This is a genomic window from Saccharopolyspora oryzae (genome assembly GCF_027853915.1).
Classification (GTDB): domain Bacteria; phylum Actinomycetota; class Actinomycetes; order Mycobacteriales; family Pseudonocardiaceae; genus Saccharopolyspora; species Saccharopolyspora oryzae.
The window spans coordinates 1-99,931 of sequence record NZ_JAQGLA010000018.1 but is presented as its reverse complement, the minus strand read 5'-3'; the positions used below and the strand labels follow the sequence as shown (position 1 = coordinate 99,931).

Here is a 99,931-nt window from a genome sequence, read left to right as displayed (position 1 = left end):
GTCAGGTTCGGCGGCGTCGGTTCCGTGACCGACGGCGGCGCGACGCTCACCTCGCCGGGCTCGTGCGGCAACGCTCCACTGGCGACCGGCGGCAGCTCCCCTGGCGGAGTCGAGGGCGCTGCGGATTCCGTCGGCGGCGGTTGTGCAGCAGACGGCGCCGGTGCCGGCACCTCAGGCATGGCCAGCACTGCGGGACCGTCCGGCAGGCGCTCGCCCGCGAGCACGTCATCGACCGCGGGCGAGAGCTCCGACGGCGTCGGCAGCGCGCCGTTCGCGTAGGCCGTCGCCCAGATCAGCACCGTGCGCACGTAGCTCTCGGAGTGGTTGTAGCGGAACACCGCCGTCGCGAGGTCGCGCGGATTGCGCAGGTCGCCGCCGGAGCTGCACAGGTACTGCCCCGCTGCCGCGGCGGCGTCGTGCACGTTGTGCGGGCTGGCGACCCCGTCGCGGTTGCCGTCCACCGCGAACTTCCGCCAGGTCGACGGGATGAACTGCATCGGCCCGACTGCCCGGTCCCACACCGGATCGCCGTCGAGCGCGCCGCCGTCGGTGTCCAGGATCGCCGCGACCCCGGGTCCGCCGGACAGCCGGGGCCCGAGGATCGCGCGGGGTGTCGTGCCCAGCACGTCGACGCTGCCGGAGCGGGCGTGGCCCGATTCGATGCGGCCGATCGACGCCAGCACCGACCAGTGCAGCCCGCAACCCGGATTGCGCTGGTCCTCCAGGTCGGCGGCCTGCCGGTAGGCGTTGAGCACGGTGTCCGGGATGCCGAGCGTCCCGCTGGGCAGGTCCAGGCTCCGGCCGGAACCGCTGGCCAGCTCTTTCGGATCACCTGCCTGACCGAGCAGGTCCTTGCTGGGCTTCTTGGCCTGCGGCAGGTTCCCGGTGACGCCCAGCTCCCGCAGATCGGTCCTCCCCGGTGGGGCCTGCGGCGCCGCCAGGAAGGAGCTCGACGCCCCGAACAGCGTCACCGGGAGCAGCAGCGCAGGGGTCAGCGCGGTGACCGCGACCCACCTCCGCGCCCGGTTCCTGGACTCCCCGCTGATGAGCGGAGCCGTTTTCCACATGTGCTTTCCGTGGCGCTTGTTGCGAGCCGTCACTAGTCCATCCCCCGACCTGGACCGTTCACCCCGAAATTCGGATGGCCTCCTGGATACACCACCGGGTGGACGATCGCCGGGTGGCGAGCCCGGACGTCACCCGTCCGTTGGGCCTCGGCTCGGCCGGTGACGCCCCGGACTGCTCCGTCCGGGCGGTGCGATCCGCCGATCTCCCGCTCACCGGGCCGGAACTGCCTACTCTCCGGTCATGACGCTCATCCACGAGCCGGCCGCGTTCGGCACCCACCAGGTGGAGAACCAGCCACCGCCGCTGTCCGGATTCGACCCGCTGGCCTGCGATCCGGCGCTGGGCTCGGCGCTGACCCGCTACGCCGTCGGCGACCTCACCGGGCTGGCCAGGGAGGCCGGTTCGGAGGAGGCGCGGGAGCACGGTCGGCTCGCCAACGAGCACCCGCCGCAGCTGCGCACCCACGACCGCTACGGGAACCGGATCGACGAGGTCGAGTTCCACCCGTCCTGGCACTGGCTGATGTCGCGCGCCATCGCGCACGGGCTGCACGCCGCGCCGTGGACGCAATGCCCCGGTGCGCACCTGCGCCGAGCTGCCGGTTTCTACCTGTGGTCGCAGGTCGAGCCCGGGCACAGCTGCCCGATCTCGATGACGTACTCGGCGGTGCCCGCGCTGCGCTACAACCCGGAGCTGGCCGCCGAGTACGTGCCGAAGCTCGCCGCGACGGGCTACGAGTTCGGGCTGCGGCCGCCCGCGGAGAAGTCGGCGCTGCTGGCGGGCATGTCGATGACCGAGAAGCAGGGCGGCTCGGACGTGCGCGCCAACACCACGACCGCCGAGCGGCTCGCCGACGGCACCTACCGGCTCGTCGGGCACAAGTGGTTCACCTCGGCGCCGATGAACGACGTGTTCCTGACCTTGGCGCAGACGCCCGGCGGGTTGAGCTGCTTCCTGGTGCCGCGGGTGCTGCCGGACGGCAGCCGCAACGGGATCCGGTTGCAGCGGCTGAAGGACAAGCTGGGCAACAAGTCCAACGCCTCGGCGGAGATCGAGTACACCGGCGCGATCGGCCACCTGATCGGCGAAGAGGGCCGCGGCGTCCGCTGCATCATCGAGATGGTGTCGATGACCAGGCTGGACTGCGTGCTGGGCTCGGCCGCCAACATCCGCATCGCGCTGTCCGAAGCGGCCCACCACGTCCAGCACCGCAGCGCCTTCGGCGAACGCCTGGTGGACCTCCCGCTGATGCAGAACGTGCTGGCCGACCTGGCGCTGGAGTCCGAGGCGGCGACGACGCTGGCGATGCGGCTGGCCGCGGCGGTGGAGCAGGGCGAGCACGACCTGCTGCGCCTGGCGCTGCCCGCGGCGAAGTTCTACGTCTGCAAGCGCGCGCCCGCCGTGGTCGCGGAAGCCCTGGAATGCCTGGGCGGCAACGGTTACGTCGAGGAATCCGGCATGCCCCGCCTGTACCGCGAGGCACCGCTGATGTCGATCTGGGAGGGCTCGGGCAACGTGACGGCCCTGGACCTCATCCGCGCCCTGGCGAAACAACCGTCCACAAGGGACGCACTGGAGGCGGAACTGGCCCCGGCGTCCGGCGCGAACCCCCACTACGACACGGCCCTGCACCGCCTCCGGACCGAGCTGGACTCCCCGGCCCCGGAACGAGCCCGAGCCCTGGCCGAACTCCTGGCCCTCACGCTCCAGACCTCACTGCTCCTCCGCCACGCGCCGACCCACGTCGCGGAGTCCTTCGCGACAACCCGCCTGGGCCCGGCAACCCGGACCTTCGGCGCAACCCCGATCCCCAACCCGAGAACCCTGGTGGACCGCATCGCCCCAACCCGCTGAGTCCCACCGGAGACCACAGTTTCAATCGAAACTGTGATCCGCCGTGCCTGGGTTCCGCAGTTTCAATTGAAACTGTGGTTTCAACTTGACAACCCGCACCCTCCGGGTCTAGGTGCTGCCCACCAACAGAACGTGCGGTCCACCGGTGTGTCGGTACCCGACACACCGACGCATGTGGACAGGTCGTCCGGCCTGTGGAGAACTTCCGCAAATTCAATGGAAATCAGACCTCTGATTTCCATTGAATTTGCGGACCGCCGAAGGCCGCGGAACGAGGGGCGGAGTGTCGAAGGTCCGAACAGGACGGTCCGGGGTCAGCGGTTGAGCAAGTAGCGGTGTTCGGGCCAGCGCTCGGCGATGAGGTCGATCGCCTCGTCGCCGAAGGGGTTCACGCCGGGGCCCTTGGCCAGGGCGTGGGCGATGTGCACGTGGAGGCACTTCACGCGGTCCGGCATGCCCCCCGCGCTGACCTCGGTGCCCAGGGACTCCAGCGCGTTGCGCTCCGCCAGGTAGGAGTCGTGCGCCCGGCTGTAGTGCGCCGCCAGCTCCTCGTCGGTGGCCAAGCGGTCCTGCATCTCGCGCATCAGGCCTTCGGCCTCGAAGGTCGAGGCGTGCGCGGTGAGCTGCGGGGAGGTCAAGTAGTACAGCGTCGGGAAGGGGGTGCCGTCCTCCAGCCGCGGCCAGGTCTGCACCACGGTCGGCTCACCCGCCGCGTCGCGCGCCGCGATGGCGTGCAGCCCGCGTGGCGGACGCCCCAGCTGTCGCCGGATGCACTCCCGGTCGGCGTCGCTGATCACCGGCGCACCCGAGTTCAACGTCAAGATCCCTTCCCCACAACAGAATTCCAGAGCTCTTCGTACCACGGCAGTCCGCTGTCGGCGGATTCCGCGGGAGGCGGTGGCGGAGCCGGCGCGATGGGCGCCTCCACGATGTAGGGCGTCTCGCCGGGCCGGACGTACCCGAACCTGGCCCGCGCCTCGGCCTCCAGCTGGGCCGGGTCGGAGAGCTCTTCCTTGCGCTTCTCCAGATCGCTGACCTGCTGCTGCAGCTCAGTTCGCTGCTGCTCCTGCGCAGCCAGGTCGGCGCGCTGGCTCATGTACGTGCGCAGCGGCACCGAAACGCTCAGCGCCATCACGCAGAACAGCATGGCCAGGCCCGCCGCCCGACGCGTCGAGGAGAGCTTGAAAGCTCCCCCGGTGCCGGGCCGGGAGCGCGGCCGGGACGACGTCTGCCGCCCCGGCCGCTTACCGGTGCTCTTGCCCCGGCTGGCGTTGCGGCGGGCGCGCTCGGCCCGGCGCTGAGCCGGGGTCTCCCCCTGGCTGCGCCGCCGCGGATCCGATGCGCGCCCGACCGGCATGGCTCAGCTCTCCGGGGTGAACCGCGGGAAGGCCAGCTCGCCCGCGTACCGGGCCGCGTCGCCGAGGGCTTCCTCGATGCGCAGCAGCTGGTTGTACTTGGCGACCCGCTCGCTGCGGGCGGGGGCACCGGTCTTGATCTGACCGCAGCCGGTGGCCACCGCCAGGTCGGCGATCGTGGTGTCCTCGGTCTCGCCGGAGCGGTGGCTCATCATGCTCTTGTAGCCGCACGAGGTGGCCAGGTTGACCGCGTCCAGGGTCTCCGACAGGGTGCCGATCTGGTTGACCTTGACCAGCAGCGCGTTGGCCGCGCCCCGCGAGATGCCCTCGTCCAGGCGCTCCGGGTTGGTCACGAACAGGTCGTCGCCGACCAGCTGGACCTGGTCGCCGACCTGCTCGGTCAGGCTGGTCCAGCCGTCCCAGTCGTCCTCGGACAGCGGGTCCTCGATGGAGACCAGCGGGTAGGCGCCGATGAGCTCCTGGTAGTACGCCGCCATCTGGTCCGCGGTGCGCTTGGCGCCCTCGAAGTTGTAGGCGCCGTCGGAGTAGAACTCGGTGGCGGCGACGTCGAGCGCCAGCACGATGTCGCGGCCCAGCTTGTAACCGGCCTTCTCCACCGCGGAGGCGATCAGGTCCAGCGCCTCGCGGTTGTTCGGCAGGTCGGGGGCGAAACCGCCCTCGTCGCCCAGCCCGGTGGCCAGGCCCTTGGCCTTGAGCACCGACTTCAGCGCGTGGTAGGTCTCCGCGCCCCAGCGCAGCGCCTCCGAGAAGGTGTCCGCACCGACCGGCGCGATCATGAACTCCTGGATGTCGACGCCGGTGTCGGCGTGCGCGCCACCGTTGAGGATGTTCATCATCGGGACCGGCAGCACATGCGCGTTCGGTCCGCCGACGTAGCGGAACAGCTCCAGACCCGAGGTCTCCGCGGCGGCCTTGGCCACCGCCAGCGAGACGCCCAGGATCGCGTTGGCACCCAGCCGGGACTTGTCCGGCGTGCCGTCCAGGTCGACCAGCTTCTGGTCGACGACGCGCTGCTCGGTGGCGTCCAAGCCGACCAGTTCCGGCCCGATCTCGTCCAGCACCAGGGCGACCGCGTTCTCCACGCCCTTGCCGCCGTAGCGACCGGCGTCGCCGTCGCGCAGCTCGACGGCCTCGTGCTCACCGGTCGAAGCGCCCGACGGGACCGCTGCGCGGCTGAGCGTGCCGTCCTCCAATGCCACCTCGACCTCGACGGTGGGGTTACCGCGGGAGTCCAGGATCTCGCGGGCACCGACCTGCTCGATGATCGCCACGTGTGCTCCTAACCAGCCTTTGAACTATGGACGAAGCGGACCGCCGCGGCGTTCCCGCGCGCGGCGAACCGGCCGAACGCCCGACGACCGCCTACGAGCCTAACCGGGCCGGTAGCACGGCCGCCGGAGACTCGCACGCCTCGCGATCAGGCCGCCCGATTCGCCCCCATCCGGCAACCCGCCGTTCGGCCGATGTTCGTGCCGGGAGGCCTGGATCCGGCGCCCAAGACCATCCGGTCGGACGTCTCGGAACACCGGATCGGCACGTAACGTTGTCGCCGCCATGACGACCGAAAGCACTGTCGAAGCGTTCCGCCGAGCAGAGGAGCTGCTCGGCCAGCGCCGCCCGCTCGAGGCCCTGCGCGTCCTCGAACCGGTGCTCGACGTCGACCCCGACAAGCCCAGCGTGCAGCTGCTGCTGGGCCGCGCGTACTACTTCTCCGCCCAGCTGCGCCGCGCGGAACGCGCGTTCCTCCGGGTCCTGGACTTCGACCCGTCCGACCACTACGCCCGGCTGGTCCTGGGCCGGACCCTGCAGCGCCAGGGCCGCCTCCAGGAGGCCCGCGCCCAGATCAGGCTGGCCGCGATGATGTACCCGGACCCGGCCTACCAGGAAGCGCTCGGCGAGATCAACGCCCACATCGCCACCAAGGGCCTCTGACCAGCTCAGCGGCGGCGGTTGCCGGCTTCCGCGTACGTCTCGGCGAGCGCGAAGACCTTCTGTGCGTACTCGACCGAGTTGTTGTAGGTCATCACGCCTGCCCACCAGCCGGTTCCGGTGGTCATGTCGCGGCCGCTGGCGCAGAGGTAGCGGGCTGCCGAGACCGCGGCGTCGTCCAGGTTCTGCGGGTCGCCGATGCCGTCGCCGTTGCCGTCGGTGGCCCACTTCCGCCAGGTCCCCGGGATGAACTGCATCGGCCCGACCGCCCGGTCGTGCACCACGTCGCCGTCGAGCAGGCCGCCGTCGGTGTCCGGGATCTCGCGGACGCCTGGCCCGCCGTTGAGCGGCACCCCGATGATCGGGCTGGACGATCGGGCGTCCTCCCGCAGGATCCGCCCGGCGAAGCGGCCGTGGTTGGACTCGATCCGCCCGATGCCGGCGAGCGTCGCCCAGGAGATCCGGCAGGCGGGCTGGTGCTGGCGCATCGCCAGGTCCGCGTTGACGTAGGAGACGATCGCGCGCGCCGGGATGTCGACCACGGTCGCGACCTCGTCGGCCCACTTGCGCACCGGGTCCGCGCCCGGTTCGAGCTGGCCCGGGTCGACGCCGGGGATGGACTGCGGCAGCGGCTCTTCCACGGGGGGCGCGGTCGAACCCGGCTCCACCGGCGCGGGCTCGGGTTCTCGCTCGACCGGCGGTCCCGCCCACGGTGCCGACGACGGCGCGCCGAGGACGTTGATCAGAGCGACTCCGACGACCATCGCGGCCAGCAGCCCGAACGCGGTGGCCAACCGCCCGAGTGCGGCGACCACGCCGGAAGTGTTCCTGATCACCGGGACAGGCTACTCGGCAGTAGGCCCGACTTTCCAGCCTCCGCCCGGCGGATGGTCCACACCTCGAGACCCGCAGTTTCAATTGAAACTGCGATCCGCCGTGCCTGGGATGTGCAGTTTCAATTGAAACTGTGTTCAGTCGCGGCTGAAACCAGCGGTCGCGGAGCAGACCGGCGGAGCTACCGGCCGCTGGCGACTGCGGGGATCTGGTGGCTGGATCGGCCGTAGTGGTCGGCCCAGTTCAGGACTTCCTGGCCGTAGTCGCGGCTCTGGTTGTAGGTCAGCAGGGCCTTCCAGAAGCCTTCGGCGTCGGTCAGGTCGCCGCCCGCGCTGCAGAGGTAGCGGCCCGCCGCGAGGGCCGCGTCGTCGATGTCCTGCGGGTCGGCCACCCCGTCGCCGTCCGCGTCGACCTTCCAGTCGTTCCAGGTGGTCGGGATGAACTGCAGCGGGCCGACGGCCCGGTCCCACTGCCGGTCGCCGTCGAGCTCGCCGCCGTCGGTGTCCGGGATCTTCTTGACGCCGTCGCTGCCGTCCAGCGGCAGCCCGATGATCGGCGTGCTGGGACGGCCGGTCTCGTCGAGCCTGGCCCCGCCGTGCCGGCCGTGGCTGGATTCGACCGAGCCGATGCCGGCCAGCAGCGTCCAGCTGATGCCGCAGCCGGGGATGCTGTCCTCGATGGAGCGCTGCGCGTAGCCGTAGGCCTGCAGAGCGGCGCGCGGGATGTTGAGCTCGTCGGCCATCGACTCGGACCAGTTCGCGAGCTGGCCTTGCGGTCGTTGCGACGGGGGCAGCGGCGGGCCGCCCGGTTGGAGCAGTTGCACTTCGGGGGGCTCGATGCCGCGGTCCGGCGGGGCGGTCGCCGTGGGCGGCGAGAACGGCGACTCGGCCACCCGCGGGGGCGTGGGGGTCGCGCACGACGCGACCAGGGTGAGCGCAGGGCATAACAACAGCCAGAGCCGACGCGGCACCAAAGATCCTCCCTCGCACGCCAGGACACTTCGGGGCGTCGAACCCAGCGCACCGCCCACCTGGGGATATTGATCGAATTTCGCGTTCGTCAGCCGAAGCGCCTGCGGCCAGTGTGCGTCACGACTCGGAGCGCACGGCGACTGGGTCGGACAAATCCGACATCAACTCGCGCCACTCGTCGGCCGCGAGCTCCGACGGCTCCCGCCCGGACTCCCGGGCTCGCCGCTCGGCTTCGCGGATCCGCTCGGCGAAGGCCAGGGCCACCGAGCGCAGCTCGTCCTCCGGGTCGGCGCCGGCGAGCCGGGCCCGCGCCGCGATGTCGAACAGCGCCTCGCCGACGGCTTCGCCGTGAGGCAGCACCTCCGCCGGAATCCCGGCGCGGCTGGCGCGCTGCACCAGCTTCGCGGCGAGCGCCACCGCGGGCTGCCCCAGCGCCACACCGTCCACAATAGACTCGCGCTGCTTCTCCTGCTGCTTGAGCTCTTCCCAGCGGGCGTGCTGCGATTCGGCGTCCAGCACGGAGCTCTCGTCGGCGAACACGTTCGGGTGCCGCGAAACGAGCTTGCTGACCAGACCGGCGGCGACGGCGTCGATGTCGAACGGATCGGCCGCGTCCTCGGCGGCGACCCGCGCGTGGAACAGCACCTGCAGCAGCACGTCGCCGAGCTCTTCGCGCAACGCCTCCCGATCACCATCGGCGATGGCGTCGAGCAGCTCGTAGGCCTCCTCGACGAGGTACTTGCGCAGCGTGTCGTGGTCCTGGTCGGCGTCCCACGGGCATCCGCCCGGCGAGCGCAGCCGGTCCATCACGGTCACGGCGTCCAGCAGCTCCACCCCGGCCGGGGCGGGCGCGCCGATCACGCGGGCGCCGGCGGAGCGCAGCGCTTCGGCGTCGGCGCAGCCGAGGTCGCCGACGAACAGCACGACGGGCTCGCGGGCGGCCTGCGCCAGCAGGTCCGCGGGCGGTTCCGGCGCGGCGAGCGCCTCCCGCGCAGCGGGCGCGAGGCCGGGCTCGGCGTACACAACGGCGTTGCGCAACAGCGGCACAGCCGCAGCGGGCACGACCTCACCGAGCCGGTCGTCGACCACGACCACCGCCGAACCTCCGGCCACCCGAACCTCGTCCATGAGGCGATTGTCCCAAGTCCGCGCAGGGCAGGTGACCACTTCCCCCGAGTCGTTGGTCACCATCCGTAGACCAGACGCGCGAAAATGGTTGCCGCTGCAACGATCAGGCCTGCGGGGCCTGCGCGGGGAAGCGGAAACCGGTGGTCTCGCCCTCGTTCGGCACCGCCGTCAGGTGCACCGGGTCCCACACCCCGTACCGCGGGCTGAGCTGCACCCCGGTCCGGTCGGCCGTCACCCCGAGCAGGAACGTCCCGAACTGCTGCAGCACGTCGTCGCCCGCGCCGTTGGCCAGCTGCGCCGGGGCCTTCGGATCGACCTGCCGGTCCTTGACCCGGACGACCAGCCACTGACCGCTGTTCGGCGACTGCTCGAAGGCCAGCACGGTGCCCGGCTCGGCGCCGAAGAGCGGCGTGTTGGCCGCCAGCTCCAGGCTCTCCGCCGGGCGCAGCTGCTGGTCGGTCGCGGTCAGCAGCCCGGCCGCCTTGTCCTGGGCGACCAGGTCCGCCGCCTGCTGCGGTCCGAGCGCCATCTGCCGGGCCTTCTTCTCCGCCTCACCGCGAGTGCTCGCCTGGGTCAGGTCGAAGGTGATCGACAGCTGGTCGATGTACTTGCGCCCGAGCTCCGCGGTCAGCATCTGGGTGCGGACCATCTCGCCGGCTTCCCGCGGGCCGTAGATCATGCCCTCGGTCGCCGCCTGCGGACCGCCCAGCTGGCCGACGCGCTCCGCGACCTGCTGATCGGTGACGGTCAGCCGCTCGTCGCGCGCGGCCTCCTCGACCAGCTCCTGCCGCACCAGCTGCGAGGCCAGCTGGCGGCCGAGGTCGTCGAGCGAGCCCTGCTGTTTCAGCTGCGGCTTGATGTCCGGCTGCCGCTCGAGCAGCTCGTCGAACCAGGACTGCACATCGGAAACGGGGATGCGGGTGTCGCCGACGATCGCGGCGGCCCCGACCTGGCTCGGCCCGGAACCGCAGCCGGCGAGCAGGAATCCGGCCGCGGCGATCGAAGCGAGGAGGCGCCCGTGGCGCGTGCGGAAGCTCACACCCCGCACCTTCTCACGAGATCAACGTCCGGTGAAGGCGGTTTCCGGAGTCCCATCGGTTGATCTCGATGGGCGATCGGCCCGGTTCCGCAGGTCGTGACCCGTGAGTCCTTCGAGTCGCCATAGCAGCCCAAAAGACTCACGGGCTCGGGATCAGCGGCCGAGCGGGCCGGCGGACATGTTGACGATGACCTTCTCGCCCTCGACCAGGACCTCGTAGTCCACGCCCTCGGACAGGCCGATCGTGAGCTCACCGGTGCCGTGCGAGTTGTCGTTCACCACCGCGCTCTTGGCCAGCGGCTGGCCGAAGGTCGCCGGCTCGGCCGTGCGGCGCTCCGGGTCCGCCACCTCGACGTAGATGTGCAGGAACTTCGTGCCGGTCATGCCCTCGACCGGTTCGCCGGAACCGCCCCAGACCGGGGAGGTCTCGTTGAGCTCGTGGTTCATCACCTTGACGCCGTCGACGCCCGACAGGCCGCTGAAGTCGAACACCACGCGCTCTTCGTTGCCGTGCACGCCCGCGCGCATGCCCGGCTTGTCGGTGGAGACCGGCGCCTGGAAGCTGCTCTCCGACGAAGAGGTCTCGGCCGACGAGGAAGTCTCGGACTGCACGGACTGCACCTGCTGCGGGGCGGTCGCGGGCGCCGGGGAGGCCGGCTGCGCGCCCGCCGAGCACCCGGTCACCGCCAACGCGGACATCGCCATCGTGCCGGCTGCCAGGATCAGCTTGCTGCGCAAGGACATCTCGGTCGCACCTTTCGCGTACGGGGCTTTCCCGTAAAGACGCCGCACAGCGCGCGAGGTTCCAACCGGAGCAGAACTGATCTCCAGCACATTTCCGGCCGCGGGACCCGGACGTCCTCTGTGGACTACCCGGGCGGGCGGGTGATGAAGTGGAGCGCGTCGGCGAGCTGCTCCCGGTGCCGGTTCAGGACTTCCGAGTCGACGCCGGCGGCCGTGATCGCCACCAACTCGTCGGTCGCCTCCCGCAGGGCCGCGCTCACCGCCGCCGCCTGCATCCGGACCTCGAGCGCATCGCTGCGAACTCCCTGGCGTTCGGCGAGGACCTCGACGAACGTCGGCTCGGCGCGCTCGCGCAGCACGAGGTAGGCCGCGCGCAACGCCGGTTCGTCGTGGGTCATGCGGATGACCGCCAGGACCGCTTCGACCTCGGACCAGGACTCCTCGGGCACGAGCGTGTAGGCCGCGCGCAGGTGCTCGGCGAGTTCCAGCTCGGGCGGCCAGCTGCGCAGGACCCGCTGGAACGCCTCGATCGTCTTGGTCAGCAGCGGTTCGACGCAGCTCTCCTTGCTGCGGAAGTAGCGCCACAGCGTGCGCTCGGAAACCCCCGCGGCCTTCGCGATCTGCTCGCCCGACGTCGCCGCCACGCCCTGCTCCCGGAACAGCCGGACCGCGTGGCGCGAGATCTCGAGCCGCTGCTGCCGGCGCTGCTCGTCGCTGACCGGGGGGCGTCCGCGGCGGGCGGTCCGCTCGACCATCGGCACCTCCATCGGCGGACTGGCGTTGACACACCTTAACCGACCCAAACATTATTGACAGTGAGCGCCAATAAATAAAGCTGGAGGAGACCCATGAGCGTTGCTGCCGAACGCCTGCAGCTGCCCTTCGACAGGCCGAACGTGCTCGACCTGGCCCCGCTGTACGAGGTGCTGCGCCGCGAAGCGCCGGTCACCCCGGTCACCACGCCAGCGGGCGACCCGGCGTGGCTGGTCACGCGCTACGACGAGGTCCGCGAACTGCTCGGCGACAAGCGCCTCGGGCGCTCCCACCCCGAGCCGGAGCGGGCCTCGCGCATCACCACGGCCGCCGTGCAGGACGGCCCCACCGGCACCTACGAATCCGAAGAGGCCGACCACAAGCGGATGCGCCGACTGCTCACCCCGGCGTTCTCCGCCAAGCGGATGCGGATGCTCTCCCAGCACGTCCAGGACCTCGTCGACGGCTACGTCGACCAGCTGATCGCCGAGCGCGAGTCCTCGGACGTCGTCGACCTGCACACCGGGCTGGCGTTCCCGCTGCCGGTCGCGGTCATCTGCCAACTGCTCGGCGTGCCCGAAAGCGACCGCGAGCTCTTCCACGCGCTGTCCGAGCGGATGGCCAGCCCGTCCGAGGGCGGCGAGGCGCACCGAGCGCGCGAGGAGTTCAGCCGCTACATGGCCGGGCTCGCCGAGTCCAAGCGCGGGCAGCTGGGCGAGGACGTGATCTCCGACCTCGTGCGCGCGCAGAGCGCCGACGAAGGGTTCGACTACGCCGAGATGGTCCGGCTCTGCGTCGGGCTGCTCTTCGCCGGGCACGAGACCACGGTCAACCGCATCGGCCTGGGCGTGCTGTTCCTGATGACCCGCCCGGAGCACTGGACCGCGCTGACCGCAGACCCCGACGGCCGGGTCGATGCCACCGTCGAGGAGATCATGCGGCTGGGCGCGCCCGGAGACCTCGGACTGCTGCGCTACGCGCACACCGACGTCGAGGTCGGCGGCACCACGATCCGCACCGGGGACGCGGTGATCCTGTCGGTCAACTCCGCCAACCGCGACGAGTCCGCCTACGCCGACGCGGAGACCTTCGACCCGGACCGCGCCGAGCGCACCCACCTCGGCTTCGGGCACGGCGCGCACTTCTGCATCGGCGCCAGCCTCGCCCGCACCGAGCTCCGGATAGTCTTCGCCACCCTCGCCCGGCGCCTGCCCGGCCTGCGCCTGGCGAAGGACGCCGACGAGCTGCCGGTCCGCCCCACCATCACCGGAGGAGTCTCGGAACTCCCGGTGACCTGGTAGAACCCCACTCGAGGAGAAAGACATGAAGGTGACAGCCGACCAGGACAAGTGCATCGGCGCGGGCCAGTGCGTCCTGACCGTCGAGCAGGTCTTCGACCAGCGGGACGAGGACGGGATCGTCGTCCTCCTCAACCCCGAACCAGCCGAAGAACACGCCGAAGCAGTCCACCAAGCAGCAGCGATGTGCCCCTCCGGAGCCATCACAGTCGAAGACTGACCCCAGAAGGGCACCTTCGACCGGGGGTGCCCTTCAGTCTTCTTCTTCGACCGGGCCCACTTCGAGCTGGAATTCGGCGCCGTGGCGTTCGGTTCCGGCTATGACCGCTTGTTCCAGTACCTGGGCGCCCTTGAGACCTCTCTGCATCAGGGGGTCTTCGCGGAGGTCCTTCATCAGGGCCACGCAGAGCAGGATCATCACCACCGCGAACGGGGCCGAGGCCAGGAACGTCAGGTTCTGGATGCCGCTGAGGGCGTTCTCGCCGCCGACGATGAGCATGATCGCGGCCACTGCACCCGTCGCGGCACCCCAGAACACGACGATCCAGCGCTGCGGCTCGATGGAACCGTGCTGCGACAGGGTGCCCATGACGACCGAGGCCGCGTCCGCGCCGGAGACGAAGAAGATCGCCACCAGGACCATCACCAGCACCGTGGTGATCGACGCCAGCGGCAACGTCTCCAGCACCCGGAACGTCTGGGCCTCCTCGCCGCCGCTGCGGTAGACGTCCACGCCGCTCTGCTGCACGGAGATCGAGCTGCCGCCGAAGATCGCGAACCACACCAGGCTCACCACGCTCGGCACCAGGATCACGCCACCGACGAACTGGCGGATGGTGCGACCGCGGCTGATCCGGGCGATGAACATGCCGACGAACGGCGTCCAGGAGATCCACCACGCCCAGTAGAAGATCGTCCAGCTGGACAGCCAGTCGTTCATCGCCGCGCCGCCGGTGGCGCCTGCTCGCGAGGCCATCGACCCGAAGTCGCGCAGGTAGACGCCGACCGACGTGGGCAGCAGGTCGAGGATGAAGACCGTCGGGCCGACCACGAAGACGAAGATCGCCAGCAGCGCCGCCAGCACCATGTTGATGTTGGACAGCCACTGGATGCCCTTGGCCACGCCCGACACCGCCGAAGCGATGAAGCAGATCGTCAGCACCACGATGATCAGCACCAGCACGGTGTTGCCGACCGCGCCGATCCAGCCGGCCGCCTGCATGCCGCTGCGGATCTGCAGCGTGCCCAGCCCGAGCGAAGCGGCCGACCCGAACAGCGTCGCGAACAGGGCAAGGATGTCGATCAGCTTGCCGACCGGCCCCTCGGCGCCGCGCTTGCCGATCAACGGCGTGAACACCGCGCTGATCAGCTGCTTCCGGCCGCGGCGGAAGCTGCCGTAGGCGATCGCCAGACCGACCACCGCGTAGATCGCCCACGGGTGCAGCGTCCAGTGGAACAGCGAGGTGGCCATCGCGGTCTCCACCGCCGCATCGCTGAGCGGCGCCACGGTGCCCGGCGGCGGTTCCACGAAGTGCGCCAACGGCTCGGCGACACCGAAGAACATCAGCCCGATGCCCATGCCCGCGCTGAACATCATCGCGATCCACGACACCGTGCGGAACTCCGGCAGCTCGTCGTCCTGGCCGAGCGGGATCGCGCCGTAGCGGCTGAACGCCAGCCACAGCGCGAACACCACGAACCCGGTGGAAGCCAGCACGAAGGCCCAGCCGATGTTGGTGACCAGCCAGGACAGCAGCGAGCTGGACACCACCGCCAGCGACTCGGTGGAGGCCACGCCCCACCCGACGAAGACCAGCGTGATGAGCGCGGTGATCCCGAAGACCAGCGCATCGGTGCGGCGCACGGCGGTGAAGGCCTCCGGCGACCGCGGAATACGGGCGCGCGCTTCGTCCCGTTCAGAGCCCTTCCTGGCCATCCCGCGCCTCCTCGTGACCGATGACGAGCCGGATCAACGGTCACGCCACCAGCACCCGGCGGCAACTCAAGACCAGGCGCACAACACCCGACGATGGTGGTCGATTTCGTGCGAAATCGACCACCGCCCGGGTGACGGGGGGTCAGGCGACGGGGGCCGGAGCCGTGGTGAGGTCCGCGAGGAACTTCGCGCACCAGTCCAGGAGGGCGTCGTCGCGGAGCGGCGGGGCCCCCATGCGGCCACCGGCCGCGCCTTCCGTCGGGCGCGGGACCGAGACCGTGCGCACCGCCGGCTTGTACACCGCCTTCGGGTACAGGCGCTTGAGGCGGACCTGCTTGGAGTCCAGCAGTTCCAGCGGCGCCAGCCGCAGCGACGTGCCCTGCAACGTCACCTCGCGGACGCCCTGCTCCCGGCAGAGCTGCCGGAACCGCGCCACCTTCAGCAGCCGCTCCACCGGCTCGGGCAGCGGCCCGTACCGGTCCACCAGCTCCGCGCGCACCGCGTCCAGCGCCTCCTCGTCCACCGCCGCGGCGAGCTTGCGGTACGCCTCCAGGCGCAGCCGCTCCCCCGGCACGTAGTCGTGCGGGATGTGCGCGTCGACCGGCAGGTCCACCCGGACCTCGGTGAGCTCCTCCTCCACCTCGCCGGGCTCGGCCCCGGCGTGCTTGCGGAACGCGTCGACGGCCTCGCCGACCAGCCGCACGTACAGGTCGAAGCCCACGCCCGCGATGTGCCCGGACTGCTCGGCGCCGAGGATGTTGCCCGCGCCGCGGATCTCCAGGTCCTTCATGGCCACCGCCATGCCCGCGCCCAGCTCGGAGTTCTGCGCGATGGTCGCCAGGCGGTCGTGCGCGGTGTCGGTCAGCGGCTTCTCCGGCGGGTACAGGAAGTAGGCGTAACCCCGCTCCCGCGCACGCCCGACGCGACCGCGCAGCTGGTGCAGCTGGGCGAGGCCGAGCAGGTCGGAGCGGTCCACGATCAGCGTGTTGGCGTTGGAGATGTCCAGGCCCGTCTCGACGATCGTGGTGCACACCAGCACGTCGTGCTCGCGCTCCCAGAAGCCCTGGATGATCTTCTCCAGCCGGTCCTCGTTCATCTGCCCGTGCGCGGTGACGATCCGCGCCTCCGGCACCAGCTCGCGCAGCTGCCGCGCGACCTTCTCGATGTCGTGCACCCGGTTGTGCACGAAGAACACCTGGCCGTCGCGCAGCAGCTCGCGGCGGATCGCGGCGGCGACCTGCTTCTGGTCGTAGGCGCCGACGTAGGTCAGGATCGGGTGCCGCTCCTCGGGCGGGGTGAGGATGGTCGACATCTCGCGGATGCCCGCCATGCTCATCTCCAGCGTCCGCGGGATCGGCGTCGCCGACATGGTCAGCACGTCCACGTGCGTGCGCAGGGCCTTGATGTGCTCCTTGTGCTCGACGCCGAAGCGCTGCTCCTCGTCGACGATCACCAGGCCCAGGTCCTTGTAGCGGATGCCGGTCTGCAGCAACCGGTGCGTGCCGATCACGATGTCGACCTCGCCGTCGGCCAGGCCCTTGATCGTCTGCTCGGACTCCATCGGATCGGTGAACCGGGACAGGCCCTTGATGTTCACCGGGAACGAGCGCATCCGGTCGGTGAAGGTGTTCAGGTGCTGCTGGGCGAGCAGCGTGGTCGGCACCAGCACGGCGACCTGCTTGCCGTCCTGCACCGCCTTGAACGCCGCGCGCACCGCGATCTCGGTCTTGCCGTAGCCGACGTCGCCGCAGATCACCCGGTCCATCGGGACCGCGCGCTGCATGTCCGCCTTGACCTCGTCGATGGCGGCCAGCTGGTCGCCGGTCTCGGTGTAGGGGAAGGCGTCCTCCAGCTCCCGCTGCCACGGGGTGTCCGCGCCGAAGGCGTGCCCCGGCGAGGACTGGCGGGCGGCGTAGAGCTGCACCAGCTCCGCGGCGATCTCCTTGACCGCCTTGCGGGCCTTGGCCTTGGTGTTCTTCCAGTCCGAGCCGCCGAGCTTGTTCAGCGTCGGGGTCTCGCCGCCGACGTAGCGGCTGACCTCGTCGAGCTGGTCGGTCGGCACGAACAGCCGGTCGCCGGGCTGACCGCGCTTGCTCGACGCGTACTCCAGCACCAGGTACTCGCGGGTGGCGCCGCCGACGGTGCGCTGCACCATCTCCACGTACTTGCCGATGCCGTGCTGCTCGTGCACCACGAAGTCGCCGGTCTTGAGCGCCAGCGGGTCGACCGCGTTGCGCCGCCGCGACGGCATCCGCCGCATGTCCCGGGTGGACGTCCCGCCGCGACCGCCGGTCAGGTCCGCTTCGGTGAGCACCACCAGCGAGATGCCGGGCGCGGCGAAGCCGTCCTCGAGACCGCCGCGCACCACCGTCACGACCCCGGTCTCGGGCTCGTCGGCCAACCCGTCCTCGGCCAGCCGCGCGGGCAGCTCGGCCTCGCGCAGCTGCTGCACCGCTCGCTGCGCGGTGCCCGCACCGGCCACCACCAGCAGCGCTGCCCCGCCCGACGCGGTGTGCGCGCGCAGGTCGGCGAAGGCCCGCTCGATCTCGCCGCGGTAGGCGTCGACCTGCTTGAGGACCAGGCGGATGACCTCGTCGTCGTCCTCACCCTCTTCGCTGGTCAGCTGGGTCAGCGGCCACCAGGGCAGGCCGGCGGACACGGTGTGCTCGGCGACCTCGGCCAGGCTTCGGTAGGCCGACGCGCCCAGGTCGATCGGCGCCTTGCCGCCGTCCGCGGCGACCATCCAGGACGCCTCGAGGAACTCCTGACCGGTGCGCACCAGGTCCGCGGCGCGGGCGTGGATCTTCTCCGGATCGGCCAGCAGCACGTGCGCGCCGCTCGGCAGCAGATCCGTCAGCAGCTGCATCTCGCCTTCGCACAGCGCCGGGATCAGGGCCTCCATGCCCTCGACCGGGGCGCCACCGGCGATCTTGCCCAGCATCTCGGCGAGGTGGCCGTCGGCCTGGTGCTGCTCGGCGAGCTTGCCGGCCCGCTCCGCGACCTGGTCGTTGATCAGCAGCTCCCGGCAGGCCGGGGCGAACAGCTCGGTGTCCTGCGCCTCCGGCAGCGAGCGCTGGTCGGCGACCGCGAACGGGCGGATCTCGGTGACCTCGTCGCCCCAGAACTCCACCCGCAACGGGTGCTCCTCGGTCGGCGGGAACACGTCGACGATGCCGCCGCGCACCGCGAACTCGCCGCGCTTCTCCACCATGTCGACCCGGTCGTAGGCCAGCGCGGCCAGCTGCGCGACCAGGTCCTCGAAGTCGTGCTCGACGCCGACCGACAGCCGCACCGGGCGCAGCTCCCCCAGGCCCGGCGCGATCGGCTGGATCAGGCTGCGCACGGTGGTCACCAGCACGCGGATCGGACCGTCCGCGTGCTCTTCGGGGTGCGCGAGGCGGCGCAGCACGGCCAGCCGCCGGCCGACGGTGTCCGCGCGCGGGGAAAGTCGTTCGTGCGGCAGGGTTTCCCACGACGGGAACACCGCGACACCGCCCGCCCCGAGCAGGTCGGAGACCGCGGCGGCGGCTTCTTCGGCCTCGCGGCCGGTGGCGGTGACCAGCAGCACCGGGCGCGCGGCGCCGTCCTCGGCGGCCAGCGACGCGGCGGCCAGCGAGCGCGCCGCGACCGGGCCTTCCAGCACCAGGCGTGGTCGGCCCGCTGCCCCGACGACCTGCTGGAAAGCGGGATCGCGCAGCACGGTTTGGAGCAGTCCGCACAGGGGACCGGCCTGGCTCATGGAGCTACCTCGCAGCAGAGATCGCGAAATGCGGGCACACCCCTGCCCGGGACGAACGCCACGCCGGACGGGGCGAGGAGTCCCAGACTACGACTCGGCCCCGACACGAACACGACGGCCCGACGCACGCCCCAGTTCGGTGCCCGGTGTCACACTGGCCGGGTGCTCCTGCGCCGATTCGCCGCGTTGGTCCTGCTCCTCGCGCTCGCGGGCTGCGGCGGGAACAGCACGGGCCGCCCGGCCCCGGCCAGCACCGCACCACCGGAACCCGGTGCGCAGCTGCACGTCGAGGTGATCGCCAGCGGCCTGCAAGATCCCTGGGACATCGGCTTCCTGCCGGACGGCACGGCCCTGGTCGACCAACGTCCCGGCCGACTGGCGCTGCTCGCCGACCACCGCCCCGGCGCCCTGGTGCACCCGGTGCGAGCCGGCTTCGGCGACCTGCTGGTCAAGGGCGAAGGCGGCCTGCTGGGCCTGCTGGTGCACCCGGACTTCGCGGCCGACCGGCGCTTCCTCACCTGCCAGACCCACCAGGTCGGCGGCAAGGCGGTGGACGTCCGGGTGGTCACCTGGCGGCTCTCCGAGGACGGCTCGCGCGCGGACCGCGTCGGCGACCTGCTCACCGGGCTCCCGCTGAACCCCAGCGGTCGGCACTCCGGCTGCCGCCTCGCGCTCGCCGCGGACGGCGCGCTGCTGGTGGGCACCGGCGACTCCGCCCGCCCCGACGTACCGCAGGACCGCACGTCGCTGGGCGGCAAGGTGCTGCGGCTGAACATCGACACTGGTGCGCCGCTGCCGGACAACCCGTTCATCAGCTCGCCCGACCCCCGCGAGCGGCTGATCTGGACGTTCGGGCACCGCAACGTGCAGGGCGTCGCGCCGCGCCCCGACGGGCAGGTGTTCATCGCCGAGCACGGCCCGGCCTACGACGACGAGGTCAACCTGCTGCGGCCGGGCGGGAACTACGGCTGGAACCCGTCGCAGGGCGGCACCACCAGCGGCTACGACGAATCGGTGCCGATGACGGACCTGCACCGCTTCCCGGACGCGATCAGGGCGGTGTGGTCCTCCGGCGACGAGCGCCTGGCCCCGAGCGGCGCGACGTTCCTGACCGGCCCGCAGTGGGGGCGCCTCGACGGCGCGCTGGCCGTCGCGACCCTCCGCGGCAGCAAGCTCCTCCTGCTCCGCACCGCCCCCGACGGCGCGGTCCGCGAAGTGCTGATCCCACCGGAGCTGAACGGAACCTTCGGCCGCCTCCGAGCAGCCCGCCAAGGCCCCGACGGCGCCCTCTACCTCTCGACGTCCAACGGCGAAGACGACAAGATCCTCCGAGTCACCACCAACTGACCCCCACGCCCCACCACGAGGACCACAGTTTCAATTGAAACTGCGATCCGCCGTGCCCGGGTTTTACAGTTTCAATTGAAACTGCACACCCGGGCGTGTCGGGACCCCGGCGTGTCGGGCGCCTGACACGCCGACGGATGTGGACAAGTCGTCCGGTCTGGGAGAACTTCCGCAATTTCAATGGAAATCGGACGTCCAATTTCCATTGAATTTGCGGAGGGTACGGTCTGTGACCGCGAAGCACGACCGGCACCGCGCGGCGAGGGTCGCATGCGCCGTAGGCGCATAGCCCACACTCGGCGCTTGCACCGCTGAGGTTCCGCTACCCGCATCGCTACGCAGGACGGGGATGGAAAACCTCATTGGAATGGCGAAGGCCCCTCCGGGGCGGGGGACCGGAGGGGCCTTCGCAGCTACCGAACACCACGCTGCTTTCGGGGAACAGCACCGGCGTCGGCATCGATCGGGTGAGATCGATGGGAGGTGCGGGGGCACCAGGTGCCCCCGCACCGGATCAGCTGTTGTCTTCCTTCAGCATGTCGGAGCACTTCTCGCCGATGGCCATGGTGGTGATGTTCGGGTTCACCGCCACCAGGAACGGCATCACCGAGGCGTCCGCGACGCGCAGACCCTGCACGCCCTTGACCCGCAGGCGCGGGTCCAGCGGCTTGCTCGCGTCGTCCTCAGCGCCCATCGGCACCGAGCACGCCGGGTGGTAGACGGTGTTGTGGGTGCGCTTCAAGTAGTCCGCGATCTCGTCGTCGGTCTGCACGTCCGGACCCGGGAACAGCTCCGCGCCGGCCCACTCCTGCATCGCCGGCTGCGCCACGATCTTGCGGGCCAGCTTGATGCCCTCGGTCATCACCCGCATGTCGTGCGGGTCGGTGAAGTACCGCGGGTCGACCTTCGGCTTGTCCCGGAAGTCGCGGCTGCGCAGCCGCACCGTGCCCGTGGAGCGGGCGCGGGTGACGTTCGGGGTCAGGCAGAAGCTGTTCTCCGAGGTCGGGTAGCCCTGCCGCACGGTGTGCATGTCGAAGGGCACCGAACCGTAGTGGAACATCAGGTCCGGCCGGTCCAGGCCGTCCTCGGTGGTGGTGAAGATGCCGATCTCCCACCACTGCGTCGAGTCGGTGACCATCGGCTTCTTGGCGTCCCAGCTGATGACGCCCTCCGGGTGGTCCTGGAGGTTGGACCCGACGCCGGGGGAGTCGACCAGCACGTCGATGCCGAACTCGCGCAGGTGCTCGGCCGGGCCGATGCCCGACAGCATCAGCAGCTTCGGGGTGTCGATGGCACCGGTGGACAGCACCACCTCGCGGCGGGCGGTGACCGTGCGGGTGTGGATCAGGTCCGCGTCCAGGTACTCCACGCCGGTGGCGCGGGTGCCGTCGAAGGTGACCTTCTTCGCCCACGCCTGGGTGCGGATCTCCAGGTTCGGCCGGTCCAGGTTCGGGTGCAGGTACGACACCGACGAGGAGGAGCGAGTGCCGTCCTCCTTGCAGTTGATCTGGAACCAGTTGGCGCCGTGCGTGACGGTCTTGCCGGAGTTGAACTCCGTGGTCGGGATGCCCTGCTCCTCGCAGGCCTGCAGCATCGCGACACCGCACGGGTCGTTCGGCGGGACGCTGCGCAGGGTCACCGGGCCGCTGCGGCCGTGGTGCTCACCCGGGGCGTCGTTGGTCTCCAGCCGCTTGTAGAGCGGGAAGATGTCCTTGGCGCCCCAACCGGTGCAGCCCATCGACTCCCACTCGTCCAGGTCCTCGGCCGGGGCCCAGAAGGCGATGCAGGAGTTGTGCGAGGAGCAGCCGCCGAGCACGCGGGCCCGGGCGTGGCGCATGAAGGAGTTGCCGTTCTCCTGCGGCTCGATCAGGTAGTCCCAGTCGTAGCCGGACTCCAGCAGTGCCATCCAGCGCTTGAGCTCGAGGATCGCCTTGTCGCCGACGTCCGACGGACCGGCCTCGAGCAGGCACACGGTGACGTTCGGGTCCTCCGAAAGCCGCGACGCGACCGCCGCACCCGCGCTGCCACCACCGACCACCACGTAGTCGAACTGGTCTGTCATTGTCCGAATCTCCGTTTCTGTGAATAAGAGTTCTGGTCATCCCGCTTCGTGGGCGGGTTGAGCGAACCTCTCAGGCGACCGGGCTGGTCTTCTCTTTGTCCGAAGTGGACGAATGTTCGGCGAGAACGCCGACCTTGTGCCGCTGGACGAACCAGTAGTACGCGAATCCGCCCACCGCCGCGACTCCGACGAACAGCACCGAGCTGTACTGCAGGTACCAGTGGTACGGCGGCTCGGCGTTGTAGACCTCGCGGCGCGGCCAGGCCAGGTTGATGGTCATGCCGGCGCCCCACACCACGGCCAGCACGTTGATCGGCAGCCCCAGCTTGCCCAGGCTGAACCGGCCTTCCTCCTTGCCGGGCTTCCACTTGCCGCGCAGCCGCGCGACCAGCATCGGCACGGTGACCAGCAGGTAGGAGATGTAGATCAGGATGATCGCCAGGCTGGTGATGGCGGTGAAGATCTGCGGCTGGCCGATGTTGACCAGCAGCAGCGCCACCGCGATCACGCCGATGACGATGGCGGGGACGACCGGGGTCTGGAACCGCGGGCTGACGCGGGCCAGCAGCTTGCCCGCCGGCAGCGCGTTGTCGCGGGCCATGGCGAAGACGATCCGGATCGCCGCGGTGTGCACCGCGAGCACGCACACCGTGATCGCCACGAAGATCGCCAGCAGGAACAGCCGGCCGACGAGCGGGCCGAGCGCGTCGCTGAGCACGAACTGCAGACCGCTGGTGGCCAGCTCCGGTGCGGAGAAGTCGCGCGTGGCCATCATGCCGAACAGCAGGATCAGGCCGCCGAGCACGAACGAGGCGATCAGCGCCCGCAGGATCGCCTTGGGGGCGTTGCGGTGCGGGTCGATGGCTTCCTCGCCCAGCGATGCGGCGGTGTCGAAGCCGTACATCACGTACGACGAGGCGATCCCGGCGACCAGGAACGCGCTCAGGTAGTTGCCGCCGAAGGCGGCCTCGGTGCCGTTGGTGTCGAGCACGACGGTCGGCGGGTTCACCACCACCAGCGCCAGCGCGATGATCAGCAGCACGGCGGCGGCCAGCTCGATGAACACACCGGCGCTGTTGATCTGGGCCATCAGCTTGACGCCGAAGGCGTTGACCAGCGTGGTGAACAGGATCAGCACCGTCGCCAGCAGGATGCCGTTGACCGCGGCATCGGTGGCGTTGCCGCTGTCACCGATGATCTGGAAGCCGGCCCAGATCTGGGGGAGCGTGTTCTGGTAGGCCAGGGCGGTGGCCGAGATCGAGACGATCGAGGCCAGCAGCATCATCCACCCGGCCAACCAGCCGACGTGCTGACCGCCCAGCTTCTTCGCCCAGTTGTAGACGGAACCGGCGATCGGGTATCGCGATGCCAGCTCGGCGAAACTCAACGCCACGAGCAACTGCCCGACGAACACGATCGGCCAGGACCACCAGTAGGCGGGTCCACCGAAGGACAGGCCGAAGTAGGACAGTTGGAAGGTGCCGGTGAGCACCGAGATGTAGCTGATCCCGGCGGCGAAGGTGTGGAAGCTTCCGAGGCTTCTCTTCAGTTTGTTGGTGTAGCCGAACTCGTTGAGCTCGGCGTCGTGATTGGGCGCGCTCATGCCCCGAACTCCTTTCCCGGTCAACGCGCCCGCCGGAGCAGGAGGGTTGGACCGGGTGGTTGCTTGCTTCGCGCGGTTTGTGCGATCGCGGCCAGTTCAGCCGCGTATGAGCGCGCTGCGGCGGTGGATCGGTTGCACCGCCGCAGCGCGTTTGGTCGTGCTTACTTCCCGGAGAACCAGTTCTGCGGACCGGGCCGCAGGTTCTGGTAGACGTGCTTGGCCTCCTGGTACTCGCCGAGGCCGGCGCGGCCGAGTTCGCGGCCGATGCCGGACTGCTTGTAACCGCCCCATTCCGCCTGCGGCAGGTAGGGGTGGAAGTCGTTGATCCAGATGGTGCCGTGCCGCAGCCGGTTGGCCACCCGCTGCGCCTTGGCCGGGTCACCGGTGAACACCGCGCCGGCCAGGCCGTAGTGGGTGTCGTTGGCGATGCGCACCGCGTCGTCCTCGTCGGTGAAGCGCTCCACGGTCAGCACCGGGCCGAAGGACTCCTCGACCACCGCGTACGAGCCCTGCTGGACCTCGTCGAGGACGGTCGGCAGGTAGTAGTGGCCGTTGGCGTAGCGCTCGCCCTCGGGGCGGCGGCCACCGGTGCGCAGCACGGCGCCCTCGGCGACGGACTTGGCGACGTAGTCGTCGACCTTCTGCAGGTGCGCCGCGGAGATCAGCGGGCCGGTCTCGGCCTCGCTGTCGAACGGGCCGCCGATGCGGATCAGCTCGGCGCGGCGGACGATCTCGTCCACCAGCGCGTCGTGCAGCTCGTCCTGGACGATCAGCCGCGCGCCCGCCGAGCAGACCTGGCCGGAGTGCAGGAAGATCGCGGTCAGCGCGTAGTCGACGGCGGTCTCGAAGTCGGCGTCGGCGAAGACCACGTTCGGGTTCTTGCCGCCGAGCTCCAGCGCGACCTTCTTGACCGTCGGCGCCGCGGCGGCGGAGATCTTGCGGCCGGTGTGCAGACCACCGGTGAAGGAGATCAGGTCCACGTCGGGGTGCTCGGCCAGCACCGAGCCGACCTCGGCGCCGGTGCCCAGCACCAGGTTGCCGACGCCGGCGGGCAGGCCCGCCTCGGCCAGCGCGCGCATCAGCAGGATGGCGGTGCCGGGGGTCAGCTCGCTGGGCTTGAGGACGAAGGTGTTGCCGGCGGCGATGGCCGGGGCGACCTTCCAGGCCACCTGCAGCAGCGGGTAGTTCCAGGGCGTGATCATGCCGCACACGCCGACCGGCTCGTACTGGACGCGGCTGATCGAGTCCGGCGAGCCGGTGTCCACGACGCGTCCCGCGTCGGTGCCGGCGATCTTGCCGTAGTAGCGGAAGCACGCGGCGATGTCGTCCATGTCGTACTCGCTCTCCACCAGGCGCTTGCCGGTGTCGAGCGATTCGGCGCGGGCGAACTCGGCCTTGTCGCGCTGGATGATGTCGCTGACCCGCAGCAACAGGTCGCCGCGCTCCCACGGCGAGGTGCTCGCCCAGGAGCCCTCGTCGAAGACGCGGCGAGCAGCGGCGATGGCGCGCTCGGTGTCGGCGCGCCCGCCCTCGGAGACGGTGGCCACCAGCTCCCCGTCGGCGGGGCAGTGGATCTCGCGGGTGCGACCGTCCGCGGCCGGCACCCATTCGCCGTCGATGAACAGCGTGGGTGCTGAATTCTCAGCTTGCGACATGCTCGTATCCCCGTGATGGTTGTGCTTTTTGTGCTGGAACCGCCCGGTTGCGCACTTCTGGTGGCGGCGTGGTCACACAATGACGTGAGAACCGGATCTTCGCCACGCGAATCGTCATCGGTGCATCGAGTAGGAATTCGCCGAAAGGTGCCGTCGGCGCGCCTTGCAGCGATTTCACCTCCTGGCGGTGCATTCGGTGGCGGCCGGGCGATGTATTCGTTCAATTCCAGCGGAGGTCGATTCCTCGACCTGGTCCGTGATTGCTCTCAGTGCTGGCGAAGACCCTAACACCGGACATGTACAGATGTACATCACCTGGGTTGCCCGATGTCGTTCGCCGTTGAAAATATGCGCTCCGAACAGCGGTAACGCGAATTCGGTGACCTGGACCGCATCGCGTTGGCGCCCCGGCATGGCAGGCTGTACTTGGTCAACTCGGCCCGCCGTCGAGAAGCAGCCGGCACCAGGAGGACGTCCCAGCGAATGTCGACCACGCAGCCCGCGCCCGCCGCGCGCCGCAAGGACCCGACCAGGCCCGAACGCATCGCGCGGGCCGCGATCGACGTGGTCGCCGAGCGCGGCGTGGACAAGCTCACGCACCGTGCCGTCGCGGCTGCGGCGGGTGTTCCGCTGGGGTCGACCACCTACTACTTCGCGACCCTCGACGACCTGCTGGTCAGCGCCCTGCGGCAGGCCGCCGCCGATGACGTCGCGCAGATGCGGCAGTGGGCCGAGGGGCTCGGCGACAACGGCGATCTCGCGACCGCGCTGGCCGATCTCGTGCTGCACTACCTGGGCCCGGCCCGGTTGCAGACCGCGGTCCAGCACCAGCTCTACATCGCCGCGCTGCACAAGCCCGCGCTGCACCACGCGAGCCAGGAGTGGGACAACGCGCTGGCGGAGCTGTTCGCCGCGCGCACCGACGAGGCCACCGGTCGTGCGCTGTCGGTGGTGTTCTGCGGATTGCTGCTGCAGGGGATCGTCCGGGAAACGGTGCCCGGTCGAGATGAAATCGAGATGATATTCCGCCGGGTCCTGACCGGCGCCGCGGAAAGCTGATTCCGGCGCGGTTTTCCGGCTTGGTGTCCGATCGGTCAACATCGGATGTCCGTTGCATTGCACCGAATCCGGCACTGTTGATCTAGATGCGCGCGGTGGTCAGAATGGGTGCCAGCGATCGTTGGCACCGTCCGCGCCGCGGGCGTCCGGTCTGCCGGTTTCAGCCCGGTGGAGCACATCGCCCGGCGTTTTTCCGGTGTACAACGGACATGCCGCGTCGGGGCGTGGCTCGCTCCCAGCACGATTGATCAACTTCAGGTGGGGTGAGACCGTGGGGCACAACGAAGACCGCGAATTGGTGCCGCTCAAGTCGGATTTCGACACTGTTTGGTACGGGTTCCGCCGTTCTCAGGTGAAGTTCTACATCCAGCAGACCGAGACCGAGATCCGGATGCTCGCAGAGGATCGGGACTCAGCGCTCAGCCAGGTCGGCGACCTGGCCGCGCAGTTGGACCAGGCGCGCGCCGAGGTCGAGGTGCTCAAGCAGCAGCTCGACGACCAGGCGCGCACTCCCATCGATGCCGCTGCGCTGACCGACCGCTTACGCCGCATGGTCCGGCTCGCGCACGACGAAGCGAACGAGGTGGTCGCCGCAGCGCAGGCCGCCTCCGAGCACGAGTGGGCGCGCAGCGAGCAGGCCGCGGCCGAGCTGCGCGAGCGCTACGAGAAGCTGGTCGCCGAGGCCGATGAGTGGCGGCGGCAGTCCGAGCAGCAGCGCAACGAGATGCTGGCCCGCACCCGCAAGGAGGTGCAGGCCATGAAGCGGGAAGCCGAGGAGCACCGCCGTCGCCTCGACGCCGAGGCGGAGGAGCGGCGCACCCAGGTCGAGCACGACTTCGAGGTGTCCATGGCGGCGCGCCGCGAAGAGGCGTCGCGGACCATGGCCGAGCGCGAGCAGGCCAGCCGCGAAGCGGCGCAGCGGCGGGTCCGCGAAGCGACCGCGGAAGCGCAGCGGCGGATCCGGCGGGCCGACGAGTACTCCGAGGCGATGCTGCGCATGCGGCAGGACCTCGCGCAGCGGGTCCGCGCGGCGCAGCAGGTCCTGGCCACCGCGGAACCGTTCCTGGCCGCCACCGAAGCGGGCGCGGCCAGCGAGGGATCGGACGGTTACGTGTCCGAAGTGGTCCGAAGTGGACAGGTCCCGTCCGGCGACGTCGACGTTCCCGAGCAGCGCCACGAGGAACCGGTGCCGGAAGAAGCGGCGGCGAGTCGCAACTGACCGCGGTGCGAGTTCGCGATCACCCCGGGTGACCGCGATTTCTCGCAGAATTGTCGCATTCAGGCCCGATGGCCGAATTCGAATCGGGTCGAGTTCGGGAGTGGGCGCAATTCCCTGCGGAATTGCGCCCGCTCCCGGGTATCGCGGTCGACGGCCCAGCCGCCCGCCTCCGCCCGTGCGCTGATCCGCTGCCCCCGTTCGGCGTCCGCTGATCGTTCCAGCAGGCGGATTCGATCACCAACCGAGAGGATCGCAGCTGCGGAGCCGCTCGGCGAGAACACGCCGAGACCTTCCGGGCACCGCGCGTGATCACTAGGTTCGACTGGAATTCGGCGCAGTGGGAGGCGGAATGAACTGGCGCGGTCTGGTCACCATCGCCGCGGTGTGCGGGATGCTGCTGATCGGAGCCCCGGTGGGCGCGGCGCCCCCGGTGGACGACGTGCGCGACCGGCTGGAAGCGGTGCCGGACCTGACGGTGGTGGGGGAGCGGCCCACCGAACCCGGGTTCCGGCTGTTCGACCTGACCTACACCCAGCCCGTCGACCACCGCCACCCGGAGGCCGGGACCTTCCAGCAGCGCCTGACGCTGCTGCACCGCGACCTGGCGCGGCCGACCGTGCTCTACACCTCCGGCTACAACCTGCCGGAGAAGACCAGCCGCACCGAGCCGACGCAGCTGGTCGACGGCAACCAGGTGAGCCTGGAGCACCGCTTCTTCACCCCGTCGCGGCCCGACCCGGCAGACTGGAACGACCTCGACATCTGGCAGGCCGCCACCGACCAGCACCGGGTGATCACCGCGCTGCGCACGGTCTACCAGCACCAGTGGATCACCACCGGGGCCAGCAAGGGCGGCATGACGGCGGTCTACCACCGGCGGTTCTACCCCGACGACGTCGACGGCACGGTCGCCTACGTCGCGCCCAACGACGTGGACAACGACCAGGACCGCTACGACGAGTTCCTGGCCGGCGTCGGCACCGACCCGGCCTGCCGCGCGGCGCTGACCGCGGTGCAGCGGGAAGCGCTGATCAGGCGCGGCGAGATGATGGCGAAGTTCCAGGCCTACGCCGATGCCGAGGGGCTGACCTTCGACCGGATCATCGGCGACGTCGACCGGGGCCTGGAGATGGTCGTGCTCGACGCGCCGTTCGCGTTCTGGCAGTACCGCGGCCAGGACGACTGCGCCAAGATCCCGGCGACCACGGCCAGCACCGACGAGATCTACCGGTTCTTCGACGAGACCTCGGAGTTCCGCTTCTACACCGACCAGGGCATCGAGCCCTACACGCCGTACTACTACCAGGCGGGCACGCAGCTGGGCTGGCCGGACGTCTCCGACGAGCCGCTGGCCGACCTGCTGCACCACCGCGAGCTCAGCCAGCCCCGCAACCTGGTGCCGCGCGAGATCCCGATGCGCTTCCAGCCGGGCGTGATGCGCCAGGTCGACACGTGGGTGCGCACCGGCGGTTCGCAGCTGATGTTCGTCAACGGCGAGCGCGACCCGTGGAGCGCCGAGCCCTTCGAGCTCGGGCCCGCCACCCGCGACTCCTACAGCTACCTGGTTCCGGGCGGCAACCACGGCTCCAAGATCGCGGGGCTGCCCGCCGACCAGCGGAGCGAGGCCGAGGCGACCGTGCGCCGCTGGGCCGACGTCGAAGCGCCGACGACGCGCTCGGCCGTCCTCGACGTCGAGCCGCTGGAACGCCACCCGTTCTGATCGGCGTCATCGCGAAGGGCACCTTCCCGGCAGTCGGGGAGGTGCCCTTCGCGATGAGCGCGGGGTGGTGTCAGCCGACCTCGGACCTCGCGGCGCGGCGAGCGGCCAGGCGGTCGTAGGTGTTCATCAGGAACTTGTGCGACGGGCGCTCCACCGCGCGGGTCAGCGCCCAGCCGAGGACGGTGCCGGTGATCAGCATCGCGGCGGTCTGCAGCAGCGGGTCCACGCCGATCTCGTCGAGCTTGCGCATCACGATGTAGCCGATGGTCTGGTGCACCAGGAACACGCCGTAGGAGATGCCGGCGAACCAGCTGATCCGGCCGGCCAGCCACTTCGGGATCACCCGGTCCCAGTCCGGGCCGAAGGCGACCAGCGACACCACGACCATGCCCAGGCAGACCGCGATGGTCGAGCCCCAGTCGGCCACCAGGCCCTCGGGCGTCTCGGCGTAGTTGTGCAGCGCTTGCCCGGCCATGCAGGCGATCAGCAGTCCGACGAAGTGCGGCATCGAGATCCGCCGCGTCGACCCGAGCCAGATGGCCACCCCGACCACGAACAGGTGCCAGCGGTGCATGCCGATGCCGTCGACGATGGTGCGGTAGGCCTCGGACGAGTCGGTCACCCGCAGCGGCCACTGCGCGATCGGCACCAGCACCGCCAGCCACAGCACCACGAGGATCCGCCGCCCGTGCCCGAACCTGCCGGCGTACAGCAGCGCTGCGGCGGTGAAACCCATGAGCTGCAGCGGAACGGTCCAGTGCGAGCCGTCGATGAACCAGTAGTCGGCGGGCTTCCAGTTCCACAGCATCAGCAGGTTCGCCGCGAGGTCGCTGAAGGTGGGGTAGAACCAGCCCTCCACGGCGGCCCAGCGCATCACCAGGAAGATCACCACGACGGCGCCGAGGAACGGCGGGACGAGCCGGGCCATCCGGCCCCACCAGTAGCGCAGGAGCGATCCGCGACCGATCGTCACGCACGCGAAGTACGCCGAGATCACCAGCAGCAGGCTGGCGCCGACCTGGAACGGGAAGACCACCGTGCGCGGCGTCATCTCCGGGTGCAGGTAGGTGCTCAGGAAGGTCGAGTGGTAGAGCATCACCAGCACGACGCAGGCCGCGCGCACCACGTCCCAGCTGATCTTGCGCTTGCTCCGGCCCGAGCTCCGACGGGTAGCAGCGGACGTCATCTCGGGCACGGAGGTCACCGTACCAGGGGGGTTTGTCGGAATACCGAAGGATAATCGTGTTTTGAACTGGGCAGATGGCCCACTATCTGCCACCTGATGGATCTATGTCGGGTTGGTCACGGTTTGCGGGCCAGCGCGGCGTAGCTCAGCGGCAGCGCGGTGCGCAGGTCCGAGTCGCCGGGCTCCGGCCGCCAGTCCGCCGTCGGCACCACGCCCGGCTCCAGCAGGTCGAGATCGGCCAGCAGGGACTCCAACTCGGCGCGGCTGCGCGCGGTGCCGGGGTGCTGGCTGTCGGAGAGCAGGTCGAGCACCGCGCGCATGGCCCGCGGTGCGTGGTCGGCGGTGAAGTGGGTCAGGCCGAGCAGCGAACCCGGCGCGAAGGCGTCCAGGTAGCGGCGGATCAACTCCGACGGGGGCTCCGGGACGAAGTGCAGGACGGAGAACATCAGCACCGCCACCGGCTCGGCCGGATCCAGCAGCCGGCGGGTGCGCTCCGAGCTCAGCACCGCGTCGACCTCGCGCAGGTCGGCCTGCACGATCGCGGCGCCGGGGTTGCTCTCCAGCAGCAGCTCGCCCTGGGTGACGGCCAGCGGTTCGCTGTCGACGTAGACCACTCGCGCGTCCGGGGCCAGCTGCTGGGCCGTGTGGTGCGAGGTGCCGAGGGTCGGGATGCCGCACCCGACGTCCAGGAACTGCCGAACGCCCAGGTCCAGGCAGGTGCGCACCGCGCGGTGCAGGCAGGCGCGGTTGGCCAGCGCGTCGGTGCGGACGTCCGGGGCGGCCTCGAGGATCCGGCGGGCCAGTTCGCGATCGGAGGAGAAGTTGCTGCCGCCGCCGAGGATGAAGTCGTGCACGCGGGCCCCGCTGGGGCGGTCCAGGTCCAGGTCGTGCGGGATCTGGGATCGTTCGGGCATCGTTCCTCCGAGTGACCGGTCTGATGCGAAGAGTAGTTTCCCGATCGCGCGCCGAACAGGGTGAAAAGTGATCGACGGCACTCGCGCAACGTCATTGACCTTGAGCGCACTGGAGGTTCGAGACTTCTCCCGAACCGCAAGATCGGTGAAGGGAGAAGGCTCGATGGCGCAGCAGTACGTCCTGCCGGAGTTGGATTACGACTACGCGGCGTTGGAGCCGGCGATCGCCGGTGAGATCAACGAGTTGCACCACAGCAAGCACCACGCGGCCTATGTCAAAGGCGCCAACGACACGGTCGAGAAGATCGCGGAGGCGCGGGACAAGGGCGATTTCTCGTCGATCGTGGGGTTGGAGACGACCCTGGCGTTCAACCTGGCCGGGCATTCGCTGCACCTGGTGTGGTGGAAGATCCTGTCGCCGAACGGTGGGGACAAGCCGACCGGTGAGCTGGCCGCGGCCATCGATGAGGACTTCGGGTCCTTCGATGCGTTCCGGGCGCAGATGGAGGCGGTGTCGACCACGATCCAGGGCAACGGGTGGGGTGTGCTGGCGTGGGACCCGGTGGGTCAGCGGTTGATCACCCAGCAGTTGCGGGATCACCACTCGAACCTGTCGATCGCGACCACGCCGCTGCTGGTGTTCGACATCTGGGAGCACGCCTACTACCTGCAGTACCGCAACGTGAAGGCGGACTACGTCAAGCACCTGTGGAACGTGGTGAACTGGGACGAGGTGTCCAAGCGCTTCGCCGACGCCCGCGCCGGCTACAACGGCCTCCGCCTCCCCACCGCCTGACGTCCCACCGGACATGCCCGGGCGCGTCGGAGCGCCGGCTCCACCCGGAACTCATCGCTCCGACGCCCCCGGCAACCACAGTTTCAATTGAAACTGCAAACGGCGGTCCGCAGTTTCAATTGAAACTGCGGACCCCAGGCACGGCGGATCACAGTTTCAATTGAAACTGCGGACCCCAGGCACGGCGGATCACAGTTTCAATTGAAACTGCGGACCCCCGAGCCCCACCAGGACCTCGACCCCGGACCTCGGACACGGACCCACTTCGTTCATCTTGTTCCGCGATGTGGAACCGGGGTTCCGAGGTGTTCGATTTCAATGGAAATCGGAGGTCTGATTTCCATTGAAATTGCGTGACCTGGACCGGGGCCGAGGTCAGCCGGACCAGCGGTAGCGGCGTTCGGGGCGGCCGGTGCCGCCGTAGCGGAGACGGACCTCGGCGCGGCCGGTGTCGGCGAAGTGCTCCAGGTACTTGCGGGCGCTGACGCGGGAGAGCTCGCTCGCCTCGGCGCACTCGGTCGCCGACAGGTCGCCGCCCGCAGCCGTCGCCTCGCGCAGGATGCGCTCGACGATGTCCGCGGTTTCGTTGGCCAGCCCCTTCGGCGGTGCCGCGCGGCGGGTGCGGGTGCCGAAGAGCTGGTCGACGTCCTGCTGCGCGGCGGGCGCGTCGCCGGGCAGCTCGCTGAGCTTGCTGTGCAGCGCCCGGAACCCCTCCAGCTGATCGCGCAGCGCCTCGAAGCTGAACGGCTTGATCAGGTAGTGCAGCGCCCCGCCGCGGATGGCGCCGCGCACCGTGTCCAGGTCGCGGGCCGCGGTGATCATGATGACGTCGGGGTCGGCGGTCGGGTGCGCGCGCAGCTCGCGCAGCACCGCGAGCCCGTCGAGGTCGGGCAGGTAGATGTCGAGCAGCACCAGGTCGGGGCGCAGCTCGTCGACCGCGTGGATCGCGTCGGCGCCGGTGTGCGCGGCCGCGACGACCTCGAATCCGGGCACCCGCGCCACGTACCCGCTGTGGACCTTGGCGACCATGAAGTCGTCGTCCACCACCAACACCTTGATCACGTCTGCGGTCCTTCCAGCGGCAGCCGCGCGGTGAACACCGCGCCGTGTGCGTTGTGCACCTGCACCGAGCCGCCGCGACGATGACAGATCTGCCTGGTCAAGGCCAGCCCCAATCCGCGATCGCCACCGCGCGCGGCCTTGGTGGTGAAGCCGTGCCGGAACACCTCCTCGACGATCTCGGCGGCCACCCCGGGCCCGGAATCCCGCACCACGGCAACGACTTCGTCGCTGCCGCGCAGTTCGACCTCGATCCAGCGGTCGGTCCCCGCCGAGCCCTCGAGCGCGTCCAGGGAGTTGTCGACCAGGTTGCCCAGCACCGTGACCAGGTCCGCGGACAGCCCTTCGTCGATCTCGGGCAGGTAGCTGCTCTCGTGCAGGCGCAGCCCGACGCCGCGTTCGGCGGCCAGGCTGGCCTTCGCGATCAGCAGCGCCGCGGTCGCCGGGTCGTGGATGCGCGCGGTGACCTCGGCGTGCCACTGCTCGTGCCGGTGGCTGATGCGCAGGACGTAGTGCTGCACCTCGTCGTACTCGCCGAGCTCGATGAGCCCGGAGATGGTGTGCAGCCGGTTGCTGAACTCGTGCGCCTGCGCGCGCAGCGTGTCGGTGGTGTCGCGGTGCACCGCCAGTTCCCGCTGCAGGTCGACGAGTTCGGTGCGATCGCGCATGGTGACCACGGCGCCGACCGAGGAGATCGGCATCCGGTTGAGCACCACGACCTTTCCGCGCCGCAGCACGATCTGGTCCACGCCGTCGGTGCGGCCGGTGAGCACGTCGCGGGCGCGGTCGTTGAGGTCGAGCGAGTCGATGTCGCGGCCCACGCAGTCCTCGGGCAGCGACAGCAGTTGCCGCGCCTGGTCGTTGACCAGCGTGATCCGGTTCTGCTCGTCGACGCCCAGCACGCCCTCGCGCACGCCGTGCAGCAGCGCCTCGCGGTGCTCGACCAGCCGCGTGATCTCGCTCGGTTCGAGTCCCAGCGTCTGCCGCTTGACCCGCCGCGCAAGCAGGACCGATCCGGCCACCCCCAGCACCGTGGCGAAGGCCAGCAGCGCCATCGGGTTCTCGGGGGATTGGCGCAGTCCTTGCAGCACGTCGGGGGTGTTGGTGCCGGCCGCGACCACGCCGATGATGCGCGAGTCGTTGGAGATCACCGGCACGTGCGCCACCAGCGATTCGACGCCGTCCGCGCTGATCACGCCGACCCACGACCGGCCGTTGAGCACGGTGCTGTCGCCGAGCGGCAGCGGTTTCCCGCGCTGCGCGGGATCGGGCGAGGTGAGCACGATCCCGCGGCGGTCGGCGATGATCACGTCGTCAGCGCCAGAGAGGCTGCGAGCGCTCTCGGCGAAGATCGCCAGCGCATCGCTGTGGCGCAGGCTCTGCAGGCTTAGCCGCACGCCGTCGGTGGCGGCCAGGTCCTCGGCGACCGAGAGCATCTTGCGCCCCTCGTTGGCGCGGAACGCGATGTCGGTCTGCGCCACGGAGAACACCGCGACCGAGGCGAGCAGCACGAAGATGATCAGCAGCTGCCAGCTGAGCAGCTGCCGGGACAGCGACGCCTGCACCCGCAACACGATGTCCACCTCCACGACCGGTGCGGGAACGTTAACGCCTCCGGCCCCCGGAACAACCCTGTTGGGCCTGGTTTCACAAGTGACACAACTACCGATAGCTGCAAAAGCGGCCCGGCCCGGTCCGGACCGGGCACCATGGCCGAGTCGCGTTCCGATCGCCGCGAGCAGCGCCGTGCGGTGGTCAGGCCCAGCGCACGACGCTGGTGTCCGCGCGATTCCGCGGCGGTACGGCGCAGGCGGCGGAATCGCGCGAAGCGCGGGGTGCCCGTTCACTCCGGGCATCCACCGGGCGGCCCGGTCGCACATCCCCCGGCGACCGGGCCACCGCGTTCACCCCCCGAAATCACCCTCGTTCGGAGCATCCGGACGGGGGTGCGCGCACTGGACGGATTCACCGGGACCGAGGGAGTCTGGGTACGCCTGGGTTGAGCTGAACGTTCGAGAGGTCGTGCGCGATGACGATGCACCCGCTGGAACCGCTGAGCGCAGAGGAGATCTTGCGCAACCGCGACGTCCTGCAGCAGGCCGGCCTGCTGCGCGAGTCGACCCGATTTCCCCTGGTGCAGCTGGAAGAACCGGCCAAGTCCGCGGTGCTCGAGCACCGCGAGGGCGACCCGGTGGACCGCCGGGCGCGGTCGGTGCTGATCGACGTCAAGACCGGTGGGCTGACCACCGCGGTGGTGTCGCTGACCAGCGGTGAAGTGGTGTCCGAGACGGCGGTCGACCCGGTCGAGCACGGCCAGCCGCCGGTGATGCTCGACGAGTACGAGCTGGTCGAGAAGATCGTGCGCAGCGACGAGACCTGGCTGCGGGCGATCCACGATCGCGGCTTCGACGACGTGACCAAGGTGCGGGTGTGCCCGCTGTCGGCGGGCTGGTTCGGCGTCGCCGAGGAGAGCGGTCGCCGGATGTTGCGCGCGTTGTCGTTCGCGCAGAACTCCCCGGACGAGCTGCCGTGGGCCCACCCGATCGACGGGCTCGTCGCCTACGTCGACGTGATCGAGCAGCGCGTGCTGGAGGTCGTCGACGACCGGAAGTTCCCGGCCCCGGCCGAGAGCGGCGACTACACCGACGAGCAGCTGACCGGCCCGCTGCGCGACACGCTGCGCCCGATCGAGATCACCCAGCCCGAGGGGCCGAGCTTCGAGGTCGACGGCCACGAGGTGCGGTGGGAGAACTGGCGGTTCCGCATCGGTTTCGACCCGCGCGAAGGCCTGGTGCTGCACCAGCTGTCGTTCCGCGACGGCGACCGCGAACGGCCGGTGGTCTACCGGGCGTCGATCGGCGAGATGGTGGTCAACTACGGCGACCCTTCGCCGGTGCGGTTCTGGCAGAACTACTTCGACGCCGGCGAGTACTCGCTGGGCAAGCTCGCCAACGAGCTGGTGCTCGGCTGCGATTGCCTCGGCGAGATCCGCTACTTCGACGCGGTGGTGGCGCAGGAGGACGGCACGCCCCGCACGCTGCGCAACGCGGTGTGCATGCACGAGGAGGACTTCGGGGTGCTGTGGAAGCACACCGACGTGTTCACCGGCTCGGCCGAGACCCGCAGGCAGCGGCGCCTGGTGGTGTCGTTCTTCGTCTCGGTCGGCAACTACGACTACGGCTTCTACTGGTACCTCTACCTGGACGGCACCATCCAGCTGGAGACCAAGGCGACCGGGATCGTGTTCACCTCGGCCTACCCGGAGGAAGGTTCGAGCTGGTCCAACGAGCTCGCCCCCGGCCTCGCCGGCCCGTACCACCAGCACCTGTTCAGCGCCCGCCTGGACATGATGGTCGACGGAACCCGCAACGCCGTGGACGAGGTCGAGGCCCAGCGCGTGCCGATCAGCGCGGACAACCCGCACGGCAACGCCTTCACCCGCAGCGTCACCAGGCTCTCGAACGAGGCCGAAGCGGGCCGCGAAGCGGATCCGGCGAAGGGCCGGGCCTGGCACGTGGTCAACACCGAGCGCACCAACCGCCTCGGCCAACCCGTCGGTTACGCGCTGCACCCGCAGGGAACTCCGGTCCTGCTGGCCGACCCGCAGTCCTCGATAGCCGAACGGGCCGCCTTCGCGACCAAGCACCTGTGGGTCACCCGGTACGCCCCCGACGAGCGCTACCCGGCGGGCGAGCTGGTGAACCAGAGCCGCGGAGGTGCGGGGATCCCGGCCTTCGCGGCGGCGAACCGGAGCATCGACGGCGAAGACATCGTCCTCTGGCACACCTTCGGCCTGACCCACTTCCCCCGTCCCGAAGACTGGCCGATCATGCCGGTCGACGTCTGCGGCTTCACCCTGAAACCGGTCGCCTTCTTCGACCGGAACCCGACCCTCGACGTCCCACCCACCCGCAGCACCGGCTCCCACTGCTGCGAGAGCTGACCCGAGCGGTCGTGAGTGCGTAACAGTGTTCGAACACTGTTACGCACTCACGACCCCTGCGCGGCAGACCCGTTCGGTGGGTGCGAGTTGTCCACAGGCGATGGACTGATCCACAGATTTTGGTTTGGTACTGGCGGAAAACATGCCATCTGCGGATCTTGGACGACATGTTGACGAAATCGAAGTGGTCCCGTCATGTGTCACTGTCCTCAGTGGAGCAGGAGCGGTGGACGAAGGTCCTGGACTCCCAGTGCGGAGTGGTCTCCAACGAGCAGCTTCGTGAGTTCGGGCTGTCCCAGGACTTCGCGAATGCGCAGATCGAGGCACGGCGGTGGCAGCGGGTGTTGCCGGATGTGTATGCGGTCTTCACCGGGCCGCTGCCGAGATCTTCGTTGATCAGTGCGGCGCTGTGTTACGGCGGTCCTTGGGCGGTGTTGAGCCACCGCACCGCTGCCGAGGAGTGGGGGATGCTGCCGATCGCAGCGGACTCGCCGGTGCACATCACGGTGCCGTACAAGAAATCCGCTGTTTCGCAGCTGCCGATCGTCCAGGTGCACCGCTCTCGCGCGTTCCACCACATCGTCGCTCCATCGGAACCGCCACGGACGAATCGCGAAGACACCGTGATCGACATGGCAGTTGCCGAGCCGACTCCCGCTGCGGCACGCGATCGCCTTGTGCAGCTGGTCGGGGCCAACCGGCTAGCTGTGTGGAGAGTGCAAGCACAGCTCGAGTTCAGACCGCCGTACCGCTACCGAAAAGCGTTGAAGCAGGCATTGCACCTGCTAGCAGGTGGTGCGCTCTCTGTCCTGGAAACCGAGTACTTGAGGAACGTGGAGCAGGCACATGGTTTGCCGACGGGCAAGCGGCAGGCTCCGTTCGTGGTCGACGACGTCGTCCTCTGGGAAGACGTGGTCTACGACGACTCAGGGGTGCGCCTGACCGTGCGTCTGGACGGCCGGCAGTTCCACGAAACGCGACGCATCGCGTTTCGAGATCGGCGACGCGACAACGCTGCCGAGCTGGCAGCGAGGGCACGTCTGACCTATGGCTGGCACGACGTCCGCACTGATCCATGTGGCGTGGCGCAGGAGGTCATCGCAGTGTTGCGCCGTGAAGGCTGGCAGGGCATGCCCCGCACCTGTCCTCGGTGCTCGGCCTGAGATGGTCGTGAGTGCGTAACAGTGTTCGAACACTGTTACGCACTCACGACCGCAGGTGCGGCCGCGGACCGGTGCCGCCTCGGTGGTGAGAAGGTGGTGGGGTGAGTGGGTTTGAGCGTTGTCCTTGTGGGCTTGGTGAAGCTTTTCCCGACTGCTGTGGTCGAGTGATTTCCGGGGAGGGGCGGGCTGGGACCGCTGAGCAGTTGATGCGGTCCCGGTTCAGCGCGTTCGCCGTCGGGGACGTTGCGTACCTGCTGGCCTCTTGGCATCCCGATACCCGGCCGGCCGACGTCGAGCTCGATCCCGAGCAGCGGTGGGTGCAGTTGGAGGTCCTGGACCGCAGCGGTGGTGGGCCGTTCGATTCGGAGGGGACCGTGCGGTTCCGGGCGCACTACCGGTTGCCCGGTGAGAAGGGGACGTTGACGGAGAACAGCCGCTTCAAGAAGGAGGGCGGGGTGTGGTTCTACGTCGACGGTGAGCACGAGTAATCGCCCGCGGGCGGTGGCCGGTGCGCCTCCGGCGGTGTTCGAACAGGGGAACTAGACTTCGTCGAGTGGCGGAATACCGGATCGACGATCTTGCCCGGGCAGCTGGGACCACGGTGCGCAACGTGCGCGTCTACCAGGACCGGGAACTGCTGCCACCACCTCGGCGGCAGGGGCGGACCGCGATCTACTCCGACGCGCACCTGGTCCGGCTGCGGCTGATCATCAACATGCTCGAGCGCGGGTACGCGTTCGCGCAGATCAAGGAGATGATCTCGGCCTGGGAGGCCGGCCGCAGCCTGGGGGACGTGCTCGGCCTGGAAGAGGTCGTCGGCGAGTCCTGGGCGGACGAAGCTCCGCGCGCCGTCACCATCACCGAGCTGCGCAGGCAGTTCGGCAAGCAGCTCACCCCCAACAACGTCAAGCGCGCGATCGACTTGGGCCTGCTGGAGCGCCGCGGTCGCAGCTTCGTCTCCCCGAGCCCGCAGCTGCTGGACGCCGGAACCGAGCTGGTCAGCCTCGGCGTCCCGCTCAGCGAGGTGCTCGACCTGGCCGAGCAGCTCCAGCAGGACATCGACCACGTCGCGGGCCACCTGGTGGAGATGGTCCGCGCGCACGTGCTGACCCGTCCGGTGCCGACCGAGGACGAGGTCCCGTTCTACACCGACGTCCTGCACCGCCTGCGCCCGCTGGTGAAGTCGGCCCTCAACGCCGCCGCAGCGCGCTCGGCGGCCCGGGTCATCCCCGAAGTCCTCGGCGACCGCCTGATCGAGATGCTCGCCGACGCCGACGATCAGGCCAAGCGCGCCTGACCCCGGATCAGGGCCGGGGCTGGGAGTTCTGGCCGTCTGGTCGCCGCGGGTGACGGGTGTGTGAGACTCCTTGGCGCCCAGCCCGAGCGCCAGAGGACCCCATGAGCAACGCAGCACCCGAGACCGGCACCCGCAGCTCCGCGACGGATCGCGCGGCGCGCGTGCTCACCGAGATCTTCGCACCGTGGGTGATCGTGGTGCTGCTGCCGGTGGCGGTGGCCTGGCGCGCGACCGCGAGCATCGGCCCGGCCGTGGGCTGGGGCCTGCTGGTCGCGGCGACCAGCAGCATCCTGCCGATGGGCGTGATCGTGTGGGGCGCGCGCACCGGGCGCTGGGACAGCCACCACGTGCGCGACCGAGCGGGCCGCTTCGTGCCGTTCATCGCGCTGATCGTGATGAGCCTGATCGGGCTGGGACTGCTGGTGCTGCTGGGAGCGCCGTGGCTGCTGATCGCCCTGGACCTCGCCATGATCGTGTCGCTGCTGGTCACCGGCGGCATCACGGTCTGGTGGAAGGTGTCGATGCACTCGGCGGTGGCCTCGGGCGCGGTGGTGATCCTCGCGGTGCTCTTCCACCCGGTGTGCTGGGCGCTGATGCTGGTGGTCGCGGCGATCTCCTGGTCCCGCGTCCACCTCCACGACCACACGACGGCCCAGGTCACCGCCGGAGCGATCGTGGGAGCGATCATCGGCGGCGGCCTGTTCACCGCCCTCGTCTGATTCCGCGTTTACCGCTCGACCGCCGGGATGTGCACGGCGTCGTAAGCGGCATCGGCCGCGTCGATCAGGCTCGCCCCTTTTGCGGTCCGGGCGTCGGCGATGGCCGCGTACCAGGAGTCGAGGGTCGCTTTGCACTGGCTGACCACCTCGTGCGCCGCCGGGCTCAGCGCGGCGCGCCGGTGGACCACCCCGAAGGGCACCGACACCAGTGGCTCGGTCTCGATCACGACGGCACCGAGCCGTCGCGCTTGAACGGCCATCCGCAGCGGGAGGAAAGCGTGCACTCCGCCGCCGAGGACGAGCGTGAGCTGCGCGTGGCGATTGGGCATGCTCGCGATCAGCCGCGGTTCCACCCCCACGTCCCGCAGAGCCGTCGCCACCCGGTCGTTCTCGCGCTGCGCGAGCGAGCAGACCGTCAGCGGCAGGTCGCCGAGCGCGTCGAGCGGCAGCTGCCCGGTCGGCGGGGCCGGCGAACCCGGCGGCATCACCAGCAGCAGCCGCTGCACCCCGAGCTCGACGAAGTCGAGGCTCTTGGTGGGCACGGGCCCGGTGGTGAACCCGAGCTCGTACCGTCCGGCGACCACCTCGCCGCACAGCTCCCGGACGCCAGCGGCCTCGGCGATGTCCAGCCGCACGTCCGGATGCCGGGCGCGGAACGAGGTGATCCAGGAGGCGACCGCGTCGCTGGACATCTCCGGCATCGTGCCGATGGAGACCGAGCCCGCCTCGAGATCCCGGGCCGGGCTCATCGCATCCCGGGCGGCGACGACGCCGTCGAGGATGGCCCGCGCCTTCGGGACCAGCAGCGTTCCCGCCGGGGTCAGGACCAGGCTGCGCCGCGCCACGCGCTGGAACAGCTCCACCCCGAGCTCGCGTTCGAGCGCCTGGATGGCCTGGGAGAGCGCCGGCTGGGAGACGTAGAGGCGCTGCGCGGCCCGGTTCAGCCCCCCGTGCTCGACCACGGCCAGGAAGTACTCGATCTGGCGCAGCTCCATCGTCCCTCCTCCGCTCATCCGGTCCCGGCGCACTCCTCGGGCCAGCCCTAACGTACGCGGTAGCTGTCCGGCAGCACCCCGTCCGCCGCGACCGACCTGGTCATCGCGCGGCCCAGGTTCCGCTCGTGGATGGCGGAGGCGCCCTCGTAGATGCGCAAGGTGCGGACGTCGCGCCACATCCGGGGCACCGGGTGCGGCCCGACGATGCCCTCCCCGCCGAGCAGCTGCACGCACTTGTCGGCGACCCGGCCGACCATCTCCGAGCAGTACAGCTTCGCCGCCGAAATCCGTTGCCGGGGAACGGTTCCGGCGTCGAACGCGCGCGCGGCGTCCAGGGCGAGCGCCCGCCCGGCCTCCATCTCCGAGTAGCACCGGCCCAGCTCCGCTTGCACGACGCCGAGATCGGCGAGCGGGGCGCCGAACTGGTGCCGCTCGTTGACGTGGCGGGTGGTCTCCTCCAGCATCCGGGTCGCCTGGCCGACGCAGGTCGCGGCGACGTGGAGCCGGGCGTGGTTGATCCCGCGCATCGCGGCCGCGAGCCCGGTGCCGGGCACTCCGCCGAGAAGCCGGTCTTCGGCGACGACCACCGACGTCAGGTCGATCTCGGCGACGGGGCCTTCGGCGTGGCCGTTCATGAGGTCCGGGATCCGGGTCGACACGCCGGGCGTTGTCCGGTCCACGAGGAACGCGGACACCTCGGTGTCGTCGGTGCGGGCGAAGACGACCAGCGTGTCCGCCCAGTGCGCGTTGGTGATGTAGCGCTTCGTCCCGTCCAGGACCCACCCGTCGCCGGTGCGCCGGGCGGTGGTCTGGACGTTGGTGGCGTCGGAACCGGCTGCCGGCTCGGTCAGCGCGAACGAGGTGACCCGCCGGCCGGCCGCCATGTCCGGAAGCATCTCGCGGCGCTGTTCCTCCGTGCCGTGGTCGAGGATCGCCTGCGAGCAGAGCCCGATCACGGTCGAGAAGCGCGAGCGGTACACGCACGACGCCCTGGTGAATTCGAGGGTCAGCTGCACCTGCTGTTCCATGGTCCAGCCGAGCCCGCCGTAGGCGGGTGGGATCGAGATGCCGAACAGTCCCAGCTCGGCCATGCGCCGCACGATCGTGTCCGGGACCTGCCCCGCGGCGACCATTTCGGCCTCGGCGGGGATCAGCTCGTCGTCGGTGAACGCGGCGATCGTGCGCAAGTACGCGTCGAAGTCGGGCTTGCCGGCGGCGCGGGTCATCGTTTCTCCATCCCTGGTTGCTCCGGCAGGACGACGCCGTCGCCTGCCAGCCGGTCGATCTCGTCCTCGCTGCGCCCGAGTTCGCGCAGCACGTCGCGGGTGTGGGCGCCCAGCCGGGGCGCGGCCGACGTCCGGCCGCGGGCAGCCCCGTCGACCTGGAAGGGCGCGGCCGGGACGTCGATCCCGAGCTCGTCCAGCTCGACGACCAGGCCCGACGCGGAGAGATCGGCGTCCTTCACCAGCTCGTCGAACGACCGCACCGAGCCGCACACGATCCCCCGCGAGGCCAGCAGCGCGATGGCTCCGGCTCGGGTGAGGTGGCCGAGGGCGGAACTCAGGACTTCCTTCAGCGCCAACCGGTTCGCGACCCTCGACCCGTTGTCCGCGAAGCGCGGGTCGGCCACGAGCTCGGGCCTGTCGATCGCCGAGCACAGCGCGGCCCACTTGGTCGCGGTGTAGGCGGAGACCACGACGGCGCCGTCCACGGTCTGCACGAGATCCGCGGCGGGCGCCACCGCGGGCTGGCCGTTGCCGCTCCGGCGGGGCGCTTCGCCGGTGAGGCGGTAGCCCGTCCACTGCGTCGCCTGGGCCGCCACCACCGCTTCCATCAGCGAGGTCTCGACGAGCGCGCCGTTCCCGGTCCGGGCGCGCCGAACCAGCGCGGCGAGCACCCCGGCCGCCAGGGCGTTCGCGGCCAGCACATCGGCGATGGTGAAGCCGACTCGCTGCGGTTCACCGTCGGCGTCGCCGGTGGTGTGCATGACCCCGAACTCGGCCTGCGCCGCGATGTCCAGGCCCGCTCGTCCCGCCGAGGGGCCGCGGGTTCCGAACCCGGTGACGAACCCGTAGACGAGGTGCGGGTGGCGCGAGCGCACCTGCTCCGGCCCGATGCCGAGGCGTTCGGCCGAGCCGTGCCGGAAGTTGTGCAGCAGCACGTCCGATCCCGCGCACAGCTCGTCGAGGACCTGGAATCCTTCGGGATGCCGCAGGTCGATCGCTATGCTGCGCTTGCCGCGGTTGTTCGCGTGCAGCATCGCCGCGCCGAACGAGCCGACGGATCGCGCCTGGTCGCCGGTGAGGCTCTCGACCTTGATCACCTCGGCGCCCAGGTCGGCCAGCTGCTGGCCGGCCCCAGGAGCAGCGATGTACTGGCCCAGGTCCACCACGCGGATTCCGGTCAGCGGTGCCTCCATCACGAAACCCCGCCCCTCGCGGTCTCGGCCTCCAGCGTCCGGCGGGCGGCTTCCGGGTCCAGCAGACGCGCGCCGACCACCGCGCACGCGCAGATGGCGATGCCGACTACGAGGAACCCGTTCGAATAGCCCGCGGACGGCGTCGGTCCGGCTTGGACGATGAGCCCCAGCGCGTAGGGGGCGACGATGCCCGCGATGCTGTAGAACCCGATCACGCACCCGAAGAACGCGGCGCGCTGGCGCTGCGGGAGGAAGTCGGACGCGCCCGCGAAGGCGACCGAGAACGCGACGCTGTTGATGGAGAAGGTGCAGATCACCAGCACCAGCTGGAGCGTTCCCGGACCGACCAGCGCGAACGCGATCATGCTCAGCCCGGCGAAGACGATCAGCACGCCGCTGAGGTGACCGCGCGCGGCCCGGGAGCTCCAGCCCCGCGCGAGGAGCCGACCGGACAGGTATCCGCTGACGACGAGGACGACTACCGCCGTGGCGTAGGGCGCGGTGACCAGCCATCCGACGGTGGTCGGCGAGTAGCCGAGGCCTTCGCCGAGGAACGCGGGCAGCCACGAGACCTTCAGCGAGGTGATGAGGTAGCCCGCGAACGACAGCAGGCTGAGCCCCCAGAAGCTGGGCAGCCGCAGCAACCGCAGGAACGGCACGTCGATGTGCCCGTTCGGGTCAGCCGCCGCCTCCACGGTCACCGGGCGCTTCCGCAGCGGCTGGCGCTCGACGTAGCACAGCCAGACGACCAGCCAGACGAGGCCGACCGCGATCAGCACGAGGAACGCGGCGTGCCAGGAGTACGAGACGATCACCCAAGTCAGCACCGGCGCGGAGATCAGCGGACCGACCGAGGACCCCGCGTTCACGATCGACCCGGCGAACGCCCGCTTCTCCTTCGGGAACCGGTCAGCGACGACGCTCTGGCACAGGGCGTGCGCCGGCCCCTCGAAGAAGCCCAGCACGATCCGGGACACCAGCAGCACACCGAACGTCGTGGGCATCGCTAGCGGCAGCATGCTGGCCACCCAGGTGAACATCAGGATGGCCGCCGCCCACTTCGCGGAGATCCAGCGCATGGCGGCGGACAACCCCACCGCGCCGACGGCGAACAACCAGAAGAACGCGCTGCCGACCAGGCCGAAGTCCCCGGCGCTCAGGCCGAGGTCGTGGCGGATCTGCGGTGCCGCCAACCCCACCGCCGCCTTGTCCGCGAAGTTCAGGGTGAAGAAGGCGAAGAGCAGGACGACGATGCCCCATGCCTTGCGGTCCGGGCGTGGGGGCGCCGATGACACCACCGGCGTCCCGATTTCGGCTGATGCCATGTGAGCCTCCGTCACGGCCTCGACCTCGTTGACAAGCGCTGCGCTGCAACAACTCCAGCGCTGTTCAACGGCATCGACAAGGCCGAATCCCGAGTCAGGCTTATAGCCAGAGCCGATAATCCGAGGACGGCATGCGGGACGTGGGCGTCACCGGGGGAGGGGTCGTTCTCACACGGAATTGGGGCCGTACGACGGCTTGGGGCCGGTTACGCCGGGGAGGTCGGGAGGTCGGCCCGGGCCTGGTCGCGGATGGTCTTGACGATCGCTGAGCGTTCTGCTGCTCGGCCTACCTCGATCAGCCAGCGCGCTTCGGTGGCGGTGTCCGAGGTGACGCCTCGGTACGGGGCGCTGGTCTCGTCCGGTTCCGGCTGGTGGCGGTGGCCTGCGGCGTGGGCGTCCAGGGCGGTGACCAGGCGCGCCGCTTCGGCGGTCTGGTGGGCCGCCCGCTCGTCCAGGCCGGCTTCTTCGGCAGCACGACGCGCCCAGCCGCTCGCGGAGGGGTGGACGTAGGGGCGCAGGAGCAGCTGGGCGTCGCGGATCTCCACCACCCGGCGGTACAGCGCGAACTGCGCGTTCGGCGCGATCATCCCCGCGGGCAGGGCGATCTGGGGGAGCTCGGCCGACAACCGGTTCCACAGTGGACGGAGCTGCTGCGCCAGGCGCTTGGCGCGCAACCACGCGAACGGCAACGCCACCCGCGGACCCCACACCGGCATGGTGGCGCCGATGGCCACCAACGCCACGCACGTCGCAGCGCACGCCCCGCCGATCGGGTCCAGGATCCCCGGCTGGTGCCCGGCCAACGCCCGGAAAGCCGCCGCGATCTTGCTCGCCGCCCAGATCCCCGACGCGACGCAGCCCGCCTGGATCGTGCGCAATCCGGCCCGCAACCAGCGGCGATCGGTCTGGGAGATGTAGCGGCGCAGGAACCAGCCGAACGCCAACGTGGCCCACCCGATGTAGAGCGAGAACACCGTCAGGTAAGCCGCCACGGCGGGCCGGTCGGCGAACGCCGCCAGGAACTCCGGGTGGAACGGGATGCCCGCAGCCAGCATCAGCGCCACCATGCAGACCGCAGCGACCGCGGCCACCAGCACTTGGAGCCGCATCGCGCGGCGAGCCGCTGCCTTCTCGTGTACCAGGTTCGCGAGCAGTCCGTGGACGCACACCGCCGCCACCACGGCCAGCATGTTCGCCGCCAGGCGACCGGAGTTCGGCACCGGTTCCCAGGTCGCCACCCAGGTCAGCGAGGACGTCGCGACCAGCGCCGCCGACAGCCCGACCGAACCGATCGCACCGCACAGGTACAGCACGCTGGGCGTCGGCGAATGCCGGGACTGGACGAGCTTGGCGACGGCCGCCAGCACCGCGATGAGACCAGCGGTTTGCAGGACGATGCTGGTCATCGGCGCTTCTCGGGGCCTCGTCGCGCGCTGTCGAAGGTCGCCTGGATCTCGCGCAGCGTGCGCCCGGACTTCGCGTCGAGCTTGCGCACGCGGCGGAGGGGCGCCGGGGCGCGGCCCGCGCGGTACAGGTAGAGGCTGGCCACCAGCTCGGCTTCCTGCTCGGTGCCCGCGTCGAAGGCCGAGCGGCCGAGCACGCTCTGCACCAGGTCCCGCGGCAGGTCCGGGACCAGTGCCGCGACCAGCGGGGAGTCGGCGAGCTTGGTGTCGGAGTGCCCGCACACCAGGTGCGCGACCTCGTGCAGGACGATGTGCTCCTCGTGCAGCGGGGTGCTCGGCAGGTAGCCGATCACGTCCCGGTCGGCGAGGGAGACCAGCGCCCCGCACGGGGCGTCGGATTCCACAGTGGCCACCCGGCGCAGCTCGATCGGACGCCCGCGGAGCTCGGAGAGTTCGCCGATGAACGTCTCCAGGTCCCAAGGCGAGGGCAGCGGGAGGGCGGCCGCCAGCTCTTGGCACCGGGCCGCCAGATCGCGCTGTTGCGACGGCTTCACACCGCGATTCTGGCTCATGACCACCACCAGGCGGGCGCAGCGGAACGGCTCGTGATCAGGCTCATGCGTCATCGTGACCGGGGGTGGTGTTGGAGCGGCGCAGGTCTTCGACGACGCCGCGGATGCGGTCGGCTTGAGCCGGCGTCAGGCCGCGCAGGCTCACCGACTCCACGCCGCCCTCCTTCAGGCTGCGCAGCTCGACCAGCGCGGCCAGCTGCGTCCGGATCTTGGCGCCGTGCTCGCCGTCGTCGAAGGTGTCCAGCGGGACGCCGAAGAAGCCGGCCAGGGCCTTGAGGTGCTGCCAGCCGGGGTTCGGCGATTCGCCGGAGAGGATCTTGTACAGCTGGGACAGCGAGATCCCGGTCGCGGCGGCGATCGCCTTGACCTCGTAGGGCTTGCCGGTCTCGGGGTTGGGGAACGACTCCCGCAGCCACGCCAGCCGTTCGGCCAAGGCGGCACCAGGGGCTGTCATCACGATCACTCCGAAATCACAGGGTTCGCACCGCTCCGCCGATTGACGGATTCTCACAGCTAAGATTACCGTCTGTCCTGATTCCACGATCGTGGAATCCGGACGCTGGGGGTGTGCCAGTCAGGACGCGGTGCGGCGTGAGGGTCGCGTCCTGCCTGGCACCCAGTCCGATCGCCGTAGTGCCCGGGTGCACAATTTCGCGCATGACGACGGGACTTCAGGCGGCAGCCCGGCGGCTGGCGCTCGGCCTGCGCGCCGGAGCCGGACACAGTGGACCTGCGGTCGTGTGGATGCGCATCGATGGCGGCGCAACGCAGATCACGCACCCGGTCGGCGTCGACGTCGACCTCGAACCCGACTTCTTCGACGCCAGATCAGCGCTCACCGAACTGCTCCCGGTGCCGACCGGCGGTCGCCCGCTGGTCGTCGAGCTGGTGGTCCGCGACACCGGATTCGAGCTCGCCTGCAGCACGGCGCTGGAGTCGGTGACCGGCGTGGTGCTCGACGACGACTTCCGGCTGCCCGCCCACCCGTTACCGGGGATGCCGCTGCCGGCCGCGTCGAAGCCCACCGGAGCACCCACGGACCCGGCCGCGCTCGCCGAGGTCTCCGCACTGTTCCGCGAGTTCGTCGAGCGGTACCAGGAGATCAAGGGGCGACCGCCGGCGTTGGGGCCCGGCTACTCCGAGCAGGAGATCGCCGCGGCCGAAGCCGAACTGGGCGCCCGGTTACCGGAAGACCTGCGCGCGCTCTACCGGATGACCAGGGACGACGCCTCGGAGACCGGACTGCTCGGCCGGTACTCGCCGTACCCGCTGGACGACGTCGTCGAGTACCACCAGCCCGGTTCGCTCGGCTGGAACGACGGCCCGTTCGACGATGCGGTGGTCTTCGAGTCGGACCCGCCGGACACCATCAAGCGCCTGTCCCGCAACGACTGGTGGATCACCTTCGCCACCGACTTCGCGATGAACGACCTCGCGGTCGACCTCGACCCGGCCGCGCAGGGCAGGTCCGGCCAGGTCTTCGAGTACGGCCGCGACGTGCACGGCCCGCCGGACTACTACGCGGAATCGGTGACCGAGATCCTGACCGGCGTCGTCGAAGCCCTCCGCGAGGGCGACTACGAGGACGAGGACCCGGACGAGGACTACCTGCAGATCCACGCCGGCTTCGGCGGAGCGGGCTTCGACGAACGGGTCTACCACGACTTCGGTTCCAGGGACCTGGCCGAGGTGGTGGAGAGCGCCGACGACGCCCAGCGCATGTACCTCAACGACGCGGTAACCCTGGACCTCGCCGCGCTGGCCCCGCTGGCGAACCTCCGAGAACTGCGGATCAACCGCGCGAAGCTGGTCACCCCGGCGCTGGGCGATCAGCCCGCGCTGGAGTCGCTCGCGATCGAGGCGGACCGGATCGACCTGGCCGCCCTGGCGCACCAGCCGACGATCTGGGACCTCAAGCTCGCGGGTGCGGCCGAACCGCTGGACATCGCAGTGCTCCGCACCCTGCCCGCCCTGACCAGGCTGGACCTGTCGGACGCCGACGTCGAGGACATCACCCCGGTCGCGGAACTTCCCGACCTGCGCGTGCTGACCCTCAACGCGGCCCAGTGGAACGCCCTCCGCGAAGCGGACCTCCGCCCGCCGAACCTCGCGGCGGCTTCCCGAGCGGGAACCGGATCCCTCCGCGACACGGCGGACTGGTGCGAATGGCTCACCGGAAACCCGATCCCGCTCACCACAGTCTCCGGCTCCACCAGCTGACGTGCCGAAGGGTGTCGAGATCGGCCCGACCACCTACGGTGCGGGACTCCGGGGTCGTGTGTTACTTTGGGGCGTTATAGCAACCCAAAGTACTCACGACTCCTGACCAGCCGAAACGCTGGCCAAGCGCGTCCACGATGATCTTGTCAGGTAGGTGCGGTGCACGAGTTCTCGGTGAAGCCGGCGGGGCTCCTGCCTGGCAGAGCGAGGGTTCGCGTTTCGCCCGCAGAGCCTTGAAGACTTGGTCGGTCTGGCCGGTGAGAGCGGACGGTCCAGCCTCGTGGCGGACACCCTCCAGCTGGAGGTGGCGGTGGACACCGGCCGTGCCCTCTATGCGTGGGGATACCTCCCGAGCAGCTCGTGGAAGAGGGCCGCCTTGCAGTTGCCCGACTCCAGGCCGGGCGAGGTGATCGTTCAGCTCGACGCCTCACCACTCGAAGATGCTGTTTCCGTCTCGATCGCGCGATCGAAATGGGACGTCTTGTTCGACGAGCAAACCGGCTTGGTTCGAGTGTCACGTGATCAGCGATCCCCGGAGGAACTGATCGAGATCGCCACCGGCGTTCACCTCGGTTTGGTCGGCGCAGACCTGAACTCCTTTTGGCTCCAACCCGAGTTCGTCCAGTAAACAACCAGTCCCCGAACGCTCCACGACGAGCACTGGTCAGTGGCGGTTGTGTCGGAACGGCGTGCTATCCGACCAGGCGGTCTCCCTTGCGATGTCCGGGATTTCAGTCATCTCGAAGGCGCAACTGTATGTGCGTGCGGCGCGAACGTCGGCCAGAAAGATGCTGGGGTGGCGTGGTGATCGCAAGGGGTGCTGACTGAGCTGAACCAGCCAGTCGAAGTGGCGGGGGGCAACTTGTTGTGGGGGGAGGCGATCGATGGTGGCCGGTGATCGGCTCGATTTCCAGCTCTTCGTGCTGAAGCGCATGATCGGTGGGGATGAGCAGATCGACGCGGCCCTTGCCGAGCTCGGGGTTACGCGAGCGGAGATGAGGGACGTCGGTGAAAGGGTCAGCGCGGGGCTGGACTTACGCCAGGGGACGATGACCTTGGCGAACGTCAAGAAGCTCGCGGGGGAGCCCGACGGGGAGGAACGCTGCTGGACGAACGGGGAGAGTGGAACCGCGCTGTTCTACCACTTCCCGATGTGGCCGGAGTTCGACTTCAAGGTCGTCGGGAGGGATGGCGACGGGCTCTGGATCGATGACGGATTCGTGCGGTGCGAAAACTCCGAGGTCCCGCACGTCGAGTCCCCCGAATCGCTCCAGCCGTGGAAGCACTTGGTGGACGAAGTCCGCGAGCGCTTCGGCCCGCTGCAGGAGGGCGACATGTGGCCTCCCTACGAGCAGTACGAGACGGAGCGTCGAGACGCGGATGGCGTGTTGCGCCGACACATATTCCAATTCAGCTGGGGACTCCTCCAGCGAGCCTCGGTGCACTGAAACACGTGGTTGTCTGTCACCGCCTTCAAGGCACGACGCGCCGAAAGGCGCTGCTGCGCGAACGGGCGCCCGCCAGCGCTGGTGGCGCTGACGGGCGCGGAGGTCGTGAGCGTGTTGTCAGCCCTTCCCCGCGAGGCTCTTGAGGGTTGATTGGCCGAAGCTGAACAGGGCGTCGCCAGCGATCACGCCGCCGGCGACGACCTCCATCTCCGAACGGGCCTTCTCGCTGCGCAGCCGGAGCCAGGCGAAGCGGATCACGATCCCGGCCAGCACCGCCCAGCCCGCCGAAGGCTGGCTGACCAGGAGACCGGTGGCGAGCAGGATTCCCGCCTGCCGCTTGGAGCCGCCGACGAGCTGGACGATCGCACCGGGTACCGCCCAGATGGCCAGCGACATCGCGACGTGGGGTGAGATCCCGCCGTGCATGGTGGCGGCGAACACCCGGTCGACCGGCGGCAGCAGATCGCGGGAGAAGTACGACTCCCACATCACGAGCACGACGGCGATCGCGATGCCGAACGCGATCATGGCCGAGATCAGCTGCTGGCGGCGTCCGGCCAGCTCGAATTCCGCGTCCGCGCCATGCCCGCGCAGGATGAAGCCCGCCTTGAGGTCGTACCCCATGTCCGCGAAGGCCGGTCCGGTCGCGGCCGAGAACGCGACCAGCACGACGAGGGCTTCCAGCGGAAATCCGATGATCATGCCGATGATGAGCGTGATGAGTGCGACGGCGAACGCGGGGAACCAACCCGCGTGCATGGCGGCGAGCCCGACGATCAGCTCGTGCACCAGGGCCGCGAACCCGGCGTAGAGCACGAAGGCGACCAGCATCCCCGCCGACATGTCCGTCCACAAGCCGCAGATCAGCGCGAGGAACACCGCGATCAGCACGTACGCGACCGAGCCGAGGCCGAGGGTTCGCCGCATGTCGGCGTCGGACCGGCTCGTCCCGCCTCCCTCGCTGTTCCTGCGCGCTAATTGCACGCCGACCTGCACGAGGGCGACCAACCCCGCACCGATCATGAAACCGTGCGGCACGTACGCCTCGGCGAGGTTGCCCTTCGGGATGATGGTGGCGAAGAAATCCCCGCCGAACAGCTGCGTCTGGTACTGCCGCATCAGCAACCCGAGGCCGAACATGACCATGGCGACGATGTTGCCGATGAACGCGACGCCGAACGCCGACATCGGGATGCCCAGCGCACTGCCGGCCGCGCCGACCACGACACCGATCCCGAGCAGACCGGCGCGGCGTCCGCCCTTGTCACCTGCCTGGATCGCTTCGGCCGCTGCGATTCCCGGCGGCCACGCTCCCGACGCCGGGAAGACCTTGGTGTCGAAGAGCCGGTAGAGCATGACGGCATCGACGATCATCGCCGCCGCGACACCGCAGAACATCGGCACCACGAGGTCCGGGCGGCCCAGCGCCCACGGAATGCCGATCGGCAGCAGCAGGCCGTTGGCCGCACCGAAGGTGGCCGAGGAGATCGCGCTCTGGACGAGGTTCTGCGAATGGATGGAGCGGTAGCTCGAGAACAGCGACATCGGCACCCTGGCCAGCACCATCGCGACGAGCGCGCCGATCAGCGAAGTGTTCGCCGAGATCCCCAGGTTGACCAGGATCTGCATCCCGATGATGGCGCCGAAGACGCTGACGACCACCGTCAACGCGAGGTTGGCGGGAGCGAGCGCCCGCGGATGCCGCTGTCCGGTTCTGGCCGCGAGGGTCTGCTCTTCGGACATCAGTCCTCCTCGGCCAGGCGGTAATCGCTGACGCGCGACCGCTCGGAGATGATGCCCTCGCTCAGGTCCCGCTCGACATCGGTCCGGGCCCGAGCGGCAGGGTCGCCGTACCCGGCGCCACCGGCGACGTGGATCTCGATGATCTCCTCGGTGCTCGAGATCCGCACCAGCTCGCCGCTGCCGCAGTCGTGCAGGACCGATCCGCCCAGATCGCGCACCACTCCGCGCGCTCCGCTCCCCGCCATTCCCCCGAAAAGGCCCGGGGTGGTGGACTTGACGCCTTCCGGGTAGACGGCGACGTGCACGGGCAGCCCGTCGTCGTGGCGCTTGCGCAGTGCGAAGCGCTGGCCGAGTCCGCCGCGGTGCTCTCCCGCCCCGCCGGAGTCCTCGACGAACGCCTTCTCCAGGATGAGAACCGGAACGCGCGTCTCGAACAGCTCGATGGACGTGTTCGCGGCCGAGGTGGGGTACAGCAATCCGGACTTCCCGTCCGCCTTGCTCGACGCGCCCTGCCCGCCACCGACGAAGAACATGTCGGAGAAGGTGCCACCGTCCGCGTCGGTGCCGTAGATGGTCGCGGCCACCGGCAGCCCGGTGAAGGACTGCACCTCCTCAGGTGCGGCTTGCGCCAGCGCCTTGAACAGGTTCGGCGCGATGTACCAGCCGGTGCGGGTGCGCAGGTTCACCGACGCGGGACGATTCGCGTTCAGGATCGAGCCCTCGGGCGCCGTCACCTCGAAAGGCCGGTAGCAGCCCGCGTTCCCGCGGACGTTCGGGGTGAGCATGCACTTGAGCGGGTAGGTGGCGTGCGCGGCCGTGTAGTTCATCGTGCAGTTGATGCCGCCCTGCGGCAGCTGCGCGGGGGCGCCGTCGAAGTCGATGGAGATCGCATCACCGTCGACCGTCACCTTGACCGGGTACCGCATCACCTCGCCGAGCGGGTTGTTCTCGATCTCGGAGGTGTACACGCCGTCCGGCAGCTCGCGGATGGCCGCGCGCATCGCGTCCTCGGAGCGCTTCGTGACCACCGACGCCAGCGCCTGCAGGTCGTGCATCCCGTACTCCCGCACGAAGGAGAGCAACCGGGCAGCGCCAAGCGCGTTGGCCGCGACGAAGGAGTGGATGTCGCCGATCACCTGGCTCGGGTTGCGGACGTTCTCGCCCAGCAACGTGAACAGCGACTCGTCCGGTTCACCCGCCGAGTAGAGCTTCATCGGCGGGATCTGCAGCCCCTCCTCGAAGATCTCACGGGGATGCAGGTAGTCCTTGGTGCCACCGATGTCGGCCACGTGCCCGACCGTGCCCATCAGCCCGATCAGCCTTCCCTCGTGGAAGACCGGGGTGACCAGCGCGATGTCGAACAGGTGACCCGCGCACAGCCAGGGATCGTTGGTGATCAGGACATCGCCGGGCTGCAGCGTCTCAGCCGGGTACTTGGCCAGCAGCGCCTTGACGGCCCTGGGCAAGGTCAGGTTGAACACCGGCATCGCGCGCGGCGAGTGCGCGAGCGTCTCGCCGGTCGGGTCGAGCAGCTCGCAGGCGAAGTCCTGCGCTTCGGACACCACGAGGGAGAACGCGGTGCGGCACACCGTCTCCCACATCTCCTCGACCACGTTGACCAGCCGGCTCCACATGATCTCCAGGGCGATCGGATCTCCCTCGATCACCTTGACCGCTTCTTCGTGCGGGGTGTCGGCGGTGACGACGGCCGAGGCCTCCTCCGGGAGGGCGACGTCGATGCGCAGGTTCAGCGCGGAGTCGACGAGCACGCTGTCCCCCGGGGGGATCACCGTGGTCGACTCGCGCTCCTCGATGATCGCCGGGCCGTCGATCCGGTCACCGGGGGCGAGCGCGTAGCGGTCGTGGACGTCGACCTCCACCCACCCGGAGCCGAAGTAGGCGTCCCGCGTTCCCTTCCTGCTGCGGGCGGAGTCGGTCGCCGCCGCACCGCCGGTCAGCGACACCGACGGCGTGGGCCCGATGCAGGTGACGCGGAAGCTGATCGCCTCGATCTCAGCGCCTTCGTAGAGCGAGGTGTAGCGCGCCTTGTAGGAATCGGCGAAGGCGTCGCGGATCCGGCCGAGGCTGCCGGCGTCGATGGCGCCATCGGGCAGCGGTACCGAAATCTCGTGCAGCTGCCCGATCAGGCGCATGTCGGCGGCGCGTTCGACCCGCACGACGGCGTCCGGCACACCGGCTTCGGCGAGCTTGGCGCGACCCTGTTCTTCCAGGTCGCCCAGCACCGCGTTGACCGAATCGGCGTCGAAGCCGTCCACCATCCGCACCGGCATCGAGCGCACCTGCTCGAACGAGAGCGGTGCGGCGAGGAATCCGACGGCCGACGCCGCGCCGGACGCAGGCGGCACGATCACCTCGCGGACGCCCAGAGCCCTGGCGACGCCCACGGCATGCGCGGGGCCCGCACCGCCGAAACCGACCATCGCGTACCGCCGGGGATCCTTGCCCTTCTCCACGAGGTGCACCCGGGCCGCACCGGCCATGCTCTCCACGACGACCTTGTGGATGCCCCACGCGGCTTCCTCCGGCGCGAGACCGAGCGGTCCGGCCACTGTGGACACAGCTGCTTCGGCCGCGGCCTTGTCCAGCGCCATCTGCCCGCCGAGGAAGAACTCGGGGTCGTAGTAGCCGAGCAGGAGGTTGGCGTCGGTGACGGTCGGCTCGGTACCGCCCTTGCCGTAGCAGGCGGGGCCCGGGTCCGAGCCCGCGGAGCGAGGACCGACCCGAAGCAGGCCGACCTCGTCGATCGACGCGATGGAACCACCACCGGCACCGATCTCGATCATGTCGATGACCGGTGCCTTGATCGGCAGGCCGGATCCCTTCTTGAAGCGGTCGACCCTGGCGGCCTCCATCATCGGCGCGATCTCGGCGCGGCCGTCTTCGATCATGCACGCCTTCGCGGTGGTCCCGCCCATGTCGAACGAGATCACGTCCAGCTTGTCCGCCGAACGACCGAACAGCGCGGTGGCCAGGCCGCCGCCCGCCGGGCCGGATTCGAGCAGGCGGATCGGGAACTCGCGCGCGGTCGAAGGCGCGATCAGACCGCCGGCCGAATGCATCAGGCGCAGCGCACCGGCGAAGCCGCGTTCGGCCAGCGCGTGCTCGAGCCGCCCCAGGTAGCGGTCCATCAGCGGCTGCACGTAAGCGTTCGCGCAGGTGGTGACTGCGCGCTGGTACTCCCACAACTCTGCGACGACGTCGGAGGACAGGGAGACCGCGAGGTCCGGGAATTCCTGGCGGGCGAGTTCGCCGATTCGACGCTCGTGCTCGGGATTGCGGTAGGAGTGCAGGAAGCAGACCGCGACCGCCTCGATCCCGTTGCGGGAGAACTCGTGCAAGCGGGCGCGCGCCGCGTCGAGGTCGAGCGGCACGACGACTTCGCCGTCCGCGTCGATGCGTTCGGGCACCTCGAGGCGGTCTCGGCGGGCGACCAGCGGATCGGGGAACGGGATGAACAGGTCGTAGATGTCGTAGCGCTGCTCGGTGCCCGCCTCGAGCACGTCCCGGAACCCCTCGGTGGTGAGCAGGCCCAACTTCGCGCCCTTGCGTTCGATCACCGCGTTGGTGACCAGCGTGGTGCCGTGCACGATCTCGCCGATGTCCGCGAGGCGGACCCCGGCCCGCTGCACGAGCTCCTCGATCCCGGCCAGCGCCGCGATCGACGGATCGTGCGGTGTGGTCAGGCGCTTGTGCAGTTCCAGCGAATGCCCTTCGGTGTCGTAGAGCACGAAGTCGGTGAAGGTGCCGCCGATGTCAAAACCAATGCGCAGGCGCGACATGCGTTTTCCTCCGAGTTGTGGGGTCTTGATCAGGTCTGCCGGGTGTGGTCACCGACCAGAGCGGCGATTTCCTCGGTGCGGGTCACCATGAGCTCTTTCATCGCGTTCACTTCCTCGGCCGAGACCGTGGCGAGCGGGTAGGCGATGCACATGGCGAGTGCCTCGTCGTCTTGCGTCCCGACGGCGGTGGACACCACGCCCGCGCCGCGGACCGCTTCGTCGTAGGACTCGGCGAATCCCTGCCTCCGGACCAGGGACAACCGGTCGAGCAGCTCGTCGACCGAGCCGGGTGCCGTGGCCGATTGCCGTTCCCAGCCGTGCGGGAAGAGCTCCCGGACCGCGTCGTCGGGCATCCGGGCGAGCAGAGCCCTGCCGGTGGCCGTCGAATGCACCGGCAGCGGGCGGCCCAGCTGCGGGGAAACGCTCAGCGCGTTGCTGCCCCGGTGGTCGGTGAGGCCGATGACCTCGACCCCGCTGCGGATCGAGACGTAACCGGTGTGCCCGACCTGCTTGACGATGTCCGCGATCGCCGCGTCGACATGCCGGAACAGGACCGAACTGGTGCGGTACGACCGCGAAAGCCCGAGCACGAGAGCGCCGGGGCGGTAGCGCCGGCTCTCCCCGACGGTCTCCAAGAACCCGGCTGCCAGCATCGCGCGCAGCAAGCGCGAGGTGGTGCTCTTCGGCAGGCCGAGCAGCGCTGCTGTCTCGGTAACCGTGAGCTCGGTGCGGTCAGGCGAAAAGCAGCGGAGCACTTCGGCTGCGCTTTCAAGAGTGGTCATAGAGAAAGTTCCATTTTCTGGAACAGCAGTTGCAGAATGCTGGACCAGGCGAGTATGACCCGGACCACTTGCTGACGCAAGGGTTGAATTGCAGGCCCTTTGCGGCTGAATTGCGCGACTTGTGACGTATTCGGAAATGCCGGAATAGTCCGCGTTGACCGTCGGAGAGCAATCCCGGGCCAGCGCGCCGAGCTTCTAGTTCTCCGACACGCGGTCTTGATCCTTCGCATTTCGGGTGCGCGGGGACCAGGAAGGTGTTGGGGTGGTGCCACCGGGGAACGTTGGCTTGCGCCTGGATCGAGAGGGCTGGTGGTGTGGGGGTAGTGACGAGGGCTCAGCTGGCGGACATGCTCGCCGCCTCGGGTCGCGTCGGCGCTGCACTGGCGCTTCGCGAGGAGCTTTGCAGGACTGGGGGAGAGAAGGAGTACGAGGCAGGCCCGGTTGAGCGGTCGACGATGCTGAAGATCTACCGGAAGCGGTTATCTCGTCCGAAGTTTCGGCCGGAACGAGTGCTCGGGGCGGAGCGGGAGGAGGAGGTCCGATGGTATGGCGGAGTTCGAAGTCGGTTCCCAGTGAGGGGCGGGATTTTCAGCTCTACTTGCTCGACACCACCATGGGTGCAGATGAGCGGGTGGATGAGGCTCTTGCCCTGTTCGGGGCAACGCGTGCCGAGATGCAGGAGGTCGCGGAGCGGGTTGCAGCGGGGCTGAAGCTTCTCGAGTTGAAGCGGACGTTGGCCAACGTCAAGAAGTTCGCCGGGGAACCTGCGGTGGAGGAAACCCGCTGGCTTGACGGGGAACGCGCTACGTCGCTGATCTACCACTTCGAACCGTGGCCCGAGTTCGACTTCGAGGTCGTGGGGGATGCCAACGGGTTCTGGATCGATGGCGGATTCGTGCGGCGTGAGGACTCGGAGGTTCCGCACGTCGAGGCTCCGGAGGAGCTCGAGCCGTGGCGGCACTTGCTCAGCGAGGTTCGGGAACGCTTCGGCCCGTTGGAAGAGGGCGACCTGTGGTACCCGTTCGAGGATCACGGCCTGGAGAGCCGAGGTGCGGACGACGTGATGTACGAGTACGACGTGAAGTTCAGCTGGCGAATGCTCCAGATGATCCGGGTAGATCCGCGCTGGCCGGACGGGCGTCCAGCCTGATCTGACTGGAGCTCCGTGCACATAGCGTGAGTCAGCAGTGATCAGCGGATTCGAGCCCGGGCTGGCCTCCGCCGATGAACAGCAGCGACACCATCACACGGTGCCGCGACGATGATCGTCGAGAGGTCCCGCGCCTTCGGGCGTCAAGGTGTCGGAGGGCTCGCAGGTTCCCCGCTCGCCCTCGCCGGTCACGTCCTCAATGAACAGGACCGGGACGGAACTGTGATCCGTGGTTCTGCGCATTCCGGGTGGCGTGAAGGCTATGACCGTTCGTGCGCAGTGGTGCAAAAGGGAAAGGCCCGGGGAAGACAGGCGAAGGGCGCCCCGCCCCTCTGCTTACGTCACTTGCCGAAGCCCGCCTTGCGGAGGGCGTCGGCCATCGCTCCGGACGGGGCGTTGTTGCGCTGGTTTCGCTGGCCGCCGCCTCGGTTTCCGTTTCGGCCGCCCTGGCCGTTGCGGTTGCCGTTGCTCCGGCCTCCGCCGTTGCGGTTGCCGCCGCCTTGGCCTCGGCCGCCGCCTCGGTTGGAGTCTCGCTCCGGCTTGCCGCCGGCTCCGGGCTCGTCGTCGAGGCGGAGGGTCAGGGAGATTCGCTTGCGGGGGATATCCACGTCGAGGACCTTGACGCGGACGATCTCTCCGGACTTGACGACGTCGTGGGGGTCGTTGACGAAGTTCTTCGACATCGCCGAGACGTGGACCAGGCCGTCCTGGTGGACGCCCACGTCCACGAAGGCTCCGAAGGCCGCCACGTTGGTGACCACGCCCTCCAGGGTCATGCCCGGCTTGAGGTCCGCGATCTTCTCCACGCCGTCGGCGAAGGACGCCGTCTTGAACTCCGGACGCGGGTCGCGGCCCGGCTTGTCGAGCTCGGCGAGGATGTCGGTGACCGTCGGGAGACCGAAGTCGTCGTCCACGAAGTCCTGCGGCCGCACCGACTTCAGCACCCGGGCGTTGCCGATCAGCTCGCGGATCTCCGTGCCGGTGCTGCCCATGATCCGCTGCACCACCGGGTAGGCCTCCGGGTGCACCGCGGAGGAGTCCAGCGGATCGTCGCCGTCCGGGATGCGCAGGAAGCCCGCGCACTGCTCGAACGCCTTCGGGCCCAGGCGCGCCACGTCCTTGAGCGTCGTGCGGGTGCGGAACGGGCCGTTGGTGTCGCGGTGCTGGACGATGTTGCCCGCCAGCGTCTCGCTGATGCCCGACACGCGGGTCAGCAGCGGGGCCGACGCCGTGTTGACGTCCACGCCCACCGCGTTCACGCAGTCCTCGACCACCGCGTCCAGCGAACGCGACAGCTTCGTCTCCGACACGTCGTGCTGGTACTGGCCGACACCGATCGACTTCGGGTCGATCTTCACCAGCTCCGCCAGCGGGTCCTGCAGGCGGCGGGCGATGGACACCGCGCCGCGCAGCGAGACGTCGAGGTCCGGCAGCTCGCGCGAGGCGTAAGCCGAAGCCGAGTACACCGACGCGCCCGCCTCGGACACCGAGATCTTGGTGAGCTTCAGGTCCGGGTTCTGGCTGATCAGCTCGCCGGCCAGCTTGTCGGTCTCGCGGGAGGCCGTGCCGTTGCCGATCGCGATCAGGTCGACCGAGTGCTCCTTGGCCAGCGCCGCCAGCTTGGCCAGCGCCTGGTCCCACTGCCGCTGCGGCTGGTGCGGGTAGATCGTGTCGGTGGCGACGACCTTGCCGGTGCCGTCCACGATCGCGACCTTCACGCCGGTCCGGAAGCCCGGGTCCAGGCCCATCGTGGCGCGAGAGCCCGCGGGCGCGGCCAGCAGCAGGTCGCGCAGGTTGGCCGCGAACACCCGGACCGCCTCGTCCTCGGCGTTCTGCCGCAGCCGCAGCCGCATGTCCACGCTCAGGCGGGTCAGGATGCGGGTCCGCCACGCCCAGCGGACCACGTCCGACAGCCACTTGTCGGCCGGGCGGCCCTGGTCGGCGATGCCGAACTGCTGGGCGATGCGCAGCTCGTAGTCGGTCGGGCCGACCTGCTCGGAACCGTCGTCCGGCTCCAGGGACAGCTCCAGCGCCTCCTCGTTCTCACCGCGGAACAGCGCCAGGATGCGGTGCGAGGGCAGGTCGGTGAACGGCTCGGAGAACTCGAAGTAGTCGGCGAACTTCGCCCCTTCCTCCTCCTTGCCCTCGCGGACCTTGGAGACCACCCGGCCGCGCGCCCAGACCTTCTCGCGCAGCTCGCCGATCAGGTCGGCGTCCTCGGAGAAGCGCTCCACCAGGATCGACCGCGCGCCGTCCAGCGCGGCCTGCGCGTCGTCGACGCCCTTGTCGGCGTCGACGAACTCGGCCGCGTTCTGCTGCGGGTCGTTGTTCGGGTCGGCCAGCAGCTTGTCCGCCAGCGGCTCGAGGCCCGCCTCGATCGCGATCTGGGCCTTGGTGCGGCGCTTGGGCTTGTAGGGGAGGTAGATGTCCTCCAGCCGCGCCTTCGAGTCGGCCTCGGTGATCTGCGCCTCGAGCTCGTCGGTGAGCTTGCCCTGGGACCGGATCGAGTCCAGCACCGTCGTGCGCCGCTCTTCGAGTTCGCGCAGGTAGCGCAGGCGCTCTTCGAGCGTGCGCAGCTGGGCGTCGTCGAGGGCGCCGGTCGCTTCCTTCCGGTAGCGGGCGATGAAGGGCACAGTCGCCCCGCCGTCGAGCAGCTCGACGGCGGACTGCACCTGGCGCTCGCGGACGCCGAGCTCCTCGGCGATCTTCTGATGAACAGTCGTCACGATGCTGATTCCGCCTTCTCTGCGATCTTCGCCAGATCCGACCGGACATTGTGCCGGACCGGGCTCGCAGGCTACGTCCGCACTCGCGTCGGCGTGTCGGGATGCTGCTCATCGGGGTGGTCCGGTCACCGGCCGTCGTCGGGCCCGATGGACCACAGTTTCAATTGAAACTGCGAACCCCAGGCACGGCGGATCGCAGTTTCAATTGAAACTGCGGTGCTGCGTGGCGGAGCCGGAGGGCTTGTGACCTGGGCCGCCGGGATCTCGGAGCGTGACGCACTGTTGTCACGAACCGTGACGGATCAAGCGAGTGCTGTAGCTCGAAGGGGTTAAACTAGGTACTCGGGCACGTACAAACCTCGATGTCGGTACACGCTCCGTGCTGGAGTGTGGGGACTCGTGAACCCCGAAAACTCCGACCAACCGAGATCCCCCGAAAACTTCGACAACGCTTCCACCCCGAAGCAGAGCTCCCCCTCCTCTGCCCAGCGGGTCGACCAGGCCCTGCGCGTGGCCGCGGACCGCGTTCGCGCGTGGCTCGCGCCGCTGGTCGAGCGCCTCGTGCAGTGGCTGGCCCCGCTGCTGCGGCGGGTCCAGGACGCTCCGGCGGTGCGGCGCTTCCGGGAGAGGGTTGCGCCGCACGTTGCCGCGGTTCAGGAAAAGCTCCCCGAGCCCGTCGTGCGGGCTTCGCGCACTCGTTCGATGCAGGCGGGCGCCGCGGTCGCAGCCGTCGGCGTCGTCGGCCTGGTGATCGGCACCGCCGTCGCCGGCCCGGCCAAGCCCCAGATCGAAGAGGCCGCGATGGCCGCCCCGATCCAGGAGGCCGCTCCCGACAAGCAGGCCACCCTGGAACAGCACGCCACGCTGCAGCAAGCTCCCCCTCCGCAGCAGGCGGAGCCGCGCGACGCCGCCCCGGCGGCTCCGGCACCCGAGCCGGAGGCTCCGCTCGGCCCGCCGGTCGAGGGCATCGACGTGTCCAACCACAACGGGCCCATCGACTGGGGCAAGGTCGCCGCGGACGGCAAGAAGTTCACCTTCGTGCTGGCCACCGACGGCACCAGCTTCTCCAACCCGCGCTACAACGAGCAGTACCACGGGGCCAAGGCCGCCGGGCTGATCGCCGGTGCCTACCACTTCGCGCGGCCGAGCGACTCGTCCGCCGAGGAGCAGGCCAACCGGTTCCTCGACGTCGCCGACTACCAGGCCGACGGCAAGACCCTGCCGCCGGTGCTGGACCTGGAGGTCGACCCGAACTCGGGCGGCTGCTACGGGATGTCGGTGGACCAGATGCACCAGTGGACCAAGACCTTCAACGACAAGGTCAAGGAGCGCACCGGCAAGGAGCCGGTCATCTACGCCAACCCGTCGTTCTGGCGGGAGTGCATGGGCAGCACCAACAGCTTCGACGGGCACCCGCTGTGGCTGGCTTCCTACGGCGTGGACAGCCCGTCCGTGCCCAACGGCTTCAGCAACTGGCACTTCTGGCAGTACACCGACCAGGGCAGCGTTGCCGGCATCAGCGGCAACACCGACCTGAACCAGTTCCAGGAGGGCCAGGCGCGCTTGGAGAAGCTGGCGCGCTGACCCAGGCGTTCGCGCCGCGGAATTTCGACGGGAGCGGGCCGTCCGCGAAAGCGGGCGGCCCGCTCTTCTGCGCCTGCGGACGGTCCCCGAACTCGGGAATCCGCCCAATCGGAGCGTTTTGCCTGCTCAGGATCCGTGAGTACTTTTTGTTGCCATAGCGACACAAAGTGCTCACGGTCCACCACCTGCAGAAAGGCACCCTCGGCACATTTGTCCCTTGTGGACAGATGAGCGTTCGGGTGTTGTTGGACGTTCGGCGGGGGTGTTCGGTTGCGTCCGAGGCAGGTGATCTTCGTCGGCTTTTTCGGTCCAGGGGACGGGCCGTAACAGGTGCGGCGGACCGATATCCTCGCCGCGATCGATGATCACCTGATCGGAGGCGCGGCGTGTCATTGTGGGAACAGCGGGTCACCGCAGCTCGGAAGCTGTGGGGCAGTGGTGACCTCGCCGCCGCGGAGCGGGAGCTGAGCACCGTCCTCGACGACGGCGACTTCGACGCCGCAGCGCACGCCGCGTGCCTGCTGGGCGGGCTGCTCGGCGAGCTCGACGACCCCGAGCGCTCTCGCGCGATGTACCAGCGGGCCATCGACTCCGGGCATCCGATCTACGCCCAGATCGCCGCGATCTCCTTAGGCCTGCTGCTGTTCGAAGCCGACGACCTGACCGCAGCCCAAGCCGTGCTGCGCTTCGCCGCCGACGGCGCCGACCCGGACGCCGCTGGTCGCGCCGATGCGCTGCTGGCCCAGGTGCTGCACATGCTCGGCGATGTCGAGGGTGCCCGGGAAGCCCGTGATCGGGCGCTGACCAGCAGCGACCCCGGGGTCGTCGAGATCGCCTCGGAGCTCGAGCTGCCCGAGCCCGGTGAGCGCTCCACCGACCAGTACCTCCAGGTCGCCTACGAGCAGGCGTGCTCGCTGCTGGAGCAGGGGCGCCACGCCGACGCCGAGCCGATCTTGCAGCGGCTGCTGGACAGCGGGCACCAGAACTTCGGATCGCTGGGCGCGGCGAAGCTCTACGCGCTGCACGCCGAGGAGCCGGAAACCGCGCGGCGGCTGGCCGAGCGGATCATCGCCTACCGCCACCCCGAGCACCTCGGCTGGGGGCATGTGCTGCTGGGCGGGGTGCTGGAGGACCTGGGTGACGCGGCGGGAGCGGCCGAGGCGTTCCGGGCCGCGGCCGACGACCCGCGCCCGGGCATCCGGCTGCACGCGCTGATCCACCTCGGCATGCAGCTGCGCGCGCTGGAGCAGCCGGACCAGGCGCGCGAGATCTACCAGCGGGTGATCAACACCCGGCACCCGCACTTCTCCGTCGAGGCGTGGGGCGTGCTGGCCGAGCTGCAGCGCGACGAGGGCGATGTCGCCGGGGCGATCGAGAGCTTCGGGCGGGTCCTGGCTTCCGAGCACCCGGACAAGGCGCCGCTGGCGGCCTACAACCTCGGCGTTCTCCAGTACGAGCACGGTGATGCGGAGGAGGCCGCGACGGCGTTCCGCCGGGCCGCGCAGGCCGAGGACGCGCGCGTCGCGCACCAGGCCGAACTCGCACTGTCCATGATGGACGTCGTCGACGCGCAGCAGGACCCGGCCGGGGACGACGCCAGGCAGCTCGCGATGCGCGCCCACCAGGCGGCAGGCGCCGGTGACCCGGACGCCGCGCGCCTGGCGTACCAGCAGGTCATCGACATGGACGTGCGGATGTGGTCGGTGATGGCGGCCAACTCGCTCGGCCTGCTGGAGGCGGTCTCCGGCGACGCCGAACAGGCCCGCCGGACCCTGCAGCGCGCTTTGACCGCCGACGAGGGCTCGCTCGCGCAGGACGCCGCATTCCGCCGCGCGTTGATCGACGAGCCCGCTGCGCGTCCCGTGCTCGAAGCGCTCTTCCGCCTCGAGCACGACGAGGACGGCGGGCTGGACGCGCTCGCCGCTGATCCGCAGGTGCGCGACCTGGCGCTGCTGGTGCAGGCCGAACTGCTGCTGACCACCGACGTCACCTCCGCGGTGGAGCTGCTGGGCGAGCTGGTCGAATCGCCGAACCAGCTGGTGTGGACCAAGGCCGGTCAGCTGCTGGCCGGTTGGCTGGTCCGCGAGCAGCGGACGGACGACGCGGTGCGGCTGCTGGAGCGGATCGTCGACGGCGGGCATCCGCTGCTGCTGCCGTGGTCGGCGGCGCAGCTCGGTGACCTGCTGGTCGAGCACGGCGAGCCGGAGGACGTGATCACGGCGTTCGCCACCGCCGCTGCCGCGGGATATCCGTCGTTGCTGGCCGAGGTGTTCGGCAGGCTCGCGATGCTCTACCGCATCGCCGGCCGTGACGAGGAGCTCGAGGCGCTCTACCGGACCACCATCGCCAGCGGTCACCCCGAGTTCGGGCCCCGCGCGTCCTACCTGCTGGGCGAGAAGTTGGTGCTCTCCGCTGATTTCGACGCCGCGTCGGAGTGCTTCGACCAGGCCGCGGGCTCGGAGTCGGACGTCGAAGCGCTGGCGGTTTTCGGTGCGCACGCGATCCGGCGCGATCTCGACCGCGCGGGCGCTGTTCTCGCCGAGCTGGCCGAAGAGCCGGAACTGCACGAGAGCGCGACCGAACTGTGCTTGAACCTGGCGCACCAGCACCAGGCGCTGGGCGATGTCGAGTTCACCGGCCAAGCGTTATCGCTGGTGGCCGATGCCGGTCACCCCGATCGGCAGCAGGAAGCGCTGCTGTTCCTCGGTGCGCTGCGCAACGAGAACGGGGACATGGCAGGGGCTCGCGAGGCTTGGGAGCGGGCGGCGAGCGGGGACAAGCCGCACGAAGCCGCCGTTGCCCGGTCCAGCCTCGCGGAGCTGCTGCAGAACGACGGTGATCTGGACGGCGCCGAGCAGCAGTTGGCCGAAGTCGCGGCCGGGGACACCGAGAACGCCGGTGAGGCTGCGCTGCGGCTGGGAGTGCTCCGCGACGAGCGCGACGACGTCGATGGCGCGTTGGCGGCGTTCGAGCGCGCAGCGTCGGTGGGGGACCGCAATCAGGTAGCCCTGGCGACCGCCTACCGCGCGCCTTTGCTCGCCAAGCGCGGAGAAACAGACCTCGCCGAGGACGCTTACGCGGCCGCGATCGCTTCCGGAGTCGCGGAGATCCAGGCGCACGCCGCGTTGGAGCTCGGCAACCTGCGGCGGGACAACGGCGACGACGCCGGGGCGCGGGACGCTTACGAGCAGGCCCTGGCCTTCGACGACCCGGACGTCACGCTCCGCGTGCACCAGGCGATGGGCACTGAAACCGCTGAGCAGCGCGGATATCGGCTGATGGGGGAGGGCGACGTCGACGGGGCGCGGGCGGCGATCGCCGAGCACTTCGACTCGCCCCGGGTCGCCGACTTCTGGTGCGCGGCGTGGGGCGACGTGGCCGACGCGGCGTCGGTGCTGGCCGAGGTGTCCGGCGACGACCTGCGGACCTGCTCCGAGCTGGGCCTGGACTTCGGGATGGCGGTGGAGGACCGGGCCGAGGCGCGGGCGTTCTTCCGCATGGTCGCCGACCACGGGCACCCGGATCTGGCGCCCCGCGGTCAGGCGCAGCTCGGTCACCTCGCTGAACAGCAGCAGGAGCACGCGATCGCGCTGGCCTGGTACCGCCGCGCCGTGGCGGACCCGGAACGCGGTGGGCACGCCGGCGTGCTGCTGGCGCAGCTGCTCGCGCGGCTCAACGACGTCGAAGGTGCGAAGTCCGCGTGCCGGAACGCCTTCGGCGCGGGCACCGGGATTCCCGCGCTGGACGCCGGTGTGCTGCTCGGCCAGCTGCACCACGAGTCCGGCGACCCGGTCGAGGCGCGACGCGCCTGGGACCAGGCGGAAGCGGCCGCCGAATCACCCGAGCAGTTCGGCGACGCGCTGCACCGCCGCATCGCGCAGGTCGGTGAGACCGCCGAAGCCGCCCGCGAACTGCTGCACCGCGCGTCCGGTTCGGACCACCCGGACACCGCGATCGTCGCGATGCTCTGGCTCGGTGAGCGCGCATCGCGGGCCGAGGAGCTGGACGAGGCGATCCGCTGGTTCGGCGCGGCGGCGGCGCTCGACGTGCCGGAGCAGTCCGAGGCGGCGCGGAGCCGACTGGCGAACATGCTCCTGGCGCAAGGTGATCGCGACGCGGCCGGCATCGAGTACGAACGCGTCAGCCGGTCCGGCAACCCGGACATCGCGGCGCGCGGCGAGATGGGCCTGGGCATGATCCGTCACGAGGAGGGCGACCTGCCCGGCGCGGTCAACGCCTACGTGAAAGCCGCTGCTCACGCGACCCACGAAGGCTTGAGCGAGGACGCGCTGCACAACGCTCGCGTGGCGCTGGAGCAGCAGCATTCGGGCGGGGAGCACGCCGCAGCGGCGGACACGTTGCGGCGCCTGGCCGAAGTGGTGCCCGAACGCGACGTCGCGGAATGGGCCTTCGATGCGGGAACCGAGTTCCTCAACGCCGACGACACCGATTCCGCACTGGTCTACCTGCGTTGCGCGGTGGAGATCGGTGCGCCGGAACCGGAACCTGCCGCGGTGCTGGCGCTGGGCGACGTGCTGCAGCGTCGCGGCGAGCTCACCAGCGCGAAGCAGACCTACGAGTGGGTGCTCGACAACGGCGACGAGAGCTCCGCATCGGTGGCGAAGTTCCGGCTGGTGGAGATCCTGTCCGAGGACGACCCGGCGGCGGCCGAAGAGCTCATGCAGCGCCCGGACGAAGTCCTGGGCTCGGCGATGAAGGCGATGCTCGGTCTCAAGCGCCGCGACGAAGGCGACACGGCCGGGGCGATCGAGCTGTTCCGCGAAGCGGCCGACGACGCCGACGAGAAGTTCTCCCCGATGGCGGTCTACGCGCTGGCCCAGTCGCTGAACAAGGAAGGCGAGGTGGCGCAGGCCCAGCAGACCTTCCGGCAGCTGATCCAGGCCGCCCCGGACGACTTCTACGCGGGGCAGGCCTTGCTGGAACTCGCCGCGATCGCCTACCAGGCGGAGGACGACGAGGAAGCGCGCGGGTGGAGCCTGCGGGCGTGGGAGTCCGACGACTCGGAGCTGTCGGCGAAGGGCGCGATGAACCTCGGCGTGATCGCCAAGCGCCGCCGGGACATCGAAGCGGCGATGCCGTGGTTCCAAGCGCTGATCGACCTCGGCCACCCGTCGGCGGCGCTGGCTTCGGCGCATCTGGCGGAAATGCACTACTGGCGCGAAGAGCACGCGGAAGCGGCGCGGCACTACGAGTACACCCTCGCCAACACCGAGGACGCCGAGCTCATCGCCGAAGCGGCTTACCGCGTCGCCGAATTCCGCTACCGGCGCGGCGAGATCGAGGTGGCCCGCGAGCTGCTGGACCGGGCGGTCCGCACCGAGGACGGATCCTTCGCGGAGCAGGCGACCACGCTCCTGGCGCGCCTGCCCTGACCTGGGTGGGTGCGGAGCGAACGGACCGAATGCCTCGAAAGGCGGCGCGGACGGTCCGTTCGCTCCACCCCGCCGATCTGCCGTCGGCTCAGGGAGGGTCTGCGCGGAGTCAGGCGCGGGCGACGATCAGGCGGTCCGGGAGCGCGAGGACCTGGTCGAGGACCTCGCAGGCTTCTCCGGCGGTGTGCCACTGCGCGCGGGTCGTGTTCGCCGCGGTGAGGCCGTGCTCCTGCGAGACGCGGGCTGCTCGGACGTCGTCCTCTCCGCGGAGCTCGACGACGTCGACGATGTCCCCGTGCGGGCGCACGTAGATCAGGGCCATGAGCTCGCCGTCGGCGTCGCGCACCGGCGGCATCAGGCGGAATCCGCGGGCCACGAGCTCGCGCAGCCGGATGCTGGACTGGTCCTCAACGGACGAGGTCATCGAACTCACCGTCCTTGGCGCCGCTCAGGAAAGCGGCCAGCTCGGCTCTGGTGTAGATCAGCGCGGTGCCGTCGGACTCGCGCGACTGGCGCATCGCGATGGTGCCGTCGGACAGCGCCGCGAGTTCGACGCAATTGCCCCACTTGCCGCTGTGCTGGGACTTTCGCCAGCTCACGCCCGGCAGGGCGGTGACGGGGACTTCGAACCTACCGTTCATCAGGTCTCCCTGGATCGGCTGCACATGCAATTGCATACGCCATTGCGCGAACGGTACCACAGCGTTCCGCAACAAGACGATCACTCAGCGTGCGCGGCGTGGCGGTGGTTCAGAGTGAAACCTGGATTTTCCTCAGCATTTGCCGGGTTTGCTCCGGAGTCCGGGCATCGACCATCAGCCGATCGAGTGTACGACTGTATCGTTCGATCTCTTCCCGCTTGTCCAGGTACAGCGCGCCGCTGAGGTGCTCCAAGTACACGACATCCGGCAGTTCGGGCTCGGCGAAGCGCAGCATGGTGAACGAACCCTCCGCCGCGTACCCGCTCAGCGCGAACGGCACGACCTGCAGCGCGATGTTGGGCCGCTTCGTCATCTCCAGCAGGTGGTCGATCTGCGCGCGCAGCACCGCGGGGCCGCCGATCGGGCGGTGCAGCACGGATTCGTCGATGACCGCCCACAACCGCGGGGCGTCCGGGCTGTCCAGCAGCTTCTGGCGCGTCATCCGCACTGACACCCGCCGGCGCGTGTCGTCGTCGGCCAGCGACGGATGCCCCGAACTGGCCAGCGCCATCGCGTAGTCCTCGGTCTGCAGCAATCCCGGGATGAACTGCAGCTCGTAGGTCTGGATCCGCGCCGCGACGCCCTCCAGGCCCACGTAGTCCTGGAACCACGGGGGCATCGACTCGGCGTACCGGTTCCACCAACCCGGCTGCCGGGAATCGGTGACCAGCTGCATGAAGTGCTCGCGCTCGGCGGGATCGTGCACGCCGTAGAGGGTGAGCAGGTCTTCGATGTCGCGTTCCTTCAGCGAAACCCGGCCCAGCTCCATCCGGCTGATCTTGGACTCCGAACCCCGGATGGCCTTCGCCGCTTCCGCGGGCGGGATCTCCGCGGCCTCGCGCAGCCGGCGCAGCTGGGCGCCCAGGATGATGCGCCGTGCCGTCGGACTTCCATCGCGGGCAGCACCCTGCCGGGCCATGGCCGCACCTCCTCGTTACCTGCTCAACGCAGTGATAGCACATCGACCGTTTACTCAGAGCAGCGAAGCTCGTACGCTATGCAACCCTCGACCGCTCCCCCCGACGAAAGCCCAGTGAGGACACCTCGATGACTGCCGATGTCGCCGCCTCCGACGGCGAGACCCCGATCCACATCGACACCAGCAAGGCCAGCATCGCCCGCGTCTACGACGCCTTCCTCGGCGGCAAGGACAACTACGAGGTGGACCGCGAAGTCTTCCACCGGGTGCGCGAAGTCGCCCCGGAAGCGGCCCAGCTCGCTTGGGACAACAGGCAGTTCCTGATCCGGGCGACCCGGTTCATCGCCGCCGAAACCGGCGTCACCCAGTTCCTGGACTGCGGTTCCGGGCTGCCGACCGCGGAGAACACCCACCAGGTCGCGCAGCGCATCGCGCCCGATTCGCGGGTCGTCTACGTCGACAACGACCCGGTGGTGCTCGCGCACGGGCGCGCGCTGCTGGAGGAGAACACCCAGACCCACTTCAGCCCGGCCGACATCTTCGAGCCCGCGCGGATCCTGCAGGACGAAGTGGTGCGCAGGCACCTGGACTTCAGCGAACCGATCGCGCTGTTCCAGATGGGAACCCTGCACCACTACGACGGCGAACGGCCGCCGCAGGACATCATGCGCGAGTACATCGACGCGCTGCCGTCGGGTTCCTACGTCGGCATCAGCCACTTCCTGGACCCGGAGACCGACGAGTTCAGCGACCTCGCGCGGCGCATGGAGCAGACGTTCCTGCACAGCCCGATGGGCACCGGCCTGTTCCGCACCCGCGCCGAGATCGAGGCGATGTTCAACGGTCTGGAGTTCGTGGAACCGGGTCTGACGCTCTGCGCGGACTGGTGGCCCACGGGCCCCCGCCTCAAGCCGCTCTCCCCGGTCCAGTACTGCATCGCCGGAGCGGTGGCCCGCAAGCCCTGACCGTCCACCGAGGGGGGGGCGATTTTGGTGCTAAATCGACGCCCCCTCGCTGCTGCCCGGGAGAGGTGGGCGCATCGACCTCTACCAAACGCTTGCTTGTTTCGTTAGACTCGTCCGCACTGATGTCGAGCTGGATCAGCTTGCGCTGCCGGGATTCCGCGCGGATCGGCCGGTGCGGCGGAGAGGACGGTCATGGCCGAGGCATACATCATCGACGCGGTGCGAACCCCGGTGGGCAAGCGCGGCGGAGGGCTCAGCGGCATCCACCCCGCGGACCTGTCCGCGCACGTGCTGCAGAACCTGGTATCGCGCACCGGGATCGACCCGGCCGCGGTGGACGACGTCGTGTGGGGCTGCGTCGACGCGGTCGGCGGGCAGGCGGGCAACATCGGGCGAACCGGTTGGCTGGCGGCGGGATTCCCCGAGCACGTGCCCGGGGTGACCATCGACCGGCAGTGCGGTTCTTCGCAGCAGGCGGTGCACTTCGCCTCTCAAGCGGTGCTCAGCGGCACCTCGGAGATGGTGATCGCCGGTGGCGTGCAGAACATGAGCGCGATCCCGATCGGCAGCGCGCTGCGGGGTGCCGCCGAGCTCGGGTTCCCGGTGGCCTACGGGCCGAAATCGGGATCGACCGGCTGGTACGAGCGTTACGGGGACGAGGAGGTCACGCAGTTCCGCGGTGCGGAGCTGATGGCCGAGAAGTGGGACATCTCCCGCGACGACATGGAGGAGTTCGCGCTGACCAGCCACCGCCGCGCGGCGGCGGCGATCGACGCGGGCCACTTCGCCGGTGAGCTGGCGCCGATCGCCGGCGTCGAGCACGACGAGGGCCCGCGGCGCGACACCAGCAAGGAGAAGCTCGAAGGCCTCAAGCTGCTGCGCGAAGGCGGCCGGCTCACCGCCGGCGTGGCCAGCCAGATCTCCGACGGTTCTTCAGCGCTGCTGATCGCCTCGGAGAAGGCGGTCGCCGAGCACGGGTTGCGCCCGCGAGCTCGCGTGCACCACATGAGCGTGCGCGGCGACGACCCCGTTTTCATGCTCTCAGCACCGATCCCGGCGACCAAGCACGCGCTGGCCAAGACGGGCCTGAGCGCATCCGACATCGACGTGGTCGAGATCAACGAGGCGTTCGCGAGCGTCGTGCTGGCCTGGCTCAAGGAGATCGACATCGACCCGGCCCGCGTCAACCCCAACGGCGGTGCGATCGCGTTGGGTCACCCGCTGGGCGCGACGGGCACGAAGCTGATGACGACCCTGCTGTCCGAACTGGAGCGCACCGGCGGCCGCTACGGCCTCCAGACCATGTGCGAAGGCGGTGGCACGGCCAACGTCACCATCATCGAACGCCTTTGACTTGAGGTTTTCCATCCTCATTTTGCGTGGCGGTGCGGGTGGCGGAACCTCAGACGCCGCCTGGCTGCGGGATCCCGTTTTATGTATGTCCAATACGCGGCAAACGGGACTGGCCTCGCCAAGAGCCCAGGTCGGGCGGGGACAGTCTGAGAACCCGCGGCGGTGCCGGTTGCGAGGGTGGGCCCGAAAGCGCCTGGCGGCGCTTGGCGACAGCTTCGCGGACGCCGAACCTCGGATCCGCGGTCGCGGTTGTCGAGCAGGATGAAAAACGCTCCATGTACCGACCGACCGAGCGAGGGAGTGGCGTGGCGATCAACAGGGAGTTCGTGGGTTTCGAGTTCAGCGCGGGCGAGGCGTACGAGGTGACGCGCGGGAAGATCCGGGAGTTCGCCGAGGCGATCGGGGATCCCAATCCCGCGTACCGGAGCGTCGATGCTGCACGGGAGTTGGGGCATCCGGACGTGATCGCGCCGCCGACGTTCGGGATCGTGGCTGCCGGCGCTGCTGCGGAGAGCAACCCGATCCGGCGGCCCGAGTTCGGGCTGAACATGCGGTTGGTGGTGCACGGGGAGCAGAAGTTCCGCTACGAGCGGCCGATCCGGGCGGGTGACGTGCTGACCGCGTCCGGGCGGATCGCCGAGATCCGCGACGCCGGGCAGAACGAGCTGGTGCGGGTGGAGACCGAGATCCGCGATGCGGGCGGGGACTTGGTGTGCACCGCGACGAACGTGATCGTGTCGCGGGGGACCGCGGCCGGAGCGGGGGAGTGATGGCGGCCAACCTGCGCTACGACGACGTGGCGGTCGGAACCGAGATCGGCCCGGAGCGGTACCCGATCCAGCGGTTGACGCTGGTGAAGTACTGCGGTGCTTCCGGGGACTTCAACGTGATCCACTGGAACGAGCGGATCGCCAGGGCAGCGGGTCTGCCGAACGTGATCTCGCACGGCATGCTCACCATGGCCGAAGCGGCGCGCCTGGTCACGGACTGGGTGGGCGACCCGGGCGCGGTGCTGGAGTACGGCGTCCGCTTCGCCAAACCCGTGGTGGTGCCCGACGACGACACCGGCGTCGAGGTGCTGGTCACCGGCCGAGTGGCCGAGAAGCTGCCGGACAACCAGGTCGCGGTGGACCTCACAGCCACCTGCGAGGACGTGGAAGTCCTCGCCAAGGCCCGAGCGGTCGTCCGCCTCACCTGATACCCATCGTTCAGCCTGGTCAGGGCTCGTGCGCACTTTGGGGTGCTATAGCGCCCCGAACTACGCACGAGCCCTGACCAGCTGCCACCTTCCGACCGGCTAGTCCAGGAGTCGTCGGGTGGCCAGCTCGAGGACTTCGGCGCGGGTGCGGGTGCCGTGGTCGGCGGCGATGATGCCCTTCGCGACCGCCAGCGAGATGTGCGAACTCCACGCCGGTGCGGCCAACCGCGCGTTGCGTTGACCAGTCGCGCGGTCGTCCGGCTAGCCCGAACCCGTCGTTTGGCCTGGTCAGGGCCGTGAGTCTTTTGAGTTGCTATAGCCGCCCAAAGGACTCACGGGGTCTGACCAGGCGAAACGATGGGTCAGTCCGCTGTTCCGCGGAGGGGGAGGCTCGCGCGGTGGCTCTGCGGGGTGCCGAAGAGGTGCTTCGCCGCGTGGGCCCGCTTCAGGTGGAGGTGGGCTTCGTGCTCCCAGGTGATGCCGATGCCGCCGTGCAGCTGGACACCTTCTGCGGCGATCAGCGAATAGGCCTCGCAGCAGGCGGATTTGGCCATCGAAGCTAGCTCACCGGCTTGATCGTCCTGAGTGGACACGGCCCAGCTCGCCGCGTAGGACAGGGAGCGGGCCGACTCGATCGCCGCGTAGCAGTCGGCGAGCCGGTGCTTGATGGCCTGGAACGAGCCGATGGGGCGGCCGAACTGCTTGCGCAGCTTGGTGTACTCCACTGTCTCGTGCAGCCAGCGCTGTGCTGCGCCGATCGACTCAGCGGCCACTGCGGCGGCCGCTGCGTCGGTGATGCGCTGCAGGGGCGCCGCCCCGATGAGCTGGGCGGACGTCCCGCTGAGGTGGACTTCGCCGATGCTGCGGGTGAGGTCCAGCGGGGTTGATGCGGTCGCGGTGGTCGACGGCGAGACTTCGAACAGCGACGCCTCGCCGTCGGCCATCGCGACGACGAGCAGTACGTCTGCTCGCGTCGCGTCGAGCACCAGCGTCTTGCGCCCGTCGATCCGCCAGCCCTCCGCGCCGAGCTCCGCGCTGGTCGCGAAAGTGCTGACGGACCAAGGGGAATCCGCTTCCGCCCAGGCGAGCGAGACCACCTGCTCGCCCGACGCGATGCCCGGGAGCAGCCGTTCGCAGGCTTCGGTGTTCCCCGCGGCCAGCAGCGCTTGGGCGCTGAGCACGCTGCTGCCGAGGAACGGGTTGTTCACCAGCCGGCGGCCCAGTTCCTCGACGACGATCAGGGTTTCCAGCAGCGTGGCGCCGACGCCGTCGTGCTCCTCGGGGATGGCCAGGGCGTGCGCGCCGATCTCCCCGAGCTGCTTCCACAGCGCCGGGTCGAAACCGGCGTCCGGTGCTCCCGGATCGGGGATCGGCGGACCGCCGTGGCGGTCGAGCAGCTTGCGCACGGTGCTGCGGAGCTCTTCCTGCTCCTCGGTGAACGCGAAGCGCACAGTTCCTCCCTCCAGGGGTCAGGCGCCGATGGGGGTTCGGTCGGTGGCGAGGGCGGTCGCGATGCGGCGGCGGTGCCACGTCGGGGTGCCCCAGGCCGTGCGCAGGGCCGTTGCCTTGGTGAGCCACAGGTGGAGGTCGTGCTCGGCGGTGTAGCCGATCGCGCCGTGGACCTGGAGCGCGGTGCGCGCGGCGAAGCGGGCCGCCTCGCCTGCGGCGAGCTTCGCCGCGGAGGCGTCGCGGGAACCGCGCGGCCCGTCGATCGAGAGGCAGGCGCCGCGGATCAGCGGGCGGACGAACTCCAGCTTGAGCAGCACGTTCGCCAGGTGGTGCTTGACGGCCTGGAACTCGCCGACCGGCCGGCCGAACTGGTGCCGCTGCTTGACGTACTCGGTGGCGATGTCGAGCAGCCGGTGCCCGACCCCGAGCAGGTAAGCGGCGCATCCCAGCACGCCGTGGTCGAAAGCCGCGGAAGCGTCGGCCGCTTCGACGGGCTCGGCGGTGGCGTGCTCGACGGTGAACAGCCGCCGCGCCGGGTCGAAGGATTCGGCGCGCTCCAGCACGAGCCCACCCAGCCGGACCACGCTGTCGCCGTCGCAGCGGAACACTGCACCGGCCTGGTCGGCGTCGAGCGCGAGGGGCAGGTGACCTGCGATGATCGCCGTTCCGACGCTCTGACCACCGGCCAGTTCCGCCAGCCACGGCGAATCCCGCAGCAGGCGCGGCAGGAACGCGAGGGACTCGACGACCGGTCCGGGCAGCGCCGCGTACCCGAGCTGTTCCAGGCACAGCGCCAGCTCGATCGGGCCGAGCTCGAGCCCGCCGTGCTCCTGCGGCACGGTGAGCCCGGTGACGCCGACGTCGGCGAGCTCGCGCCACACCTCCCACCACGTCGCGGTCTCGCCGCCCGACCAGGCGCGGGCGATCTTCGGCGTGTCCGCGTCGGCGAGCAGGTTCCACAGCGTGTCGGCCATGTCCTGCTGCTCGCGGTCCGGTGCGAACTTCATCGCGACCCCCTCGGCAGCCCGAGCAGGCGCTCGGCCGCCACGTTGCGCTGGATCTCGTTGGTCCCCGCGTAGATCGGTCCGGCCAGCGAGAACAGGTATCCCTCGACCCACGAGGACAGCTCGGCCTCCGGGCCCAGCAGGTCCCACGCGGTCTCGTGCATCTCGATGTCCAGTTCGGACCAGAACAGCTTGTTGAGGCTGGCCTCGGCGCCGAGCGATCCGCCGCCGGTCACCTTGGTGACGGTCTCGAAGGTGGCCAGCCGGTAGGCCTGCGCGGCGATCCACGCGTCCACCACCCGGTCGTCGTCCAGCGCGCCCGGCAGCTCGGCGAGCTTCTGCGCGGTGGCGAGGAACCGGCCGGGGCTGCGCAGCGTCAGCCCGCGCTCGTTGCTCGCGGTGCTCATCGCCACCCGCCAGCCCTCGCCGACGCCGCCCAGCACGTCCTCGTCGGGCACGAACACCTCGTCCAGGAACAGCTCGGCGAAAGCGGGTTTGCCGTCGATGCGCCCGATCGGCCGCACGGTGACCCCGTCGGCGTCCAGCGGGAACAGGAAGTACGTCAGCCCGCGGTGCCGCTGCGCCTCGGGATCGCTGCGGAACAGCCCGAAGGCCCGGTCGGCGAAGGCCGCGCGGGAGCTCCACGTCTTCTGCCCGGACAGCAGCCAGCCGCCGTCGATGCGGCGAGCGGTGGAGCGGATCGAGGCGAGGTCGCTGCCCGCTTCCGGCTCCGACCAGGCCTGCGCCCAGATGTCGGTCCCGGCGGCCATGCGGGGCAGGTATCGCTGCTGCTGGTCCGGAGTGCCGTGCTCGAAAAGCGTTGGCGCCAGGAGGAAGATGCCGTTCTGGCTGACCCGCCCGGGCGCGCCCGCGGCGTAGTACTCCTCCTCGAACAGCACCCACTGCAGCAGCGAGGCGCCCCGCCCGCCGAACTCCTCCGGCCACGACACCACCGACAGCCGGGCCTCGTGCAGCTCCTGCTCCCAGCGCCGGTGCGCGGCGAAGCCCTCCTCCGTCTCCAGCGACGGCAGCGGCTCGCGCGGGACGTGCTCGCGGAGCCATTCGCGCACTTCGTCGCGGAACTCCACGTCCGCGGCGGAAAGATCGAGGTCCACTGTGCTCACTCCTGCTTCTGCTGGGCCTGCTTCATGCTCCGCGCGTTCATGCCGCTCAGCGAGTCCTCGCCGACCTCGGCGTTGTGCGCGTGCGCGAAGTGGTGCAGTCCGAAGGCCGAATCCATCCCGCTCTGCAGCCCCATCAGGTCCTCGGCCTGGTTGATCGCCTTCTTGGTCAGCGCGAGGCCGAAACCGGGCATCTCGGCGATGTTCTCGGCCAGCTCCGCGGTGGCGCTCTCCAGCTCCTCGCGCGGGACGACCTGGTTGACCATGCCGACCTCGTAGGCCCGCTGCGCGCTCATCCGCTTGCCGGTGAACAGGAACTCCTTGGCCACCCGCGGACCCAGCACCCACGGGTGCGCGAAGTACTCGACGCCGGGAATCCCCATGCGCACCACCGGGTCGGCGAAGAACGCGTCCTCGCTGGCCACGATCAGGTCGCACACCCAGGCCAGCATCAGCCCGCCGGCCACGCACGCGCCCTGCACCGAGGCGATCACCGGCTTGGGCATCTCCCGCCAGCGGCGGCACATGCCCAGGTAGACCTCCTGCTCGCGGGCGAAGCGCGACTCGCCGCCGGTGTGCCGGGTGTGGTCCCACCACAGGCCCGCGCGGCGCGGGTAGCTGACGTCGATGTCGCGCTCGGGGGAGCCGATGTCGTGCCCGGCGGAGAAGTGCTTGCCGGCTCCGGCCAGCACGATCACCTTGACCTCGTCGTCCTCGCAGGCCCGGTAGAAGGCGTCGTCGAGGGCGTAGGTCATCACGGAGTTCTGCGCGTTGCGGTAGTCGGGCCGGTTCATCGTCACGACGGCCACCTGATCGCGGCGTTCGTAGGTGACGACCGCTTGCTCTGCTCCCATCGGCGCTCCTCGCTCGGTTGCGGTTGCGGCAGGTCGAAGATAGCCGAACAAGCAAGTGCTTGGTAGAGTGCGATTCGCGGCTCCGGCGGTGCGAGGAGCGCGGATTCCGCGCGAGACCGCCGTGCGGCCGCGTCGAGCGAGGAGGGTGCGTGGACCTCACCGACAACACTGAAGAGGCGGCTTTCCGCCGCGAGGTCCGGGAGTGGCTCGGCGAGCACCTCACCGGCGAGTTCGCCGCTGCTCGCGGACTGGGCGGACCTGGTCGGGAGCACGAGGGATTCGACGTGCGGCTGGCGTGGGACCGCCTGCTGGCCGAGCACGGCTGGACGTGCCTGGGCTGGCCGCGCGAGTTCGGCGGCCGCGAGGCGACCGTGCAGCAGCAGGTGATCTTCCACGAGGAGTACGCGCAGGCCAACGCTCCGGTGCGGGTCGGCCACATCGGTGAAGAGCTGCTCGGTCCGACGCTGATGGCCTTCGGCAGCCCCGAGCAGCAGCGGCGGTTCCTGCCCGAGATCGTCGGCGCCCGCGAGCTGTGGTGCCAGGGCTACTCCGAGCCGGGCGCCGGATCGGACCTGGCCGGGGTCGCCACGACCGCGCGCCTCGAAGGCGACCAGTGGGTGATCAACGGCCAGAAGGTGTGGACGTCGATGGCGCACGTGGCCGACTGGTGCTTCGTGCTGGCGCGCACCGATCCCGAGCAGCAGCGCCACCGCGGCTTGTCCTACCTGCTGGTGCCGATGGACCAGCCGGGAGTGCGGGTGCGGCCGATCGAGCAGCTGACCGGGACGTCGGAGTTCAACGAGGTGTTCTTCGACGACGCGCGCACCGATGCCGCCAACGTGGTCGGCGAGGTCGGGTCCGGCTGGCAGGTCGCGATGGGCACGCTCGGCTTCGAGCGCGGCATCGGCACCGTCGACCAGCAGGTGACCTTCCGCCGCGAACTGGGCGGGATCATCGAGCTGGCCAGGCAGAACGGTGCCATCGAGGATCCGCTGCTGCGCGACCGGATCGCCCGGGCCCGGGTCGACCTGGAAGCGCTGCGCTGCACGGTCCTGCGGACCCTGGGCTCCGACGGCCCGCCGGGTGCGGAGGCCTCGGTGGTGAAGCTGCTGTGGTCGACCTTCCACCGCGACCTGGGCGAGCTGGCGATGGACGTGGCCGGTGCCGGAGGTCTGCTGGCCTCGGGCCGGCCCTACGACCTCGACACCTGGCAGCGGCTGTTCCTGTTCACCCGCGCCGACACGATCTACGGCGGCTCCAACGAGATTCAGCGCAACATCATCGCCGAGCGCGTCCTGGGCCTCCCGCGGGAGAGCCGACCGTGAACGCGCCAGAAGGAGGCCTGGCATGACCGCACCGCCGCCCGCCCACGGGCTGCTCACCGGCAAGACCGCGGTGGTCACCGCTGCGGCGGGCACCGGGATCGGATCCGCTGTGGCGCGTCGAATGCTCGAGGAAGGCGCGCAGGTGCTGATCAGCGATCGGCACGAGCGCCGGCTGGAGGAGACCCGCGCCGAGCTCGCGCAGCTGCCCGGCGCGAAGATCATCGCCGTGCCCTGCGACGTCACCGACGAAGCGCAGGTGCAGCGGATGTTCGACACCGCGACCAGCTCGTTCGGGCAGGTCGACGTGGTGGTGAACAACGCCGGGCTCGGCGGCACCGCGGCCATCCAGGACATGACCGACGAGCAGTGGAACAAGGTTCTCGACGTCACGCTCAACGGGACCTTCCGCTGCACCCGCGCGGCGGTGCGGCTGTTCCAGGAGCAGGGCAACGCCGGGGTGGTGGTCAACAACGCCTCGGTGGTCGGCTGGCGCGCGCAGGCCGGTCAGGCGCACTACGCGGCGGCGAAGGCCGGCGTGATGGCGCTGACCCGCTGCGCGGCGCTGGACGCGGCGCCGCTGGGGGTTCGCATCAACGCCGTCGCGCCGAGCCTGGTGATGCACGAGAACCTGGCGAAGGTGACCTCCGAGGAGCTGCTGACCGAGCTCACCGGCCGCGAGGCCTTCGGCCGCTCGGCGCAGCCCTGGGAAGTGGCCAACGTGATCGTCTTCCTGTCCAGCGACTACTCCACGTACCTGACCGGAGAAGTCATCTCCGTCAGCAACCAACACCCCTGACCCCGCCGCAAATTCCATTGAAATCGAACGTCCGATTTCAATGGAATTTGCGGACCCGGATGGCTGTGGAGGGCCTGCGGAGGTGGTGGTCACCAGGCTTTGAGAGGATTGTGCCGTGGTATCGACCAAGCGCTTGTCCAGTAGGAACCGCCCGACGCGGGAGTCCGGTTCCGAGCGGCGTGCCGAGCTGCTGGCCATCGCCGCCGAGCTGTTCGCCACCCGCGGGTTCCTCGCCACCACGGTGCGCGACATCGCCGACGCCGCAGGCATCCTCTCCGGCAGCCTGTACCACCACTTCGACTCCAAGGAGTCGATGGTCGACGAGATCCTGCGCGCCTTCCTGGACGACCAGCACCGCACCAACGAGAAGGTGCTGCGGGAGGCCACCGATCCGCGCACCGCGATCACCGAGCTGGTCCGGCAGTCCTTCGCCGCGATGCAGAAGCACCGGGCTGCCATCGCGATCTTCCAGAACGAGTCGAAGTACCTCGAGCAGCTGGACCGCTTCGACTACCTGACCAAGGCCGCCAACGACTTCGAGCGCACCTGGACCCGCGTGCTGCTGGAGGGCCAGCGCGCCGGGGTCTTCCGCTCCGACCTCGACGTCAAGCTGGCCTACCGCTTCATCCGCGACATGGTGTGGACGACGGTGCACTGGTACAACCCGCGCGGAAAGCTCACCGCGTCGGCCATCGCGGACCAGTACGTCAAGATCCTGTGCGAGGGGATCGCAGAACCGGAGTGACCGCCGACAAGGCGTTCGCCGCTTCGGTGACGACGCGGTCGATCAGCTCCTCGCAGCTGGGCAGCTCGTCGATCATCCCGACCACCTGGCCCGCGGGCAGCACGCCGGCCTCCGGGCGGCCGTCGACCAGCGCTGATTTGATCAACATCGGCGTGTTGGCGGCCAGCAGGACCCGGTTCAGCGGCAGCTTCTGGGCGCGCCGCATGGCCAGGCCGTCGGTGATGAGCTGCCGCCAGCTCATGCCGATCAACGACTTGAACGCCACCGCCTGCCGCAGCGCGTCGGGCAGCCGGCGCAGCAGGTTCTTGGACTCGGCCGCTTCGGTCAGCCCGGTCTTCAGCATCCGGTGCGGCAGCCCGTCGACCTGCGCGGTGACCACCGTGTCGGACACCGAGGCGTCCAAATAGGACTGCTGGACCTCGCGCGGCACGCGGCTGTCCGAGGTGAGCAGGAAGCGGGTGCCCATCGCGATGCCCGCCGCGCCGTAGCACAGGGCGGCGGCCAGACCGCGTCCGTCGAAGAACCCGCCGGCGGCGATCACCGGGATGTCCACCGCGTCCACCACCTGCGGCAGCAGCAGCGTGGTGGCCACCGATCCGGTGTGCCCGCCGCCCTCGCCGCCCTGCACCAGGACCGCGTCCGCGCCCCAGGCCGCGACCTTCTCGGCGTGCCGCCGGGCGCCGATCGAGGGGATCACCACGATCCCGGCGTCCTTGAGCTTGCCGATCAGCCGCTGGCTCGGCGCCAGCGCGAAGGACGCGACGCGGACCTGCTCGCGGATGAGCAGGTCCACCCGTTCCTCGGCGTCGGAGGCGTCGGCGCGCAAGTTGACGCCGAAGGGGTTGTCGGTGCGTTCCTTGACCTCGCGCACCGCGTCGGCCAGCTGCGGCAGCGTCATCGTCGCCGAGGCCAGGATGCCCAGCCCGCCCGCCCGCGCGGTGGCCGACACGAGGCTGGGTCCGGCGACCCAGCCCATGCCGGTCTGCACCACGGGGTGGCGGACGCCGGTGAGGTCGCACAGCGGGGTGCGCAGCACCTGCTCGATCACGCCGGGACCTCCTGGTCGCGCAGGTTCCGCGGATCGATGATCTCGCGGATCAGCGCCAGCTCCTCGTCGGTCGGCGACCTGGTCTCGGCCACGTCGTCCACCACGAGGTCGAACCCGGTCTGCTCCTGCACCTCGGCGACCTCGACGCCCGGGTGCACCGAGCGCAGGCGCATGCTGCCGCCCGGGCCGGTGAAGTCCAGCACCGCCAGGTCGGTCACCACCACCTGCACGTCGTGGAACTGCGCGCCGACCTCCCGCGCCCGGTCGTGGCCGACGCCGGCCACCAGGTCGACCGACTCCACGAACACGCGCGGGTTGTGCTTGGCGACCCAGTAGTTCGTGGTGTGGTTGACCGAGTTCCCCGGCGCGCCGCGCACGCCGATCAGCTGGACCTTCGGGCGGTCCCAGGGGCCGATGCGGGAGATGTTCTGGTTGCCGTAGCGGTCCACCTGGGAGGCGCCCATCATGACCCGCCGCTTCCCGCCGGCGAGCATGTCGAGCACTCGGCCGTAGGGCATCCAGCCCTCCACCGGGCTGGTGGATTCCTCGCCCAGCGCGGTGGTTTCCGACAGCAGCATCGCTTCGCCGTCGGTGAGCAGCAGGTCCGGTGCGGTGGTCAGGCGGGCCAGCCGGGCACCGATCGACGGGATCGTCCCGAACGGCGAGGCCAGCGCGGCCCCGGCGTCCCGCCAGGTGTCGGCGCAGGCCGCGGCGCACACTTCAGCTCTGGTGATCATGCCGGTTTCCCCTCGACTGGGTCAGGACTGGGCGTGGAAGGCGGCGACGGCCTTCTGGTAGCTCTGCTCGTCTCCGTCGAGGAACTGGGCGCGAAACGCCTCCCAGGCCTCGGGTTTCGCGCTGGCCGCGTAGTGCCGCTGGAACGCCTCGTCGCGACCGTAGTCCGGTGCGCAGCTGGTGAAGTGCGCGCCGTTGGGGGTCTCCACCACGCCGTCGGTGAGGGTCCGGTTGAGCAGCAAGGTCTGCGGCGGACCGTTCTCCAGCAGGCGCTCGGTCGGCACGATCTCCTCGCAGCTGACGTAGCTGCGCTGCGCCGCCGCGCACATCAGGTCGTCGAAGTACGGGTCCGGACCGAGGTACTGGGCGTTGCCGAAGCGGTCCGCGCGGTTGAGGTGCACCAGCGCGACGTCCAGCTTCAGCGCGGGCATCGCGACCAGTTCCTCGCCGTCGGCGTACGGCGAGGTCACCGTGCGCAGCTCCGGGTTCAGCGCCATCACGTCCGAACCCAGGCCCGCGCGCGTCGGCAGGAACGGCATCCGGGCGGCCGCAGCGCGCAGCCCGGCGAGCACCATGCCCTCGTCGTACTCGGCCACCTCCAGCGCGCCGGACTGCCGGGCGGCGCGGAAGTGCGGGTCGAGCGGGATGGAGTCCAGCGAGACGAAACCGTGCACCAGCTTGCGGACCTTGCCCGCGGCGCAGAGCAGCCCGACGTCCGGGCCGCCGTAGGAGACCAACGTCAGGTCCCGCACCGGGGACCGCAGGATCGCGCGGACCAGTGCCATCGGTTTGCGGCGCGAGCCCCAGCCGCCGATGCCGACGGTCATGCCGTCGGTCAGTTCGGCGGCCACCTCGTCGGCGGTGAGCACCTTGTCCTGCACTACGACTCCTTCGTCTGTCCGTTGTGGACGAAATCGGCGCGGGCCCGGTCGCTGACCCCGGTCAGGTTGAGCTCGAAGGTGAAGCCCTGCTCGAGCCGGTAGCTGCGGTTGACGTCGACCGGATCGATGCCGTTGAGCGATTCCTTGGCCTTGCGGATCACCAGCGGTTCCTTGGCCGCGATCTCCTCGGCCAGCGCCTCCGCCGCGGCGGACAGCTCGTCGCGCGGTACGACCTGCCACACCGAGCCGAAGTGCAGCAGCTGCTGCGCGGTCACGGAGCGGCCGGTGTAGAACATCGCGCGCATCGTGTGCTGCGGCACCAGCCGGGACAGGTGGGTCGCGGCGCCGAGCGCACCGCGGTCCACCTCGGGCAGGCCGAAGGTGGCGTCCTCGGAGGCGATGATGATGTCGGAATTGCCGACCAGCCCGATCCCGCCGCCCAGGCAGAACCCGTGCACCGCGCTGATCACCGGCACCGGGCATTCGTAGACGGCCTTGAACGCCGCGTAGCAGCCGTGGTTGGCCTCCACGAGCTTGGTGTGACCGGGATCGGCGGCGATCTCCTTGATGTCCACGCCGGCGTTGAAGCCGCGTCCGGCGGCTTGCAGCACCACGGCGCGGGTCTGCGGATCGGCACCCGCGGTGGTGAGGGCCTCAGCGAGTTCGTGCCAGCCCTGCACCGGTAGTGCGTTCACCGGGGGGTGGTCGACCGTCAGGACCACGATCCCGCTGGATCGGCGTTCGATGTGCGTGCCCATGACACCTGCCAAACCTAGCACTTGTTTGGTTGGGTTGTTACCGTAGCAACATCCGAGGACAACCCGCCAGCACCGGAGTGCGCCGGGTTCAGCGCCTCGGCCCGGAGCGTCTGATGTGGACAGGAGGCAGCAGGTGATCTGCGCAGGCAGGGTCGTCATCATCACCGGTGCGGGACGCGGACTCGGGCGGGCGCACGCGCTGGAATTCGCCCGGCAAGGCGCGCACGTCGTGGTCAACGACATCGGGGTCGGGCTCGACGGCAGCGGCGGCGACGAGCAGCCGGCCCAGCAGGTCGTGGCGGAGATCCGCGCGATGGGCGGGCAGGCCGAGGTGCACGGCGCCGACGTGTCCGACTGGGAGCAGGCCCAGGAGCTGGTGGCCTTCGCGGTCGAGCGCTTCGGCCGGCTGGACGTGCTGGTGAACAACGCCGGCGTGGTCCGCGACCGGATGTTCGTCAACCTCTCCGAAGCCGAGTGGGACCAGGTGATCCGCGTCCACCTCAAGGGCCACGCGGCCACCATGCGCCACGCCGCCCAGCACTGGCGCGACCGGTCGAAGGCGGGGGAGCAGGTGCAGGCCCGGGTCATCAACACCACCTCGGGCGCGGGACTGCTCGGCAGCGTCGGGCAGACCAACTACGCGGCGGCCAAGGCCGGGATCGCCGCGCTGACCATCAACACCGCGGCCGAACTCGCCCGCTACGGGGTGACCGTCAACGCCATCGCCCCGTCGGCGCGGACCCGGATGACCGAGGACGTGTTCGCCGACATGATGGCGCGGCCGGAGGACGGATTCGACGGCATGGCACCGGAGAACGTCTCCCCGCTGGTCGCCTGGCTGGGCAGCGCGGAGTCCGGCGACGTGACGGGCCGGGTGTTCGAGGTCCAAGGCGGCGAGCTGACCGTGGCGACCGGCTGGGACCGCGGCCCGTCCCGCGATGCGGGACGTCGCTGGCAGGCGGGGGAAATCGGTGCGGCGGTCCGCGAACTGCTCGCCGAAGCGCCCGAACCGGCTCCGGTCTACGGCGCGTGAACGGTCTGCTGTGGATGTTTCCGCAGGTGGTCGTCCGTGAGTACTTTGGGTTGCTGGAGCAGCCCAAAGTGCTCACGGGTCTGAGCCGCCGGAAAGGTCCGCAGTGCCGCCGGCTTCCGGGTTAGGCTTCGCGGAAGGACATTCCGAACGGCTGGAGGTCAGCGGTGAGCGACGGTGCGGTGGAAGCCAGGCACGCCTGGATCGAGCCAGGGGTGTTCGAAGTGGCTCCGGGCGTGCACCGGATTCCGCTGCCGCTGCCCAACGACGGTCTGCGCGCGGTCAACGTCTACGCCATCGAGGACGAGGACGGGCTGGTGCTCATCGACTCCGGCTGGGCGCTGGACGAAGCGCGCGGCCAGCTCGAATCGGCGCTGGGCCAGATCGGGTACGGCTTCGAGGACATCCGGCGCTTCCTGGTCACCCACGTGCACCGCGACCACTACACCCTCGCGGTGACGCTGCGCCGCACCTTCGGCTCGCAGATCAGCCTCGGCGCGGGGGAGCAGCCGTCCCTGGACGCGATCCTGGCCGGTGACCAGGAGGCCGAAGCGGAGCGACTGCGGCGCTGGGGCGCCGGGGATCTGCTGGCCAAGCTCGCCGAGGCCTACGGCGGGAAGGCGCCGAAGACGCGCAGCCCTTACGAGCTCCCGGACGAGTGGCTGGACGGCAAGGTCGAGGTACCGCTGAAGTCCCGCACGCTGCTCGCCGTGCCGACGCCCGGCCACACCGCCGGGCACCTGGTGTTCCTGGACTCGGCGTCCTCGCTGCTGTTCTCCGGCGACCACATCCTGCCGCACATCACGCCGTCCATCGGCGTCGAACCGGCGCGGCCCGAGCTCCCGCTGCGCGACTACATGGATTCGCTGCGCCTGATGCAGTCCTACCCGGACATGCGGCTGCTGCCCGCGCACGGACCGGTCGGCGGCAGCTCGCACAGCAGGATCACCGAACTCCTGCAGCACCACGAAGAACGCCTGGAGCAGACAGCCGGCACGATCCGCGACGGCGCGGGCACGTCCTACGAAGCGGCGCTCAAGCTCGGCTGGACCCGCCGCAACCGCGACTTCGCGGACATGGACCTGTTCAACCAGGTCCTGGCCGTCGGCGAGACCAACGCCCACCTCGACGTCCTGGTCACCCGAGGTGTCCTCACCGTCACCACCCACGAGGACGGCATCCTCGAGTACGCACCCGCCAAGTGAGCCCCCGCTCGGTGTCGATTTCGCACGAAATTGACACCGACCGGGCTCAGGCCAGCAGCAGGCGGACGGTGAGTTCGAGGCGGTTGGAGACGTCGGAGGCGGAGGCCCGCCGGGTCACCCAGGCGACCAGGTTGGACAGCCAGACGTCGCCTATCACCCGGGCGATCGCCTTCTCCTCCTCGGTCGGCTCGCCTTCGGTCATGGCGTTGGTGAAGAAGCGCTCGACGAGCGCGGCGACCGTGTCCACTTCGGCCGCCGCGGAGGTGTCGGCGAACATGAACGCGCGGGTCATCGCCTCGGTCAGCTGCGGGTTGCGCTGCAGCGAGCGGGTGGTGCGGTTGAGCACGAACATGACCCGCTCGTAGGTGGTGTCCCCGGGGATCTTGGTCCGGTCCAGCTTGTCCTGCGCGCGCTCGAACTCCCTGGCCAGGCCGGTCACCAGCAGGTGGACCTTGGACGGGAAGTAGCGGTAGAGCGTGCCCAGGGCGACGTCGGCCTTCTCCGCCACGGTCCGCATCTGCACCGCGTCGTAGCCGCCCTTGGTGGCCAGCGCGATGGTCGCATCGATGATCCGCTTGCGGCGTTCGTGCTGAGCCGTGGAACCGGACTCGTCGTCCCGCAGCGCCTGCAGGACGTTTCGCGAGGTGCTTTCCATGCCGCGTGGGTCCCCTCGAAGTCTGGTTGTCGAAAACCGCGTGTTCGTCGCCACGCGGCCAGTCGCCCCACCACCCTCACGGGTTAAGGTGATCGACGTGGTTCGATCAGAACATGTTCCAGTCTACCCAGTCCGCGCGCCGCGGGCTGTGTGAGGTGAGCCGTGCGGATCGCGTTGCTGTCCTACCGGAGCAAGCCGCACTGCGGCGGGCAGGGCGTCTACGTCCGGCACCTCAGCCGGGGGCTCGCTGAGCTGGGGCACCACGTCGAGGTGTTCTCCGGGCAGCCGTACCCCGAGCTGGATCCGGGCGTGGACCTGACCGCGGTGGACAGCCTCGACCTCTACAACGACGCCGACCCGTTCCGCACCCCGAACTGGCGCGAGCTGCGGGACGGCATCGACCTGCTCGAGGTCGGCACGATGTGGACGGCCGGCTTCCCCGAACCGCTGACCTTCAGCCTGCGCGCGGCCAAGCTGCTGCGCGCCCGCGCCCACGAGTTCGACGTGGTGCACGACAACCAGTGCCTCGGTTACGGGCTGCTGGGCCTGCAGCGCGCGGGAATTCCGCTGGTCGCGACCGTGCACCACCCGATCACCCACGACCGCCGGGTCGACCTCGCCGACGCTACCGGCTGGCGCCGCCTCGGGCTGCGCCGCTGGTACGGCTTCACCCGCATGCAGGCCAGGGTGGCGCGCCGGATCCCGCACCTGCTGACCGTTTCGGAATCCTCGGCCACCGACATCCGGAGCGACTTCGGCGTTTCCCCGCAGCAGCTCCAGGTGGTTCCGCTCGGCGTCGACGCCGACGTGTTCAAGCCGCCGACCGCACCGCGCGTTCCGGGCCGCATCGTGGCGATGGCCAGCGCGGACACCCCGATGAAGGGCATCGGCACGCTGCTGGAAGCCGTCGCCAAGCTGCGCACCGAGCGCCAGGTGGAACTCGTTCTGGTCGCCAAGCCGATCCCCGGCGGACCCACCGAGCAGCTCATCGACGAACTGGCCATCAACGACACGGTGCGGACCGTGAGCGGCATCAGCGACGCCGAGCTCGCCGAACTGCTCGGATCCGCCGAAGTCGCCAGCGTTCCGTCGCTGTACGAGGGGTTCTCGCTGCCCACGGTGGAGGCGATGGCCTGCGCGACGCCGCTGGTGGCCAGCCGCGCCGGGGCGATCCCGGAAGTCGCCGGCGCCGACGGCGAGTGCGCCGACCTGGTGCCGCCGGGTGACGCGGAAGCCTTGGCCACCGCGCTGGCCCGGCTGCTCGACTCGCCGGAGCGGCGGCAGCGGCTCGGCGAGGCCGGCCGGGCGCGGGTGCTGGCGAAGTACGACTGGAAGTCGGTGGCAGCGGCCACGGTCGACTGCTACGCGGAAGCGATCGCGCGCACCCCGCGCGCACGGAAGGGAGCAACGCTTTGCTGACGGTGGACTTCGACAGGCTCGGCGTGCAGGCGGGGCAGCGGGTGCTGGACCTGGGCTGCGGCGCGGGGCGGCACGCCTTCGAGCTCTACCGCCGCGGCGCGGACGTGATCGCCTTCGACCAGGACGTCGCGGAGCTGGAGAACGTGGCGGCCATGTTCGGCGCGATGAAGGCCGAGAACCAGGTCCCCGACGGCGCCAACGCGCAGACCGTCTCCGGTGACGCCCTCGCCCTGCCGTTCCCCGACGAGCACTTCGACGTGGTCATCGCCTCGGAGATCATGGAGCACATCCCCGAGGACGAGAAGGCCATGCGCGAGCTGGTGCGCGTGGTCAAGCCCGGCGGGCGCGTCGTGGTCACCGTGCCGCGCGCCTGGCCGGAGAAGATCTGCTGGATGCTCTCCGACGAGTACCACCAGGTCGAGGGCGGGCACGTGCGCATCTACAGCGCCGACGAGCTGATCGGCAAGCTCACCGATGCGGGCCTGCGCCCGGCGTTCCACCACTACGCGCACGCGCTGCACTCGCCGTACTGGTGGATCAAGTGCGCCGTGGGCACCGACAACGACGACCACCCGCTGCCCAAGGCCTACCACAAGATGCTGGTGTGGGACCTGATGAAGGGCCCGTGGCTGACCCGCACCGCGGAACGGCTGCTGGACCCGGTCATGGGCAAGAGCATCGCGGTCTACCTGGGCAAGCCGGGAGCGGCCCGTGCGGGGGCCTGAAGTCCCCGGCGTGCTTTCGGCCGACCAGGCCGTGCAGACCGGGCGGGCCATCGCGGCGACCCAGCTGGAGTCCGGTGCGATCCCGTGGTTCGTCGGCGGGCACGTGGACCCGTGGGACCACGTCGAATCGGCGATGGCGCTGTCGGCGACCGGTCTGCTGGCCGAGGCCGAGCGCGCGTACGAGTGGTTGCGCACGACCCAGCGCGCGGACGGATCGTGGCCGCTGCAGGTCCGCGACGGCCGGGTCGAGGACGCCGGGGCGGACACCAACTTCTGCGCCTACCCGGCGGTCGGCGTGTGGCACCACGTGCTGATCAGCGGTGACGACGCGTTCGCCGAGCGGATGTGGCCGGTGGTGCGCACCGCGATCGACTTCGTGCTCACCGCGCAGCGGGAGCGCGGCGAGATCGACTGGGCCATCGGCGAATCCGGGATCCCGACCGGTGAGGCGCTGCTGTCCGGCTGCTCGAGCATCCACCACAGCCTGCGGTGCGCGCTGGCGCTGGCCGAGCACCTGGACCAGCCGCAGCCGGGCTGGGAGGTGGCGCTGGGACGGCTCGGCCACGTCATCCGGCACCACCCGGAGGCGTTCACGCCGAAGACCCGCTACTCGATGGACTGGTACTACCCGGTGCTCGGCGGTGCGCTGCGCGGCGAAGCCGGGCGCAAGCGGCTGTTCGAGCGCTGGTCGGACTTCGTGGTCGACGGCCTCGGGATCCGCTGCGTGGACGACCACCCGTGGGTCACCGGTGCGGAGACCTGCGAACTGGTGCTGAGCCTGGAAGCGGTCGACGAGTACGACCGCGCCCGCGAGCTGCTGGCCGCGATGCAGCACTTGCGCGATCCGGACGGTTCGTACTGGACCGGCCTGGTCTACGCCGACAACAAGCGCTGGCCGGAGGAACGCTCCACCTGGACCGCGGGCGCGATGGTGCTGGCGGCCGACGCCCTGTCCCGAACCACGCCGGGCAATGGCATCTTCCGAGGCGAGAAGCTCCCCTCGGGCCTCCCGGTGGAGAACGCCACCTGCTGCGAACTCGAGAACGTCTCCGGCACCTGACCCCCGCACCCGCGTGCCCGCATCGCCGTCCGCGCCACGGGCTTCCGCAAATTCAATGGAAATCAGACCTCCGATTTCCATTGAATTTGCGGACCTCGTCCACGGCACCAGCTGGTCCCGACACGCCTCGGCATGTCGTGTCCCGACACGCCGGGGGACCGCAGTTTCAATTGAAACTGCAGATCCCACCCACGCCTGAGCGCAGTTTCAATTGAAACTGTGGTCCGCGGAGTGGGAAGGTGCCCCGGGTGGGGGAGTGCGGGTCAGGGGAGGGAGCCCGGTTCTCCGGTGGTTCGGCGGAGGACTCGGAGGGAGCCGGTGACCCGGATTTCCTCGAAGGATCCCGTTTCCAGGGCTCGGCAGTAGATGCGGTAGGGCGCTTGGCCGCCGTCCTCGGGGTTCGGGAAGACGTCGTGGATCACCAGGACGCCGCCGGGGGAGACCCAGTGCGCCCAGCCCTCGTAGTCGGTGGTGGCCGCCGCATCGGTGTGCCCGCCGTCGATGAACAGCAGCGACAGCGGGGTGCGCCAGAACCCGGCGACGTCGCCGGAGCGGCCGACGATCGCGGTGACCTCGTCCTCCAGCCCGGCCCGGGCGATGGTTCGCCGGAATTCGCCCAGCGTGTCCAGCTTGCCGACCAGCGGGTCGACCAGGCCCGGGTCGTGGTACTCCCAGCCGGGCTGGTGCTCCTCGGAACCGCGGTGGTGGTCGACGGTGACGACCCTGCCGCCGGTGTGCCGGGCGGCGGCGCCGAGGTAGATCGAGGACTTGCCGCAGTAGGTGCCGATCTCCACCGCCAGCCCGGTGCCCAGGTGCTCCAGCGCGGTTTCGTAGAGGGCCTGGCCCTCGTCGGCGGGCATGAACCCGGTGGCCTGCTCGGCGAGCTCGCGAAGCCCGTCCGGGATCGGTGGGTGTTGCGGGCGCTCGATGGCCGATCCCTGCGTCACTGGTGCTCCTTCGCGATGGGTTTCCGTGCGCCCCGAGACTACCTCCTGAACTGTCCAGTTCCGGTAGAAGCTGTTCTACGAATCGCGCCCTGGCGCCGTCCGCGCGGGTGCTCCGCCGCCATCCGCCAGCGGCGTGGTTTCTCGCGAAAACGACTGCCCGGCGGGGGCGAACGGGAGTGGGACCGGGGCTTGCTTCTGGGTGGGTTCGGAGGTATCACTAGAACAAGTTTCACTTCGTGGTCTAGGTGGGGCGGGGATGATGGACTTCGCGTTCGAGGAAACGCAGCAGGACATCCAGGAACTGGCTGCTCAGGTGCTGCGGCGCGAATCCCGCGGCGGTGATGGAACGAGTTTCGACGCCGCCGCGTGGAAGGCGCTGGACGACGCGGGTCTGCTCTCCTTGGCGGTTCCGGAGCGGCTGGGCGGCGCCGGGCTCGGAGTGCTGGAGACCGCGGTCGTGCTGACCGAGGTCGGTCGGGTCGCCGCCGACGTGCCGGCGTTGAGCGCGCTCGCCTTCGGCGTCCTGCCCGTCGTCAGGCACGGCACTCCGCAGCAGCAGGAGGAGCTGCTCGGCGACAAGCAGCTGACCGCAGCTCTCAACGAACCGTCGTCGCCGATGCCCGGCCACCCCCGAACCGCGATGGACGGCCAGAAGGTGTCCGGGACGAAGACCGGAGTGCTGCACGCCGATCGAGCGCACCGGCTCCTCGTTTCGACGACGACCCCGGACGGTCCGGCAGTGGCGCTGGTCGATCCGGCGGGGCCGGGCGTCACCTTGCACCGGACCCGCACTTCGTCGGGATTCGAGTGGACGGTCCGGTTCGACGAAGCCCCGGCAGAACTCCTCGGTGGCGCAACCGCCCTGGCCGACCTGCACGCCTGCGCGATCGCTGGCATCTGCGCGATCGGCGACGGCGCGGTCGCCGGGGCCCTGGCGCTCACCGCCGAGCACCTGCGGACGCGGCACCAGTTCGGCAAGCCGCTGGCCGCGTTCCAAGCCGTCGCCCAGCAGGTCGCCGACGCCTACGTCGCCGCCCGCACCCTGCACCTGGCCGCGCTCTCCGCGTGCTGGCGGCTGGGGTCCGGGCTCGACGCCACCGAGGACCTCGACATCGCCGCCTGGTGGCTGGCCGAGGAGGCCCCCGCGATGCTGCGCACCTGCCACCACCTGCACGGCGGTCTCGGCCTCGACATCACCTACCCGCTGCACCGCTACTCGTCGCTGATCGCGGACCTGGCCCGGCTCGTCGGCGGTGCGCACCACCGCCTGGACGAGCTCGCGGTACGAGCCTGAAACGAGGTGTCGATGTTCATCGAACTCACCGCCGAGCAGCGCGCGCTCGAAGCCGAGCTGCGCGACTACTTCAGCGGGCTGGTCACGTCCGAGGAGCGCGAGCAGCTGGCCGTCGACCGGCACTGCCAGGCGCATCGCGACGTCGTGCGCCGGATGGGGCGCGACGGCTGGCTCGGCGTGGGCTGGCCGGTGGAGTACGGCGGGCGGGGGTTCGGCGACGTCGAACAGCTCATCTTCGCCAACGAAGCCGCCCGCGCGGACGTGCAGCTGCCCGCGGTGACGCTGCAAACGGTGGGGCCGACGCTGCAGGCCTACGGCACGCCGGAGCAGAAGGAGTTCTTCCTGCCCAAGATCCTTGCGGGCGAGATCCACTTCGCGATCGGCTACACCGAACCGGACGCCGGCACCGACCTCGCCTCGCTGCGCACCACGGCGGTGCGGGACGGCGAGAACTTCCTGGTCAACGGGCAGAAGATCTTCACCACCGGGGCGCACGACGCCGACTACATCTGGCTGGCCTGCCGGACGAATCCGGACGCGCCCAAGCACAAGGGCATCTCGATCCTGATCGTCGACACCACCGACCCCGGCTACTCGTGGACGCCGATCATCACCTGCGACGGCGCGCACCACGTCAACGCCAGCTACTACCAGGACGTGCGGGTGCCCGCATCGATGCTGGTGGGGGAGCTGGACCGGGGTTGGCGGCTGATCACCACGCAGCTCAACCACGAGCGGGTCATGCTCGGCCCGGCCGGCCGCATCGCGGGCCTGCGCGAACGGGTGCACGCCTGGGCCGCCGCCCGGACCGCTCCGGGCGGAACGCCGCTGCTCGATCTGCCCGATGTCCGCCGGGTGCTGGCCCGGGCGCGCGCGGAGGAGCGGGTCAACGAGCTGCTGAACTGGCAGGTCGCCGCGGCCGCGGCGCACGGGCCGGTCGCGATCGCGGACGCTTCGGCGACCAAGGTGTTCTCGTCCGAGCGCATCCAGGACCTGGGACGACTGCTGGCCGAGGTGGTAGGCAGGCACGGCGATCCGTCCGATGCGGACACCGCGGACCTGCTGTCCTGGCTGGACGTGCAGTACAAGCGAAACCTGGTGCTGACCTTCGGTGGCGGGGTCAACGAGGTGCAGCGCGAACTCATCGCCACCGCCGGGCTCGACCTGCCCCGAGTGCCCCGCTGAGCCGGAGGGAACATGACCAGCTCGATCACCGACGCCGCTCACCGCATCCAGGAGCGCGGAGCCAGCGCACCGCGGGCCGCGCGCGATCCGGTCAACCTGCCGATGATCAACAACTGGGTGGAGGCCATCGGCGACCAGAACCCGGTCTACACCTCCGAATCGGCCGCTGCCGAATCCGTCCACGGTGGACTGGTCGCGCCGCCGGCGATGGTGCAGGTGTGGACGATGGGCGGGCTGAACCCGCAGCGGGATCCCGATGATCCGCTGTACGCGATGATGGCCGAGCTCGACGAGGCAGGGTTCACCTCCGTGGTGGCGACCAACTGCGAGCAGACCTACCACCGGTACCTGCGGCACGGCGAGCAGCTCAGCGTGTCGACCAAGCTGGACAGCGTGGTCGGGCCGAAGACGACCGCGCTCGGCGAGGGCTGGTTCGTCACCACCCGCAACACCTGGTTCGCCGGCGACGAACCGGTCGCCGAGATGCTGTTCCGGGTGCTGAAGTTCCGCCCACCGGAGCAGAAACCCGAGGAGCCGAAACGGGAAACCGGTGCGAGCGTGATCCGGCCGGCCATCGGCGCGGACACGGCCTACTTCTGGGAAGGCACCGCGGCCGGGGAACTGCGCATCCAGCGCTGCGGGCAGTGCGGGCTGCTGCGGCACCCACCGGGACCGATGTGCCCGGAATGCGGTGCCACCAAACGGATCCACCTGGTGTCCGAAGGGCGCGGCGAGGTCTACAGCTACGTCGTGCACCACCACCCGCCGGTACCGGGCAAGGAACTGCCGCTGGTGGTCGCCCTGGTCGAACTGGACGAAGGGGTGCGCGTGCTCGGCGAACTGCACGGCGTGGCACCGGACGAGGTGGAGATCGGCCAGCGGGTCAGGGTCGACTTCCAGCGCATCGACGAAGAGCTGACGCTGCCCATCTGGCGGCCCGAGCCGACGGAGGGTTCATGACGCTCGCACGGACTCGACTGCTGGGAGAGGTCGCCATCGGCGACTCCCTCCCGGAGGAGAACATCGAGGTCAGCCCGACGTTCGTGGTCAGCACCGCGATCGCCACGCGGGACTTCCAGGACGTCCACCACGACCGCGACCTGGCGGTGGCCAAGGGGTCGAAGGACATCTTCATCAACATCCTCACCACGACCGGGCTGGTGCAGCGCTACGTGACCGACTGGGCCGGCCCGGAGGCGCTGGTGCGCGGCGTGGCGATCAAGCTCGGCGTGCCCTGCTACGCCTACGAGGTGCTGACCATGCACGGCCAGGTGCTGGAACGCGACGGATCGGTGCTGGTGGTGGAGGTGCTGGGGCGCAACAGCCTGGGCACGCACGTCAGCGGGACGGTTCGGGTCGAACTGCCGGAGGTGGCGGGATGAGCGAGTTCTCCGGCCGCGCGGCGGTCGTGGGCATCGGAGCCACGGAGTTCTCCAAGGACTCCGGGCGCAGCGAGCTGCAGCTGGCCGCCGAGGCGGTGCGCACCGCGCTCGCCGACGCGGGACTGGAACCGTCCGATGTGGATGGTCTGGTCACCTTCACCATGGACACCAACACCGAGGTCGCGGTGGCGCGGGAACTCGGCGTCCCGGAGCTGAGCTTCTTCAGCCGCATCCACTACGGCGGCGGCGCGGCCTGCGCGACGGTGCAGCAGGCCGCGATGGCGGTCGCGACCGGGATGGCCGAGGTGGTGGTCTGCTACCGGGCGTTCAACGAGCGGTCCGGGAACCGGTTCGGGCAGGTGCAGACCGCGCTCGCGGGCGCGCCCACCTCGACCGGCCTGGACAACAGCTGGACCTATCCGATGGGGGTGGCCACGCCGGGTGCGCAGGTCGCCATGTTCGCCCGCCGGTACATGCACGCATACGGTGCGACCAGCGAGGACTTCGGCCGGGTTGCGGTGGCCGACCGCAAGCACGCCGCGACCAACCCGAACGCCTGGTTCTACCAGCGCCCGATCACCCTGGCCGACCACCAGGCGTCGCGCTGGATCACCGAACCGCTGCGGCTGCTGGACTGCTGCCAGGAGAGCGACGGTGGCGTCGCGATCGTGGTGACCAGCCCGGAGCGGGCGCGCGACCTGCCGAACCCGCCGGCCCTGGTGGCTGCGGCGGCGCAGGGCAGCGGGGCCGACCAGTTCACCATGACCAGCTACTACCGCGAGGACCTCACCGCGCTGCCGGAACTCGGCGTGGTCTCCCGGCAGCTGTGGCAGCAGTCCGGGATCGGGCCGCAGGACGTCCAGGTCGGCATCCTCTACGACCACTTCACCCCGTTCGTGCTGGTGCAGCTCGAGGAACTGGGCTTCTGCGGACGTGGCGAGGCCAAGGACTTCATCGCCGACGGCGCGATCGAGCTGGGCGGACGGCTCCCGCTGAACACCCACGGCGGCCAACTCGGCGAGGCCTACATCCACGGCATGAACGGCATCGCCGAAGCGGTCCGCCAGATCCGGCGCACGGCGGTCAACCAGGTCCCCGACGTCGACCACGTCCTGGTCACGGCAGGAACCGGAGTCCCCACCAGCGGCCTGGTCCTGTCCGCGGCGTGAAGATCTGCAGTTTCAATTGAAACTGCAGACCCCGGCGTTGGGGGAGTCGCACGGATCCCACGATGTGGACCGCAGTTTCAATTGAAACTGCGGGTTCCAGCCACGGCGGATCACAGTTTCAATTGAAACTGCGGTTCGGTCAGCAGGCTTGGCCGCACTTGATGCAGATCAGGCCTCCGCCTTGCTTGGGCATCGGGGCGTGGCCTCCGCCTTGCGGGCATTCGTCCATGCGCAGGACGGCCGTGCTGTTGCTGGGCGGTGTGGTCCAGGTCCGGGAACGTGCGAGTTCGTCCTGGAGTACGCCGCTGACACCCATTGGTTCGCTCCTGATCATCGTGCTCTCAGGACTTCACGTCGGCTGAGATCGCGTCGAAGAAAAGGTGCAAATGGTCGGTCTACCGGGGGATTCCCCGTTCGCGGCGATCCAATCCGAGAGCTGATCGATCGGGTGATGCCGGGTCAGGACAGGGCGTCGAGGCCCCGGTGCAGAGTGGCGCGCAGCTGTTCCCGCAGCTCGTCGGAGGTGTCGACGGTGAACTCGACGTCGAGGGCGGCCAGCGCGGCGATCTGGCGGGTGATGCGGGACAGCGAGTCCTCGCCCAGTTCGACGGTGCAGTCGTTGACACCTGTGGGCGTCACCCGGCTGGGCAGCAGCGGGTGCAGGTGTTCGCGCACCACCTCCGCGGGAGCTTGCGCTGAAACCTGCGCGGTGTAGCGGTAGGGCGCGTCGGCGATGGAGCTGCGCAGGTAGTCCGCGGCGCTCTCGGCGGGGAGTTCGCGGGGTTCGAAACGGCGTCCGGTGGCCAGCGGGTCCTGCAGGCGGTCGAGGCGGAAGGTGCGCCAGTCGTCGCGCTCGGGATCGAAGGCGATCAGGTACCAGAGCCCGACGACGGCTACGACGCTGTGCGGTTCGACCCGTCGGGGTTGCGCCGCGCCATCGCGCTTGACGTAGTCGAACGACAGGACTTCGCGGTCCCGGCAGGCCGCGGCGGCGGTGGCCAGCGTCGCCGCGTCGACCTGCGGGCCGTCGCGCACCACCATCGGCACCGTGGCGCCCGAGACGGCCGCCACCCGGGCGCGCAGCCGGGCCGGGAGCACCTGCTCCAGCTTGGCCAGCGCGCGGATCGAGCTCTCCTCGATGCCGGTGATGCTCCCGCTGGCCGCGGTGAGCAGGCCGGCCGCCACCGCCACGGCTTCGTCGTCGTCGAGCAGCAGCGGCGGCAGGTTCTTCCCCGACTCCAGCCGGTATCCGCCGGCGGTCCCGGTGGTGGAGGAGACGGGGTAGCCGAGCTCGCGCAGGCGGTCGATGTCGCGCCGCACGGTGCGGCCGGTGACCTCCAGGCGGTCGGCGAGTTCGGCACCGGACCACTCGCGCCTGCTCTGCAGCAGCGACAACAACCGGAGCAGCCGGGCGGGCAAAGTCGTCATAACCCCATTATCGCGTCCATTAGGACAAGATCTGTCCGGAAGGTGTTCTAGGGTCGTCATCATGAACGACTTCTCCGCGTTGACCACCAACGGCCCAGTCCTGTCCCCTTCCGACGAGCACTTCGACACCGAACGCTCCGGGTTCCAGACCTTCCGGGGGCGTCGACCGAACGTCGTGGTCGGGGCGACCGGTGCGGACGACGTGCGGGCCGCGGTGGCGTACGCGGTGGAGCGGGGTTTGGCCGTCGCGGTGCAGAGCCAGGGCCACGGGGTGCCCGCCGAGGTGGACGGTGGCGTGCTGATCACCACCAACCGCATGAGCGAGGTGCGGATCGACGCCGAGCGCCGGACGGCGTGGTTCGAGGCGGGAGTGCAGTGGGGATCCGTCGTCGAGGCGGCGGCGGAGTTCGGGCTGGCGCCGCTGTCCGGCAGCGCCCCGCACGTCGGCGCGGTGTCCTACACCTTGGGCGGCGGGATCGGGCACCTCGCGCGGCGCTACGGCTACGCCGCCGACCACGTGCGGGCCATCGAGATCGTCACCGCCGACGGGCAGCTGCGCCGGGTCACCGCCGAGTCCGAGCTGTTCTGGGCCCTGTGCGGTGCGGGCGGCAATTTCGGGGTCGTGACCGGCATGGAGGTCGACCTGGTTCCGGTGGCCGAGCTCTACGGCGGGGCGCTGTACTTCGACGCGCACCAGATCGAGGACGTGCTGACGACCTGGCAGCGGTGGACCCGGGACCTGCCGGAGGAGATGACCTCCTCGGTCGCGCTGGTGCCGTTCCCGGACATCCCGGCGCTGCCGGAACCGCTGCGCGGGCGCCACGTCGCGCACGTGCGGATCGCCTACGCCGGCGACGCCGAGGAAGGGGAGCGGCTGGTCGAACCGTTGCGCGCGATCGGGCCGCGGCTGATCGATTCGGTGCGCGTGATGCCGTACCGCGAGGTCGGCTCGATCTGCAACGACCCGACCCAGCCGATGCCGTACGTGACGACCAACGCGATGCTGCGCGACTTCGACGACGCGGCGATCAAGACCCTGCTGGACCTGGTCGGCCCGAACGCACCGCAGCGCTGCGTCGTCGAGGTGCGCCACCTCGGCGGTGCCCTGTCGCGGCAGGCGGAGAACTGCGTCGGGAACCGGGACGCGGCCTACGTCTTCGGGCTGAACTCCAAGGTCGACGAGGACACGGTGGACGCCGCCAACGCGCTGCAGAACCTCGTGATGGACGAGATGCAGCGCTGGTCGACGGGCGGTCGCTGCCTCAACTTCCTCGCCGGCGGCAGCGCCAACCCCGACGACGTCCGGGCCTCCTACGACGCTCCCGACTACGAGCGCCTCCGCGCCATGAAGGCGGCTTACGACCCCCGCAACACCTTCCGCCTGAACCACAACATCCCCCCGGCTTGACCCCGGAGCAGGTGGTGCCGGTTCCTCGAAGATCGGCACCACCCCGGGTCAGTCGTAGGTGACGCGGACCCGGTCGGTGATGGGAAGCGACTGGCAGGCGAGGATGATGCCCTCGTCCAGGTCCTCCTGCTCCAGGACCTCGTTCTGGACCATCTTGACCTCGCCGCTCTCGATGCGGCAGGCGCAGGCGCTGCACGCTCCTTCCCGGCAGGAGAACGGGGCCGCGACGTCGTTGTCCAGCAGGAGGTCGAGCAGGCGCTTCTGGCGCGGCCAGCGGAGTTCGTGGCGCTCCCCGTCGAGGTCGACCTCGACGGTCGCGTCCGCTGACCCGTCGGCAGGTTCGCCCCGGGCCGGCTCGGCGTTGGTCGCCTCGGCCGGAGCAGGTTCGGTGCTGGAATCCGTTGCGGCGGAAGCGGACTTGCGCTTCTTGCGCTCGAACGGGTTCCGCTTGAGGGAGACGAAGCGCTCGATGTGGGTCCGTGCGCGGGGGACGTCGAGCTCGCGGAGCGCTTCCTCGGCGGTGTCCATGAAACCGCCCGGGCCGCACACGAAGCACTCGCGGTCGGCGAACGGCCGGACCAGCTCGCGCAGCGTCGCTGCCGTCGGCAGGCCCTGGACCGATTCCAGCCAGTGCACGACCAGCAGGCGATCCGGGTACCGGGCCACCAGTTCCTGGAGCTCGGCGGCGAAGATGACCGAGTCCTGGTGCTGGTTGGCGTAGACCAGCGCGATGCGGCCGGTTCCGGCGGCCAGCACGGACTTCGCGATGGACATCACCGGCGTGATGCCGCTGCCGGCGGCCAGCAGCAGCGAGTCCTCGTCCAGCGAACCCGGGACGAACGCGCCACCAGGTGGCAGCACGTCCACTTCGGACCCGGCGACCACGTTGTCGCACAACCAGTTCGAGCCGTAGCCGGCCCGCTTCACCGTCACCTTCATGGCGTCGTCGACGTGCGGGGAGCTCGACAGCGAGTAGCTGCGCGCGACGGACCCGGTTTCGTCGCTGGGAATCCGCAGGGTCAGGAACTGGCCCGGGCGGTAGGACCAGTCCGGTGGTGCCTCGAACACCAGCGACCGGCTGTCGCCGGTCTCGTCGACGACCGCGACAACCCGCAACCGGGCAGGCTCAGGCATCACTGGCTCCTAGAGATTTCTGGGTCGTGAGTGCGTAACAGTGTTCGAACACTGTTACGCACTCACG

General features: G+C 69.9%; 84 protein-coding genes. 38 read left to right on the top strand and 46 right to left on the bottom strand.

The window, feature by feature from the left end:
• Positions 1–1,067: lytic transglycosylase domain-containing protein (locus tag OU415_RS14790; protein WP_270949316.1), on the bottom strand; the 1,067-nt coding region annotated here is incomplete at its 3' end.
• Positions 1,068–1,308: 241 nt separating this feature from the next.
• Between OU415_RS14790 and OU415_RS14785 the strand changes: the two genes are divergently transcribed.
• On the top strand, positions 1,309–2,922 hold the full coding sequence (locus tag OU415_RS14785; protein ID WP_270949315.1) for an acyl-CoA dehydrogenase family protein: 1,614 nt from the start codon (positions 1,309–1,311) through the stop codon (positions 2,920–2,922).
• Positions 2,923–3,236: 314 nt separating this feature from the next.
• Here OU415_RS14785 and OU415_RS14780 read toward each other — a convergent pair whose 3' ends face one another.
• From OU415_RS14780 to eno, 3 genes are read right to left on the bottom strand one after another with little or no spacing between them, the layout of a single operon-like run.
• Positions 3,237–3,737, bottom strand: a complete 501-nt coding sequence (locus tag OU415_RS14780; protein WP_270949327.1) for a DUF501 domain-containing protein — start codon at positions 3,735–3,737, stop codon at positions 3,237–3,239.
• Between the two features lie 2 nt (positions 3,738–3,739).
• Positions 3,740–4,279: an FtsB family cell division protein gene (locus OU415_RS14775; protein ID WP_270949314.1), complete on the bottom strand. Its 540-nt coding sequence runs from the start codon at positions 4,277–4,279 to the stop codon at positions 3,740–3,742.
• 3 nt (positions 4,280–4,282) lie between these two features.
• Complete coding sequence (gene eno, locus OU415_RS14770) at positions 4,283–5,569, bottom strand: phosphopyruvate hydratase (protein WP_270949313.1); 1,287 nt, start codon at positions 5,567–5,569, stop codon at positions 4,283–4,285.
• A 283-nt stretch (positions 5,570–5,852) separates the two neighbouring features.
• On the opposite strand from eno, the gene OU415_RS14765 reads away from it, so the two are divergent.
• The gene (locus OU415_RS14765; protein ID WP_270949312.1) at positions 5,853–6,230 is read left to right on the top strand and encodes a tetratricopeptide repeat protein; all 378 of its coding nucleotides are present in this window, start codon (positions 5,853–5,855) and stop codon (positions 6,228–6,230) included.
• 5 nt (positions 6,231–6,235) lie between these two features.
• Here the strand turns inward: OU415_RS14765 and OU415_RS14760 are convergent, their stop codons facing one another.
• The 6 genes from OU415_RS14760 to OU415_RS14735 form a co-directional block, all read right to left on the bottom strand.
• Positions 6,236–7,063 carry a lytic murein transglycosylase gene (locus OU415_RS14760; RefSeq protein ID WP_270949311.1) on the bottom strand — a complete coding sequence of 276 codons (828 nt, stop codon included), beginning with the start codon at positions 7,061–7,063 and terminating at the stop codon, positions 6,236–6,238.
• A gap of 179 nt (positions 7,064–7,242) precedes the next feature.
• Positions 7,243–8,031: a lytic transglycosylase domain-containing protein gene (locus OU415_RS14755; RefSeq protein ID WP_270949310.1), complete on the bottom strand. Its 789-nt coding sequence runs from the start codon at positions 8,029–8,031 to the stop codon at positions 7,243–7,245.
• Positions 8,032–8,149: 118 nt separating this feature from the next.
• Positions 8,150–9,160, bottom strand: coding sequence for a MazG family protein (locus tag OU415_RS14750; RefSeq protein WP_270949308.1), 1,011 nt, complete (start codon positions 9,158–9,160; stop codon positions 8,150–8,152).
• Positions 9,161–9,263: 103 nt separating this feature from the next.
• A complete protein-coding gene (locus tag OU415_RS14745; RefSeq protein ID WP_270949307.1) occupies positions 9,264–10,199 on the bottom strand; it encodes a SurA N-terminal domain-containing protein in 936 nt (311 codons plus the stop codon).
• A 153-nt stretch (positions 10,200–10,352) separates the two neighbouring features.
• Positions 10,353–10,943, bottom strand: a complete 591-nt coding sequence (locus tag OU415_RS14740; RefSeq protein ID WP_270949306.1) for an AMIN-like domain-containing (lipo)protein — start codon at positions 10,941–10,943, stop codon at positions 10,353–10,355.
• A gap of 125 nt (positions 10,944–11,068) precedes the next feature.
• Positions 11,069–11,698 carry a TetR/AcrR family transcriptional regulator gene (locus tag OU415_RS14735; RefSeq protein WP_270949305.1) on the bottom strand — a complete coding sequence of 210 codons (630 nt, stop codon included), beginning with the start codon at positions 11,696–11,698 and terminating at the stop codon, positions 11,069–11,071.
• A 93-nt stretch (positions 11,699–11,791) separates the two neighbouring features.
• Between OU415_RS14735 and OU415_RS14730 the strand changes: the two genes are divergently transcribed.
• Both OU415_RS14730 and OU415_RS14725 read left to right on the top strand, forming a co-directional pair.
• Positions 11,792–12,997 (top strand): cytochrome P450, encoded by a 1,206-nt coding sequence (locus tag OU415_RS14730; protein WP_270949303.1) that lies wholly within the window; start codon positions 11,792–11,794, stop codon positions 12,995–12,997.
• A 22-nt stretch (positions 12,998–13,019) separates the two neighbouring features.
• Positions 13,020–13,214 (top strand): ferredoxin, encoded by a 195-nt coding sequence (locus tag OU415_RS14725; RefSeq protein ID WP_270949302.1) that lies wholly within the window; start codon positions 13,020–13,022, stop codon positions 13,212–13,214.
• 33 nt (positions 13,215–13,247) lie between these two features.
• Here OU415_RS14725 and OU415_RS14720 read toward each other — a convergent pair whose 3' ends face one another.
• Together OU415_RS14720 and mfd are read right to left on the bottom strand one after the other, a co-directional pair.
• On the bottom strand, positions 13,248–14,930 hold the full coding sequence (locus tag OU415_RS14720; RefSeq protein ID WP_270949301.1) for a BCCT family transporter: 1,683 nt from the start codon (positions 14,928–14,930) through the stop codon (positions 13,248–13,250).
• A gap of 142 nt (positions 14,931–15,072) precedes the next feature.
• Positions 15,073–18,669: a transcription-repair coupling factor gene (mfd, locus tag OU415_RS14715; RefSeq protein WP_270949300.1), complete on the bottom strand. Its 3,597-nt coding sequence runs from the start codon at positions 18,667–18,669 to the stop codon at positions 15,073–15,075.
• 168 nt (positions 18,670–18,837) lie between these two features.
• Between mfd and OU415_RS14710 the strand changes: the two genes are divergently transcribed.
• The gene (locus OU415_RS14710; protein WP_270949326.1) at positions 18,838–20,016 is read left to right on the top strand and encodes a PQQ-dependent sugar dehydrogenase; all 1,179 of its coding nucleotides are present in this window, start codon (positions 18,838–18,840) and stop codon (positions 20,014–20,016) included.
• Between the two features lie 514 nt (positions 20,017–20,530).
• Here the strand turns inward: OU415_RS14710 and OU415_RS14705 are convergent.
• The 3 genes from OU415_RS14705 to OU415_RS14695 all read right to left on the bottom strand — a co-directional run bounded on the left by OU415_RS14705 (position 20,531) and on the right by OU415_RS14695 (position 25,336).
• Entirely contained in the window at positions 20,531–22,078 is a 1,548-nt protein-coding gene (locus OU415_RS14705) for a GMC family oxidoreductase (RefSeq protein ID WP_270949299.1), read from the bottom strand.
• 70 nt (positions 22,079–22,148) lie between these two features.
• Complete coding sequence (locus OU415_RS14700; protein WP_270949298.1) at positions 22,149–23,681, bottom strand: APC family permease; 1,533 nt, start codon at positions 23,679–23,681, stop codon at positions 22,149–22,151.
• 161 nt (positions 23,682–23,842) lie between these two features.
• The gene (locus OU415_RS14695; protein WP_270949297.1) at positions 23,843–25,336 is read right to left on the bottom strand and encodes an aldehyde dehydrogenase family protein; all 1,494 of its coding nucleotides are present in this window, start codon (positions 25,334–25,336) and stop codon (positions 23,843–23,845) included.
• 483 nt (positions 25,337–25,819) lie between these two features.
• On the opposite strand from OU415_RS14695, the gene OU415_RS14690 reads away from it, so the two are divergent.
• The 3 genes from OU415_RS14690 (at position 25,820) to OU415_RS14680 (ending at position 29,334) form a co-directional block, all read left to right on the top strand.
• A complete protein-coding gene (locus OU415_RS14690) occupies positions 25,820–26,395 on the top strand; it encodes a TetR/AcrR family transcriptional regulator (RefSeq protein ID WP_270949296.1) in 576 nt (191 codons plus the stop codon).
• Between the two features lie 352 nt (positions 26,396–26,747).
• The gene (locus OU415_RS14685; protein ID WP_270949295.1) at positions 26,748–27,614 is read left to right on the top strand and encodes a coiled-coil domain-containing protein; all 867 of its coding nucleotides are present in this window, start codon (positions 26,748–26,750) and stop codon (positions 27,612–27,614) included.
• Between the two features lie 349 nt (positions 27,615–27,963).
• Positions 27,964–29,334: a S28 family serine protease gene (locus OU415_RS14680; RefSeq protein WP_270949294.1), complete on the top strand. Its 1,371-nt coding sequence runs from the start codon at positions 27,964–27,966 to the stop codon at positions 29,332–29,334.
• 70 nt (positions 29,335–29,404) lie between these two features.
• Here OU415_RS14680 and OU415_RS14675 read toward each other — a convergent pair whose 3' ends face one another.
• Both OU415_RS14675 and OU415_RS14670 read right to left on the bottom strand, forming a co-directional pair.
• A complete protein-coding gene (locus OU415_RS14675) occupies positions 29,405–30,520 on the bottom strand; it encodes an acyltransferase family protein (RefSeq protein ID WP_270949325.1) in 1,116 nt (371 codons plus the stop codon).
• A 116-nt stretch (positions 30,521–30,636) separates the two neighbouring features.
• Entirely contained in the window at positions 30,637–31,434 is a 798-nt protein-coding gene (locus tag OU415_RS14670) for an SAM-dependent methyltransferase (RefSeq protein WP_270949293.1), read from the bottom strand.
• Positions 31,435–31,597: 163 nt separating this feature from the next.
• On the opposite strand from OU415_RS14670, the gene OU415_RS14665 reads away from it, so the two are divergent.
• A complete protein-coding gene (locus OU415_RS14665) occupies positions 31,598–32,230 on the top strand; it encodes a superoxide dismutase (protein WP_270949292.1) in 633 nt (210 codons plus the stop codon).
• Positions 32,231–32,605: 375 nt separating this feature from the next.
• Here OU415_RS14665 and OU415_RS14660 read toward each other — a convergent pair whose 3' ends face one another.
• Complete coding sequence (locus tag OU415_RS14660; protein ID WP_270949291.1) at positions 32,606–33,292, bottom strand: response regulator; 687 nt, start codon at positions 33,290–33,292, stop codon at positions 32,606–32,608.
• Complete coding sequence (locus OU415_RS14655) at positions 33,289–34,860, bottom strand: sensor histidine kinase (RefSeq protein WP_270949324.1); 1,572 nt, start codon at positions 34,858–34,860, stop codon at positions 33,289–33,291. Before OU415_RS14655 ends, OU415_RS14660 begins: the two co-directional genes overlap by 4 nt.
• Before the next feature lie 458 nt (positions 34,861–35,318).
• Here OU415_RS14655 and OU415_RS14650 point away from each other — a divergent pair, with 458 nt between their 5' ends.
• The 5 genes from OU415_RS14650 to OU415_RS14630 all read left to right on the top strand — a co-directional run bounded on the left by OU415_RS14650 (position 35,319) and on the right by OU415_RS14630 (position 40,411).
• The gene (locus tag OU415_RS14650; RefSeq protein WP_270949290.1) at positions 35,319–37,232 is read left to right on the top strand and encodes a primary-amine oxidase; all 1,914 of its coding nucleotides are present in this window, start codon (positions 35,319–35,321) and stop codon (positions 37,230–37,232) included.
• 167 nt (positions 37,233–37,399) lie between these two features.
• Positions 37,400–38,395: a hypothetical protein gene (locus OU415_RS14645; protein WP_270949323.1), complete on the top strand. Its 996-nt coding sequence runs from the start codon at positions 37,400–37,402 to the stop codon at positions 38,393–38,395.
• 101 nt (positions 38,396–38,496) lie between these two features.
• Positions 38,497–38,883, top strand: a complete 387-nt coding sequence (locus OU415_RS14640) for a YchJ family protein (RefSeq protein ID WP_270949289.1) — start codon at positions 38,497–38,499, stop codon at positions 38,881–38,883.
• Between the two features lie 65 nt (positions 38,884–38,948).
• Positions 38,949–39,692 carry a MerR family transcriptional regulator gene (locus tag OU415_RS14635; RefSeq protein ID WP_270949288.1) on the top strand — a complete coding sequence of 248 codons (744 nt, stop codon included), beginning with the start codon at positions 38,949–38,951 and terminating at the stop codon, positions 39,690–39,692.
• 101 nt (positions 39,693–39,793) lie between these two features.
• Positions 39,794–40,411, top strand: a complete 618-nt coding sequence (locus tag OU415_RS14630; protein ID WP_270949287.1) for a phosphatase PAP2 family protein — start codon at positions 39,794–39,796, stop codon at positions 40,409–40,411.
• An 8-nt stretch (positions 40,412–40,419) separates the two neighbouring features.
• Here the strand turns inward: OU415_RS14630 and OU415_RS14625 are convergent, their stop codons facing one another.
• The 7 genes from OU415_RS14625 to OU415_RS14595 form a co-directional block, all read right to left on the bottom strand.
• On the bottom strand, positions 40,420–41,406 hold the full coding sequence (locus OU415_RS14625; protein WP_270949286.1) for a LysR family transcriptional regulator: 987 nt from the start codon (positions 41,404–41,406) through the stop codon (positions 40,420–40,422).
• A gap of 47 nt (positions 41,407–41,453) precedes the next feature.
• Entirely contained in the window at positions 41,454–42,632 is a 1,179-nt protein-coding gene (locus OU415_RS14620; RefSeq protein WP_270949285.1) for an acyl-CoA dehydrogenase family protein, read from the bottom strand.
• On the bottom strand, positions 42,629–43,825 hold the full coding sequence (locus tag OU415_RS14615) for a CaiB/BaiF CoA transferase family protein (protein ID WP_270949284.1): 1,197 nt from the start codon (positions 43,823–43,825) through the stop codon (positions 42,629–42,631). The genes OU415_RS14620 and OU415_RS14615 overlap by 4 nt, the downstream gene beginning before the upstream one ends.
• The gene (locus OU415_RS14610; RefSeq protein ID WP_270949283.1) at positions 43,825–45,150 is read right to left on the bottom strand and encodes an MFS transporter; all 1,326 of its coding nucleotides are present in this window, start codon (positions 45,148–45,150) and stop codon (positions 43,825–43,827) included. The genes OU415_RS14615 and OU415_RS14610 overlap by 1 nt, the downstream gene beginning before the upstream one ends.
• A gap of 206 nt (positions 45,151–45,356) precedes the next feature.
• The gene (locus OU415_RS14605) at positions 45,357–46,556 is read right to left on the bottom strand and encodes an MAB_1171c family putative transporter (protein ID WP_270949282.1); all 1,200 of its coding nucleotides are present in this window, start codon (positions 46,554–46,556) and stop codon (positions 45,357–45,359) included.
• The gene (locus OU415_RS14600) at positions 46,553–47,107 is read right to left on the bottom strand and encodes a hypothetical protein (protein ID WP_270949281.1); all 555 of its coding nucleotides are present in this window, start codon (positions 47,105–47,107) and stop codon (positions 46,553–46,555) included. The genes OU415_RS14605 and OU415_RS14600 overlap by 4 nt, the downstream gene beginning before the upstream one ends.
• A gap of 61 nt (positions 47,108–47,168) precedes the next feature.
• Positions 47,169–47,579: a helix-turn-helix domain-containing protein gene (locus tag OU415_RS14595; protein WP_270949280.1), complete on the bottom strand. Its 411-nt coding sequence runs from the start codon at positions 47,577–47,579 to the stop codon at positions 47,169–47,171.
• Positions 47,580–47,782: 203 nt separating this feature from the next.
• On the opposite strand from OU415_RS14595, the gene OU415_RS14590 reads away from it, so the two are divergent.
• From OU415_RS14590 to OU415_RS14580, 3 genes are all read left to right on the top strand, one after another.
• Positions 47,783–49,345, top strand: a complete 1,563-nt coding sequence (locus OU415_RS14590; RefSeq protein ID WP_270949279.1) for an SMI1/KNR4 family protein — start codon at positions 47,783–47,785, stop codon at positions 49,343–49,345.
• A 241-nt stretch (positions 49,346–49,586) separates the two neighbouring features.
• The gene (locus OU415_RS14585; RefSeq protein ID WP_270949278.1) at positions 49,587–49,973 is read left to right on the top strand and encodes a hypothetical protein; all 387 of its coding nucleotides are present in this window, start codon (positions 49,587–49,589) and stop codon (positions 49,971–49,973) included.
• Positions 49,974–50,229: 256 nt separating this feature from the next.
• Positions 50,230–50,793 carry a hypothetical protein gene (locus tag OU415_RS14580; RefSeq protein WP_270949277.1) on the top strand — a complete coding sequence of 188 codons (564 nt, stop codon included), beginning with the start codon at positions 50,230–50,232 and terminating at the stop codon, positions 50,791–50,793.
• Positions 50,794–50,910: 117 nt separating this feature from the next.
• Here the strand turns inward: OU415_RS14580 and OU415_RS14575 are convergent, their stop codons facing one another.
• From OU415_RS14575 to OU415_RS14565, 3 genes are read right to left on the bottom strand one after another with little or no spacing between them, the layout of a single operon-like run.
• A complete protein-coding gene (locus OU415_RS14575) occupies positions 50,911–52,536 on the bottom strand; it encodes an OPT/YSL family transporter (protein ID WP_270949276.1) in 1,626 nt (541 codons plus the stop codon).
• Positions 52,536–56,336 carry a hydantoinase B/oxoprolinase family protein gene (locus OU415_RS14570; protein ID WP_270949275.1) on the bottom strand — a complete coding sequence of 1,267 codons (3,801 nt, stop codon included), beginning with the start codon at positions 56,334–56,336 and terminating at the stop codon, positions 52,536–52,538. Before OU415_RS14570 ends, OU415_RS14575 begins: the two co-directional genes overlap by 1 nt.
• 29 nt (positions 56,337–56,365) lie before the next feature.
• On the bottom strand, positions 56,366–57,118 hold the full coding sequence (locus OU415_RS14565) for an IclR family transcriptional regulator (protein WP_270949274.1): 753 nt from the start codon (positions 57,116–57,118) through the stop codon (positions 56,366–56,368).
• A 721-nt stretch (positions 57,119–57,839) separates the two neighbouring features.
• On the opposite strand from OU415_RS14565, the gene OU415_RS14560 reads away from it, so the two are divergent.
• Complete coding sequence (locus OU415_RS14560) at positions 57,840–58,268, top strand: hypothetical protein (protein WP_270949273.1); 429 nt, start codon at positions 57,840–57,842, stop codon at positions 58,266–58,268.
• A gap of 341 nt (positions 58,269–58,609) precedes the next feature.
• On the opposite strand, the gene OU415_RS14555 is transcribed toward OU415_RS14560, so the two are convergent.
• The gene (locus tag OU415_RS14555; RefSeq protein WP_270949322.1) at positions 58,610–60,997 is read right to left on the bottom strand and encodes a Tex family protein; all 2,388 of its coding nucleotides are present in this window, start codon (positions 60,995–60,997) and stop codon (positions 58,610–58,612) included.
• A 507-nt stretch (positions 60,998–61,504) separates the two neighbouring features.
• On the opposite strand from OU415_RS14555, the gene OU415_RS14550 reads away from it, so the two are divergent.
• Together OU415_RS14550 and OU415_RS14545 are read left to right on the top strand one after the other, a co-directional pair.
• Positions 61,505–62,578, top strand: a complete 1,074-nt coding sequence (locus tag OU415_RS14550) for a lysozyme (RefSeq protein WP_270949272.1) — start codon at positions 61,505–61,507, stop codon at positions 62,576–62,578.
• Between the two features lie 386 nt (positions 62,579–62,964).
• Positions 62,965–67,971 carry a tetratricopeptide repeat protein gene (locus OU415_RS14545; protein ID WP_270949271.1) on the top strand — a complete coding sequence of 1,669 codons (5,007 nt, stop codon included), beginning with the start codon at positions 62,965–62,967 and terminating at the stop codon, positions 67,969–67,971.
• 109 nt (positions 67,972–68,080) lie between these two features.
• On the opposite strand, the gene OU415_RS14540 is transcribed toward OU415_RS14545, so the two are convergent.
• The 3 genes from OU415_RS14540 to OU415_RS14530 form a co-directional block, all read right to left on the bottom strand.
• Positions 68,081–68,395, bottom strand: a complete 315-nt coding sequence (locus OU415_RS14540; RefSeq protein ID WP_270949270.1) for a hypothetical protein — start codon at positions 68,393–68,395, stop codon at positions 68,081–68,083.
• On the bottom strand, positions 68,379–68,612 hold the full coding sequence (locus tag OU415_RS14535; protein WP_270949269.1) for a DUF397 domain-containing protein: 234 nt from the start codon (positions 68,610–68,612) through the stop codon (positions 68,379–68,381). Before OU415_RS14535 ends, OU415_RS14540 begins: the two co-directional genes overlap by 17 nt.
• 109 nt (positions 68,613–68,721) lie before the next feature.
• Entirely contained in the window at positions 68,722–69,591 is an 870-nt protein-coding gene (locus OU415_RS14530) for a helix-turn-helix domain-containing protein (RefSeq protein WP_270949268.1), read from the bottom strand.
• Positions 69,592–69,719: 128 nt separating this feature from the next.
• Between OU415_RS14530 and OU415_RS14525 the strand changes: the two genes are divergently transcribed.
• From OU415_RS14525 to OU415_RS14510, 4 genes are all read left to right on the top strand, one after another.
• Positions 69,720–70,556: an SAM-dependent methyltransferase gene (locus OU415_RS14525; RefSeq protein WP_270949267.1), complete on the top strand. Its 837-nt coding sequence runs from the start codon at positions 69,720–69,722 to the stop codon at positions 70,554–70,556.
• A 192-nt stretch (positions 70,557–70,748) separates the two neighbouring features.
• The gene (locus OU415_RS14520; RefSeq protein ID WP_270949266.1) at positions 70,749–71,909 is read left to right on the top strand and encodes an acetyl-CoA C-acetyltransferase; all 1,161 of its coding nucleotides are present in this window, start codon (positions 70,749–70,751) and stop codon (positions 71,907–71,909) included.
• Positions 71,910–72,214: 305 nt separating this feature from the next.
• Positions 72,215–72,679, top strand: coding sequence for a MaoC family dehydratase N-terminal domain-containing protein (locus tag OU415_RS14515; protein WP_270949265.1), 465 nt, complete (start codon positions 72,215–72,217; stop codon positions 72,677–72,679).
• Entirely contained in the window at positions 72,679–73,107 is a 429-nt protein-coding gene (locus OU415_RS14510; protein ID WP_270949263.1) for a MaoC family dehydratase, read from the top strand. Before OU415_RS14515 ends, OU415_RS14510 begins: the two co-directional genes overlap by 1 nt.
• A gap of 99 nt (positions 73,108–73,206) precedes the next feature.
• On the opposite strand, the gene OU415_RS14505 is transcribed toward OU415_RS14510, so the two are convergent.
• The 5 genes from OU415_RS14505 to OU415_RS14485 all read right to left on the bottom strand — a co-directional run bounded on the left by OU415_RS14505 (position 73,207) and on the right by OU415_RS14485 (position 77,535).
• The gene (locus tag OU415_RS14505) at positions 73,207–73,332 is read right to left on the bottom strand and encodes a hypothetical protein (RefSeq protein WP_270949262.1); all 126 of its coding nucleotides are present in this window, start codon (positions 73,330–73,332) and stop codon (positions 73,207–73,209) included.
• A 137-nt stretch (positions 73,333–73,469) separates the two neighbouring features.
• Complete coding sequence (locus tag OU415_RS14500; RefSeq protein ID WP_270949261.1) at positions 73,470–74,558, bottom strand: acyl-CoA dehydrogenase family protein; 1,089 nt, start codon at positions 74,556–74,558, stop codon at positions 73,470–73,472.
• An 18-nt stretch (positions 74,559–74,576) separates the two neighbouring features.
• Positions 74,577–75,563 (bottom strand): acyl-CoA dehydrogenase family protein, encoded by a 987-nt coding sequence (locus OU415_RS14495; protein WP_270949260.1) that lies wholly within the window; start codon positions 75,561–75,563, stop codon positions 74,577–74,579.
• Complete coding sequence (locus tag OU415_RS14490; protein ID WP_270949321.1) at positions 75,560–76,675, bottom strand: acyl-CoA dehydrogenase family protein; 1,116 nt, start codon at positions 76,673–76,675, stop codon at positions 75,560–75,562. Before OU415_RS14490 ends, OU415_RS14495 begins: the two co-directional genes overlap by 4 nt.
• Before the next feature lie 5 nt (positions 76,676–76,680).
• A complete protein-coding gene (locus tag OU415_RS14485) occupies positions 76,681–77,535 on the bottom strand; it encodes an enoyl-CoA hydratase (RefSeq protein ID WP_270949259.1) in 855 nt (284 codons plus the stop codon).
• Positions 77,536–77,684: 149 nt separating this feature from the next.
• On the opposite strand from OU415_RS14485, the gene OU415_RS14480 reads away from it, so the two are divergent.
• From OU415_RS14480 to OU415_RS14470, 3 genes are all read left to right on the top strand, one after another.
• A complete protein-coding gene (locus tag OU415_RS14480; protein ID WP_270949258.1) occupies positions 77,685–78,860 on the top strand; it encodes an acyl-CoA dehydrogenase family protein in 1,176 nt (391 codons plus the stop codon).
• Between the two features lie 22 nt (positions 78,861–78,882).
• The gene (locus OU415_RS14475) at positions 78,883–79,656 is read left to right on the top strand and encodes an SDR family oxidoreductase (protein ID WP_270949257.1); all 774 of its coding nucleotides are present in this window, start codon (positions 78,883–78,885) and stop codon (positions 79,654–79,656) included.
• A gap of 133 nt (positions 79,657–79,789) precedes the next feature.
• On the top strand, positions 79,790–80,401 hold the full coding sequence (locus tag OU415_RS14470; protein WP_270949256.1) for a TetR/AcrR family transcriptional regulator: 612 nt from the start codon (positions 79,790–79,792) through the stop codon (positions 80,399–80,401).
• On the opposite strand, the gene OU415_RS14465 is transcribed toward OU415_RS14470, so the two are convergent.
• The 4 genes from OU415_RS14465 to OU415_RS14450 are packed head-to-tail and all read right to left on the bottom strand — an operon-like array spanning position 80,364 to position 83,823.
• Positions 80,364–81,434 (bottom strand): NAD(P)H-dependent flavin oxidoreductase, encoded by a 1,071-nt coding sequence (locus OU415_RS14465; protein WP_270949320.1) that lies wholly within the window; start codon positions 81,432–81,434, stop codon positions 80,364–80,366. The genes OU415_RS14470 and OU415_RS14465 overlap by 38 nt on opposite strands.
• Before the next feature lie 11 nt (positions 81,435–81,445).
• Positions 81,446–82,186 (bottom strand): CoA-transferase subunit beta, encoded by a 741-nt coding sequence (locus tag OU415_RS14460; RefSeq protein WP_270949255.1) that lies wholly within the window; start codon positions 82,184–82,186, stop codon positions 81,446–81,448.
• A gap of 21 nt (positions 82,187–82,207) precedes the next feature.
• Positions 82,208–83,065, bottom strand: coding sequence for a CoA transferase subunit A (locus OU415_RS14455; protein ID WP_270949253.1), 858 nt, complete (start codon positions 83,063–83,065; stop codon positions 82,208–82,210).
• Positions 83,065–83,823 carry an enoyl-CoA hydratase family protein gene (locus OU415_RS14450; RefSeq protein ID WP_270949251.1) on the bottom strand — a complete coding sequence of 253 codons (759 nt, stop codon included), beginning with the start codon at positions 83,821–83,823 and terminating at the stop codon, positions 83,065–83,067. Before OU415_RS14450 ends, OU415_RS14455 begins: the two co-directional genes overlap by 1 nt.
• 136 nt (positions 83,824–83,959) lie before the next feature.
• Here OU415_RS14450 and OU415_RS14445 point away from each other — a divergent pair, with 136 nt between their 5' ends.
• Positions 83,960–84,856: an SDR family oxidoreductase gene (locus tag OU415_RS14445; protein WP_270949319.1), complete on the top strand. Its 897-nt coding sequence runs from the start codon at positions 83,960–83,962 to the stop codon at positions 84,854–84,856.
• Between the two features lie 164 nt (positions 84,857–85,020).
• Complete coding sequence (locus OU415_RS14440) at positions 85,021–86,058, top strand: MBL fold metallo-hydrolase (protein ID WP_270949249.1); 1,038 nt, start codon at positions 85,021–85,023, stop codon at positions 86,056–86,058.
• A 46-nt stretch (positions 86,059–86,104) separates the two neighbouring features.
• On the opposite strand, the gene kstR is transcribed toward OU415_RS14440, so the two are convergent.
• Positions 86,105–86,713 carry a cholesterol catabolism transcriptional regulator KstR gene (gene kstR, locus OU415_RS14435; protein ID WP_270949248.1) on the bottom strand — a complete coding sequence of 203 codons (609 nt, stop codon included), beginning with the start codon at positions 86,711–86,713 and terminating at the stop codon, positions 86,105–86,107.
• Between the two features lie 162 nt (positions 86,714–86,875).
• Between kstR and OU415_RS14430 the strand changes: the two genes are divergently transcribed.
• The 3 genes from OU415_RS14430 to OU415_RS14420 are packed head-to-tail and all read left to right on the top strand — an operon-like array spanning position 86,876 to position 89,917.
• Positions 86,876–88,132: a glycosyltransferase family 4 protein gene (locus OU415_RS14430; protein ID WP_270949247.1), complete on the top strand. Its 1,257-nt coding sequence runs from the start codon at positions 86,876–86,878 to the stop codon at positions 88,130–88,132.
• Between the two features lie 2 nt (positions 88,133–88,134).
• Positions 88,135–88,857: a methyltransferase domain-containing protein gene (locus OU415_RS14425; RefSeq protein WP_270949318.1), complete on the top strand. Its 723-nt coding sequence runs from the start codon at positions 88,135–88,137 to the stop codon at positions 88,855–88,857.
• A complete protein-coding gene (locus OU415_RS14420) occupies positions 88,844–89,917 on the top strand; it encodes a prenyltransferase (RefSeq protein ID WP_270949246.1) in 1,074 nt (357 codons plus the stop codon). The genes OU415_RS14425 and OU415_RS14420 overlap by 14 nt, the downstream gene beginning before the upstream one ends.
• Positions 89,918–90,180: 263 nt before the next feature.
• Here the strand turns inward: OU415_RS14420 and OU415_RS14415 are convergent, their stop codons facing one another.
• Positions 90,181–90,864, bottom strand: a complete 684-nt coding sequence (locus tag OU415_RS14415; protein ID WP_270949245.1) for a class I SAM-dependent methyltransferase — start codon at positions 90,862–90,864, stop codon at positions 90,181–90,183.
• Between the two features lie 259 nt (positions 90,865–91,123).
• Between OU415_RS14415 and OU415_RS14410 the strand changes: the two genes are divergently transcribed.
• Genes OU415_RS14410 through OU415_RS14390 form a run of 5 tightly spaced genes read left to right on the top strand, consistent with a single transcriptional unit; the run spans position 91,124 to position 95,894 of the window.
• Entirely contained in the window at positions 91,124–92,158 is a 1,035-nt protein-coding gene (locus OU415_RS14410; RefSeq protein ID WP_270949317.1) for an acyl-CoA dehydrogenase family protein, read from the top strand.
• A gap of 12 nt (positions 92,159–92,170) precedes the next feature.
• Positions 92,171–93,343 (top strand): acyl-CoA dehydrogenase family protein, encoded by a 1,173-nt coding sequence (locus OU415_RS14405; protein ID WP_270949243.1) that lies wholly within the window; start codon positions 92,171–92,173, stop codon positions 93,341–93,343.
• Between the two features lie 12 nt (positions 93,344–93,355).
• Entirely contained in the window at positions 93,356–94,303 is a 948-nt protein-coding gene (locus OU415_RS14400; protein ID WP_270949242.1) for a bifunctional MaoC family dehydratase N-terminal/OB-fold nucleic acid binding domain-containing protein, read from the top strand.
• The gene (locus OU415_RS14395; RefSeq protein ID WP_270949241.1) at positions 94,300–94,725 is read left to right on the top strand and encodes a MaoC family dehydratase; all 426 of its coding nucleotides are present in this window, start codon (positions 94,300–94,302) and stop codon (positions 94,723–94,725) included. Before OU415_RS14400 ends, OU415_RS14395 begins: the two co-directional genes overlap by 4 nt.
• Positions 94,722–95,894 (top strand): lipid-transfer protein, encoded by a 1,173-nt coding sequence (locus OU415_RS14390; protein ID WP_270949240.1) that lies wholly within the window; start codon positions 94,722–94,724, stop codon positions 95,892–95,894. The genes OU415_RS14395 and OU415_RS14390 overlap by 4 nt, the downstream gene beginning before the upstream one ends.
• A 459-nt stretch (positions 95,895–96,353) precedes the next feature.
• Here OU415_RS14390 and OU415_RS14385 read toward each other — a convergent pair whose 3' ends face one another.
• Positions 96,354–97,322, bottom strand: coding sequence for a helix-turn-helix transcriptional regulator (locus tag OU415_RS14385; RefSeq protein WP_270949239.1), 969 nt, complete (start codon positions 97,320–97,322; stop codon positions 96,354–96,356).
• A 61-nt stretch (positions 97,323–97,383) separates the two neighbouring features.
• On the opposite strand from OU415_RS14385, the gene OU415_RS14380 reads away from it, so the two are divergent.
• On the top strand, positions 97,384–98,730 hold the full coding sequence (locus tag OU415_RS14380; RefSeq protein WP_270949238.1) for an FAD-binding oxidoreductase: 1,347 nt from the start codon (positions 97,384–97,386) through the stop codon (positions 98,728–98,730).
• Positions 98,731–98,778: 48 nt separating this feature from the next.
• Here the strand turns inward: OU415_RS14380 and OU415_RS14375 are convergent, their stop codons facing one another.
• Positions 98,779–99,864, bottom strand: a complete 1,086-nt coding sequence (locus OU415_RS14375) for a ferredoxin--NADP reductase (RefSeq protein ID WP_270949237.1) — start codon at positions 99,862–99,864, stop codon at positions 98,779–98,781.
• Between the last annotated feature and the right edge of the window lie 67 nt (positions 99,865–99,931).

What these genes read in the sequence shown, in the direction of transcription:
- OU415_RS14785 (WP_270949315.1), top strand. Translation starts at nt 1,309, where the DNA reads ATGACGCTCATCCACGAGCCGGCCGCGTTCGGCACCCACCAGGTGGAG.
- OU415_RS14775 (WP_270949314.1), bottom strand. Translation starts at nt 4,279, where the DNA reads ATGCCGGTCGGGCGCGCATCGGATCCGCGGCGGCGCAGCCAGGGGGAG.
- OU415_RS14765 (WP_270949312.1), top strand. Translation starts at nt 5,853, where the DNA reads ATGACGACCGAAAGCACTGTCGAAGCGTTCCGCCGAGCAGAGGAGCTG.
- OU415_RS14750 (WP_270949308.1), bottom strand. Translation starts at nt 9,160, where the DNA reads ATGGACGAGGTTCGGGTGGCCGGAGGTTCGGCGGTGGTCGTGGTCGAC.
- OU415_RS14740 (WP_270949306.1), bottom strand. Translation starts at nt 10,943, where the DNA reads ATGTCCTTGCGCAGCAAGCTGATCCTGGCAGCCGGCACGATGGCGATG.
- OU415_RS14735 (WP_270949305.1), bottom strand. Translation starts at nt 11,698, where the DNA reads ATGGTCGAGCGGACCGCCCGCCGCGGACGCCCCCCGGTCAGCGACGAG.
- OU415_RS14730 (WP_270949303.1), top strand. Translation starts at nt 11,792, where the DNA reads ATGAGCGTTGCTGCCGAACGCCTGCAGCTGCCCTTCGACAGGCCGAAC.
- OU415_RS14725 (WP_270949302.1), top strand. Translation starts at nt 13,020, where the DNA reads ATGAAGGTGACAGCCGACCAGGACAAGTGCATCGGCGCGGGCCAGTGC.
- OU415_RS14720 (WP_270949301.1), bottom strand. Translation starts at nt 14,930, where the DNA reads ATGGCCAGGAAGGGCTCTGAACGGGACGAAGCGCGCGCCCGTATTCCG.
- mfd (WP_270949300.1), bottom strand. Translation starts at nt 18,669, where the DNA reads ATGAGCCAGGCCGGTCCCCTGTGCGGACTGCTCCAAACCGTGCTGCGC.
- OU415_RS14705 (WP_270949299.1), bottom strand. Translation starts at nt 22,078, where the DNA reads ATGACAGACCAGTTCGACTACGTGGTGGTCGGTGGTGGCAGCGCGGGT.
- OU415_RS14700 (WP_270949298.1), bottom strand. Translation starts at nt 23,681, where the DNA reads ATGAGCGCGCCCAATCACGACGCCGAGCTCAACGAGTTCGGCTACACC.
- OU415_RS14695 (WP_270949297.1), bottom strand. Translation starts at nt 25,336, where the DNA reads ATGTCGCAAGCTGAGAATTCAGCACCCACGCTGTTCATCGACGGCGAA.
- OU415_RS14690 (WP_270949296.1), top strand. Translation starts at nt 25,820, where the DNA reads ATGTCGACCACGCAGCCCGCGCCCGCCGCGCGCCGCAAGGACCCGACC.
- OU415_RS14680 (WP_270949294.1), top strand. Translation starts at nt 27,964, where the DNA reads ATGAACTGGCGCGGTCTGGTCACCATCGCCGCGGTGTGCGGGATGCTG.
- OU415_RS14675 (WP_270949325.1), bottom strand. Translation starts at nt 30,520, where the DNA reads ATGACGTCCGCTGCTACCCGTCGGAGCTCGGGCCGGAGCAAGCGCAAG.
- OU415_RS14670 (WP_270949293.1), bottom strand. Translation starts at nt 31,434, where the DNA reads ATGCCCGAACGATCCCAGATCCCGCACGACCTGGACCTGGACCGCCCC.
- OU415_RS14665 (WP_270949292.1), top strand. Translation starts at nt 31,598, where the DNA reads ATGGCGCAGCAGTACGTCCTGCCGGAGTTGGATTACGACTACGCGGCG.
- OU415_RS14650 (WP_270949290.1), top strand. Translation starts at nt 35,319, where the DNA reads ATGACGATGCACCCGCTGGAACCGCTGAGCGCAGAGGAGATCTTGCGC.
- OU415_RS14645 (WP_270949323.1), top strand. Translation starts at nt 37,400, where the DNA reads ATGTTGACGAAATCGAAGTGGTCCCGTCATGTGTCACTGTCCTCAGTG.
- OU415_RS14630 (WP_270949287.1), top strand. Translation starts at nt 39,794, where the DNA reads ATGAGCAACGCAGCACCCGAGACCGGCACCCGCAGCTCCGCGACGGAT.
- OU415_RS14625 (WP_270949286.1), bottom strand. Translation starts at nt 41,406, where the DNA reads ATGGAGCTGCGCCAGATCGAGTACTTCCTGGCCGTGGTCGAGCACGGG.
- OU415_RS14620 (WP_270949285.1), bottom strand. Translation starts at nt 42,632, where the DNA reads ATGACCCGCGCCGCCGGCAAGCCCGACTTCGACGCGTACTTGCGCACG.
- OU415_RS14615 (WP_270949284.1), bottom strand. Translation starts at nt 43,825, where the DNA reads ATGGAGGCACCGCTGACCGGAATCCGCGTGGTGGACCTGGGCCAGTAC.
- OU415_RS14610 (WP_270949283.1), bottom strand. Translation starts at nt 45,150, where the DNA reads ATGGCATCAGCCGAAATCGGGACGCCGGTGGTGTCATCGGCGCCCCCA.
- OU415_RS14605 (WP_270949282.1), bottom strand. Translation starts at nt 46,556, where the DNA reads ATGACCAGCATCGTCCTGCAAACCGCTGGTCTCATCGCGGTGCTGGCG.
- OU415_RS14595 (WP_270949280.1), bottom strand. Translation starts at nt 47,579, where the DNA reads ATGACAGCCCCTGGTGCCGCCTTGGCCGAACGGCTGGCGTGGCTGCGG.
- OU415_RS14590 (WP_270949279.1), top strand. Translation starts at nt 47,783, where the DNA reads ATGACGACGGGACTTCAGGCGGCAGCCCGGCGGCTGGCGCTCGGCCTG.
- OU415_RS14580 (WP_270949277.1), top strand. Translation starts at nt 50,230, where the DNA reads ATGGTGGCCGGTGATCGGCTCGATTTCCAGCTCTTCGTGCTGAAGCGC.
- OU415_RS14575 (WP_270949276.1), bottom strand. Translation starts at nt 52,536, where the DNA reads ATGTCCGAAGAGCAGACCCTCGCGGCCAGAACCGGACAGCGGCATCCG.
- OU415_RS14570 (WP_270949275.1), bottom strand. Translation starts at nt 56,336, where the DNA reads ATGTCGCGCCTGCGCATTGGTTTTGACATCGGCGGCACCTTCACCGAC.
- OU415_RS14565 (WP_270949274.1), bottom strand. Translation starts at nt 57,118, where the DNA reads ATGACCACTCTTGAAAGCGCAGCCGAAGTGCTCCGCTGCTTTTCGCCT.
- OU415_RS14540 (WP_270949270.1), bottom strand. Translation starts at nt 68,395, where the DNA reads ATGACCTCGTCCGTTGAGGACCAGTCCAGCATCCGGCTGCGCGAGCTC.
- OU415_RS14535 (WP_270949269.1), bottom strand. Translation starts at nt 68,612, where the DNA reads ATGAACGGTAGGTTCGAAGTCCCCGTCACCGCCCTGCCGGGCGTGAGC.
- OU415_RS14530 (WP_270949268.1), bottom strand. Translation starts at nt 69,591, where the DNA reads ATGGCCCGGCAGGGTGCTGCCCGCGATGGAAGTCCGACGGCACGGCGC.
- OU415_RS14525 (WP_270949267.1), top strand. Translation starts at nt 69,720, where the DNA reads ATGACTGCCGATGTCGCCGCCTCCGACGGCGAGACCCCGATCCACATC.
- OU415_RS14520 (WP_270949266.1), top strand. Translation starts at nt 70,749, where the DNA reads ATGGCCGAGGCATACATCATCGACGCGGTGCGAACCCCGGTGGGCAAG.
- OU415_RS14510 (WP_270949263.1), top strand. Translation starts at nt 72,679, where the DNA reads ATGGCGGCCAACCTGCGCTACGACGACGTGGCGGTCGGAACCGAGATC.
- OU415_RS14495 (WP_270949260.1), bottom strand. Translation starts at nt 75,563, where the DNA reads ATGAAGTTCGCACCGGACCGCGAGCAGCAGGACATGGCCGACACGCTG.
- OU415_RS14485 (WP_270949259.1), bottom strand. Translation starts at nt 77,535, where the DNA reads ATGGGAGCAGAGCAAGCGGTCGTCACCTACGAACGCCGCGATCAGGTG.
- OU415_RS14475 (WP_270949257.1), top strand. Translation starts at nt 78,883, where the DNA reads ATGACCGCACCGCCGCCCGCCCACGGGCTGCTCACCGGCAAGACCGCG.
- OU415_RS14460 (WP_270949255.1), bottom strand. Translation starts at nt 82,186, where the DNA reads ATGATCACCAGAGCTGAAGTGTGCGCCGCGGCCTGCGCCGACACCTGG.
- OU415_RS14450 (WP_270949251.1), bottom strand. Translation starts at nt 83,823, where the DNA reads ATGGGCACGCACATCGAACGCCGATCCAGCGGGATCGTGGTCCTGACG.
- kstR (WP_270949248.1), bottom strand. Translation starts at nt 86,713, where the DNA reads ATGGAAAGCACCTCGCGAAACGTCCTGCAGGCGCTGCGGGACGACGAG.
- OU415_RS14410 (WP_270949317.1), top strand. Translation starts at nt 91,124, where the DNA reads ATGGACTTCGCGTTCGAGGAAACGCAGCAGGACATCCAGGAACTGGCT.
- OU415_RS14405 (WP_270949243.1), top strand. Translation starts at nt 92,171, where the DNA reads ATGTTCATCGAACTCACCGCCGAGCAGCGCGCGCTCGAAGCCGAGCTG.
- OU415_RS14400 (WP_270949242.1), top strand. Translation starts at nt 93,356, where the DNA reads ATGACCAGCTCGATCACCGACGCCGCTCACCGCATCCAGGAGCGCGGA.
- OU415_RS14395 (WP_270949241.1), top strand. Translation starts at nt 94,300, where the DNA reads ATGACGCTCGCACGGACTCGACTGCTGGGAGAGGTCGCCATCGGCGAC.
- OU415_RS14390 (WP_270949240.1), top strand. Translation starts at nt 94,722, where the DNA reads ATGAGCGAGTTCTCCGGCCGCGCGGCGGTCGTGGGCATCGGAGCCACG.
- OU415_RS14385 (WP_270949239.1), bottom strand. Translation starts at nt 97,322, where the DNA reads ATGACGACTTTGCCCGCCCGGCTGCTCCGGTTGTTGTCGCTGCTGCAG.
- OU415_RS14380 (WP_270949238.1), top strand. Translation starts at nt 97,384, where the DNA reads ATGAACGACTTCTCCGCGTTGACCACCAACGGCCCAGTCCTGTCCCCT.
- OU415_RS14375 (WP_270949237.1), bottom strand. Translation starts at nt 99,864, where the DNA reads ATGCCTGAGCCTGCCCGGTTGCGGGTTGTCGCGGTCGTCGACGAGACC.